This window comes from Streptomyces sp. NPDC050263, assembly GCF_040655955.1.
Lineage (GTDB): Bacteria > Actinomycetota > Actinomycetes > Streptomycetales > Streptomycetaceae > Streptomyces.
In genome coordinates this window covers 1-101,293 of record NZ_JBFAKW010000021.1, presented here as the reverse complement: position 1 = coordinate 101,293, position 101,293 = coordinate 1, and the positions used below count along the sequence as shown (strand labels likewise).

General features: G+C 71.7%; 94 protein-coding genes and 1 pseudogene. 50 read left to right on the top strand and 45 right to left on the bottom strand.

Translation table 11 applies throughout. The annotated features are described in order from the left end of the window. Positions 1 to 561: 561 nt before the first annotated feature. The 6 genes and pseudogenes from AB0J04_RS13125 to AB0J04_RS13100 form a co-directional block, all read right to left on the bottom strand. Positions 562 to 669, bottom strand: a pseudogene (locus AB0J04_RS13125) (3-oxoadipate enol-lactone hydrolase); the annotation flags it as partial. A gap of 295 nt (positions 670 to 964) precedes the next feature. Beyond that, positions 965 to 3,055, bottom strand: a complete 2,091-nt coding sequence (locus tag AB0J04_RS13120; protein WP_363168457.1) for an SWIM zinc finger family protein — start codon at positions 3,053 to 3,055, stop codon at positions 965 to 967. Continuing rightward, complete coding sequence (locus tag AB0J04_RS13115; RefSeq protein ID WP_363168456.1) at positions 3,055 to 5,886, bottom strand: DEAD/DEAH box helicase; 2,832 nt, start codon at positions 5,884 to 5,886, stop codon at positions 3,055 to 3,057. Before AB0J04_RS13115 ends, AB0J04_RS13120 begins: the two co-directional genes overlap by 1 nt. A 135-nt stretch (positions 5,887 to 6,021) precedes the next feature. Next, on the bottom strand, positions 6,022 to 6,615 hold the full coding sequence (locus AB0J04_RS13110; protein ID WP_363168455.1) for a sugar kinase: 594 nt from the start codon (positions 6,613 to 6,615) through the stop codon (positions 6,022 to 6,024). Between the two features lie 72 nt (positions 6,616 to 6,687). Continuing rightward, positions 6,688 to 7,836, bottom strand: a complete 1,149-nt coding sequence (locus AB0J04_RS13105) for an ROK family glucokinase (protein ID WP_363168454.1) — start codon at positions 7,834 to 7,836, stop codon at positions 6,688 to 6,690. A gap of 284 nt (positions 7,837 to 8,120) precedes the next feature. Further along, positions 8,121 to 8,858, bottom strand: coding sequence for a GntR family transcriptional regulator (locus AB0J04_RS13100; RefSeq protein ID WP_363168459.1), 738 nt, complete (start codon positions 8,856 to 8,858; stop codon positions 8,121 to 8,123). A 129-nt stretch (positions 8,859 to 8,987) separates the two neighbouring features. Here AB0J04_RS13100 and AB0J04_RS13095 point away from each other — a divergent pair, with 129 nt between their 5' ends. After that, positions 8,988 to 10,004: a Gfo/Idh/MocA family oxidoreductase gene (locus AB0J04_RS13095; RefSeq protein WP_363168453.1), complete on the top strand. Its 1,017-nt coding sequence runs from the start codon at positions 8,988 to 8,990 to the stop codon at positions 10,002 to 10,004. A gap of 19 nt (positions 10,005 to 10,023) precedes the next feature. On the opposite strand, the gene AB0J04_RS13090 is transcribed toward AB0J04_RS13095, so the two are convergent. The 3 genes from AB0J04_RS13090 to AB0J04_RS13080 form a co-directional block, all read right to left on the bottom strand. After that, positions 10,024 to 11,226 carry a cytochrome P450 gene (locus AB0J04_RS13090; RefSeq protein WP_363168452.1) on the bottom strand — a complete coding sequence of 401 codons (1,203 nt, stop codon included), beginning with the start codon at positions 11,224 to 11,226 and terminating at the stop codon, positions 10,024 to 10,026. A 60-nt stretch (positions 11,227 to 11,286) separates the two neighbouring features. Further along, a complete protein-coding gene (locus tag AB0J04_RS13085; protein ID WP_363168451.1) occupies positions 11,287 to 11,967 on the bottom strand; it encodes a response regulator transcription factor in 681 nt (226 codons plus the stop codon). 75 nt (positions 11,968 to 12,042) lie between these two features. Further along, positions 12,043 to 13,299 carry a histidine kinase gene (locus AB0J04_RS13080; RefSeq protein WP_363168449.1) on the bottom strand — a complete coding sequence of 419 codons (1,257 nt, stop codon included), beginning with the start codon at positions 13,297 to 13,299 and terminating at the stop codon, positions 12,043 to 12,045. 199 nt (positions 13,300 to 13,498) lie between these two features. Between AB0J04_RS13080 and AB0J04_RS13075 the strand changes: the two genes are divergently transcribed. Both AB0J04_RS13075 and AB0J04_RS13070 read left to right on the top strand, forming a co-directional pair. Next, the gene (locus tag AB0J04_RS13075) at positions 13,499 to 13,699 is read left to right on the top strand and encodes a hypothetical protein (RefSeq protein ID WP_363168447.1); all 201 of its coding nucleotides are present in this window, start codon (positions 13,499 to 13,501) and stop codon (positions 13,697 to 13,699) included. 204 nt (positions 13,700 to 13,903) lie between these two features. Next, positions 13,904 to 14,299: a ribonuclease domain-containing protein gene (locus AB0J04_RS13070; RefSeq protein WP_363168446.1), complete on the top strand. Its 396-nt coding sequence runs from the start codon at positions 13,904 to 13,906 to the stop codon at positions 14,297 to 14,299. 589 nt (positions 14,300 to 14,888) lie between these two features. Here AB0J04_RS13070 and AB0J04_RS13065 read toward each other — a convergent pair. Then, positions 14,889 to 16,556: a carboxylesterase family protein gene (locus AB0J04_RS13065; RefSeq protein ID WP_363168445.1), complete on the bottom strand. Its 1,668-nt coding sequence runs from the start codon at positions 16,554 to 16,556 to the stop codon at positions 14,889 to 14,891. 200 nt (positions 16,557 to 16,756) lie between these two features. Here AB0J04_RS13065 and AB0J04_RS13060 point away from each other — a divergent pair, with 200 nt between their 5' ends. Continuing rightward, the gene (locus AB0J04_RS13060; RefSeq protein ID WP_363168444.1) at positions 16,757 to 18,193 is read left to right on the top strand and encodes a hypothetical protein; all 1,437 of its coding nucleotides are present in this window, start codon (positions 16,757 to 16,759) and stop codon (positions 18,191 to 18,193) included. 72 nt (positions 18,194 to 18,265) lie between these two features. Here AB0J04_RS13060 and AB0J04_RS13055 read toward each other — a convergent pair whose 3' ends face one another. Then, a complete protein-coding gene (locus tag AB0J04_RS13055; protein WP_363168443.1) occupies positions 18,266 to 21,451 on the bottom strand; it encodes an AAA family ATPase in 3,186 nt (1,061 codons plus the stop codon). A gap of 598 nt (positions 21,452 to 22,049) precedes the next feature. Here AB0J04_RS13055 and AB0J04_RS13050 point away from each other — a divergent pair. The 5 genes from AB0J04_RS13050 to AB0J04_RS13030 all read left to right on the top strand — a co-directional run bounded on the left by AB0J04_RS13050 (position 22,050) and on the right by AB0J04_RS13030 (position 26,879). Further along, the gene (locus tag AB0J04_RS13050; RefSeq protein ID WP_363168442.1) at positions 22,050 to 22,715 is read left to right on the top strand and encodes a TetR/AcrR family transcriptional regulator; all 666 of its coding nucleotides are present in this window, start codon (positions 22,050 to 22,052) and stop codon (positions 22,713 to 22,715) included. 94 nt (positions 22,716 to 22,809) lie between these two features. Further along, the gene (locus AB0J04_RS13045) at positions 22,810 to 23,607 is read left to right on the top strand and encodes an SDR family oxidoreductase (protein WP_363168441.1); all 798 of its coding nucleotides are present in this window, start codon (positions 22,810 to 22,812) and stop codon (positions 23,605 to 23,607) included. Between the two features lie 25 nt (positions 23,608 to 23,632). Beyond that, a complete protein-coding gene (locus tag AB0J04_RS13040; protein WP_363168440.1) occupies positions 23,633 to 24,409 on the top strand; it encodes an SDR family oxidoreductase in 777 nt (258 codons plus the stop codon). Between the two features lie 207 nt (positions 24,410 to 24,616). Next, entirely contained in the window at positions 24,617 to 26,107 is a 1,491-nt protein-coding gene (locus AB0J04_RS13035) for an aldehyde dehydrogenase family protein (RefSeq protein ID WP_363168439.1), read from the top strand. Positions 26,108 to 26,123: 16 nt separating this feature from the next. Then, complete coding sequence (locus AB0J04_RS13030; RefSeq protein ID WP_363168438.1) at positions 26,124 to 26,879, top strand: carboxymuconolactone decarboxylase family protein; 756 nt, start codon at positions 26,124 to 26,126, stop codon at positions 26,877 to 26,879. An 85-nt stretch (positions 26,880 to 26,964) separates the two neighbouring features. Here AB0J04_RS13030 and AB0J04_RS13025 read toward each other — a convergent pair whose 3' ends face one another. Next, entirely contained in the window at positions 26,965 to 27,801 is an 837-nt protein-coding gene (locus AB0J04_RS13025) for a mycofactocin-coupled SDR family oxidoreductase (protein ID WP_363168437.1), read from the bottom strand. A gap of 189 nt (positions 27,802 to 27,990) precedes the next feature. Between AB0J04_RS13025 and AB0J04_RS13020 the strand changes: the two genes are divergently transcribed. After that, a complete protein-coding gene (locus AB0J04_RS13020; RefSeq protein ID WP_363168436.1) occupies positions 27,991 to 28,593 on the top strand; it encodes a helix-turn-helix domain-containing protein in 603 nt (200 codons plus the stop codon). A gap of 234 nt (positions 28,594 to 28,827) precedes the next feature. On the opposite strand, the gene AB0J04_RS13015 is transcribed toward AB0J04_RS13020, so the two are convergent. The 4 genes from AB0J04_RS13015 to AB0J04_RS13000 form a co-directional block, all read right to left on the bottom strand. After that, positions 28,828 to 29,784 carry an LLM class F420-dependent oxidoreductase gene (locus AB0J04_RS13015; RefSeq protein WP_363168435.1) on the bottom strand — a complete coding sequence of 319 codons (957 nt, stop codon included), beginning with the start codon at positions 29,782 to 29,784 and terminating at the stop codon, positions 28,828 to 28,830. Positions 29,785 to 29,859: 75 nt separating this feature from the next. Beyond that, the gene (locus tag AB0J04_RS13010) at positions 29,860 to 31,305 is read right to left on the bottom strand and encodes a FadD3 family acyl-CoA ligase (RefSeq protein WP_363168434.1); all 1,446 of its coding nucleotides are present in this window, start codon (positions 31,303 to 31,305) and stop codon (positions 29,860 to 29,862) included. 38 nt (positions 31,306 to 31,343) lie between these two features. After that, positions 31,344 to 32,525 (bottom strand): amidohydrolase family protein, encoded by a 1,182-nt coding sequence (locus AB0J04_RS13005; protein ID WP_363168433.1) that lies wholly within the window; start codon positions 32,523 to 32,525, stop codon positions 31,344 to 31,346. Positions 32,526 to 32,560: 35 nt separating this feature from the next. Next, positions 32,561 to 34,123 carry an AMP-binding protein gene (locus AB0J04_RS13000; protein WP_363168432.1) on the bottom strand — a complete coding sequence of 521 codons (1,563 nt, stop codon included), beginning with the start codon at positions 34,121 to 34,123 and terminating at the stop codon, positions 32,561 to 32,563. Positions 34,124 to 34,311: 188 nt separating this feature from the next. On the opposite strand from AB0J04_RS13000, the gene AB0J04_RS12995 reads away from it, so the two are divergent. Then, on the top strand, positions 34,312 to 35,355 hold the full coding sequence (locus AB0J04_RS12995) for a dihydrodipicolinate reductase (RefSeq protein WP_363168431.1): 1,044 nt from the start codon (positions 34,312 to 34,314) through the stop codon (positions 35,353 to 35,355). Positions 35,356 to 35,496: 141 nt separating this feature from the next. Continuing rightward, positions 35,497 to 36,402, top strand: a complete 906-nt coding sequence (locus tag AB0J04_RS12990) for an LLM class F420-dependent oxidoreductase (RefSeq protein ID WP_363168430.1) — start codon at positions 35,497 to 35,499, stop codon at positions 36,400 to 36,402. Between the two features lie 70 nt (positions 36,403 to 36,472). Here AB0J04_RS12990 and AB0J04_RS12985 read toward each other — a convergent pair whose 3' ends face one another. The 9 genes from AB0J04_RS12985 to mftA form a co-directional block, all read right to left on the bottom strand. Next, positions 36,473 to 37,264, bottom strand: coding sequence for an enoyl-CoA hydratase (locus AB0J04_RS12985; RefSeq protein WP_363168429.1), 792 nt, complete (start codon positions 37,262 to 37,264; stop codon positions 36,473 to 36,475). Between the two features lie 31 nt (positions 37,265 to 37,295). Beyond that, positions 37,296 to 38,477, bottom strand: a complete 1,182-nt coding sequence (locus tag AB0J04_RS12980; protein WP_363168428.1) for an acyl-CoA dehydrogenase family protein — start codon at positions 38,475 to 38,477, stop codon at positions 37,296 to 37,298. Next, the gene (locus AB0J04_RS12975; protein ID WP_363168427.1) at positions 38,461 to 39,468 is read right to left on the bottom strand and encodes an acyl-CoA dehydrogenase family protein; all 1,008 of its coding nucleotides are present in this window, start codon (positions 39,466 to 39,468) and stop codon (positions 38,461 to 38,463) included. The genes AB0J04_RS12980 and AB0J04_RS12975 overlap by 17 nt, the downstream gene beginning before the upstream one ends. A 130-nt stretch (positions 39,469 to 39,598) precedes the next feature. Next, complete coding sequence (gene mftF / locus AB0J04_RS12970; protein ID WP_363168426.1) at positions 39,599 to 41,050, bottom strand: mycofactocin biosynthesis glycosyltransferase MftF; 1,452 nt, start codon at positions 41,048 to 41,050, stop codon at positions 39,599 to 39,601. Then, a complete protein-coding gene (mftE, locus tag AB0J04_RS12965; RefSeq protein ID WP_363168425.1) occupies positions 41,047 to 41,769 on the bottom strand; it encodes a mycofactocin biosynthesis peptidyl-dipeptidase MftE in 723 nt (240 codons plus the stop codon). The genes mftF and mftE overlap by 4 nt, the downstream gene beginning before the upstream one ends. A gap of 19 nt (positions 41,770 to 41,788) precedes the next feature. Further along, positions 41,789 to 42,979 carry a pre-mycofactocin synthase MftD gene (mftD, locus tag AB0J04_RS12960; protein WP_363168424.1) on the bottom strand — a complete coding sequence of 397 codons (1,191 nt, stop codon included), beginning with the start codon at positions 42,977 to 42,979 and terminating at the stop codon, positions 41,789 to 41,791. A 35-nt stretch (positions 42,980 to 43,014) separates the two neighbouring features. After that, on the bottom strand, positions 43,015 to 44,286 hold the full coding sequence (gene mftC, locus AB0J04_RS12955) for a mycofactocin radical SAM maturase (protein WP_363168423.1): 1,272 nt from the start codon (positions 44,284 to 44,286) through the stop codon (positions 43,015 to 43,017). Then, positions 44,283 to 44,564, bottom strand: a complete 282-nt coding sequence (gene mftB, locus AB0J04_RS12950) for a mycofactocin biosynthesis chaperone MftB (RefSeq protein ID WP_363168422.1) — start codon at positions 44,562 to 44,564, stop codon at positions 44,283 to 44,285. The genes mftC and mftB overlap by 4 nt, the downstream gene beginning before the upstream one ends. Before the next feature lie 8 nt (positions 44,565 to 44,572). After that, positions 44,573 to 44,704, bottom strand: coding sequence for a mycofactocin precursor MftA (gene mftA, locus AB0J04_RS12945; protein WP_363168421.1), 132 nt, complete (start codon positions 44,702 to 44,704; stop codon positions 44,573 to 44,575). A gap of 168 nt (positions 44,705 to 44,872) precedes the next feature. Between mftA and mftG the strand changes: the two genes are divergently transcribed. Further along, positions 44,873 to 46,432, top strand: a complete 1,560-nt coding sequence (mftG, locus tag AB0J04_RS12940) for a mycofactocin system GMC family oxidoreductase MftG (RefSeq protein ID WP_363168420.1) — start codon at positions 44,873 to 44,875, stop codon at positions 46,430 to 46,432. A 12-nt stretch (positions 46,433 to 46,444) separates the two neighbouring features. Here the strand turns inward: mftG and mftR are convergent, their stop codons facing one another. Continuing rightward, positions 46,445 to 47,074: a mycofactocin system transcriptional regulator gene (gene mftR, locus AB0J04_RS12935; RefSeq protein ID WP_363168419.1), complete on the bottom strand. Its 630-nt coding sequence runs from the start codon at positions 47,072 to 47,074 to the stop codon at positions 46,445 to 46,447. A gap of 156 nt (positions 47,075 to 47,230) precedes the next feature. Here mftR and AB0J04_RS12930 point away from each other — a divergent pair, with 156 nt between their 5' ends. The 4 genes from AB0J04_RS12930 to AB0J04_RS12915 all read left to right on the top strand — a co-directional run bounded on the left by AB0J04_RS12930 (position 47,231) and on the right by AB0J04_RS12915 (position 50,148). After that, entirely contained in the window at positions 47,231 to 47,548 is a 318-nt protein-coding gene (locus AB0J04_RS12930; RefSeq protein WP_363168418.1) for a hypothetical protein, read from the top strand. A gap of 50 nt (positions 47,549 to 47,598) precedes the next feature. Beyond that, positions 47,599 to 49,035 (top strand): aldehyde dehydrogenase family protein, encoded by a 1,437-nt coding sequence (locus tag AB0J04_RS12925; RefSeq protein ID WP_363168417.1) that lies wholly within the window; start codon positions 47,599 to 47,601, stop codon positions 49,033 to 49,035. 64 nt (positions 49,036 to 49,099) lie between these two features. Next, positions 49,100 to 49,390 (top strand): hypothetical protein, encoded by a 291-nt coding sequence (locus AB0J04_RS12920; RefSeq protein ID WP_363168416.1) that lies wholly within the window; start codon positions 49,100 to 49,102, stop codon positions 49,388 to 49,390. After that, entirely contained in the window at positions 49,387 to 50,148 is a 762-nt protein-coding gene (locus tag AB0J04_RS12915) for an SDR family NAD(P)-dependent oxidoreductase (RefSeq protein WP_363168415.1), read from the top strand. Before AB0J04_RS12920 ends, AB0J04_RS12915 begins: the two co-directional genes overlap by 4 nt. Before the next feature lie 27 nt (positions 50,149 to 50,175). Here the strand turns inward: AB0J04_RS12915 and AB0J04_RS12910 are convergent, their stop codons facing one another. Next, on the bottom strand, positions 50,176 to 51,042 hold the full coding sequence (locus AB0J04_RS12910) for an SDR family oxidoreductase (protein WP_363168414.1): 867 nt from the start codon (positions 51,040 to 51,042) through the stop codon (positions 50,176 to 50,178). A gap of 65 nt (positions 51,043 to 51,107) precedes the next feature. Between AB0J04_RS12910 and AB0J04_RS12905 the strand changes: the two genes are divergently transcribed. Further along, a complete protein-coding gene (locus AB0J04_RS12905) occupies positions 51,108 to 51,242 on the top strand; it encodes an SDR family oxidoreductase (protein WP_363168413.1) in 135 nt (44 codons plus the stop codon). Between the two features lie 336 nt (positions 51,243 to 51,578). Here AB0J04_RS12905 and AB0J04_RS12900 read toward each other — a convergent pair whose 3' ends face one another. The 4 genes from AB0J04_RS12900 to AB0J04_RS12885 all read right to left on the bottom strand — a co-directional run bounded on the left by AB0J04_RS12900 (position 51,579) and on the right by AB0J04_RS12885 (position 56,001). Continuing rightward, positions 51,579 to 52,871 carry an amidohydrolase family protein gene (locus tag AB0J04_RS12900; protein ID WP_363168412.1) on the bottom strand — a complete coding sequence of 431 codons (1,293 nt, stop codon included), beginning with the start codon at positions 52,869 to 52,871 and terminating at the stop codon, positions 51,579 to 51,581. A 39-nt stretch (positions 52,872 to 52,910) separates the two neighbouring features. Continuing rightward, on the bottom strand, positions 52,911 to 53,231 hold the full coding sequence (locus tag AB0J04_RS12895) for a hypothetical protein (RefSeq protein ID WP_363168411.1): 321 nt from the start codon (positions 53,229 to 53,231) through the stop codon (positions 52,911 to 52,913). A gap of 105 nt (positions 53,232 to 53,336) precedes the next feature. Next, positions 53,337 to 54,494 carry a thiolase family protein gene (locus tag AB0J04_RS12890; RefSeq protein ID WP_363168410.1) on the bottom strand — a complete coding sequence of 386 codons (1,158 nt, stop codon included), beginning with the start codon at positions 54,492 to 54,494 and terminating at the stop codon, positions 53,337 to 53,339. Continuing rightward, positions 54,487 to 56,001, bottom strand: a complete 1,515-nt coding sequence (locus AB0J04_RS12885; RefSeq protein WP_363168409.1) for an AMP-binding protein — start codon at positions 55,999 to 56,001, stop codon at positions 54,487 to 54,489. The genes AB0J04_RS12890 and AB0J04_RS12885 overlap by 8 nt, the downstream gene beginning before the upstream one ends. Positions 56,002 to 56,110: 109 nt before the next feature. Between AB0J04_RS12885 and AB0J04_RS12880 the strand changes: the two genes are divergently transcribed. Beyond that, positions 56,111 to 56,875 carry an SDR family NAD(P)-dependent oxidoreductase gene (locus tag AB0J04_RS12880; RefSeq protein WP_363168408.1) on the top strand — a complete coding sequence of 255 codons (765 nt, stop codon included), beginning with the start codon at positions 56,111 to 56,113 and terminating at the stop codon, positions 56,873 to 56,875. Positions 56,876 to 56,937: 62 nt separating this feature from the next. Then, entirely contained in the window at positions 56,938 to 57,957 is a 1,020-nt protein-coding gene (locus AB0J04_RS12875; RefSeq protein WP_363168407.1) for a ferredoxin--NADP reductase, read from the top strand. Between the two features lie 67 nt (positions 57,958 to 58,024). On the opposite strand, the gene AB0J04_RS12870 is transcribed toward AB0J04_RS12875, so the two are convergent. From AB0J04_RS12870 to AB0J04_RS12860, 3 genes are all read right to left on the bottom strand, one after another. Further along, positions 58,025 to 58,303, bottom strand: coding sequence for a hypothetical protein (locus AB0J04_RS12870; protein ID WP_363168405.1), 279 nt, complete (start codon positions 58,301 to 58,303; stop codon positions 58,025 to 58,027). Between the two features lie 115 nt (positions 58,304 to 58,418). After that, complete coding sequence (locus AB0J04_RS12865; RefSeq protein ID WP_363168404.1) at positions 58,419 to 59,138, bottom strand: TetR/AcrR family transcriptional regulator; 720 nt, start codon at positions 59,136 to 59,138, stop codon at positions 58,419 to 58,421. A gap of 15 nt (positions 59,139 to 59,153) precedes the next feature. Continuing rightward, positions 59,154 to 59,765 (bottom strand): carboxymuconolactone decarboxylase family protein, encoded by a 612-nt coding sequence (locus tag AB0J04_RS12860; RefSeq protein WP_363168403.1) that lies wholly within the window; start codon positions 59,763 to 59,765, stop codon positions 59,154 to 59,156. Between the two features lie 189 nt (positions 59,766 to 59,954). Between AB0J04_RS12860 and AB0J04_RS12855 the strand changes: the two genes are divergently transcribed. The 11 genes from AB0J04_RS12855 to AB0J04_RS12805 all read left to right on the top strand — a co-directional run bounded on the left by AB0J04_RS12855 (position 59,955) and on the right by AB0J04_RS12805 (position 70,928). Continuing rightward, positions 59,955 to 60,788 carry an NAD(P)-dependent oxidoreductase gene (locus tag AB0J04_RS12855; RefSeq protein ID WP_363168402.1) on the top strand — a complete coding sequence of 278 codons (834 nt, stop codon included), beginning with the start codon at positions 59,955 to 59,957 and terminating at the stop codon, positions 60,786 to 60,788. 94 nt (positions 60,789 to 60,882) lie between these two features. Continuing rightward, entirely contained in the window at positions 60,883 to 61,743 is an 861-nt protein-coding gene (locus AB0J04_RS12850; RefSeq protein WP_363168401.1) for a mycofactocin-coupled SDR family oxidoreductase, read from the top strand. 35 nt (positions 61,744 to 61,778) lie between these two features. Next, positions 61,779 to 62,024: a ferredoxin gene (locus AB0J04_RS12845; RefSeq protein WP_363168400.1), complete on the top strand. Its 246-nt coding sequence runs from the start codon at positions 61,779 to 61,781 to the stop codon at positions 62,022 to 62,024. After that, complete coding sequence (locus tag AB0J04_RS12840) at positions 62,021 to 63,391, top strand: cytochrome P450 (RefSeq protein WP_363168399.1); 1,371 nt, start codon at positions 62,021 to 62,023, stop codon at positions 63,389 to 63,391. The genes AB0J04_RS12845 and AB0J04_RS12840 overlap by 4 nt, the downstream gene beginning before the upstream one ends. 66 nt (positions 63,392 to 63,457) lie before the next feature. Beyond that, a complete protein-coding gene (locus AB0J04_RS12835) occupies positions 63,458 to 65,122 on the top strand; it encodes an OB-fold domain-containing protein (protein ID WP_363168398.1) in 1,665 nt (554 codons plus the stop codon). Further along, a complete protein-coding gene (locus AB0J04_RS12830) occupies positions 65,119 to 66,087 on the top strand; it encodes an alpha/beta fold hydrolase (RefSeq protein ID WP_363168396.1) in 969 nt (322 codons plus the stop codon). Before AB0J04_RS12835 ends, AB0J04_RS12830 begins: the two co-directional genes overlap by 4 nt. After that, positions 66,084 to 66,419 carry a DoxX family protein gene (locus AB0J04_RS12825; protein ID WP_363168395.1) on the top strand — a complete coding sequence of 112 codons (336 nt, stop codon included), beginning with the start codon at positions 66,084 to 66,086 and terminating at the stop codon, positions 66,417 to 66,419. The genes AB0J04_RS12830 and AB0J04_RS12825 overlap by 4 nt, the downstream gene beginning before the upstream one ends. Positions 66,420 to 66,468: 49 nt before the next feature. After that, positions 66,469 to 67,317: an NAD(P)-binding domain-containing protein gene (locus tag AB0J04_RS12820; protein WP_363168394.1), complete on the top strand. Its 849-nt coding sequence runs from the start codon at positions 66,469 to 66,471 to the stop codon at positions 67,315 to 67,317. Between the two features lie 117 nt (positions 67,318 to 67,434). Then, positions 67,435 to 68,907 (top strand): aldehyde dehydrogenase family protein, encoded by a 1,473-nt coding sequence (locus AB0J04_RS12815; protein WP_363168393.1) that lies wholly within the window; start codon positions 67,435 to 67,437, stop codon positions 68,905 to 68,907. Further along, entirely contained in the window at positions 68,904 to 70,112 is a 1,209-nt protein-coding gene (locus AB0J04_RS12810) for a CoA transferase (protein ID WP_363168392.1), read from the top strand. Before AB0J04_RS12815 ends, AB0J04_RS12810 begins: the two co-directional genes overlap by 4 nt. Positions 70,113 to 70,139: 27 nt before the next feature. Beyond that, positions 70,140 to 70,928: an enoyl-CoA hydratase/isomerase family protein gene (locus AB0J04_RS12805; protein ID WP_363168391.1), complete on the top strand. Its 789-nt coding sequence runs from the start codon at positions 70,140 to 70,142 to the stop codon at positions 70,926 to 70,928. On the opposite strand, the gene AB0J04_RS12800 is transcribed toward AB0J04_RS12805, so the two are convergent. The 5 genes from AB0J04_RS12800 to AB0J04_RS12780 all read right to left on the bottom strand — a co-directional run bounded on the left by AB0J04_RS12800 (position 70,916) and on the right by AB0J04_RS12780 (position 75,233). Further along, complete coding sequence (locus AB0J04_RS12800) at positions 70,916 to 71,674, bottom strand: glucose 1-dehydrogenase (protein WP_363168390.1); 759 nt, start codon at positions 71,672 to 71,674, stop codon at positions 70,916 to 70,918. The genes AB0J04_RS12805 and AB0J04_RS12800 overlap by 13 nt on opposite strands. Before the next feature lie 14 nt (positions 71,675 to 71,688). Then, positions 71,689 to 72,621 carry a PaaX family transcriptional regulator C-terminal domain-containing protein gene (locus tag AB0J04_RS12795; protein ID WP_363168389.1) on the bottom strand — a complete coding sequence of 311 codons (933 nt, stop codon included), beginning with the start codon at positions 72,619 to 72,621 and terminating at the stop codon, positions 71,689 to 71,691. A gap of 35 nt (positions 72,622 to 72,656) precedes the next feature. Further along, positions 72,657 to 72,998 carry a hypothetical protein gene (locus AB0J04_RS12790; RefSeq protein ID WP_363168388.1) on the bottom strand — a complete coding sequence of 114 codons (342 nt, stop codon included), beginning with the start codon at positions 72,996 to 72,998 and terminating at the stop codon, positions 72,657 to 72,659. Beyond that, positions 72,998 to 74,284 carry an aromatic ring-hydroxylating dioxygenase subunit alpha gene (locus AB0J04_RS12785; RefSeq protein WP_363168387.1) on the bottom strand — a complete coding sequence of 429 codons (1,287 nt, stop codon included), beginning with the start codon at positions 74,282 to 74,284 and terminating at the stop codon, positions 72,998 to 73,000. Before AB0J04_RS12785 ends, AB0J04_RS12790 begins: the two co-directional genes overlap by 1 nt. A 94-nt stretch (positions 74,285 to 74,378) precedes the next feature. Continuing rightward, on the bottom strand, positions 74,379 to 75,233 hold the full coding sequence (locus AB0J04_RS12780) for an enoyl-CoA hydratase/isomerase family protein (protein ID WP_363168386.1): 855 nt from the start codon (positions 75,231 to 75,233) through the stop codon (positions 74,379 to 74,381). 66 nt (positions 75,234 to 75,299) lie between these two features. Between AB0J04_RS12780 and AB0J04_RS12775 the strand changes: the two genes are divergently transcribed. From AB0J04_RS12775 to AB0J04_RS12765, 3 genes are read left to right on the top strand one after another with little or no spacing between them, the layout of a single operon-like run. After that, the gene (locus AB0J04_RS12775) at positions 75,300 to 76,268 is read left to right on the top strand and encodes a TIGR03621 family F420-dependent LLM class oxidoreductase (RefSeq protein ID WP_363168385.1); all 969 of its coding nucleotides are present in this window, start codon (positions 75,300 to 75,302) and stop codon (positions 76,266 to 76,268) included. A gap of 10 nt (positions 76,269 to 76,278) precedes the next feature. Continuing rightward, positions 76,279 to 77,475: a CoA transferase gene (locus AB0J04_RS12770; RefSeq protein ID WP_363168383.1), complete on the top strand. Its 1,197-nt coding sequence runs from the start codon at positions 76,279 to 76,281 to the stop codon at positions 77,473 to 77,475. Next, positions 77,475 to 78,377: a CoA ester lyase gene (locus AB0J04_RS12765; protein ID WP_363168382.1), complete on the top strand. Its 903-nt coding sequence runs from the start codon at positions 77,475 to 77,477 to the stop codon at positions 78,375 to 78,377. The genes AB0J04_RS12770 and AB0J04_RS12765 overlap by 1 nt, the downstream gene beginning before the upstream one ends. 202 nt (positions 78,378 to 78,579) lie before the next feature. Here the strand turns inward: AB0J04_RS12765 and AB0J04_RS12760 are convergent, their stop codons facing one another. From AB0J04_RS12760 to AB0J04_RS12735, 6 genes are all read right to left on the bottom strand, one after another. Beyond that, entirely contained in the window at positions 78,580 to 79,068 is a 489-nt protein-coding gene (locus AB0J04_RS12760; RefSeq protein WP_363168381.1) for a hypothetical protein, read from the bottom strand. After that, positions 79,065 to 79,769 carry an ABC transporter ATP-binding protein gene (locus tag AB0J04_RS12755; protein WP_363168379.1) on the bottom strand — a complete coding sequence of 235 codons (705 nt, stop codon included), beginning with the start codon at positions 79,767 to 79,769 and terminating at the stop codon, positions 79,065 to 79,067. Before AB0J04_RS12755 ends, AB0J04_RS12760 begins: the two co-directional genes overlap by 4 nt. 5 nt (positions 79,770 to 79,774) lie before the next feature. Next, a complete protein-coding gene (locus AB0J04_RS12750) occupies positions 79,775 to 80,485 on the bottom strand; it encodes an ABC transporter ATP-binding protein (RefSeq protein ID WP_363168378.1) in 711 nt (236 codons plus the stop codon). Further along, on the bottom strand, positions 80,466 to 82,580 hold the full coding sequence (locus AB0J04_RS12745; RefSeq protein WP_363168377.1) for an ABC transporter permease: 2,115 nt from the start codon (positions 82,578 to 82,580) through the stop codon (positions 80,466 to 80,468). Before AB0J04_RS12745 ends, AB0J04_RS12750 begins: the two co-directional genes overlap by 20 nt. A 525-nt stretch (positions 82,581 to 83,105) precedes the next feature. Continuing rightward, entirely contained in the window at positions 83,106 to 83,708 is a 603-nt protein-coding gene (locus AB0J04_RS12740; protein WP_363168376.1) for a TetR/AcrR family transcriptional regulator, read from the bottom strand. A 130-nt stretch (positions 83,709 to 83,838) separates the two neighbouring features. Then, on the bottom strand, positions 83,839 to 85,221 hold the full coding sequence (locus tag AB0J04_RS12735) for an ABC transporter substrate-binding protein (protein ID WP_363168375.1): 1,383 nt from the start codon (positions 85,219 to 85,221) through the stop codon (positions 83,839 to 83,841). A 246-nt stretch (positions 85,222 to 85,467) separates the two neighbouring features. Here AB0J04_RS12735 and AB0J04_RS12730 point away from each other — a divergent pair, with 246 nt between their 5' ends. From AB0J04_RS12730 to AB0J04_RS12655, 16 genes are all read left to right on the top strand, one after another. Then, positions 85,468 to 86,136, top strand: a complete 669-nt coding sequence (locus AB0J04_RS12730; protein ID WP_363168374.1) for a TetR/AcrR family transcriptional regulator — start codon at positions 85,468 to 85,470, stop codon at positions 86,134 to 86,136. A 262-nt stretch (positions 86,137 to 86,398) separates the two neighbouring features. Further along, on the top strand, positions 86,399 to 87,610 hold the full coding sequence (locus AB0J04_RS12725) for a CoA transferase (RefSeq protein WP_363168373.1): 1,212 nt from the start codon (positions 86,399 to 86,401) through the stop codon (positions 87,608 to 87,610). Then, the gene (locus tag AB0J04_RS12720) at positions 87,607 to 88,029 is read left to right on the top strand and encodes an OB-fold domain-containing protein (RefSeq protein ID WP_363168372.1); all 423 of its coding nucleotides are present in this window, start codon (positions 87,607 to 87,609) and stop codon (positions 88,027 to 88,029) included. Before AB0J04_RS12725 ends, AB0J04_RS12720 begins: the two co-directional genes overlap by 4 nt. Further along, on the top strand, positions 88,026 to 89,228 hold the full coding sequence (locus AB0J04_RS12715; protein ID WP_363168371.1) for a thiolase family protein: 1,203 nt from the start codon (positions 88,026 to 88,028) through the stop codon (positions 89,226 to 89,228). The genes AB0J04_RS12720 and AB0J04_RS12715 overlap by 4 nt, the downstream gene beginning before the upstream one ends. Before the next feature lie 67 nt (positions 89,229 to 89,295). Next, positions 89,296 to 90,765: an aldehyde dehydrogenase family protein gene (locus tag AB0J04_RS12710; RefSeq protein ID WP_363168370.1), complete on the top strand. Its 1,470-nt coding sequence runs from the start codon at positions 89,296 to 89,298 to the stop codon at positions 90,763 to 90,765. A 63-nt stretch (positions 90,766 to 90,828) separates the two neighbouring features. Further along, on the top strand, positions 90,829 to 92,073 hold the full coding sequence (locus AB0J04_RS12705) for an amidohydrolase family protein (protein ID WP_363168369.1): 1,245 nt from the start codon (positions 90,829 to 90,831) through the stop codon (positions 92,071 to 92,073). A gap of 1 nt (position 92,074) precedes the next feature. Continuing rightward, on the top strand, positions 92,075 to 92,305 hold the full coding sequence (locus tag AB0J04_RS12700; RefSeq protein WP_363168368.1) for a ferredoxin: 231 nt from the start codon (positions 92,075 to 92,077) through the stop codon (positions 92,303 to 92,305). A 5-nt stretch (positions 92,306 to 92,310) separates the two neighbouring features. Beyond that, positions 92,311 to 93,090, top strand: coding sequence for a glucose 1-dehydrogenase (locus AB0J04_RS12695; protein WP_363168458.1), 780 nt, complete (start codon positions 92,311 to 92,313; stop codon positions 93,088 to 93,090). Positions 93,091 to 93,094: 4 nt separating this feature from the next. Beyond that, positions 93,095 to 94,342 carry a cytochrome P450 gene (locus tag AB0J04_RS12690; protein ID WP_363168367.1) on the top strand — a complete coding sequence of 416 codons (1,248 nt, stop codon included), beginning with the start codon at positions 93,095 to 93,097 and terminating at the stop codon, positions 94,340 to 94,342. A 30-nt stretch (positions 94,343 to 94,372) separates the two neighbouring features. Next, positions 94,373 to 94,816: a nitroreductase family deazaflavin-dependent oxidoreductase gene (locus AB0J04_RS12685; RefSeq protein ID WP_363168366.1), complete on the top strand. Its 444-nt coding sequence runs from the start codon at positions 94,373 to 94,375 to the stop codon at positions 94,814 to 94,816. A 10-nt stretch (positions 94,817 to 94,826) separates the two neighbouring features. Further along, entirely contained in the window at positions 94,827 to 95,504 is a 678-nt protein-coding gene (locus AB0J04_RS12680; RefSeq protein WP_363168365.1) for a TetR/AcrR family transcriptional regulator, read from the top strand. Beyond that, positions 95,501 to 96,565 carry a phosphotransferase family protein gene (locus AB0J04_RS12675; RefSeq protein ID WP_363168364.1) on the top strand — a complete coding sequence of 355 codons (1,065 nt, stop codon included), beginning with the start codon at positions 95,501 to 95,503 and terminating at the stop codon, positions 96,563 to 96,565. Before AB0J04_RS12680 ends, AB0J04_RS12675 begins: the two co-directional genes overlap by 4 nt. Then, entirely contained in the window at positions 96,562 to 97,629 is a 1,068-nt protein-coding gene (locus tag AB0J04_RS12670; RefSeq protein ID WP_363168363.1) for a phosphotransferase, read from the top strand. The genes AB0J04_RS12675 and AB0J04_RS12670 overlap by 4 nt, the downstream gene beginning before the upstream one ends. 62 nt (positions 97,630 to 97,691) lie before the next feature. Beyond that, positions 97,692 to 99,149: an AMP-binding protein gene (locus AB0J04_RS12665; RefSeq protein WP_363168362.1), complete on the top strand. Its 1,458-nt coding sequence runs from the start codon at positions 97,692 to 97,694 to the stop codon at positions 99,147 to 99,149. 80 nt (positions 99,150 to 99,229) lie between these two features. After that, positions 99,230 to 100,633 (top strand): ABC transporter substrate-binding protein, encoded by a 1,404-nt coding sequence (locus AB0J04_RS12660; protein ID WP_363168361.1) that lies wholly within the window; start codon positions 99,230 to 99,232, stop codon positions 100,631 to 100,633. Positions 100,634 to 100,972: 339 nt separating this feature from the next. Continuing rightward, positions 100,973 to 101,293 (top strand): LLM class flavin-dependent oxidoreductase (locus tag AB0J04_RS12655; RefSeq protein WP_363168360.1); only part of this gene is annotated, 321 nt, incomplete at its 3' end.

The following is a 101,293-nucleotide window of genomic DNA, read 5'->3' as shown; positions in this document are numbered from 1 at the left end:
CGCGACGGCGTCGGCCTTGAACTCGGGCGAGTATACCCTCATCACCATAAATGACTCCTTCTGGCCGGTCCCCTGCGGGGCCGGATCGAAGGTGTCCACCTACAAGGGGGAAGCCCCACTGTCCGCTGTCTGGTATCCCTGGCTGGGCTCGTACTCGGTGCCAGCACCCACGTCCAACACGTCCTCACCGCGATGGCCTGCAACGTTGCCCGCGTCGCTGAGGGAGGCTCTTCGGCAGTGTGCGTGAGACTGCGGGAGCGGTTGCGTTACTGGTTCGACGGGACGATGGACCAGGGACGCAAGCCTTGATCGGCTGGCTGGGCGTTGCCTGGATGAGCCTGCTGCGTGCGCTCGATCCCGGCACGATGGGCGGGGATACGGGAGGTCCGCCGTTCATCGGCCTCATGCTGGCCGCGACCGTCGGCGGCCCGCCAGAACGAGCTGGCAGGGGTCAACAGCAGTCACAGGCGTGTCACCAACCACGTAGACCTCTCGCGTCACAAGGCCCTCACCTGGACTCACGCGCTCGCCCTGGATCAACTGGACGCCCGTGGACGGTTTCCAGGACATGTGCCATGTCGTACCGAGCGAGGGGCCCAGGATCAGGACTGGCGCCTCTTCCGGCCCGTCAAAGCGGTATTGCAGGGTGTTGGACGTACTCTCGCTCACCCGACTCACGCTCCCACATCTCCGAATTTCTCAAGTGCTTGGGTCGGAACCCCGTGCAGGCCGTCCCACCTTGTGGCAGCCTCGCGAAGATCCGGCGCGTCGGGCTTCACGCATGTGAGAGACGACGCGCGTGCATCGTACCGACGGACCCCGAGAAGCTCCGAGCCGTGTCGCACGGCCGCATCCGGGCGGGTCGGGCGGCGCACGGCGAGAAGGGCGAGGTGTTCGTCGCCCGCGTTCCCGTCCGCGTTCGAACGACGCCTGAAACGCACCGGGTTGCGGGCAACGTACAAGATCACATCTCGTCGGCGCCGCCGAGGCCGGTGAGCGCGCCCACCGGGTCCGGGTCGGGGGTGCCGCGCGGCCACCAGTCGTCGTGGCCCGGTTCCGACTCGTAGGCATACCACAGTCCGTCGCGGCCGAAGCGGAGTTGGACGTGGCCGCGCGGGTGGGTGAGGTGGTTGCGGCGCGGGCGGAAGGCGGGCAGGTCCGCGGCGAGCAGGAGAGGGCGGGCCCGGTCGAAGCGTCCGGCCGGCGGATCCCAGTGCTCCTCCAGGACGATGAGCCCGTCCGGCCCGCCCTGCCGCCAGGCGGCCACCGCGCGCGCCAGCTCGGACGGGGTGCGGCCGGCGGCGGCGGCGAGCGAGGCGTAGAGGGAACGGGTGGCGGCGGTCAGCCCGGAGCCGGGTCGGGACGCGGCGAGCCGTACCGCGTCCTGCCAGAGGGTCAGTTCACCGATCTCGTCGTGCCCGCAGAGCAGCAGGGCGTGGGCTCGGGCAGCCGCGTCGGTCGCGAGATGGTCCAGCGCGAAGGAGTCGGGGCCGTTCGGCGCGGACGGGTACGCGGGGGGCTGTTCGGGGTGGGCGGGCACGGGCAACGGGGCCGGCAGGGGCGGGAGCCGACGCTCGGCGAGGGCCTCCCCGGCCCGTACGCCCGGCAGGGGTTCCGGTTCCTGTTCCTGAGCGACGCGGGCCGCGCGGGTGGCGTTGCGGCGCGACAGCGCGTCGAGCAGTTCGCGTTCGCCCCGGCCGCGCAGCAGGAACAGGACGAACGGGTCGGCGTCGAGCAGGCGCGCGGTCTGGTAGCAGAGGGCGGCCGCGTGCTTGCAGGGGTGACCGCGGTCGGGGCAGCTGCAGTGCGGCTCGAGGTCGCCCGGGCCGGGCAGCAGGGGCACCCCGCACTCGGCGAGGGACTCGGGCATCTCCTTGTCGAGCAGGGCGGCGATGCGCCCGGGGCGCTCGACGGCGGCGTCCAGGAAACGCTCCCAGTCCTCCTCGCCCAGGGTGCGCAGCCGCACCTGTACGCGGTACGGGCGGGGGCGGCTGCCCTGTACGTACGCCAGGACCAGCCCGGGGGTGACCGTGATCGCGTCCACGTTTCCCTGCTCGGCGTAACCGCGCCCGCGGGCCAGACGACCCGTTTCGAGAGCGCCCTCTTCGAGCGCGGCGACCCAGGCGTTGCCCCACCAGGTCTCGGCGAAGGAGCCGCCGGTGCGCGGAGGGAACGCGGGGAAGGTACGGCGGTGGTCGCCGTCCCGGGAGGGGGCGGCCATCGAGCGGGCGGCGCGGGGCAGTTCGGCAGCCGGGGAGGACGAAGTCCCGCCGGCGGTCGCCGTGTCGTGCCCGTCGGCCTCGAAGTCGACATCGGGCTCGAAGTCGACATCGGGCTCGAAGTCGACATCGGGCTCGAAGCCGGGTTCGCCTTCGGCTTCGGCTTCACGATGGGCTTCGGACTCGGATTCGGCCGTCTCGTGCTCGTCGGACGGCATCCGGAAGGCGCCCGCGAGCGACTCCCTGACGACACGCGCGCGTTCCTCGGCGACAGGGTCGCGCGGGCGGCTCGCCGGGCGGGCTTCAGCGAGGCGGGCTTCGGTGCGGGGGCGCGGCCGGGACGGGGAGCGGGGGCCGTTGCGCGCGTGATCGTGAGCGGCCGGCTCCCCCGCTCCCGCATCTGCCCCCGCTTCGGCCGACCCCTGTCGCGCCTGCGCCCGCGCCGCGCGCAGCGCCTCCCGGGCGATGTCCCCGGGGCGCGGGCCCGCGGTGCCGTCCGGGGCGGAGACCTGCGGGGTGGGGGCCCGTTCGGGGACGGGGTCGGGTGCCGGGGTGTCCTCCATGGGAGTGGCCTCGGAAGCGGGAGCGGGTGTCGGCGTCCGCCGCAGGGCCGCGCGAGCCGCGTCGCCCGGCCTGGGGGCGTGGCTTTCGGGCCGTGCCTGCTTCCGGGACTGCTCCTGCCGCCGTTCCCGGGCCTCGCGCAGCGCGCGGCGGGCCTCGTCGGCGGGCCTCGATCCCGGCTCCTCGTGCACCTCGGAGACCGCCGCATCCTCCTGCCCCGGCTCCTCCTGCTCCGGCTCCGGCTGGTCCGTCCGCTCCTTCTCCGGCTCGCTCATCACGCCTCCCTCCGCAGCCTGACCAGGTCGGACAGTTCACGGTCCGTCAGTTCGGTGAGGGCCGACTCGCCGGTGCCGAGGATCGCGTCGGCCAGGGCGCGCTTGGCCTGGAGCATCTCCGCGATGCGGTCCTCGACCGTGCCCTCGGTGATGAGGCGGTGCACCTGGACCGGCTGGGTCTGGCCGATGCGGTAGGCGCGGTCGGTGGCCTGTTCCTCCACCGCCGGGTTCCACCAGCGGTCGAAGTGGACGACATGGCCCGCGCGGGTGAGGTTGAGGCCGGTGCCGGCGGCCTTCAGGGAGAGGACGAGGATCGGGGTCGCGCCGCTCTGGAAGCGGTCCACCATCCGCTCCCGCTCGGGTACCGGGGTGCCGCCGTGCAGCAGCTCGACCGGGACCGCGCGGGCGGCGAGGTGGGCGGTGATCAGGCGGGCCATGCCGACGTACTGCGTGAAGACGAGTGCCGAGCCGTCCTCCGCGAGCAGGGTGTCCAACAGCTCGTCCAGCAGGGCGAGTTTGCCGGAGCGGGCGGCCAGGGCGTCGCCGACGGACGCGGCCTCCTCCTTGAGGTACAGGGCCGGGTGGTCGCAGATCTGCTTCAGCGCGCCCAGCAGCTTCAGCACGAGGCCGCGGCGGGCGATGCCGTCCGCCGTCTCGATGGCCAGCAGGGACTCCCGCACCACCGCCTCGTACAGCGCGGCCTGTTCCCGGGTGAGCGGGACCGGGTGGTCGGTCTCGGTCTTGGGCGGCAGCTCGGGCACGATGCCCGGGTCGGACTTCTTGCGGCGCAGCAGGAACGGACGGACCAGGCGGGCGAGGCGCTCCACCGCGGCCGCGTCCTCGCCGTTCTCCACCGCGCGCGCGTGCCGGGCGCGGAACGACTTCAGGGGGCCGAGCAGTCCCGGCGTCGTCCAGTCGAGCAGGGCCCACAGCTCGGAGAGGTTGTTCTCGACCGGGGTGCCGGTGAGCGCCACGCGCGCGGGCGTCGGGATGGTGCGCAGCGCCTTCGCCGTCGCCGAGTAGGGGTTCTTGACGTGCTGGGCTTCGTCCGCGACGACCATGCCCCAGGGCTGCTCGGCCAGTGCGGCGGCCGCCGAGCGCATCGTGCCGTAGGTCGTGAGGACGAAGCCGCCGGCCAGGTCCGTCAGGCTGCGCTCGGGGCCGTGGAAGCGGCGGACGGGGACGCCGGGCGCGAAGCGGTTGATCTCGCGCTGCCAGTTGCCGAGCAGGGAGGCCGGGCAGACCACCAGGGTCGGCTCGGTGCGGGCCCGCTTCAGGTGCAGGGCGATCAGGGTGATGGTCTTGCCGAGGCCCATGTCGTCGGCGAGGCAGCCGCCGAGGCCGAGGGAGGTCATCAGGTCCAGCCAGGCCAGGCCGCGCAGCTGGTAGTCGCGGAGGGTGGCGTGCAGGTCGGCCGGCGGTTCGGCGGGCTGCACCCCGGTGACGAGACGGTCGCGCAGGGCGGCCAGGGCGCCGACGGGGACCGCCTCCACGCTCTCGCCGTCGACCTCCGCGGTGCCGGTGAGGGCGACGGACAGGGCGTCGACCGGGTCGAGCAGGCCCAGCTCGCGCTTGCGGGCCTTGCGCACCAGCGCCGGGTCGACCAGGACCCACTGGTCGCGCAGCCGGACCACCGGGCGATGGGCCTCCGCCAGCAGGTCCATCTCGGCCTCGCTGAGCGGGTCGCCGCCGAGCGCCAGCTGCCAGCGGAACTGGAGCAGTTCCTCGCTCTCGAAGAAGCCGGTGCCGTCGGTCGCCGAGCCCGGCGCGGGCCGTACCACGGCGGCCGCGGCGAGGTCCTGCGCCAGGTCCCTCGGCCAGTGCACGGCGACCCCGGCGGCCGCGAGCCGGGTGGCCGCCACGCCGAGCAGATCGCTCAGTTCGTCCTCGGACAGGGCCAGGACGTCCGGCGCGTCCTGTTCGGCGAGGCGGGCGAGCGGCGGCCAGACGCGGGCCGCGCGCCGCACGGCGAGGGCCGCGTCCACGCGTGCGCGTGCTCCGAAGGCGGCGTCGGCCTCGCCCGCCCACAGGGCCGCCGCGTCGGCCACCAGGGTGGGGTCGGCGAGGCTGTGCACCTGGACGACGGCCGCGCCCGCGCTGCGCCCCCGCCCGCCGCCGTCGTCGAACAGGTCGTACGCCTCGAGGTCGAGGCGGAGCGAGATCCGCACACCCGCGTCCATGCCCGCGGCGACCTCGGCGGCCCAGTCGTGCGCGCCGGGCAGCCGCTGGGGCCGGCGGTCCGCGAAGGGCTTCCCGCAGGCGTGGGGCGCGGCCGGGGTGCGGGGCATGGTGTCCGCCACGGCGTCCAGGAAGGACCGCATCAGGGCTTCCGGGCGGGGCAGCAGGAGCGGGCCGGGGCCGGGCAGCGGCACCGCGTGGCCCTCGTGCGGAAGCGCGGCGGCGACCGCGCGCAGGTGGGCGATGTCCTCCGGGTCCAGCGGGCCCGCCCGCCAGGCGTCGTGCCCGGTGGGCGTCAGGCCGGGCAGCAGGCGGCCGCGGGCGGTGAGCCGCAGCGCGTGCAGCGCGGCCGCGCCCCAGCAGGCCGTCGCCGGGTGGGCGGCGGGGTCGCGGCGGGCGCGCACGAGCAGCGGGAGCGCCTTGTCGAGCGGCAGGGACAGGGCCGGGGCCTGCCCGCGGCGGATCGAGGAACCGTGGCGGCGCACGACGGTGAGCTCCGTGCGCTGCGCGTGCGTCGTCTCGGGCAGTGTGCCGTCGGCCGGGTCCCAGAAGGCGACGCGGCCCTCGCGCGGGAGGGGCGCGGGCAGGAACACGGCGGCGAGCCGCACGGAGACGGAGGCCGTCTCCGCCGCTGCCGTGCCGTCGTCGGCCATGGCATGCATACCTTGTGTCCACCTCCCGCCCGCGTGTCGGATCAGTCGTCTTCGACTCTACGGGCGGGGTCTGACATTCGGTCCCGACGGCCTGCGGAGCACTCCGTCGGGGCCGACCGGCCGGGTGCGGTCGGGTCAGGGGACCGCGCGCGAGACGACGTAGACGAACGGGTACATCGCGTTGCCGGTGTTCACCACGACGTCCAGCGTCGGCTGGGGGTCCTTCTGCTCGTGGACGACGCCGAAGTCGTCGCCGGGGCGGGAGCCGGGGCCGGTGAACTTCCAGCCGGTGATCTCCTGGTCGCGGGGGCTGATGGCGATGTCGCCGTTCTTCAGGTCGGCCCGGCTCAGGCCGAGGTCCGCGAGGAACTGGTTGAGACCCGCGTGCGTGGTCTGGAACTGCACGTAGAGACGGCTGGTCTTCCAGTTGTTCGTCTCGTAGTAGGCGACCTGGTTCGACGGGTGCGGGATCGGCACCTGGTACAGCCGGCGCTGGACCTTCGACGGCCAGCCCTCGGTCAGACCGGTGGCCGAGTACTTCGCCTCCTTGTTCCGGCCGCTGTCCCGGCTCTGGTTGGCGGAGATCACCAGGTAGCCGGCCGGGACGCCGATGAGCAGCACGATGATCAGCAGGGTGAGCGCCCTGCGACGGATCACGTGCCGGCGGTCCTCCGGCGGGCGGGACGGCTCTTCGGCGGCAGCGGCCTGGCGGGGCAGCGATGCTGTCATGCGATGTCCCAGGTGGTGCGGGGCGGTGCGGTGGTCATGCGGTGTCCTGAGCGGGGCGGGGCGGCCCGGCGGTCACGCCGGGTCCTGGGCACGGCGGGCCGCCTCCGTGAACCGTTCGAAGCGCTCGTAGCGCTCCACGCGACGGCGCTTGGCGCGGCGGAAGCGGCGGGCGACCAGGCGGGCCAGGTCGGCGGCTCCGACCATGCCGGCCTCGGGGCCCAGCTGGGCGCGGACGATGCGGGCCTCCGGGCGGTAGCCGCGGCCGGTGAGCTGGCGCTTGAAGGCGTCCCGCGCGGGGGCGATCAGCAGGTCGTCCGCGGCCGAGACACCGCCGCCGATCACGAAGCAGGACGGGTCGAGGGCGGCGGCCAGGTTGGCGATGCCGACGCCGAGCCACTGGCCGATGTCCTGGAGCAGCTCGATGCACATGGCGTCGCCCTCGCGGGCCAGCTCGGTGATCATCGGGCCGGTGATGTCGCCGATGTTGCCCTTGACGTGCTCGATGATCCCGTAGGCCACCGGGGAGTCGGCGGCGGCCAGTTCACGGGCCTCCCGGACCAGGGCGTTGCCCGAGCTGTACTGCTCCCAGCAGCCGCGGTTGCCGCACGGGCAGCGGTGGCCGCCGGGCACGACCTGCATATGGCCGAACTCGCCGGCGACGCCGTACTTGCCGCGCTTGACCTGGCCGTCCTCCAGGATCGCGCCGCCGATGCCGGTGCCGAGGGTGATCATGACGAGGTGGTCCTCACCGCGGCCCGCGCCGAAGCGCCACTCCGCCCAGGCGGCGGTGTTGGCGTCGTTGTCGACGAGGACGGGAACCGCCAGCCGGCCGGAGAGCCGGTCCCTGAGGGGCTCGTTGCGCCAGGACAGGTGGGGTGCGAACAGGACGCGGTTGCGGTCGGCGTCGACCCAGCCCGCCGCGCCGACGCCGACCGCGTGCACGTCGTGGCGGTCGGAGAGGTCCAGGACCAGCTCGACGATGGTGTCCTCGACGACCTTCGGGCTCTTGGACTTGTCCGGGGTCTCCGTGCGGACCTTCTCCAGGATGTTGCCGTCGGCGTCGACCACGCCCGCCATCACCTTGGTGCCGCCGATGTCGATGCCCACCGTGGGCACCCGGGGCGCCGTCAGGTGCGAGCGGCGCTCCCGGGTGCCTACCGTGCGCAGCGCCGGTGCGCGGCGGGAGCCGATGGGGGCGGTGAAGTTGCCGTAGGTGCTCATCGTCGCCGATTCTGCCTCACCCGCCTGCCGGGTGCCGAGCCGGGCGGCGGCGGGAGGTGCGCGTCGTCGGCCGTTCCCGGGTGTGTCGTGGCTGGTCGAGGCCCACGCGGCGGCGCTGATCGGCCATGGCCTCGCGCCCTGCCCCGGGCTGCCGTGGAGGGGCCGCGTGCCGGACGACTTTCGGACGCTTTGTCCTGACATCCGACTGCCTGGGCGCATTGTCCGAACAATGCGACCAGCGTGATCCGAGGCGACCGCTCGCCCCGGATCACGGCCCGGAATCCTCAGGGGCGCACGAGCAACTGGAACTCGAAGGAGTAGCGGGTCGGCCGGTAGATGTGGTCGCCGAACTCGACCGCGCGGCCGGTGTCGTCGAAGGTCGTGCGCTGCATGGTCAGCAGCGGGGCGCCCTCGTCCTCGGCGAGCCGGTCGGCCTCGGCGGCGGTGGCGGCCCGGGCGCCGATGGACTGCCGGGCGCTGTGCAGGGTGATCCCGGCGGCCCGCATCAGCCGGTACAGGCCGGTGGCCTGGAGCTGCTCGGTGTCCAGACCGAGCAGACCGGAGGGGATGTGGTTGCACAGGTAGGCCATCGGCTCGCCGTGCGCCAGCCGCAGCCGCTCCACCCGGTGGACGTCGCTGCCCTCGGCCACCGCGAGCGCGGCCGCGACCTCGGCGGACGCCGGGACCATGGTGTTGACCAGGACCGTGGTCGCCGGACGCTGCCCGGCGGCCTCCAGGTCGTCGTAGAGGCTGCTGAGCTCCAGCGGGCGCTTGACCTGGCTGTGCACGACCTGCGTGCCGACGCCCCGCCGACGCACCAGGAGGCCCTTGTCGACGAGCGACTGGATCGCCTGGCGGACGGTCGGCCGGGACAGGCCGAGCCGTGCCGCCAGCTCGATCTCGTTGCCCAGCAGGCTGCCGGGGGTGAGCGAGCCGTGCTCGATCGCGGCCTCCAGTTGCTGGGCCAGCTGGAAGTACAACGGCACCGGAGAGCTTCGGTCCACACGTAGTTCGAGCTGCACAGTCGGGTCCACTCCTGGTTTCGGCACGGGCCGAGCGTAGCTCCGTGGCCGGTTGACGGGAAGTTCTGTGGTTCGGTTGTCCGGACATACGCATTGACAGGACGCTGCCTGCGACGTCACTTTGATTCCATGCGCATCGGGGTCATCGGGACGGGCCGCATAGGCACCATTCATGCGAACACACTCAGCCGTCACCGCGAGGTCGGATCCCTGATCCTGACGGACGCGGACCACACGCGGGCCCAGGAGCTCGCGTACCGGCTGGGCGAGACGGCCGCCCCAGGGGTGGACGAGATCTTCCGCTGGGGCGTGGACGCCGTGGTGATCACGACGGCGACCTCGGCCCACGCCGAACTGATCGGCCGGGCGGCGCGCTCCGGGCTGCCGGTCTTCTGCGAGAAGCCGATCGCCCTGGATCTGGCGGGCACCTTACAGGCGATCGCCGAGGTGGAGTCCGCCGGAACGATCCTTCAGATGGGCTTCCAGCGCCGCTTCGACGCGGGGTACGCGGGGGCCCGGGAGGCGGTGCGTTCGGGGCGGCTCGGACGGCTGCACACGGTGCGGGCGCTGACGTCCGACGAGTCACCGCCACCGGCCTCGTGGCTGCCGGTGTCCGGCGGGATCTACCGGGACGCCCTCATCCACGACTTCGACTGTCTGCGCTGGGTGACCGGGCGCGAGGTGGCGGACGTGTACGCCACCGGGTCGGCCGCCGGGCCGGCCATGTTCCGCGAGGCGGGCGACGTGGACACGGCGGCCGCCGTCCTCACCCTCGACGACGGCGCCCTCGCCACGGCGACGGCGACGCGGCTGAACGGCGCGGGCTACGACGTCCGCATGGAGCTGGCCGGGGAGCTCGACCAGATCGTCGTCGGCCTGGACGACCGCACGCCGATCGCGTCCACCGAACCCACCGGGCCGCCTGCCGCGGACAAGCCGTGGACCGGGTTCCTGGAACGCTTCGAGCCCGCCTACCAGGCCGAGCTGAACGCCTTCGTGGACGTCGTCCGAGGCATGCGGGACAACCCCTGTGACGGCCGCGAGGCCCTCCAGGCCCTGCGGATCGCGGAAGCCTGCGAGGTCTCCCGGCGGGAGCGAAGAGCGGTGTGGCTCGCCGAGATCCCGGAGACTTCGCAGGCGGGCTGAGCACGCGCGCGTGGGCGTCTCAGGCCCGCGGACCGCTGCTCTGCGTCCAGCGGAGCGGCAGGCTGCGCATCCCGCGTATCAGCAGGCCGGGTACCCAATCCCCGGGCGGGCCGTCGAGCGCCAGGGACGGGGTGCGGTCGAGGAGGGAACGGATCGCCGTGCGGGCCTCCAGGCGGGCCAGCGGGGCGCCCAGGCAGTAGTGGACGCCGTGGCCGAAGGCGAGGTGGCCGCGGCTGTCGCGGCGGATGTCGAAGCCGTCGGGGGCGGGAAAGCGCTCCGCGTCCCGGCCGGCGGCGGTCAGGCCGATCATCACCGCCTCGCCGGGCGCGACGGGCACCCCGGCGATCTCCAGCGGCTCGGCGGCGAACCGGTACGTGGCGTTCTCCACCGGCCCCTCGTAGCGCAGGGTCTCCTCGACCGCGCCGTCCAGGAGCGTCATGTCGGCGCGCAGGGCGGCGAGTTGGTCCGGGTGGGTGAGCAGGGCGTGGACCGCGTTGGTGATCAGGTTGACGGTGGTCTCGTGGCCGGCGATGAGGAGGATGAACGCCATGCCGCGCAGCTCGCCGGGCGAGAGCCGGTCGCCGTCCTCGGCGGTGGTGCGGATCAGGTCGCTCAGCAGGTCACCGCCCGGCCCGGCGCACCGCTTGTCCTCGATCAGCTCGGTCAGGTACTCGCCGAGCCGGACGATCGCGTCGTGCTCGGCCTCCGCGCTCGTGGGCGCTACGGCCTCGCCCGAAAGCTTGCGGAACTCCGTGCGGTCCAGTTCGGGGACGCCCAGCAGCTCGCAGATGACGGTGAGGGGCAGGGGATAGGCGAGCGACTCCACGAGGTCGGCGCGGCCGTGCGGAAGCATCGCGTCGAGTAGTTCGTCGGTGATCTCCTGGATCCTCGGCCGCAGTTCCTCCACGCGGCGCATGGTGAAGGCGCGGGAGACCAGCGAGCGCAGGCGCGTGTGCTGCGGCGGGTCGGCGACCAGCAGGTGCCTGCCGATCAGCCGGTCGTCGAGGAATCTGCCGCCCAACCGCGAGACGTCCTTGGCCAGCCGGGGGTCGGCGAGGGCCGCGCGCGCCTCCGCGTGGCCCACGACGAGCCAGGTCACGTGGTCCTCGTCGGGCAGCCGCACCCGGTGCACCGGGCCGTGCTCGCGCAGTCGCGCGTAGACCGGGTGCGGGTTCCTCCGGAAGTCGTCGCCGAACTCGCCCAGGTCGACCGTCTCGAGCATGCCGCTTCCCCTCCCGTGGTCCGCAGTACGTCCCGTCCCGGGAACGAGCGGGACTCCCGCCTAGTGCCCGCCGTGCTCCCCTTCCTCCAGGAGGCCCGCGTCGTAGGCGAGGAGGGCGATCTGGACCCGGTTGTTCAGGTCGAGTTTGGCCAGGATCCGGGAGACATGGGCCTTCACGGTGGCGACGCTCATGAACAGCTCGGCGGCGATGTCCGCGTTGGACAGCCCCCGGCCGACCGCGACGGCCACCTCGCGTTCGCGCTCGCCGAGCGCCGTGAGCCGCACGCGCGCGTGGGCGCGCCGGGTGTCGGCGGCCGTGCCGGCCGCGTGGTCCATCAACTGCCGGGTGACCGTGGGCGACAGGACGGGGTCGCCGGCCGCCACCCGGCGCACGGCGTCGAGGATCTCGGCGGGCGGGGTGTCCTTGAGGACGAACCCGGCGGCGCCCGCGCGCAGGGCCCGCAGCACCTGTTCGTCGGCGTGGAAGGTGGTGAGCACCACGACCTGCGGTGCGTCCTCGCGCTCGCGCAGCCGTCGGGTGGCGGTGAGTCCGTCCACGAACGGCATCCGGATGTCCATCAGGACGACATCGGGGCGGGTGCGCTCCACGAGCCCCTCCACCTCGCCGCCGTCGGCGGCCTCACCGACGATCTCGATGTCGTCGGCGCCGCCCATCATGAACGTCAAACCGGCCCGCACCAGGGGATCGTCGTCGACGAGGAGGACTCTGATCGCAGTCATGGGTCTTACGTAATCACGGTGGCGGCGTGGGAGTTGCCCGGTGCGGGGCTGCGGCCGGTCGTCACCGGGGCGGGGTCAGGCCGTCCACGGCAGCCAGGCGCGTACCTCGAATCCGCCGTCCTCGCACGCCCCGTGCGTAAGACGGCCGCCGGCGAGCGTCGCCCGTTCGGTCAGGCCGATGAGGCCCTGGCCGGAGCCGGGGACGGCCGGGACGTCGCCCTCGGGTGCCGGGTTGCGCACGGTCACGGCGAGGCCCTCGCCCCGCCCTCCGGACACGGCGACCGCGGCCTCCGTGCCCGGGGCGTGCTTGCGGGCGTTGGTCAGACACTCCTGGACGATGCGGAACGCGGTGCGGCCGACGGAGGCGGGGACCGTGTCGGCGTCGGCGACGCGCTGGTCGAGGGTGACCTTCAGGCCTGCCTCCCGGGACTCGGCGACCAGCGTGTCCAGGGCGGCCAGCGTCGGCTGCGGGCGGCCGGCGTCGTCGGGCTCGCCGGCCCGCAGGACGCCGATGATCTCCCGCAGGTCCTGGAGGGCCTCGTGGGCGCTCTCCCGGATGACGCCGGCCGCCCGCGCGATCTCCTCGCGGGGCGCGTCGGGACGGAACTCCAGGGCGCCCGCGTGCACGCTGAGCAGGGTGAGCCGGTGGGCGAGCACGTCGTGCATCTCCCGGGCGATCGACTCGCGGGCCAGCCGCTGCGCCTGCTCGGCGCGCAGTCGCGCCTCCGTCTCGGCGCGCCGGGCACGGTCGCGCAGGCTCAGCACCAGCTGCCGCTTGGAGCGCACGAACATGCCCCAGCCGATGGCCGTGACGATGAACAGCACGCTCCACGCCAGCGACGGCCCGTACGCCAGGGTGGGGTCCGGGCGGACCCAGGCCAGCAGCGGGAGCAGGGCGAACTGGGCGCCGCCCACCCAGGCCACGTAGCGCAGCGGGCGGTGCACGGCGAGGGTGAAGAGGGCGACCGTGCAGGCGCCGGCCGAGGTGGTCGACAGGAAGCCGAGCGGGACCAGGGCGATCGCCAGGGCGAGGGGCCAGCGGCGGCGCAGCCAGAGCGCCGCGCAGGCGAGGACGCCCAGCAGCTGGTCGGTCACGGCGAAGGAGTGCGGGAGGTCCGCGTCGCCGGGGAACGCGTCGGCGACCGCCAGGCCGACGGCGACGGCGACGAGGAAGCAGGCGAAGTCGACGACCCAGTCGCGGGCGGTGCGCGGGTGCGGGCGGCCGGGGTGCTCGGGGTCCGGGGCGAGCTCCGCGACCACCGCGGACGGCAGCAGCCATCGGCGTCCGGTGAATCCGGCCGCCGCCGGTGCCGTGTCGTCGTCTGACCTCATGGTCGACAAATCTACGCAGTGCGAGCCCGCGCCACCTCTTCATGGCCGGGATGCCTACCTCGGCTGCGCGACGGTCGACCGAAGTCGCGCCGCCGCCTGCTTTCGGCGCGACCGGGCCGCCCGGAGGGAACCTTCCGTCGGAGATGTCTCGCCCCGCGGCCGATGGCGCGAGGGGGTCCGCGGGGCGAGGGTCTCGGACATGAAGGAACTGCTGGGAGTACTCGGATTTCTGGCCCTGGCGCAGGGCGTCCTGGGCCTGCTGCACGAGTTCACCGACTGGCACGTGGGCCTCGTGCGGCGGCTCGGCTTCCTCGACGGCTACGAGGTGTACGCGAGCGCCGCGCTCATCGTGCTGGCGTTCGCCCTGTTCGCCGCCGCGGAGAGCCGGAGGTCCGGCTGAGGGGGCTGAGCCGGACCTCAGGTGCCGTCGCACCGTTCTTCGACGTTCGACGTCCAACCGTCGATGCAGTCGCCGGAACGCGAGTGCTGGAGTCGCGTCGGCGCCGGGTCGCAGGTTAACTCTGCGAAAACTCATCGAACGGGACGGGAAATTCTCCGGGTTTGACATTGACATGACACTGTCTACGCGCGTCATCATGAGGGCATGAGATTCCCCCCACGGATTACTCGCACAGGCGCCGCAGCCGCCGTCCTGTCCGCCCTCCTGGTCGGCGGTACCGTCACCGCCGGCACGGCCGGTGCCGCCACCACGGCGGTCGGCAGCATCTGCTACGACGACCTGCCGTCGCAGGCCTACACCACGCTCGACCTGATCGCGAAGGGCGGCCCCTACCCGTACTCGCAGGACGGCAGCGTCTTCCAGAACCGCGAGGGCGTCCTCCCCAGCCAGAGCACTGGCTACTATCACGAGTACACCGTCAAGACCCCTGGCTCCTCCACCCGCGGCGCCCGCCGCGTCGCCACCGGCGAGGAGTACCAGGAGGACTACTACACGGCCGACCACTACGAGTCCTTCGACCTGATCGACCACGGCTGCTGAGTCCCCCACGGCTCAGTCCGAGGAACGGTGCAACCCGCTGGAGGCCCGGCCCCGTATGCAGCCGGACCTCCAGCTGTCACCGGTAATGGGCATGCATCACCGAACAGGCGCATGTGGCCCCGGCCGATGAAGCAGGCCTGCCGCTCGACGACGGACTCCCGGCCGCACGACAACGGCGAGTCTGTACGGCGACAGCGCGGTGGGCATCGGCCGAGTCCCTGACCGCAGAGCTCCTTGCCCCGCGTACCCCCCACACCTCCATCGGCCGCGGGGCAAGGCGGTTCAGCAGCAGCCTCGGCGCCGCCCCGGCGCTCCGCACCCCGGTCTCAACTCGCCCTGCGCCCCTACCGTCCGGCCTTGTTCGGATGCGGGTAGGTACGCCCGTGCCCGAAGCGGCGCGGCATCTCATGTCCACGCATCGGCCACGGCCGGTTCCCCGCCGGGCCATACGGACGCTTCTGGCCGTTCTCCGGAGGCCGTCTGGCGTCGTCAGATGGCCGGGGTCACCCTCGAGCCATCGGCAGGACAGGCAGGGACAGGGAACCGGGCCTTCGTCTCCTGCCGTGTGGCGAGCAGGTCGGCCCGGTTGTCAGGGCAGACGGCTCCAGAAACCGAGGTTGTGTTCGCGGTGGTAGTCGACGGGCCCGATCCGCTCCGGTGACAGCGACTGTGTGTACGGACGGCCACTAGCCGCCGGTCGATGGGGGAGCCAGGGCGGCAGGCCGGCACCGCGGGGCTCGCCGGTTCGCGCGAACGCCGCCCAGTATCCGGCCATCGTGGCCGACAGGCGGCGCTGCGCCGGGGTGAACAGCGGCTCGGCCGCCTCGTCCTCGAACAGGTACGGGGTGTCGCCCGCGTGGAAGGCGCCGAAGTCGAATTCGCCCGGCAGCGGCAGGTACATCGGTGCGTCGCGGTCGGCGAACTCGTAGGCGTACAGGGGCACATGCCGTGCCAGCGCGGTGTGCTGGGCCTGTGTGCCGCGTGCCCACATCCGGTCGGTGATCACGGTTGCCCACGCCAGGCCGGGAGAGGGGAACGCGGTCGACGGATACTCGGCCCGCACGCGCGTCGCCCGGTTCGCCCCGAACGCGGTGCGCAGCGCGTCGTCGTAGTCCGCCTCGGTGAACGGATTGCCCACTGCGTCGTACGTCATCCCGACGAACACGCGGTGCTCGTCACGTGTCGCTCCGGACAGGACGGGAACGTGGTGGAAGCGCCCCGCACGCAGTGCCGTGGGAGGCAGTTCGGGCAGGGTGGCGTTGCCGTATCCGAACGCCTGGAAGGCGTTCATGATGTACGGCACCTCGAGGATCGTCTTCACGGGCAGGGCGCGCAGGCAGGCGAGAGTGCGTTCGGGACGGTCGCTCCGGCAGCCGAGGGACGAGGTCATCTCGGTGGTGATGTCCTCCATCTCGCGGCCGGTCCGCCAGACGTACCAGGGGTATCCCGGTACGCCGGGGCCCATGGCGCCGGCCGGCATGTCCATCATGGCCTCGCCACTCGCCATGACGGCGTGGTGGAACAGGCCTCTGGAACCGGGCGAGGTCAGATGCGCGGCGACCGCTGACGCGCCGAACGACACCCCGGCCACCGTGACGTTGCCGGGATCACCGCCGAAGGCCCGCGCGTTGTGCCGGACCCAGGCCAGCGCCGCCTGCTGGTCCTGGAGGCCGAAGGCGCCGGCCCCCTCCAGGCCCGGCAGCGCGAGGCCGCCGAAGACGCCGAGACGGTAGTTGACGGTGACGACCACAAGACCCCGCCCGGCCAGTCGACGCCCGTCGAAGAAGGCACCGCCGCCCACGGATCCGTCCCCGTGGATCCACACGAGCACGGGCGCGGGCGCGGCCTGCCGCGCGGCCGAAGGGGGCGGTGTCGTGACGTTCAGGACCAGGCAGTCCTCCTCCGTGCTGGACACCTGCGCGTACGGCGAAGGCACCTGCGGGCACAGCGGCCCCGGCTCGGTGGCGTCCCTGACCCCCTTCCACGGCCGTACCGGCTGGGGTGGCGCCCACCGGTGCCGTCCCTCCGGGGCGCCCGCGTAGGGGATGCCGTGGAAGATCCGGTACGCGCCCGACCGCGTGCCGCGGACCGGCCCCGCGTCCGTGCGTACCGTGTCGCCGGCGACTACGGCGGCGCGCCGGGTCCCGGCGACTGCCTGACCGGCATCGGTGTTCGCGGTGGTGCTCAGCCCGGTGAGCGCCAGGGCGGTGACCGTCATCGACACGGCCGCCCGGCGAGGAGTTCTGAGGTGCGTCACAGCGCGAGCCTTCCTCGTGGTCGTCGGCACCGGTGCGTGGACACACCGGAGGCGGCCTGATCGGACGCGCCTTCGGGCACAGAGGGCCCTGCCACGAGGAAGGCGCGTGATCGCATCCGGCGGTGGCGAGTTCCGATCACGCGCACTTACGGGTACGGCCCCCTCGCATCGGGCGGGGGGACAGGCTGAAGGAGCCCGGTATGGCGCCCACCGCACCCGATTTCGGTCCGGACATCGACCCTTACGCGCTCTACGATCCGCAGCAAGGCTGCGATCCCGCCGCCAAACCCGGCCTGCTCGGCTTCCGTGACCTGGTGCTCGCGGCGTATCCCGAGACGACCAGCCTGGGGATCAGCCGGGAATGCGGCCGCGGAGGCCAGAGCGAGCACAAGGAGGGCCGCGCCTGGGACTGGGGCGTGAACGTCCAGGGCCAAGGCCATCTGGCGGACGACCTGATCGACTGGCTCCACGCCACCGACCGGCACGGCAACACCCATGCCCTGGCCCGCCGGTTCGGCATCATGTACATGATCTGGAATCGACGTATCTGGACGGCCAACCGGCACAGCGCCGGCTGGCAGCCCTACCGGGGCGACAACCCCCACACCAACCACATCCACTTCAGCTTCTCCTGGGCGGGAGCCCGCCAGGAGACAAGCTGGTGGAACGCCCCCGTGGTGCCGGACCGGCGGCAACGGCTGGCGGTGGGGATGTCCGGGGACGGTCGGCTGGAGATCTTCCACGGGGCGGTCGACCAGATCTACCACACCTACCAGCACGAGGCCGGTGGGGCCTGGTCCGGGTGGCGGGCGTTCGGCGGACCCGCGAACGCCACGGTCACGTTGTCGGCGTCGCCGGACGGGCGGCTGGAGCTGTTCGCGATGAACGGCGAGACCTTCATGCACCGGTATCAGGTGAAGGTGTCGGCGGAATGGGCCGACTGGTACGGCTTCGGCGACGGCGGCGACCATCTGGCCGTTGCCAGGAACCACGACGGACGTCTGGAGGTCTTCGCCAGCAATCCGGACGGAGTACATCACCGCTGGCATGACACCCCCGGCGGCACGTGGCACGACTGGCGGCCGTTGGGCGGTCCGCCGCGTGCTCGGCTGGCGGCCGCCCCCGCGTCGGACGGACGGATCGAGCTGTTCGCCCTGACCGACGACGTCTTCCGCCACACCTGCCAGACCGACCTGAGCGGCACCTGGCGCCAGTGGGTCGACTTCGGCGTCGGGGGCGGACACCTCGCCGTCGCGCACAATCGCGACGGCCGGCTGGAGGCGTTCGCCACGAACTCCACCGGCGTTCACCACCGCTGGCAGAACACCCCCGGCGGTGACTGGCACGACTGGCAGCCGCTCGGAGGCCCGGCGGACGCGCGTCTCGCCACGGCGGAGTCGCATGACGAGCGGATCGAGGTCTTCGCCCTGACCGACCAGGTCCTCCAGCACAACTACCAGGTCGACACGACCGGCGCCTGGCGTGCGTGGCAGGACCTCGGCGGCGGAGGCTACTTCGTCCAGGCCCTGCGCAACCGTGACGGACGGCTGGAGATCTTCGCCAACAACTCCGGTGGCGTCCACCACCGCTGGCAGCACCGGCCCGGCAGCGACTGGCACGACTGGCAACCCCTGTGACCCGTCCGCACGACTCGGGCTTCGCGGTCACCGTCATGCGGTGGCCGCGTGGGCCGGGGTTCACCGACCAGGTCACACATGCCAGCGGATGTCCTGGTCGGGTGTGTAGCGGCACATCGTCCCGGTGGAGACGGTGCGCCGCAGATGGGCCGCCAGTTCGGGGTGCTGCTCGTCCAGCCGGCGCAGGGTGTCGCGGATGCGGGCCGTGACGTTCTTGCGGGCGCGTTCGCGCGGATCGCCCAGCCTGCGGGCCCGGCCGCCCAGGCCCGCGTACCGGCGCAGTTCCTCCAGCAGAGCGGCGCGCTCCTGGTCGTGGGCCGCCGCGCGCCGGTCGTCCCCCTGCTCGACGGCACGGTCGATCTCTGTCTCCAGCCGCTCCAGATGTCGGCGATACCGCCGGCGTGCTTCGTCGTCCAGCACCTCGTCGGCCCCCATGGTGTGCGCGGTCGCCACGGCGTCGTCCTGCGGGTTCAGCAGCCGGACGGACGGGACGTCGCGGCCGGGTTCGCTCAGCAGGCGGTGCAGGTCCCGCAGCCCCTTCGCGTCGGGCATGTGCGTGGTGCGGCCCCCGTACGTCAGCCGCCACACCCCGCCGTTGCGGTGGAACTCGTACAGGCGGGCCGGCTCGTCCCGCACGGGCCGCGGGCCCAGGTGCGCGATGCGGGCCAGCAGGTGCGTCATCCCCAGTTGGTGGGCCTGCGTCGCTGTCTCGTCGAGCAGCGCGTCGAGGGCCTGCTCGCCGCCCGTTCCCTGCGCCGCCAGCGCGAGGGCCAGCTCGACGCGGGCGCGCAGTGACCACGGCAGCGCGTGCAACCGGTCGGCCGATCGGCGGGCTTCGGTGAGGTGGCGCGCCGCCGACTCCCAGCGCCGCTGCCCGGCATCGAGGATGCCCAGCCAAAGGGACGCCGGACCGCTGATGTCCCATCCGAAGAGGGAGACCAGCCACTGGCCCGCGTACGGGGCCAGCGCGGCGCGGGCGTTGCCGCACCACGCAGGGTCGCCCGAAGCGGCGGCCGCCTGCGCCTGGTAGCGCAGCCACAGAGGGGTGACACTGCGGTGCAGCACCGTGTCGCCGCCGCCGGCGCCCGGCCGGGGGACGGGCACGCGCGGGCTCTCGCCGGCTTCCAGTTCGGTGAGTGCCTCCACGAGATCGACGTACGGGTGCTGCTGACGCCGCAGTTCGCCCCGCAGCTCCTTCGCCTCGGTGAACCTGCCCTGCATGAGGAGCAGCGTCCAGCGGTGATGGGAGATGAAGTACCGGTAGTAGTTGGGGCCCGGCGCACTCATGGACACGGAGGCGTCGAGCAGGTTCGCCGCCTCGGCGAACCCGCCCGTCATGGCGTGGACGACGCTGCGGTCGATGATCGCGGTCAGCCGCAAGCGGGGTGAGCCGTCGGCCGCGGCCACCGACAGCATGGCGTGGAAGTCTTCCAGGAACCGAGGATCGTCGGATTCGAGTGCCGCGACCCACCGCATGGACATCGCGACGTGCTCCGTCCATCGGTCGCCCCGGTTGCGGGACAGCGCGATGAGTTCCGACGCCAGGGCGTGCCGGCCTGCGGCCGTCCGCGGCCCCCACTCGGCCTGCAGCTTCGCCCACAGACCGATGTGCAGGGTGTCGTCATCACCTGCCGCACGGGCGCCGACGACCACCGCCGTCGCGACGCGCCGGGCCAGGTGGGACTGCGAGAGCGGCAGATCACCGTCGCCCGTGTCCGCCGTCGCGCCGGATCCGGTGCCTTGCCCGAGCGCCCATCGCAGGGCGCGCTGTTTCAGCAGGGAGGTGTCCCCGTGCCCGTCGGCCCCGTACAGGGTCAGTGCCGTCCGCCCCATCAGCAGAGGATCGCCCAGGTCCCTCGCCAGAGCGGCGGCGTCGCCGAAGACGCTCCAGGAACGCTCGTGCTCACCGGACAGCTGGAGCGCCAGCCCCAGATCGAGCCCGAGCAGCACCCGCCGCCGAGGGGTCGCCCGGCCGAGACGGTCCAGGGCGCGGCCGTAGTGTCCCGCGGCTTCCTCGTGAGCCATGCGGGTCTCCGCGTGGCGTGCCGCGGACAGCATCAGGTCCACCGCCACGTCGCGGTCCAGTTCCTCGAAGGAGAAGTAGGCGTGGCGCGCCAGCTCGACCGGGAGGGTCATGTCCAGTGCCGCCACCGTGTTCCGCAGCGCACCCGCGGCGGCGGCGTGCAGTCGGCGCGCGCGGGGTGCGTCCAGGTCGCCGTACAGCGTCTCGCGTACGAGGTCATGCTTGAAGACGACCTCTCCTGACCGGTCGTGTTCCACCAGTTGGGCGTCCACGGCCTGGGCCAGCCACCGCCTCACCTGGGCCGGCGACTCTCCGATGACGCCCGCCAGCGTGTCGGCGTGGAAACGCCGTCCCAGCACGGACGCGGCACCGAGACACTCCGCCACCGGATCGTCCAGCAGCCCCAACCGTTGCTGGAGGCAGGCGTGCAGGCCTGGCGAGATCGCGGTCACATCATGACCGCCCGCCCACAGGCGGGCGGTCTCCTGGACGAAGAAGGGGTTGCCGCCCGTCCGCTGCAGGACCTCGCCGACGACTCCCTCGTCCGGTGTCCTCCCCGCCGTACGGCGCATCAGCTCCGTGACGTCCGCAGTCCCGAGCCCTGTCAGCGCCAGCGTCGTGGCCCGGGTCATCAGCGACCGCAACGGGTCGCGCAAGGGGTGGTCCGGCCGCTCGATCTCCACATCCCTGAACGTCGCCACGATCAACACCCGTTCCAGTGATATGTGCTGGGCCGCGAACTCCAGCAGGGCGACCGACGCCGCGTCCGCCCAGTGCACGTCCTCCAGCACCACCAGCACCGGCTGCTGCTGCGAGGCGACGACCAGTACGGTCGTGACCGCGTCGAACAACTGGAACCGGTCCCCCTCCGCCGCCTTGGAGCCGCTGCCCAGCAGAACCTGGCACGCCGCGTCGGCAGCGTCCGACGCGGCCTCCCACGCCTCTGCCCGAACGGCGCTCCGCAGGCCCCGGACGACCTGTGACCAGGGCCAGTACCCGGGAGTGCCGTCGGCGTCCCAGCACGACCCGCGCAGCACGGCCATGTCCTGGTGCTTCGCCTCTTGGACCGCGCAACCGGCAAGGGACGTCTTGCCGATGCCCGCCTCGCCGGTGACCAGTAACAGGCCGCCGTGACCGGCGCGCGCGCGTTCGGTGTGGGCGCGTACGGCGCGCAGGAGGTCGTTCCGCCCCAGCAGTGAGGGTTGGTTCCCGGCACCGGACGGTGGCTCGGTCACGGTCGGCACCAGCCGTGCCGGATGTACCCGGTCCACATCACGCCTTCCCCGAGGTGTCCGTGCCGGCCACAGCCGTCGTCGCGTTCGGTAGCGTAAAGGCTGTTCGAAAAGTGGATCAAATCGAGCAATTGCCACTGGAATGCATGGCACCGTCCCGGACTCGGCACGGCCCCGGACTCGGCACGGCCCCGGACTCGGCACGGCCGCCCACGATCGGCTCCGTCTGACGCGCAGGAGATCGTCATGACGCGGACACCCCTTCCTCCTGCCGGAGCGGAGTGAGTCGGGCAGCCTCAGCGACCAGGGACGCCTTGCGCGAGCCCCTGACGGTCGCCGACGCCGACCCCTCGGTGACCCGGTCGACCTGCGGGGCGACGGTCCCGCCTTCTGCAGCGGCGGAGACCTCAGGCAACCCGTCTCGCCCTGTCGGGCACGGTGTCGACGGCGCGTGAGGACCGGGCGTGGGGGTTGGTGGACGAGGTCACCGCGCGCGTTTAAGGCAGTTGACTTCCCGTCTCGGCCATGCTTCGATTCCCGCTGAACGGAAATGCGATTCTCTTTTGCGCGCAACTTACCTCTTTGAGGGGTGTGGTGTGTCGTGCCGTCCTCGTCCGTCAAGGAACAGATCGCCCTGGCCGCGGAGCGGCTGTTCGCCGAGCGCGGGCTCGACGGGGTGTCCCTGCGACAGATCAGCGCAGCCGCCGGGAACGGCAACAACACTGCGGTGCAATATCACTTCGGCTCGAAGGAGCGTCTGGTCCAGGCGATCTTCGAGTACCGGCTTCGGGATCTCAACGCACGGCGTGACGCACTGGTCGCCGAGCGGTGCCCGAGCGACCTCAGGTCCTGGGTGGAGTGTCATGTCGTGCCGGTGCTCGAACAGGGCGAGCGGGAGGGCAGCCGCTACCTGAGTTTCGTGGCGAAGCTGCAGCAGCACGGGCGCCGGGACGTTCTCGCTCGCCTCTCCCCCGAGCTGCTGGCGCCCACCCACCGCTTCCGTGCCCAGGTCGGCGCGCTGCTCCCGGGTGTTCCCGAGCCGCTGCGGGCGCACCGCATCGCCCAGGCGACGGCCCTCAGCGTGCACGTGGGGGCGGAGCGGGAGCAGAGCCGCGCCCGCGACGAGCGGGTGCTGCCGTACGCCGTCCACGTGGGCGGTCTCCTGGACGGTGTCGTCGGGTTCCTCGCGGCCCCGGTGTCCGCGGCGACGCTGGCCGCACTCGACACGCCAGTGCCGTACGAACCGGCCCTGCCACTCCATCCGTAGTCACGGGAGTTCTCCCGTCCCGGCGAGTCCCGCCAAGGTCACGTACCTCCCGAGTCCCGGCAAGGACACGTCCCTTCCAAGGATTGGTCGTTCGATGAGCGTGGATCTGCACGATGCCGTCGCCGTGGTCACCGGCGCGGGCAGCGGGATCGGGCGGGCCGCCGCGCACGCCTTCGCGCGGCGCGGCACGCGGGTGGTGGTCACCGATCTCGACGCCGAGCGGGCGCGCGCCGTGGCCGGCGAACTCGGCGGCCCGGCTGTCGCGGCCCCTTGCGACGTCACCCGCGTCGAGGATCTTCTGGCTGTCCGGGATCTGGCCCTCGACCGGTTCGGACGCGTCGACCTGGTGATGAACAACGTAGGGATCCTGGCCGTCGGTCCCGTCGAGGACATCCCGCTCGACGCATGGCAGCGCGTGATCGACGTGAATCTGCTGGGCGTGGTGCGCAGCAACCTGGTGTTCCTGCCGCTGCTCCTGGAACAGGGCTCGGGGCACGTGGTCAACACCGCCTCCACGGCGGGCCTGTTGCCCTACGGCTTCGACCGGCTGCCGTACACGGCGACGAAGCACGCGGTCGTCGGCCTGTCCGAGGCGCTCGCCCTCTATCTGCGACCGCGCGGTGTCGGCGTCACGTGTCTGTGCCCGGCCGGGGTCGCCACGAACATCGTCGAGCAGATCTCCTTCTACGGAGAACCGGCGCCGCCGCAAGGGCCGGCGTTCCCCGTCGTGGACGCCGAGTCGGTGGGCGAGCTGGTCGCCGACGGCGTCAGCGAGGACCGGTTCCTGCTGCTCACCGCGCCCGAGGCCGCCGACGAACTGCGCGCCCTGGGCACGGACGTCGACCTGTATCTGACCCGGTTTCCGTCCCGGCATCCGTCCCGACCGACGTAGGACGCACTCAAGAAGGCAGGACCCCATGAGCAACCCCCTCGACCGTATGCGTCTCGACGGCAAGGTGGCCGTCGTCACCGGTGGCGCCGGAGCCATCGGCCAGGTCTACGCCCGGTCCCTCGCCGAGGCGGGGGCGCAGGTCGTGCTCGGCGATCTCGACGCCGAGGGCGCCGACCGGGCCGCCGAGTCCCTCGTCTCCGACGGGCTGCACGCACTGGGTGTGCCGGTCGACATCACGGATCGCGCCTCGGCCGCCGCCATGACCGCGCGGGCCTGCGAGGCGTTCGGCGGGATCGACATCCTGGTCAACAACGCGGCGCTGATGGCAGACATCCCACAGGTGGATCTCCTCGAACTGCCGGTCGAGTGGTTCGAGCGGGTCATGCGGGTCAATGTGTTCGGCGCGATCGTCTGCGCGAGCGCGGTGAAGGCGTCGATGGTGGAGCGCGGCGGCGGGCGGATCATCAACCAGGTGTCGGCCGGGGCGTTCATGGGCGGCGGCGTCTACGGGGCTAGCAAACTGGCACTGGTCAACGTGACGGTGGGGCTTGCCCGTTCGCTGGGCCCGCTGGGCATCAACGTCAACGCGATCGCGCCGGGCCTCGTCGAGAACGAACCCGGGTTCAAGAGCCTGCCCGCCGACCATCCCGCACGCGCCGCGCTCGGCTCCGCGATCCCCGGCAAGAAGCAGGCACCCGCCGAGGACCTGCTCGGCACGCTGCTCCTGCTGGCCTCGCCCGCCGGCGAATGGATCAACGGCCAGACGATCAACGTCGACGGCGGCTGGGTCACCCGGCTCTGAGAGCACTCCCGCGACCTGCCCGAACCCTCGCGGCGCCGCGCCCGAACCCTCGCGGCGCCACCGCGTCCGAAACCGGCCCGGCACAGCGAGCGACTCCCCGGCCCGAGCACGCAAGGTGTTCGTCGTCCCGAGGCACGCCCCCGCCGGGTGCCCGACGCCCCCGCGCACCCGCCCCCAGAACCCGTACGAGACGAAGGCGGCTCCGACATGACCACGACCTCGACTCCCTCGCCCACGACCGCCGAACTCGGCGTCACCGGCCCCCTCATCGACGGCACCTGGCGCAACAAGACCTCCGTCGGCGCGGTGGACCACATCAACCCCGCGACGGGCCACGTCAACGGCTCCGTTCTGCTGAGCGGCCCGCAGGAGGTCGACGATGCCGTGGCCGCCGCACGGGCCGCCCACCCCGAGTGGCGGGCGATGTCCCCGGCGCTGCGCCGCCGCATCCTCCAGCGGATCGAGGAGCTGATGCTCGAGCACGTCCCGGACCTCGGCCGGCTCACCACCCTGGAGATCGGCGCGCCGCTGACGCTGTCGTCGGCGCTCGCCCATCTGTGCGCCGGCTGGTTCGGCTACTACGCGGGCTGGGCCGACAAGATCGAGGGCCTGACGAGCCCGTCGAACCCGGTCATGGTGCCGGGCCTCGGCTACACCGTCCCCGAGCCGTACGGCGTGGTCGGCATCATCCTCACCTGGAACGGCCCCGTCATGTCGACCGGCATGAAGATCGCCCCGGCGCTCGCGGCGGGCAACTGTGTCGTGGTCAAGTCGCCCGACCTGGCACCGTTCGCCGTGGCGCGGTTCGGCGAGATCGCCCTGGAGGCGGGGCTGCCGCCCGGCGTCATGCACATCCTGCCGGGTGGTCCGGAGGCCGGTGATCACCTGGTGCGACACCCGGACGTCGACATGATCTCGTTCACCGGCGGCATTCCGACCGCGCAGAAGATCCTCGACGCGGCACGCCACACCCTCAAGCCGGTCCTGCTGGAACTCGGTGGCAAGACCGCGAGCGTGGTGTTCCCCGACGCCGACCTCGACGCGGCCGTCGCCGAGACGGTCCGCTCGTGCATGACCCTCGCCGGACAGGGCTGCAACCTCAGTACGCGCCTGTTGGTCCACCGCGACGTCCACGACGAGGTCGTGCGGGCCGCCGCGGCCGCCGCCGCCGCTGTGACCGTCGGCGACCCCTTCGCACAGACGACGACGCTCGGCCCGGTGATCGGCCCGGCGGCCAGGGACCGGATCCTCGGGGTGATCGACCGGGCAGCGGACAGCGGCAGGCTCGTCGCCGGCGGCCACGCCGTCGTCCCGAGCAGCCTTCCGGCTCAGGTCCAGGGCGGCTACTTCGTCGAACCGACCGTCCTGGCCGACGTGGATCCGGGCAGCGAGGTGGCCCGGCACGAGGTGTTCGGACCAGTGCTCTGCGTCATCCCCTTCGACTCCGAGGACGAGGCGGTGGAGCTCGCGAACTCCACGCCGTACGGACTCGGAGCGGTGCTCTACACGCGGGACGTGACTCGGGTGCAGCGCCTGGTTCCCCGGTTCCAGGCGGGCACGGTGCACGTCAACGGGGCGTCCGGGCAGCCGGCGAGCGCGCCGTTCGGCGGCTACAAGCACAGCGGGCACGGCCGCGAGGGCGGCAAGGAGGGCCTGCAGGAGTTCCTGCAGACCAAGAACGTCTTCATCCGCGCGTGACCGTCAGGAGCCGACGATGAGCAGTTTCCCCGAAGTCATGGCCACCACCCAGCGCGAACTCCCGTCACCGGACACGCCGTTCGGCCGCGCCGCACGCGACTTCCTCTACGGCGGCGTGTGGGCGCGCCCGGGACTGAGCCGGCGCGACCGCCGCTGGGTCACCCTGACCTGTGTGGCCGCCGCCGACTCCCCCGAGCCGATCGAGCAGCACGTGTACGCGGCTCTCGCGAGCGGCGACATCGGGCTGGAGGAGATGTTGGAGTTCGTGCTGCACTTCGCGGTCTACTGCGGCTGGCCCAAGGCGTCGCACGTCGAAGGCGCCATCGCCCGCCAGTGGGACCGCATACACCGGGAGCGCGGCGAAGAGGCCCCGCCCTGGCCGGAGTCGACGAACGACTCGCTCGGCCCGCAGGACCACGAGAAGCGCCTGGAGCACGGCGCGCGCGAGTTCATCGACGTCAATCTCACCCCGGCCCCGCCGCGGAACTCGCCGTACCGGCAGGCGGGCATCCTGAGCTTCGTCTTCGGCCACGTCTGGCAGCGCCCCGGCCTCGGCCGCCGCGAACGGCGGATCATCACGGTGGCGAGCGTCGCCCTCGACGACTCCCCCGTCCCGCTGCGTACGCACGTCACGTCCGCGCTGCACTCCGGCGACCTCACCAAGGACGAGATGGACGAGATCGTGCTCCAGTTCGCGGTCTACTACGGCTTCGCGAAGGGCGACGCGCTCGCGGGCGCGGTGGAAGCGGCCTGGGCCGCCAGGCCCGAATGACCGTACGCCGTCCGGATGTTGCGGGCGGCTCGACCGATACGGGTGCGGGGCCGACGGTCGTGTCGGCCCCGCACCCGTGCGGTGGTTACTTGAGCATGGCCCCCGCGTCGATGGTCTGTGTGCTGCCCGTGACGTAGCGGCCTTCGTCCGAGGCGAGATAGAGGATGGCGTTGCTGATGTCGCGCGGCTCGACCCAGGGCGTGGGCAGGAGGTGCATTCCCTGCGACACGGCGGCGAAGTCGTCGACGGTGGGGTGCTCCAGGTCCGGGCGGAACATCCGATACGTCTTGTCGTGCATGACCATGGGCGTGTTGACCTGGGTCGGGTGGACCGAGTTGACGCGGATGTTGTGCTCGCCGAGCTCCCAGGCCAGCGTGCGCATGAGGCCGACGACGCCGTGCTTGGCGGCGATGTAGTGCCCGATGTTGGCGTGGCCCCGCAGGCCGCCGACGGAGCTGGTCAGGATGATCGAGCCGCCCCTGCCGCCCGCGATGATGTGCGGGATGGAGACCTTGGCGGTCAGCCACACGCCGGTGAGGTTGACGTCGATCATGTCGCGCCAGGTCTTCTCGTCCATCTCGTGCATCCGCTTGCCTTCGCTGCCGAGCCCCGCGTTGGCACAGACGATGTCCAGGCGTCCGAACCGTTCCACGCCCTCGGCCACGGCGGCATCGAGCGCCTGGAGGTCGCGTACGTCGGCCTGCACGGCGTGGATGCGCCGGCCCAGCTTCTGCACCTGCTCGACCGTCTCGTTCAGGTCATCCGGTGTCGACATCGCGAACGTGACGCCGTCGAGCTGCTTGCACACGTCGACGGCGATGATGTCGGCGCCCTCTTCGGCGAGCCGCACGGCGTGGCTGCGCCCCTGGCCACGCGCCGCTCCCGTGATGAACGCCACTTTGCCTTCTACTCGTCCGGGCATGGATACCTCGTTCCTGGTGAAGGTGGTGCACGGTGTTGAGTACGCGGAATCAAGTTCGGGGACGGGTCCGGCCCTCCGTCCGGATGAGGAAGGCGCGTCGAGCACGCCACGTGCTGAACGAGTGTTTAATCAAGGTGCTGAACGACTGTTTAACACCCGCGCTTCGCGACCGTCAAGCACAATGACCGCATGACTGCCGCACCTCGCCGAATGGGCGCCGAGAACTCCAAGACGCGCCTGCTGCTGCTCGACATCACGGAGCGGCTGATGCTGGAGGAGGGGTACGCGGCCGTCGGCGTACGGCGGGTGGCGCGTGAGGCCGAGGTGGCCCCGGCGCTGGTCCTGTACTACTTCCGCGCGCTCGACGACCTGTTTCTCGCCGTACTGCGGCGGCGCGCGGAGCGGGAGTCGGAGCGCGTGGTCCGCGCCCTCGACGGCCCCCAGCCGCTGCGCGCGCTGTGGAAGCTCAACAGTCATCCCGGCAACGCGCTCACCACGGAGTTCACCGCGTTGGCCAACCACCGCAAGTCGATCCGCGCCGAACTCGCCGCCCACGCGGAGCGCTACCGGGAGGCCCAGGTCGAGGCCCTCACCCGCAGGCTCGCGCAGACGGGCGTGGAACTGCCGCCCGGGACGTCCCCGGCGGTGCTCCAGATGCTCACCAACGCGCTCGGCAGGACCCTCACGATGGAGACCACCATGGGCGTGTCGACCCGGCACGCGGAGACCCACGCCTTCGTGGAGAGCCTTCTCAGCCGGTACGAGGGTGCGCCCACGGAATCCGGCGAGTAGTGGGGGCGGCGCTCGGCTTCATCGCCATATTCGCGAGAACACGCTTCTCGACCCGGCGGTCCCCACCCGGCCCGTCGGGCGGCACCCGCGGCTGATGCCGGTGCACCCGCCATGGGGTCGCCGGCGTGGGACGACGCGAAGGCGGGCTCGTCGATACCGGTCTCCGCTGCGAGGGCCCGCCGGAAGCCGTCGTGCGTGACGAACAGCGCCGAGCGCCATTCGGCGGGCCGATGGTCACCGCAGGTCCGCGGCGATGGCGGCCACCGCGTCACGGGTTCTGCGCTTCGACGCGACCAGTTCGTCGCGCCCCTCGCCGATGGGCAGCAGCCGTACGGACAGGTCGGTCACGCCCGCGTCGGCGAACCGCTGGAAGCGGGCCCTGATCGCCGTCTCGTCGCCTGCCGCGCACAGATCGCCGACGTCGCGCGCGTCCCCGTACTCCAGCAGGCGCTGGTAGTTGGGCGAGATCTCGGCCTCGCCGAGGATGCGGTTGGCGCGCTCACGCGCGGCGTCGACCTCGGAGGGAAGGCACAGGCAGACGGGGATGCCGGCGACGATCCGCGGCGCCGGGCGCCCGGCGTCCTGTGCGGCCTTGGTGATGCGCGGCACCACGTGGTCGGCGACGGAGCGTTCGTCGGCCATCCACAGCACGGTCCCGTCGGCCCGCTCCCCCGCGATGCGCAGCATGACGGGGCCGAGCGCGGCGACCAGGACGGGCAGCGGCGCGACCGGTGCGAGGCCGAGCGGATTGTGGACCGTGAAGGTGGCGTTCTCGACGTCCACCGAACTCGTCCCGCCGACGGCCGAGTCGAGCACGTCGAGATAGTCACGGGTGTACGCGGCCGGCTTCTCGTAGGGCAGGCCGAGCATGTCCTTCACGATCCAGTGGTGCGAGGCGCCGACGCCGAGTGCGAGGCGCCCCTGGGCGGCGGCATGGGTGGACAGGGCCTGGCGGGCCAGGGCGACGGGGTGCTGGGCGTGGACCGGCACGACGGCCGTGCCCAGCTCGATGCGCGAGGTCACCGATCCCATGAGAGCGATGGCGGTCAGCGCGTCGAAGTCGGTGGGCACCTGTGGCACCCACACCGTGTCGAAGCCGGCCTCCTCCGCCCACCGCGCGTCGTCGAGCATGCGGGCGGCCTTGCGCGCGGTGTCGCCCCGCTCGGGGCCGGACATCACTCCGATACGCATGATGGGTCTCAGTCCTCACGGTCGGCGGTCACGGTTTCGCGGGGCAGGCCGGACGGGTGCGAACGGCGTCGTCCGTCACGGGAGTCGAGGCTCCTGCTCGTGCGTCGGCGCGTCCTGGGCCAGCTGGTCCTTGAGGACCTTGCCGGTGGCTCCCAGGGGCAGCGCGTCGCGGAACTCGATGTGCCGGGGCACCTTGAACCCGGCCATCCGCTCCCGGCTCCAGTCGATGAGTTCGGCGGCGGTGATCGGTTCGCGTGTCACCACGAAGGCCTTGCCGACCTGGCCCATCCGGTCGTCGGGCACGCCGATGACCGCGGCCTGGGCCACCGCGGGATGTTCGAGCAGAAAACCCTCGACCTCGGCGGGGTAGGCGTTGAAGCCTCCGACGATGAACATGTCCTTCTTGCGTCCGACGATCCGCAGCCGACCCTCCTCGTCGAGCGTGCCCAGATCGCCGGTGTGCAGCCAGCCGTCGGGGTCGATCGCCTCGGCGGTGGCGGCGGGGTCGTCGAGGTAGCCGCGCATCACCGCGTAGCCGCGCACCAGTACCTCGCCGTCGTCGGCGATGCGCACCTCGAAGCCTTCGCACGGTCGTCCCACCGTCGTGGCGACGGCCTCGTACGGGTCGCCCGGCCGGGATGCGGACACCGTGCCCGCTTCGGTGAGGCCGTAGCCCGTCATCAGGTGACGGAAAGGGAGTTCGGTGGTGACACGGTGCACGAGCTCGACGGGGATGTCGGCCGAGCCGGTGACCCCGACGCGCAGGGAGGACAGGTCGCGCCCCGCCGGGGCCTGAAGCAGCGAGTGGTAGAGGGTGGGCGGCCCGGGCAGAACCGTCACGCGCTCGCGCTCGACCAGGTCGAGCACCACGTCCGTGTCGAACACGGGGACCGGCAGCATCGTGGCGCCGCGCAGGAACGAGGCCACGAGGCCCGCCTTGTAGCCGAAGATGTGGAAGTACGGGTTGACCATGAGATAGCGGTCGCCCTGCCGCAGGCCGGCCAGCTCGCACCACTCGTCGTACAGGCGCAGTGTCTGCCCGTGGGTGGTCATGACGCCCTTGGGGCGGCCCGTGGTGCCCGAGGTGAAGACGATGTCGGCGATGTCGTCCTCGTCCACCTCTCGTTCGAACGCGCTGCCCGAGGCGAGGAATCCGGACGTCACGTCGATCACCGGGACGCCCTCGGGTCCGGTGAACTCCCGGTCCAGGAAGCCGTTCTGAACCAGTACCGCCTTGGCTCCGCTGCGGCGCACGATGTCGTGCGCCTCGGCGTCCTTGAACCGGGTGTTCACCGGTACGAGGACGCCCCCGGCGGCCGTGAGACCGAAGGCCGCGACGATCCAGGCGGCCGAGTTGGGGGCCCACAGCGCCACCCGGTCGCCCTTGCGGATGCCGAGTTCGTAGGCATAGGCGCCCGCGGCGACCCGGATCCGCTCGGCGAGTTCGCGGAACGTGAGGCGCAGCTCACCGTCGACGACGGCCTCCGCGTCGCCGAACCGGTCGCCGGCGCTGAGTGCCATCGCGGGGATGCTGCGCCACTTCAGGGGGCCGGCGGCACTCATGGGGCCATCAGGCGGGCCAGGTTGCCGCCCATCACCTTCGCCTTGTCGGTGTCGTCGAGCTTGCCGAGGAAGTCCACGTACGTGACAGGGTCCGCGAGACCCTCCGGGTGCGGGTAGTCGGAGCCGAACAGGACCCGTTCGATGCCGATGAGGTCACCGAGGGCGGCCATGTCCTCCTCCCAGAACGGGCTGATGTGGATGTGCCGCTTGAAGACCTCGACCGGGTTCTCCTGGAACTCGTGCGGCATCTTCTTGTACACATCGCGAAGACGGCCCAGCACCGGCTCCACCCAGGAGGCGCCCTGCTCGATCACCGCGACCTTCAGCTCGGGGAAGCGCGAGAGCATGCCGTGGCAGATCATCGAGGCCACGGCGTCCTCGATGGGGCGCCATTCGGCGATCTGCCGGAACGCGTTGGGCTTGAAGGGCAGGAACTCGCGGGTGCCGCCCTCCCAGTCGTTGGCGTAGTCGGAGTAGCCGCTGTCGGAGGAGTGGAAGGTGACGAGCACGCCGAGCTCCTGCACGCGCTTCCAGAACGGGTCGAACTCGGGCAGCGCGAAGGAGCGGGTGACACCGCCCGGGCCCGGCACGGGCGCGGGGCGGACGAGGATCGCGCGGGCGCCGCGCTCCACCACCCAGTTCAGCTCCTCGATCGCCTTGTCCACGTACGGCAGGGTGATCACGGGCACTGTGAAGATGCGGTCCTTGTAGACGAAGCCCCAGGTTTCGTGAAGCCACTCGTTGAGCGCGTGGATGACCGCGTGGATCAGTTCCGGGTCGTCCTTCATCCGCTCCTCGATGAGGCTCGCGAGCGTGGGGAACATCAGGGAGCGCTGGATGCCGAGGTCGTCGAGGAGCTGCAGCCGCGGCCCCGGTTCACGGAAGGCCGGGATGGAACGCATCGGTTCACCGAAGATCTCGCGGCGGGTCTTGCCGTCGGGGTTGCCGAGCTTGAAGTACTCCTCCATCGCTCCCGGCCGGGCGACGACGTCGAAGGTCGGGTTCGGGATGTACTCGCTGATCTGGCCGCGGATCGCGATTTTCGTACGGCCGCGGACGTCGACGTACTCGATCGCCCCGTCGTACTGCTTGGGGAGGTACCTGGTCAGCGCCTCCCTGGTCTCGTAGAGGTGATTGTCCGCGTCGAAGAGCGGATAGGGCAGAGTGCGGGAAGACATGGAATCCTCCTTGGCTGATTTGGAGAATCATATTCTCACCGCAAGTTCGAGGCAATGTCCCTACGGAGCACGAACTTCTTGACCTTGCCGCTGGCGGTGCGCGGGAAATCGTCGACGGCGTGCACCTCCTCGGGCCACTTCTGGCGGGCGATCCCGGAGCTCTCGAAGTGCGCGCGCAACTCCGCCAGATCCGGGGCCTGTCGGCCGGGCAGCATGCGCAGCACCGCCGCCGCGTGCTCGCCCAGCCGGGCGTCGGGGGCGGCGACCACGGCGGCCTCGGCGACTCCGGGCATGCCGAGCAGTATTTCCTCGACCTCCAGGGCGCCGATGTTCTCGCCGCCGCGGATGATGACGTCGGCCTTCCGGTCGGTGATCGACAGGAAGCCGTCCGCGTCCAGGACGCCGATGTCACCGGTCCGGTACCAACCCTCCGCGTCGAAACACGACTTGGTCAGTTCGGGATCGGTGTAGCCGAGGCACAGGTCGGGTCCGCGGGTGAGGATCTCGCCGTCCTCGTCGAGCCGCAGCTCCACCCCGTCGAGCGGTGCGCCGTCCGTGTGCAGCCGCACGCGGGCGGGGCCGTCGTGCGGGGCCCAGGTGACGGAGGGGTGTTCGGTCGAGCCGTAGGAGCGGAACGCCCTGATCCCGAGGCCCTCCAGACGGGTCGTCACGGCCGACGGGACGGTGGAGCCGCCGAGCCCCGCGTACTTGAGTCTGGCCACATGCTCCGGGGAGCAGTCCGGATGGTCGAGCAGGCTCGTCATGTAATAGGTCGCTCCGCCACCCACGACCAGGTTCTCGCGTGCGATGAGGTCGAGCGCCTGCGCCGGGTCCCAAACGTCGCCGAGATTGACGGGCGAGCCGTCGAGCACCGGGATCAGGAACGCGTTGATCATCCCGATGAAGTGGCCGACCGGGGCCACGGTGAACTGCTCCCCCCGGTCCGGCGGGTAGGCCGCCGACAGCTGGCGCGTCTCGCACACCAGGGTCTGGTGGCTGTGCACCACGCCCTTCGGGTCGCGGGTGGTCCCGGAGGTGAAGGCGATCAGGGCGGGAGCCGCCGGGTCGACGGGCAGGGTGCCGGCCATCGGTTCGTCGGCGAGCAGGTCGTCGAAGTCGCGCCCCACGACCCCCACGGTCGGTACGGCGGCGCTGAGTTCGGGACGGAACTCCTGGCGGCCGAAGCGTTCGGCGGCGAAGAAGGCGCTCGGCCGGGTCGAGCGCAGTATGTAGCCGACCTCCTTCGGCCCGTAGAAGTGCACGATGGGCACGACCACTGCGCCGAGGAGCGCCGAGGCCCAGAACACGGCCGCCGCCTCCATCCAGTTGGGCAGCTGGAACGCGATGGTGTCGCCCGGCCCGACGCCGCGCTCACGCAGCCCGGCCGCGAGCCGGCGCGCCGCCCGCTCCACGTCGCCGAAGGTGCCGGACCAGGGGCGTACCCGCGAGTGCACGCGGAACTCGGTGTCGGGGACCGCCCGCAGACGCTCCGTCAGCAGGTCTCCGAGGGTCTCGCGGGTCCACAGACCCGCTGCCTCATAGCGCTGGGCCAGCTCCGGCGGGATCGTCCTGAGTGAGGTGACCGGGATCGTCGGCATAGGAAGAACCAACCTCCTCGTGAGATGCTCACCTGCATGAGAATTGAACTCTCTCAGAGAGAGAAGGTGAGATCCATACATCGCGCACGACCACGGTTCCCACCGGCCGGGACGGCGGTCCTGGTCCACTCGGCACGACGGAACCTGCGATATTAACATTCTCGATTATCGAGAGTAATGTTTCCGACATGACGGAGCCGATCCGCACGTACCGCGTCGTCCAGTGGGCGACCGGCAACATCGGGAGTCGCACGCTGCGCGGGGCCGCCGAGCATCCCTGGCTCGATCTGGTCGGCGTCCATGTGCACAGCGCGGCGAAGGCGGGCCTGGACGCTGGTGAGTTGGGCGGCTGTGCGCCGCTCGGCGTCCGCGCCACGACCGAACTCGACGACGTGCTCGCCCTGAAGCCGGACTGCGTGCTGTACGCGCCGCGCGAACTCGACGCGGACGCCGTGTGCGCGCTCCTGGCCTCCGGGATCAACATCGTCTCCACACGCACCGACTTCCACCACCCGGCCGCCATGGACCAGGCTCTGCGCGGCCGTGTCGAGGCGGCCTGCGACGAGGGCGGCAGCAGCATTCACAGCACCGGCAGCAGCCCCGGGTTCGTGACAGAGGCCCTGCCGCTCGTGCTCGCGTCCCTGCAGCGGCGCCTCGAAGGGATGCTGGTCGAGGAGTTCGCCGATCTGTCGCGGCGTCCGTCGCCGGAGCTTCTCTTCGACGTGATGGGCTTCGGCAGCCGACAGGAGGAGTTCGACCAGCGGCGGCTGGCCTCTTTGCGGGCGAGCTTCGCGCCGTCGCTGCGCGTGGTCGCCGACGCGCTGGGGCTGCCCGTCGAACGTTGCCAGGCACACGGCGAGTTCGCGTACGCGCGCTCTCGGACCACGATCGCCGCCGGGGTGCTCGACGCGGGGACGGTCGCCGCTCAACGCGTCACGGTCGCCTGGACCCGCGCGGGTCGGTCGGTCCTGCGGTTCCGGGCGACCTGGTACTGCACCGAGGACCTGGACCACGACTGGGAACTGCGCGACAACGGATGGCGGCTGACCGTCGACGGCGACGCCCCGCTCGACGTGTCCATCCGCTTCCCGGTGGCTCCCGAGAACGCGGCCGCCACCTACCCCGCGTACACCGCCAACCGCGCGGTCAACGCGGTGCCTTGGGTCTGCGCGGCTCCGGCCGGGATCCTGACGACCACGGACCTGCCGCACCTGGTGTCGCCCTTCGCCTGAGGGCGCGGGCCGCGGGCCGCCCGTACGGGGCGAAGAGACCCCGCCCATGCGTCAAGCCCCTCGCATGGGTACACCCCCGACGGACGCGCCAGCGGGCCGGCACAGCCCGCAGATCCGTACATAACCGGAGGATGTGTGACGATGCGATTCCTGTTTCACTACCCGGAGGCGCACGGGCCGGACGCCGACCTGCTGGACGCCGGCCGACTGACCGAAGTCGCCCGTGCCGCCGAGGAGTTCGGCTTCTCCGGCCTCTCCTTCAGTGAGCATCCGGCGCCCGGGGCTCGCTGGCTGACGCACGGCGGCCACCAGACCCTCGACCCGTTCGTCGCGCTCGGCCACGCCGCCGCCGTGACCACCCGACTGCGGCTTCTCACCTATCTGGCCGTCGCCCCGTACCGCAACCCGCTGCTGCTCGCCAAGCAGGCGGCCACACTCGACCGCCTCTCCGGCGGGCGGCTGATCCTGGGCCTCGGGGCCGGGTACCTCAAGGGCGAATACCACGCTCTGGGCGTCGACTTCGAGGAGCGCAACGCCCTGTTCGACGAGGTCCTGGACGTGCTGCCGCTGCACTGGAGCGGTGAGCCGTTCAGTTACGAGGGCCGGCACTTCAGCGCCCGTGACGTGGTCGCCCTGCCACGCCCCGCACAGCGGCCGATACCGATCTGGATCGGCGGCAACTCACGTCTGAGCAGGCACCGGGCCGCGCAGCGGGCGCAGGGGTGGATGCCGATGTCGGGCGGCGCGGAACTCAGCGCCACCGCACGGACCCCCGCGCTCGGCCCGCTGCCGGAACTCGCCCGGTCCATCGGCGAGGTGAGAGCGGCGGCGACGACGACGGGACGCGACGACGCCGTCGTCGACGTACTGTACTCCTACCACGACGACGGCCTGACGGATCCGGCTGTCGACGCGGACCGCCACCGGGAGGCGTTCGCCGCACTGGAGAAGGCCGGTGTGACGTGGACGGCCGTGTCGTGTCCGCACCGGTCGGCGACCGCGACCCTGGAATTCCTGGAGTCGTTCGGCACGACGTACGCACCCTGAGCGGAGCTCAGGCGCCAGGCGGAGGGGATCACCGCGCCCTGCGCCTTCCCGGTGCGCGAGGGCGCGCCGATCAGGCCTGTTTGATGTGCTCCTTCATCTCGGCGAGCCGGGTCAGGACCGGATAGCCGTCCACGCTCAACGCGTTGCCGTGCCCGGTCTGATGGATGTCGAACGCCGACTGCAACGCCGCATGGAAGCCCTGCACGTCGAGCGTCTGGTTCACCGCCCGCTTGGCCTGCCGCAAACCGAACGCCGGCATCCGCGCGATCCGCTCCGCCAACTCCCGCGTCGCCACGTCCAACTCCCCCAGCGGCACCACCCTGTTCACCATCCCGACCTGCTCCGCCTCTGCCGCCGTCAGCGCCCGCCCGGTGAACAGGATCTCCTTCGCCTTTCGCGCACCCAACTCCCACGTGTGACCGTGGTACTCCACCCCACCGATCCCCATCCGCACCACCGGATCCGAGAACTCCGCGTTCTCCGCCGCCACGATCAGATCGCACGGCCAGCACAGCATCAGCCCCGCCGCGATGCACTTCCCCTGCACCGCCGCGATCGACGGCTTGGGCACATTCCGCCACCGCAACGAATAGCCCAAGTAGCGCCGCGCCTCGGTGTCGTTGATCCACTCCAGGGTCAGGTCCTTCGGTTCCGGCCAGCGGTCCTTGAGGTCGTGGCCGGCCGAGAAGTGCTTTCCGTTGGCGCGCAGCACGATCACCCGCACCTCGTCGTCCTCGGCCGCACGCGTCCAGGCGGCGTCGAGTTCGTCGAGCAGCGCCATCGTCTGAGCGTTGGCCGCCTCGGGACGGTTGAGCGTGATGGCAGCGATGCCGTCACTCACCTCGTACAGGATCTGATCCATGGGCGTCCTCACTTCGATGGCAGGTGTTCGCTCAGCCGCGCGGCAGGCCGAGCACGCGCTGGGCGATGATGCCGCGCTGGATCTCGGACGTGCCGCCCGCGATGGTGCCGCCGAAACTGCGCGCATAGCGGTGGAACCAGCCGGCGAAGGCGTCGTCGTAACTCATGTGGTAGTACGGCGCGGTATGCGTGGGGTGGATGAGCCCCTCGGGCCCGGCTGCCTCCAGGGCCCGCTCCAGCGCCTCTTGCGTGGCCTCCGAGCCGAGCACCTTCAGCACGGACAGCGAGGGTACGTCCGTCTCACCGCGGGCAGCGCGCGCCAGGGCGGCCACACCGAGCAGGGTCAGTGCCTGCCGGTCCATGACCAAGGTGGCGTACCAGTCCTTCTCCAGTGGCGTGGAGGGGCGGAAGTCCCGCAGCAGATCGCTCATCCGCTCGGCGTCGCCCAGCCACATCAGGGTGCGCTCGTGGCCGAGCGAGCCGTTGGCCACGCGCCAGCCCTCGTCGAGCGGTCCGACGAGGTTCTCGGCGGGAACCCTCACGTCGTCGAAGAAGACCTCGTTGAAGTCCTTGTGCTCCGGGCCGGTGAAGGAGGCGAAGGGGCGGCGGGTCACGCCTGGGGTGTCGGTGGGGATCAGCAGCACGCTGATCCCCTTGTGCTTGGGGGCGTCGGGGTCGGTGCGTACGAAGGTGAGCAGGACGTCGGCGTCGTGGGCGCCGGAGGTCCACACCTTCTGGCCGTTGACCGTGAAGTGGGTTCCGTCGTCGGAGAGTCGGGCGCGGGTGCGCAGCGAGGCGAGGTCGCTTCCCGCGCCGGGCTCGCTCATGCCGAGGGCCGCGGTGATCTCCGCGCGCAGGATCGGCACGGCCCAGCGGCGCTGCTGCTCGTGGGTGCCGAAGGAGAGCAGGGAGGCAGCGATGATGCCGACGCCCTGCGGGTTGAAGCTGTGGAAGATGCGGCGCCGGGCGAGCTCTTCCAGGTGCACGTACTGCTGCACCACGGTGGCATTGCGCCCGCCGAACTCGGGCGGGTTACCGGGCAGCAGCCAGCCCGCCTCGAACTGGGTTCGCTGCCAGCGGCGGGCCCACTCGGGCAGGTGGGCCGAGGAGCGGGAGCGTTCGACGGCCTCGGCCTCGGTCGGCAGATGCGCGTCCAGGAACGCCGCGAACTCGGCCCGGAACGAATCGACTTCGTCGTCAAAGGTCAGTCGCATGGCCGTCCCCCACGATGTCGGCGATGCGAGCCCGGTGCTCGGCCGCTCCCCCGAGCAGCAGCTCGCCGGCCTTGGCCCGCTTGAGCGCGAACTGCAGATCGTTCTCCCAGGTGTTCCCCATCGCCCCGAACAGCTGGACGCCGTGCCGGAACAGCAGGGCCTGGCACTCCCCCGCCGACGCCTTGGCCATGGCGGCGGCCAGGACCCGGCGCGGGTCGTCGGCCGCGATCACCATCATCGCGAAGTAGGCCAGCGCACGGGCCCGTTCGATCGCCACGTGCATGTCGGCCGCCTTGTGCTGGACGGCCTGGAAGGAGCCGATCGGAGCGTCGAACTGGCGGCGGCCGCGGACGTGTTCAAGGGTCAGGTCGAGGATCCGGCGGCACGCGCCGACCATCGTCATCGCCAGTCCTGCGAGCGCGAGGTGGTGGGCGCGCTCCGGATCGGCCGCGCTGCGCGCCTCCTCACCGACCCGCACTCCCTCGAACGTCACGTCGGCGACGTGCAGCAGTGGATCGAACACCGGCAAGGGGGTGACGGTGACCCGATCGGCGGGCACCACGAAGACGCCCTCGCCGGTGACGACGGCGAACCGCTCCGCCCGGTCTCCGTCCAACACGTACCTGCCGGTGCCGGTGAGGGTCACGGCGCCCGCGGACCGGGAGGCGTCCACCCCGGCGAAGACGGCGGTGCCGGACCGCCCGTCTCCCGTCGCCGCCGGGGCGAGCGGCGCGAACTGGGTCATGGTCGCCAGGTACGGCGTTGGATCGACGGCGTGCCCCAACTCCTCGAGCACGATGCCGAGTTCGACGGCGTCCGACGGATCGGTGAACTCGGTCCAGCCCAGCTTCCGATAGGTGCGCCACAGCGGCGCGGGATCGGCTCCGTCGTCCGACACCGACCGGACGAGGGCGGGTGTGCACTCCTTGGAGACGGCTTCCCGGACGGTCCGTTGCCACAGTCGCTGATCCGGGTCGAACTCGAAGAGCATCTCGGCCTCCCTGCCTGCGCTCCCTCACACACCGAAGGAGAATATCATTCTCGCCTAACGGAAGTAATGGTCTCGTGCGATCGAACGCCCGGCCGTCCCTCGCCCCGCGGGTGGAAGCGGTCGTCGGCCTTCATGCCCGCTTCTCGTTGCGCCGGGTGCGGGCGACACGGGGACGCAGAGCGGCCGTCGAGCGGCCCTCGAGCGCGGAGAGCCAGACGCCGCTGCCATAGGCGAGGTCGTCGAGACGGCGGGCGGCGGCGTAGCGGACGGGATCGAGCCGTGTCGGGGCCGAGCGCCGTTCGAGCGATTCCAGGGCGATGTCGGCGACCGCCGCGACGGCCGTGGCCCGGCGCAACCGCCGCGATGCCACACAGCCCACGGCGGTCAGCGGCCACCAGTGGCGGGTCAGCAGGGCCGCGCCCTGGGCGACGGCCGAAACGGCGCCCAGGCCGGTGAGGCGGGCGGCGTGCCACAACGGGCGCTCGATGCCCTTCAGCCTGACGGCGTTGCGGGCGGTGGCGACGGCTGCGACGCCCCCGGCGACCGGCAGGGACCAGCGGCGCTGAGCGAGCAGGGCGACGAGGAACGCCGCGCTCCACGGCGCGAGCACGGCGGGGGCGATGTTGCCCGGGTGGCGACGGGCGAGGGGGTGGGCGCCGGTGCCGTAGACGGCCTTGCGCCGGAACCAGTCGGCGAGATCGACCCGATGTTCGTGGGCGGCCTGCACGGAGGGTTCGTACCGGATGCGTCCTCCGGCCGCGGTCAGCCGCCAGCACAGGTCGACGTCCTCCCCCACGCGCATCGTGGCGTCGAACCCGCCCGCGTCGGCGAGCGCTTCGGTACGCAGCACCATGCAGGCGCCGGGCACCCAGGAGACGGGGGTGCCGGGACGGACCGCAGCCGGGTGACTGCCCAGGTCGAGCGAGGAGCGGGCGCTCTCGTAGCGGCCGAGCCAGCGGTCGGAGCCGGCGCCGGGCAGGCCGGTGATCCGGGGCACGGACATGACGACGCCGGGGTCGGCGAAGTGCCGCAGCAGCGTGGGCACCGTGTCGGGCGCGAGCACGACGTCGGAGTCGACACATGCCACGTACGGCGTGGCGACCTCGCGCAACCCGGCGTTGCGGGCGCCCGCCGGGCCGAGGTTGTCGGCGAGTGGGATCACGCGGGCGCTGTGGCGCGCGGCGACGGCAAGGACGCGGTCGGGGTGGTGCGAGGCGTCGTCGACGACGATCACCGGGTCGTCCGTCGAGGCCCGGATGCTCGACAGGAGCCGGTCGAGCTGCTCGGGACGGTCGCGGACCGGGATGACGTAACTGCACACCGGGGCGCTGCCGTCGGCCGTGTCGGGCACGGGCGGCAGAGCGGTGACGACGGGGTGGGCGATGCCGGTGTCGAGCAGCCGGCCGGCGAGGACGGCGCCCGCCCGGTCGCGCACCCGCAGTGTGCGGGCGGCCAGCAGCCGGCGGGCCCGTGGCGCCAGCCGCATCAGTCGGGTCGGATACCCGCCGAGGAGCGCGCGCCCGCCGTCGAGGACGCGGGTGTGCCGGTCAAGGGTGACGACGTAGCCGTACGGGAGCGTCATGCCTCCCCCGCTCCCTGCCGAGCGGCCGTACGGGACGGGTCGACGAGGCGGCCTCTGCAGTCCGCGAGGTCCGCGGTGACGAGGCGTACGGCTCTCGACACCATCGCCTCGACCAGGGCCCGCCCCTCCTCGGCGGTGGCGCCGGTCGGGTCGCCGAGCACGCCGTTCGGGGAGACGGCTCGCACGCCGTGGGCCATGAGGAGGGGCAGCAGTTCGGGCAGGGGGCGCGTGTCGCCGGGGGCCGCCTCGGACATCCGTACCTCGTCCGGGGCGAGGTGCAGCATGACGGAGGTCTCGGTGCGGCCTGCGTGGGCGTCGCCGCCGGGTGGGCCGCAGCTGAGCCAGGACACGTCGTGCCCCTCGTCGCGGAGTCGGGCGCAGGCCGCGTCGAGGGAGGTGACGTTGCCGCCGTGACCGTTGACGAGGACGACGCGGCCCGCCCACCGGGACAGTGACCGTACCGTCTCCACCAGGACGGCGCGCAGTGCCTCGTGGCCGATGGAGAGGGTGCCGGGGAAGCCGGCGTGCTCGCCGCTGGCGCCATAGGCGATGGCGGGCGCCAACACACCGTCGTACGTGGGGAGTTGTCGCAGCGTCGCGCGGGCCACGGATTCGGCGACAGTGCTGTCCGTGTGGAGGGGCAGATGCGGCCCGTGCTGTTCGGTTGAGCCGACGGGTACGAGGACCAGGGCGCTCGCGGGCACCGCCGGCCATGCCATGCACGCCAGCTCCACCGGTTCACCGCGGGGCACGCGGCACGCCGAGGGTGCGGGTGAAGCCGTCCGGGATCACCAGGTCGTCCGGGCCCAGGTCGTCGACGGACGCGTGCCCGAGGCCGAGCACGGCGGAGTCGAGCCCGCCGCGCAGGATGTCCAGGACGTTCTCCACGCCTGCCTGCCCGTTCGCGGCCAGACCCCACAGGTAGGCGCGGCCGATGAGGACGGCGCGGGCGCCGAGGGCGAGGGCCTTGGCGACGTCGCCGCCGCGCCGGACGCCGCCGTCCAGAAGTACCTCGATCTCGTCACCGACCGCCTCGGCGATGGACGGCAGCAGCCGGATCGTCGCGGGGGTCGTGTCCAGGTTGTTGCCGCCGTGGTTGGAGACCGAGATGCCGGCGACTCCCGCGTCGACGGCCCGCTTGGCGTCGTCGACCCGTGACACTCCCTTGAGCAGGAGCGGGCCGCCCCACTCCGCGCGCAGCCACTTCACATCGTCCCAGGTGGGCGGCGGCGTCTGCATCCACTCGCCGTAGGCGCCGAAGAAGGTGGGCGCGGCGCCGCCCGGCGCCTTGAGGTTGGGGGTGGTCAGGTCGGGGATGCGCCGCGACCGGGCGAACGTCAGGAGCCAGCGCGGGTGCGGCAGCACGTCCGGCGCGAACCGCAGAGCCGTCCTGACGTCGACGCGCTCCGGGACGGGCGGGCTGCCCCAGTCGCGGCCGTTGGAGAACGACCAGTCCAGGGTGACGATGAGCGCCTTGGCTCCGGCGGCCCTGGCCCGCTCCATGCGCTGCACCATCAGGTCCCGGGTGCCCATCCAGTACATCTGGTAGAAGGTGTTGGCGCCGGTCTCGACGACCTCCTCGACGGGCTTGCTCGCGAACGAGCTGAGACCGATGACCACACCCCGGTTCGCGGCGGCGCGGGCGACGGCCACCTCGCCGTCGGGGTGGACCGCCTGCACGCCGGTGGGCGAGATGAGGACCGGCATCGAGGACTCCACCCCGAGCACGGTCGTGGACAGGCTCCGTTCGGCATGGTGGCCCACCACCCTTGGGGCGAAGCCGAGTTCGGCGAACGCGCCGATGTTGTCGGCGATGGTGCGGCCACGCTCGGAGCCGGCCACAAGGGAACCGTAGACCGTGCTCGGCAGATACTTCTTCGCGCGGCGCTGCGCCTCCGCGACGGTTTCGAACCAGGGGTTTCTTCCCATGAGGCGGCTCTTTCTCGATCAGGGGCGGCCGAGACCTACGTCCGGCCAGGGCCGTACGTCGAGTGCGAGCCCTGCGTCGGGTACAGGCCTGCCAGGGGGTCCTCGTGGCAGTCGGCGACCGGCGGCCGGTCGAGGTCGGGGCGCCGGGTGAGGACGAGGTCGACGGGACCGGTGCGGGCGGCGCGGGGCGATGTGTGGTGGGAGTGATCGCCGGACGGTTTGGGCACGGTGGCGCCGCGCTCGGCGAGCAGCCGCTCGCCGTGGCCCTGCACACACTCCGGGTCGGGGCCGTCCAGCGGCAGTCCGGTGAAGAACTTGGCGGCCATGCAGCCGCCCTTGCAGGTGTCGTAGAACGTGCAGGAGGTGCAGGCCCCGCCCTGCTGCGGTTCGCGCAGCCGCCGCAGCAGCGGCGCCTCGCGCCACACGCCCTCGAAGCCGCCGAAGTCGCGGACGCTGCCCGCGAGGAACTCGTCGTGGATGGCGAACGGGCAGGCGTAGACGTCACCTACCGGGTCGATCAGGCACACCACGCGGCCCGCCCCGCACAGGTTGAGCCCGGGCAGGGCCTGCCCGTAGGCGGACAGGTGGAAGAAGGAGTCGCCGGTGAGGACCTGCTCCCCGTGCGCCAACAGCCAGTCGTAGAGCTGTCGTTGCTGCTCGGGCCGCGGGTGCAGGTCGTCCCACACGTCGGCGCCGCGGCCGGAGGGGCGAAGACGTGTCAGCCGCAGCTGGGCGCCGTACCGGTCGGCGAGGGCCTTGAAGTCGTCCAGCTGCCCGATGTTGTGCCGGGTGCAGACGACGGAGAGCTTGAAGTTCTTCATGCCCGCGTCGGCGAGGTGTCCCATGGCGCGCAGTGCGGTGTCGTACGAACCGTCCCCGCGCACGGCGTCGTTGACCTCGGCGGTCGCGCCGTCGAGGGAGATCTGTACGTCGACGTAGTCGTTCGCGGCGAGTCGCCGGGCCACGTCCGGGGTGATGCGCACGCCGTTGGTGGAGAACTTGACGCCGACGCGGTGGGCGGTGGCGTAGTCGAGCAGCTCGAAGAAGTCGGGGCGGACGGTGGGTTCGCCGCCGCCGATGTTGACGTAGAAGACCTGCATGGCCTCCAGTTCGTCGATGACGGCCTTGGCCTCGGCGGTGGTCAGCTCGCGCGGGTCGCGTCGCCCCGAGCTGGACAGACAGTGGGTGCAGGACAGGTTGCAGGCGTAGGTGAGTTCCCAGGTGAGGCAGATCGGAGCGTCCAGACCGTGCTCGAAGAGGTCCACGAGACGCTCACCGGGCTCGGCCCGCACGGGAGTCGAGGTCATGGGGTCGGGGTCCTTTCTACGAGCATCGACGACCGGGCCAGGGTCGCCAGGGACCGCGCGTACCGCACGGCGTCCTCGTCGTCGGCTCCGGCGGCCGTGCAGGCGGCACGGGCGGTGGGCGCCGTCGCGAGTGCCTGGACGACCGCGAGCAGACCGCGGTCCTTGAGAAAGGACAGCTTGCGGGTGCCGAAGTGATAGAGCAGCGCGCCGAAGGGTTCCGGGCGGACCGAGACCTGCGGGTGCAGGTCCCAGGCGCGGTCCAGGTCGAGGGTCGTCACCGGGGCGGTCAGTAGACGCCGCACATGCCGTCGATCGAGACCTCCTCGACCAGTTCGTCGGCCTCAATGACGGGTTCGTCGGTCGGCGCCGCCTCGACAGCGGGACGCGCTTCGGTGGTGGTGGGGTCGAACTCGTTCATTGCGGATCTCCCTTGTGGACGCGGGCAGTCGGGGCCCACGGACGGAGACGCGGTCGTGAACGATGGTATTGGCATGGGATGCCAATAGGAAGATATCGGAAACGAGATTCTCAAACTGGGAGACGAGGGCTTGCGCCCAGGCCGCAGAGCGGGCTTGGATCGCGGCCCATGAAACGTCTCCAGCGCCCCGATGTCGTCGTGGTCGGCGCGGGCGGCTCCGGTGCCGTGCTCGCGGCACGGCTGAGCGAGGACGCGGACCGCACCGTGCTGCTCCTTGAGGCGGGTGCGGTGCCCTGCGGAGCTGCCGGGTTCGGTCCGGCGCTGCTCGACGCACGCCGCGTGCCGGGCGCCCAGCCTGATCACCCCGCGACCCGCACCCACGCCGTCCGGCTCACCCCACGGCGTCCGTGGCGGGTCCCGCGCGGAGCTGTCCTCGGCGGCTCCACCACGGTCAACGGCGGCTACTTCGTCCGCGCCCGCCGGGCGGACTTCGACCGGTGGGCCGCGGCGGGCAACCCCGCCTGGTCCTACGACCGCGTACTCCCGCTGCTGCGCGCCCTGGAGACCGACCTGGACCTCGGTCCGAGCGCCGTGCACGGAGACCGCGGCCCGATGCAGGTCACGCGCGGACGCCTCGGCCATCCGGCCGCCGCGGCCTTCCGCGATGCCGCTCGCGCCCTCGGCTTTCCCGCGGAGCCCGACAAGAACGGTGACGCGGCGCCCGGTTTCGGCCCCGTCCCCGGCAACGCCGTCGACGGCATCCGCCGCAACACCGGGCTCGGCTATCTGCCGCCCGAGGTGCGGGAGCGCGCCAACCTGACGGTTCTGGGCGGCTGTTCGGCCCGCCGGGTGGTCGTCGAGCACGGGCACGCCACGGGGGTCGAGGTCGAGCACGACGGTGCGCGGGCCACCGTCGAGGCGGGCTCCGTGGTGCTCAGCGCGGGGGCGCTCACCACGCCCCATCTGCTGCTGCTCTCCGGCATCGGGCCCCGCGCGGACCTCGAACGCTGCGGCATCCCCGTCGTCCGGGACGCCCCGGCCGTCGGTGCCCGCCTCGGCGACCATCCCCAACTCGCCCTGGACTGGCCACTTCACGAGGACCTCGCCGCTCCCGCCGACAGCTGGCTCGGCGGCTGTCTGCACCTGTCGTCCGATGCCGCGGGCGGGCCCGGTGACGTGGAGATCCTCCAGACGCTGATCCCCATGGCCGCGCTTGCCGTCGGCGCCGTGAGCGCCCCCGGCGCTCCGCTGTCCTTCCTCGCCTCGGTGCAGACGCCCCGGCCCACCGGCCGGCTGCGGCTGCGGTCGAGCGACCCGGCGATGCCGTTGACCGTCGACTACGACTACCTGAGCGACCCCGAGGTGCTTCGCCGGCTGCGCAGGGCCGTCCGCGTCACCGCCGACCTCGTCGGCACACCGCCCTTCACCGAACTCTCCCCCGGCCTGGCGGCCCCGCTCCGTGCCGTCCTCGACGACGACCGCGCGCTCGACGACTGGATCGGCGATCACCTCGGTACGGCCCAGCACACCTGCGGCACCGTCCCGATGGGGCCCGCCGACGCCCCGGGGCCCACCGCGGTCGACCAGTTCGGGCGGGTGCACGGGGTCCGCGGACTGCGCGTCGCGGACACGTCCATGCTCCCCGACACACCGCACCGCGGTCCCGCGGCGACCGCCGTCCTCATAGGAGAACTCGTCGCCGACGCCATCCGGCACGACCGGACCTGATCCGGCCGGACGCTACCCGGCCGGTGGGGCGACCGCTCCGAGCCCGTCGTCGAGACGCCTGATCGCCTGGTCGAGGAGGGCGCTCAACTCGGCGTCCTCGCATGCCAGCCAGTGCTCGTACGCGGTGACGGCCGCGGCGAGGACCGCGTGCCCGAAGAGCCGGGGCAGCACGTCGGACACCGGGAGACCGAGGCGCCGCGCCACGAACTCGGTGACGATCGCGCGCCAGGAGGCGTAGCGCAGGGTGGCGTCGGCCTGGAGAGTGGGCACGGTCAGGATGAGGTCCATGCGCTGGCGGTGCCAGGGCACCACGGCGGCGTCGAACCGGTTGAACTCCACGACCGCCGTACGCAGGGCCGCCATGACCGGGACGGCCGGGTCCGCGCCGTTCAACAACGCGCGGAATCCGGTCAGTCGCTGCTCGAAGTCGCCCCACACCAGATCGGTCTTGGAGGCGAAGTAGCGGAAGAAGGTGCGTCGGCCGATGCCGGCCGCCGCGGCGATGTCGTCGACCGTGGTGGCGTCGAAGCCCTGCCGCGCGAACAGTTCGAAGCCGAACCGCTCCAGGTCGGCCCGCGACGTGGCACGCGGCCGACCGCCCCTGGCCGGCCGGGTGGCGACGCCGCTCATCGGTGACTCCACATCCGCTCCTTCCCCGGCGCTCCAACATACCGCCGCCCGCCGCCGACGACGCCCCGGACAGGATCCCGCGAGAACAGGGTTCTCCTCATAGAGAAATGCGGATACCATCCAGACGTTCGTGCGCCCTCCCGTCCATCGAAGGAGAGGCCCCAGGCCATGACCGGATACATCCTCCACGTCGAGTCCCGGCCCGTCGGCGACGAGGTCCTGGACGAGTTCAACCGCTGGTACGAGGAGGTCCACCTGCCCGAGGTGGTGGCGCTCGACGGCTTCGTGTCGGCCGTCCGCTACTCCCCGGTGAAGAGGGGCGGGCCCTACATCACCCACTACGCCATCGAGGGCGACCCCGAGCTGGCGGTCAAGAACGTCACCGCTGCCGCGGCCGACGGCAGGCTGCGGATGTCCGACACCGTGAGCATGGATCCGGTGCCGCGTGTGCAGATCATGAAAGTCGCCGTCGAGTACCACCCCTGACGCGCACTCGACTCGCCAGAAACCGACTCCGCCGCAGGCAAGGGGGCAGGATGCCACGCCAACTCATCGACGGACGGCTCGTGGAGGCCGACGCGAGGTACGCCTCGCTCAACCCGGCCACCGGGGAGGTGCTCGGGCACGCGCCCGACGCCACCGACGAGCAGGCACGGGCGGCGGTCGCCGCCGCCCGCAAGGCCTTCGACACCACCGCATGGGCCACCGACACGGACCTGCGCCGCCGGTGCCTGGACCAGCTGCACGACGCCCTGGTCGAACACCGCGAGGAATTCCGCGAGTTGACGATCGCGGACGCCGGATCACCACGCATGCTGACCTACGCCGCGCAGCTGGACGAACCGATCGAACTGGTGCGGTACTACGCGGACCTGCTCAAGAACCACTCCTTCGTCGATGACATGGGCGTGGTCGAGTACCAGGGGCAGCGGCACCACCGCTGGGTGGAGTGGGAGGCCGGCGGGGTCGCCGCGGCGATCATCCCGTACAACTACCCCAACCAGCTGGCGTTCGCGAAGCTCGCGCCCGCCCTCGCCGCAGGGTGCACGCTGGTGCTCAAGGCCGCGCCGGACACCCCGCTGGTGACCTTGGCGCTCGGCGAGCTCATCGCGGAGCACACCGAGATCCCGGCGGGTGTGGTGAACGTGCTCTCGTCGTCGCGGACCTCGGTCGGCGAGGTCCTCACCACCCACCCCGACGTCGACCTGGTGACCTTCACCGGGGCCAGCCAGACCGGGCGGCGGATCATGGCGGCGGCGAGCGACACGGTCAAGCGGGTCTCCCTCGAACTCGGCGGCAAGTCCGCCCTGGTGGTGCTCGACGACGCCGACTTCAAGGGCACGGCGACCTACGCGGCGTACATGATCTGCCTGCACTCCGGACAGGCCTGCGCGATCACCTCGCGGATGCTGGTGCCCCGCCGCCACCACGACGCCATCGTGGAGCAGGTCGCCAAGCGGATGGAGCGTGTACGCGTCGGCGACCCGAACGACCCCAAGACGTACATGGGCCCGCTCATCAGCGAGCGGCAGCGCGACAAGGTCGACGGCCTGGTGCAACGGGCCGTGGCGGCCGGTGCCACGCTCGTCACCGGCGGCCGGAAGATCGACCCCGGCTTCTTCTACGCGCCGACGCTGCTCACGGGTGTCGACCCGGACAGCGAGATCGCCCAGGAGGAGGTGTTCGGTCCGGTCCTCGCGGTGATCCCGTACGACGACGACGACGACGCGGTGCGCATCGCGAACAACTCCGTCTACGGGCTTTCCGGGGCGGTGCAGAGCGCCGACCGGGAGCGGGCCCTCGCGGTGGCGCGCCGGATCCGCACCGGCACCTTCAGCATCAACGGCGGCAACTACTTCTTCTCCGACACCCCGTTCGGCGGCTACAAGCAGTCCGGCATCGGCCGGGAGAAGGGCGTCGCCGGGCTCGAAGAGTTCCTTGAGCGCAAGACCTTCGGCGAAGTCGTGGACTGACAAGACGAGTCGACCGAGGTCGCCGGTGTCGCGCCGGCGGTTCGAGAGGGGATCGAAGCGACCGATGAATATCGACGCCGAGCGCGCCGGGCCGGAGGGGCCGCGGGTGGTGCACGGCTTCACCGCCCCGCAGTCGCAGTCGCAGTCGCACGTCACGCCGAACCCGTCACCGAAGCAGCGGGCGGCCTGGGACCGCGGTGCGCCCCGTGAGCTCACGGGGCGGCACGAGCGGCGCCGGGGCGATCCGGTGATTCGGGGCGACACCGGGATGCCGCACCGGGCGCTGCGCCACGAGCAGTCCTCGTCGCGGCTGATGCACCGCACATCCCTCGCGGGCGAGGAGGCCATCGCGTGAGCGGAACCGCACGACGTACAGCACTGGTCACCGGCGGAGGCTCGGGCATAGGGCGGGCCATCGCCCTGCGGCTCGCCGCGGACGGATTCGCCACCGCCGTCCTCGACCTGAACAAGGAGGGCGCCGCAGCGGTGGCCGAGGAGGCCCGCGCGAGCGGGCACGAGGCAATCGCCGTCGGCGGGGTCGACGTCTGCGACCGGGCCCAGGTCAATGCCGCGGTCGACGAGGTCCGTAGCGCGCTCGGACCCGTCCTGGTGCTGGTCAACAACGCCGGGAAGACGGGCTTCAAGGATTTCCTGAACATCACGGACGACTCGTGGGACCACATGATGGCGGTGAACCTGAGAGGCCCGTTCTACTGCTGCCAGGCCGTCATCCCCGACATGATCGACGCCGGCTGGGGCCGCATCGTCAACATCTCGTCGTCCAGCGCGCAATCGGGCCAGCAGTACATGACGCACTACGTCGCGTCGAAGTCGGGCCTGGTCGGCCTCACCAAGTCCCTGGCCCTGGAGTTCGGCCCGGCGGGCATCACGGTCAACACCGTCCCGCCCGGATTCGTGGACACCCCGATGCTGCGCGGCTCGGAGAAGCGGGGACTGCTCGGCAACAAGGTCGAGGACATCGCGGCGGTCACTCCGGTACGGCGGGCCGGACGCCCGGAGGACATCGCGGCGGCCTGCTCGTTCCTGGTGTCCGACGAGGCCGGGTACGTCACGGGGCAGAGCATCGGGGTCAACGGGGGCCGCAACACCTGATGGGCCTCCCGCGAAGGGGCGTCGGCCTCAGGGCCGGCGCCCCTTCAGCACGTCCGACGGCACGTGGTTGGCCCAGCCGGTGCCGGGCCAGTTGAACCAGCCCGCGGAGGCGTGCGTGCCGCCGTCCGGGTGGAGTGTGGTGCCGGTGACGTACGAGGACAGTGCCGAGGCGAGGAAGACGACGCAGCCGGACACGTCCTGCGGGCGGCCCGCGCGCGCCATGGGGATGGCGGCGGCGAGTGCTTCGGGGGTGGCGAGCGGTGCGTCCTCGTGGCTCGCGAGCTGTCGCAGGCTCGGGGTGGGCACGTAGTCGGGGGCGACGTTGTTGACGCGGATGCCGTCGGGGGCGAGTTCGACGGCGAGGGTGCGGGCGAACTGTTCGACGGCGGCCTTCGCGGCGGCGTACACGGCGAACCCGGGGGCGGCTCGGTGGGCCTCGATGGTGGTGAGGTTGACGATGCTGCCGCCCCTTCCGCCGGCCTGGATGCGCGGCACGGCGAGGGAGCAGGCGTGCAGGACGTGGCTGAGGTTGGCGCGGATCAGCGCGTCCCACCCCTTGGGACGGGTGGCGGTGAAGGGGGCGCGGAAGGTGCCGCCGACGACGTTGACGAGGGTGTCGAGGCGGCCCCACCGCTCCTCGGCGGCCATGAACAGGCCTTCCAGGTCGGCCGGTTCACGGGCGTCGCCGGTGTGCACGAGGGTGTCGTGACCCATGTCCTCCAGGGCGCCTCGCAGTGTGTGCGCCGCGTCCGTGTCGCGGTCCAGGACGGCGGTGCGCACGCCGACGGCGGCCAGGTCGCGCACGATCGCCCCGCCGAGCACACCCGCGCCGCCGGTGATCACGGCAACGGTGTCGGCGAGGCCCGCCCGCCGGGTGAACCAGTCGTCCGTCATCAGACCTCCCTTGTGTGCGGCGGGGGCTCGCGGGGTGAGCGGCTCCATGGCCCTTCCTCTCGGCCATGCTCGCCCGCATCCCGCTGGGCCGTTGGGCGGAACCGGACGAGGTGGCACCGGCCTTCGTGTTCCTCGCCGCCGACGCCGCGTCCATCGTCACCGGGCAGGTCCTGCCGGTCGACGGTGGCCTGGTCATCTGACACCCGGGCCGCATTCGGCCGTCCGCGAGTGCGGCCGCGCGGGCCACGGCCTCGTCCGCCGCCGCCGCACGGTCGCGTACGTCGAGCGCCGCGCTGTCGGCCTTGCCGCCGTCCGTGCGGATCGCGGCGGCCGTGTCCGCCGCGGCGTCGCCGTCGACGTCGGCGACGAGGACGGCTGCGCCGGCCGAGGCCGGCGCCCTGGCCACGGCGGGCTTCCACCGGGTTGCCGCGCCGTGTGCCGGAAAGTCCGCGGGTGATCCGTGGCGGGGCATGCCCCGCGGCGGGGCCGCTGATCGACACGGCCCCGCGCCCCTTCGGGCGCGGGGCGCGGCGCGGTCACTCGGAGGCCGCGGTCGCCGCCCTCGCCCGCTGCCGGAACGACTCCAGCTTCGCCGCCGGGGCGACGACCTGCTTGCTGCGCGGCTGGACGGAGACGTCGTGGCCCGCCGCACGCCAGCGCAGCGCACCGACCGTCGCGTCCTCCTTCTTGATGTGCACGAAGGGGTCGAAGGAGTACCAGCGCATGGCGTTCCGGTACGTCATCTTGTTCGTGTCCTCGTCGGGCACGCCGTGCGCGGTGAGGACGCCGTGCAGTTCCTCGGGGGCGTGCGGCCACATCGAGTCGCTGTGCGGGTAGTCCGCCTCCCAGCAGATGTTGTCGATGCCGATCTCGTGGCGCAGCTTCACGCCGATGGGGTCGCTGATGAAGCACGTGAGGAAGTGCTCCCGGAACACCTCGCTGGGCAGCTTGCCGCCGAAGTCCTGCAGCGTCCAGGTGGCGTGCATCTCGAAGGTGCGGTCGATGCGCTCCAGGAAGTACGGGATCCAGCCGGTGCCGCCCTCGGACAGCGCGATCTTCAGCGGGTACTCCTTGACCGGACGCGACCAGATCAGGTCCGCCGCGGCCTGCACCAGGTTGAGCGGCTGCAGCGTGATCATCGTGTCCGGCGGGGAGTCCGCGGACGGGATGGCGAGCCTCCCGGACGAACCGATGTGCAGGTTCATCACCGTGTCGGTGTCGCACAGGGCGGCCCACAGCGGGTTCCAGTACTCGTCGTGGAAGCTGGGGAAGCCCATGGCGGCCGGGTTCTCGGTGAAGGTCAGCGAGTGGCAGCCCTTCTCGGCGACCCGGCGGACCTCCTTGACGCAGGCGTCGACGTCCCAGATGGCGGGCAGTGCCATGGGGATGAACCGGCCGGGATAGGCGGCACACCACTCGTCGATGTGCCAGTCGTTGTAGGCGCGCACCAGCGCGTACGAGAGGTCGCTGTCCTCGGTCTCGAAGAGGCGGGCGGCGAAGCCGGGGAACGAGGGGAAGTTCATCTGGGCGAGGACTCCGCCGGCGTCCATGTCCTTGACGCGTTCGTGGACGTCGTAGCAGCCGGGCCGGATCTCGTCGAGGCCCTGGGGCTCCAGGCCGTACTCCTCCTTGGGCCGCCCCGCCACGGCGTTGAGGGCGACGTTGGGCAGGACGGAGTCACGGAACCGCCACACGTCGGTGCCGTCCTCGCGGTGCTCGATCCGGGGAGCGTCGTCCCGGTACTTGGCCGGGAGGTGGTTCACGAACATGTCGGGCGGCTCGATGATGTGGTCGTCGACGCTGATGAGTATGAGGTCGTCCTGGTGCATGGCCCGGTGCCTTCCGTCCGAGAGATCAGTGCGTCGGTCTCAGTCCGACGCGGGCAGTGCCTTGGCCGCCTTGCGGGTCATCGGGGCGCCGTCGCAGCCGAGTTCGCCGACTCCGGAGGCGGTGCAGAGCAGTTCGACCGTGCCGTCCGCGTCCGTGTACCGCTTGCCGACGAGGGTGACGGACCGGGCGGACGGGCCGCCGGACGCCGGTGCCGCGGAGTCGGCCACGACCATGGGTTGGCCCCCGCAGGTGACCTGGGGAGTGCGGTCGGCCGGTGCTCGGACCACGATCACTCGAACTCCGCAGACGGTACTGGCCAGTTGAAGGCCAGGGCGCAGTTCCCGGACAGCTGACGTCATCGACGGCTCCTCACGGCTGGCTCCTGATGCTCCCCATCGGGATGGAAACTATCTTCTCCTATAACGGTAATCAAGATTTCACACGGAAGTAGGACCCCGGGGCCCCTACGGCGCCGGTACCTCGATCACCACGGCCGAGCCCATGCCCCCGCCCGCGCACATGGCGGCCACACCGATCCCGCCGCCCCTGCGGCGCAGTTCGTGGACGAGGGTGACGAGCATGCGGCCGCCGGTGGCGGCCACGGGGTGGCCCAGGGAGCAGCCGCTGCCGTTGACGTTGACCGTGTCGGGGTCGAGGCCGAGGCGGCGGACGACGGCGACGCACATCGACGCGAACGCCTCGTTGATCTCGTACAGGTCGACGTCGTCGACGCCGAGGCCGGCGCGCCCGAGGGCCTTGGGGATGGCCTGCACCGGGGCCAGTCCGGTGTCGGCGGGGTCGACCCCGACCGAGGCCCAGGCCTTCACCGTGGCCAGAGCGGGCAGGCCGAGCCGGTCGCTGACGACGGCGAGGGCCGCCGCGGCGTCGTTGCCTCCGGCCGCGTTGCCCGCGGTGATGCTGAAGCCCTCGATCTCCGGGTGCAGCGGCTTGAGCCCCGCGAGCTTCTCCAACGACGTGTCGCGGCGCGGGTGTTCGTCGACGGCGAAGAGGCCGTACGGGGTCTCGACGGGCACGATCTCGTCCTTGAAGCGGCCCTCGTCGATGGCGCGGATCGCGTTGCGGTGCGAGCGCAGCGCCCAGGCGTCCATCTCCTCGCGGCCGACCCCGCCGGCCACGGCGGCGTTCCAGCCCACCGTGATCGACATGTCGGTGTCGGGGGCGTCGGGGCGGTCGGGGTGGGTGGGCGGCATCCAGGCGTCGTCCCACTCCTCGCCCTGCCGGAAGCGGAAACGGGGCGATGTGGACGCGGAGTTGACGCCGCCCGCGATGACCACCTCGTCCATGCCGGAGCGGATGGTGGCGGCGGCGGACTGCACGGCGGCCAGCGAGGCGGCGCAGTGCCGGTTGTGGGCGAGGCCCGGCACGGTGGTCAGGCCCGCGGTGAGTGCGGCGTACCGGGCGACGACCCCGCCGCCGTACAGGCCCTCGGCGAGCATGACGTCGTCCACGCGGTCGGCCCCGACGCCGAGTTCGGCCAGCCGGTCCGCGGTGGCGCGGACGATGCGGTCGGCGAGCGCGTAGGCGTCGGTGTCGCGCAGGGCGCCCTTGCGGGCGGTGCCCACGGGGGTGCGCAGGGCGGAGACGATCACGGCTTCAGGCATGGGAATTCTCCACGTTCTCCGGGATCTCCGGGCTCTCCGGGATCTCCGGGCTCTCCGGGATCTCCGGGCTCTCCGGGCTCTCCGGGTTCGCCGGGCTCTCCAACTCGGCGACGAGGGTCCGGCGCAGCGGCTTTCCGGTACTCGTGCGGGGCAGGTCTGCGCGGAAGACGATGGTGTCGGGGGTCTTGGAGGTACGCAGGCGGCTCTTCGCCCAGAGCCGGATCTCCTCCGGCTCGCCGGTCCCCACGAGCACGGCGACGATCCGCTGGCCCCACTCCTCGTCCGGGACGCCGACGACGACTGCCTCGCGTACGCCCGGGTGGGCGAGGAGGACGTCCTCGATCTCGGCGGGGGCGATGTTCTCGCCGCCGCGGATGATGGTGTCGTCGGCCCGGCCCTCGACGAACAGATAGCCGTCGGCGTCGAGCCGGCCGAGGTCTCCGGTCGGGAACCAGCCGTCCGCGTCCAGGGCGCTGCGTCCCTTGTACTCGCCGGAGATCTGTTCGCCCCTGACGTGCACCAGGCCGGTGCCGCCCGGCGGGCACGGCTCGCCCGAGGCGGTGCGCAGCCGGATCTCGATGCCGGGCAGCGGCCGCCCGACGGAGGTGAGCCGGTCGCGGACGGCCGGGTCGGTGGAGGCGAGTGCGGCGCGGTGGTCGTCGGGTCCGAGCAGCGCGATCGACGAGGCGGTCTCGGTAAGACCGTAGGCGTTGACGAAGTCGGTCTCGGGGAAGGCCCGCAGCGCCCTCTCGACGACGGTGCGCGGGGCGCGGGCGCCGCCGTAGGCAAGGCTGCGCAGGGTGGGCGCCTGCGCCCCGGATCCGTCGGCGACGTGGTCGACGACACGGGCGAGCATCGTCGGCACCAGCATCGCGTGGGTGACCTGCTCCCGGCGCACCGTGGCGAGCCACTGCGCGGCGTCGAACGCCTGGAGGTACACCACGCGGCGCCCGGTGTAGAGGTTGGACATCAGATTGGTGAGGCCCGCGATGTGGTAGGGCGGGACGGCGACGAGCGCGGCGTCGCCCTCGTCCGCCGAGCCGAACTCCAGGGTGTTCAACACGTAGGCGAGCAGGTGCCGGTGACGTAGCAGGGCCGCCTTCGGGGCGGCGGTGGTGCCGCTGGTGTAGAGGATGACGGCCACCGCGTCCTCGTCCCACGGCGGCTGCGCGTCCTCGCCCGCAGCCGGTCCCGTCTCGTCGAGGAGACCGGCCAGGTCCTCGGGGCCGAGCCGCACGGCACCGGGGTGCCGCTCCTCGATCTGCGCCGACTGTTGGGCGCCGAGGCGGTAGTTGAGGGGGACGAAGGGCACGCCCGCGAGGGCGCAGCCGAAGAGCGCCACCGGGTAGGCGAGGTGGTTGGGCGCACGGTAGAGCACCGCCGGCGCCCCGCGGAAGCGCTCGGCGGCGCGGCGCGCGAGGCCGAGGATCCGGGCGGCGGACAGGGAGCGGCCGTCGAGGGTGACCGAGGGCCGCTCCCCGGCCGATGCGGCCATTTCGAGAGTCATCACAATATTCATGAGAGTGTTATTCTCACCTCAGTAGAGTGATACTTTCAAGAGTGTCGCCCCCTCAAGACCCCTTGGAGCACCAGCCGTTCAAGAGCGGGGAGTACAGATGCAGATCACCGGGAGCTCAGCGATCGTGGTGGGCGGCACCGGCGGCCTCGGTGAGGCCACGGTGCGCCGACTGCACGCCGCGGGCGCCAAGGTCCTGGCCGCCGATGTCGACGACGACAAGGGCAAGGCGCTGGAGGCCGAGCTCGGGGTGCGTTACGCGCGCACCGACGCGACCGACGAGGACAGCGTCAACGCGGCGATCGCCGAGGCCGAGCGCGCGGGCCCGCTGCGGATCGTGGTCGACGTGCACGGCGGCCCCGCGGGCGGCGGCCGCCTGGTCGCCAAGGACGGCAGCCCGCTGCCGCTGGACGCGTTCCGCACCACGATCGACTACTACCTGACCTCCGTCTTCAACGTGCTGCGCCTCGGCGCCGCCGCCCTGGCCCGGCAGGAGCCGCTGGAGGAAGGCGGCCGGGGCGTCATCGTCACGACCGCGTCCATCGCCGCGTTCGAGGGGCAGATCGGACAACTGCCCTACGCCGCCGCGAAGGGCGGCGTCGCGAGCATGACGCTGGTCGCCGCGCGCGACCTGTCCCCGCTGGGCATCCGGGTCACCACCATCGCCCCCGGCACCATCAACACCCCCGCGTACGGAGAGGCCGGCGACCAGCTGGAGGCGTACTGGGGGCCGCAGGTCCCGTTCCCCAAGCGCATGGGGCGCAGCGAGGAGTACGCGGCGCTGGTCCAGGCCCTGTGCGAGAACGACTACTTGAACGGCGAGGTCGTGCGCCTCGACGGCGCGCTGCGCTTCCCGCCCAAGTAGCGGCGCCGTACCGACACCCTCGTCGACACGACCCCAGGGACACCGCACCAGGAGGATGCCCCATGCCGAGCTCCCCGCTGTTCCGGCGCGCGAGCGTGACTCGGATCGTTCAGGAGACCGCCGACACCCGCACGTTCACGCTTGCCCCGCTGGAGGGACCGCTCACGTACGAGGCCGGGCAGTACTGCATCTTCAGGATTGCGGTCGACGGGCGGCCGGCGCCGCGCGCGTACTCGTTCTCCAGCGCCCCCGGATTCGACGACGAGATCACCACGACCGTCAAGCGGGTCCCGGGCGGCGCCGCGTCCAACTGGCTGCACGATCACGTCCGTGAGGGCGACGAGCTCGAACTCACCGCGCCGCGCGGCAGGTTCACCCTGCGCCCCGCCGACACCCCGCTCCTGGGGTTCTGCGGCGGCAGCGGCATCACGCCGGTGCTGTCCCTGGCCAAGAGCGCGCTCGCGGGAACCGGTCGCCGCGTCCGGCTGCTGTGCGCCGACCGGAACCGCGGCCAGGCGATCTTCCACGACACGCTCGACGAACTGGCGGCGCGTTTCCCCGGCCGCCTGGAGGTGGTGCGTCACCTCGACGACGTCCGCGGCTATCTCACCGCGGCGGACGTCAAGGAGTTCGCCGGGGCCGACGCGGGCGCCGACGCGTATGTGTGCGGGCCCGAACCCTTCATGGAACTGGTCGGGTCGGCCATGGTCGGCACGGGGCGGGTGTTCAGCGAGCGGTTCGGGGGCGGCGAGGTTCTGGCGCCCCGGGCCGAGCCCGCCCCGGTTCCTTCCCCGGCCCGGGAGCCGGGCACCGTCACGATCGTCATGAACCACCGACGCGAGACGATCAGCCGCCGCCCCGGGGAGACTCTGCTGCAGAGCGCGCGCCGGGCCGGGTTCGCCCCGCCGTTCTCCTGCGAGGCGGGCAACTGCGCGACCTGTATGGCGATCCTGCGCGAGGGCAGGGCGACCATGCGGGCCAATGACGCGCTCATGGACGACGAGGTCGCCGAGGGGTACGTCCTGACGTGCCAGGCGGTGCCGGACGAGGATCCGCCGTCCCTGGTGGTGGAGTACGAGTGAGCCGCGCGTGACGCACGGCTGAGGCGCCGCCCTCCAAAGGGGCGGCGCCTCAGCCGTGTTCCGGTCTTCAGGACTGCTCGGGGCCGGGGTCGCACAGCACGAGGATCGCGCGGGCGACGAGTTCGCTGCCGCTGCCGAGCTGCTCGCTGTACCGGGTGATGGTGTCCCGGACCGCTCCGGTGAACGAGGGGTCGATGCCGCGGGGGCCGGTCGGCGGCGGGAGTTCGCGCACCATGGCGCGACGACGGCGCAGCAGCTCGATGATCTCGTCGTCCAGCTGCCGCAGATCGCCGCAGGACGGCGCCTCGGCGGGGTCCGCGAGCGGGGAGGCGAAGTCGATGTCCACGGCGGATCTCCGTTCGTCGCTGTATCGCTGACTGTGCAAAGCCTCCAAGCCCGTCACGTGCTGCCCCTCTCGTACTCGAAGCGCCGGACCACAGCACGATATCAATAATCTCCGGCTACGAGAATGGCGTTTCCGTAGGTGACGCCTCCGGCCCGCCCGCCGACGTCCGGCGTACGTCCACCACCCCATGGGCGAGCAGATCCCACAACGCCTCGGCCTGCTCGCTCCCTTCCGCGTCGGGTCGCACGAAGGCACCGCTGATGCCGAGGGCGAACGAGTTGAACATGATGGCCTGCAGCATCGCCCCGGCCACCGCGCGCCGGTCGAGTCCGGCACGCACCGAGCCCTCGGCGGCCGCCTCGTCGAGGATCTCCTCAAGGAGCGCGAACATCGGGGCGAAGGCCCGGGACGCCTCCTGGGGATCGTCGGTCAGCAACTGCTGCGCGAAGTCGGCCATGCCGAGGATCTCGACGGACCTCGGGGAGCGCGCCTCGGTCGGCGGCCGGCACAGCCGGTGGTACTCGACGGTGAAGCGCCGCAGCCGACTCAGCGCGTCCGGCTCCTGCGCGACGACCCCGCGCAGCCGACGCGCGGTGCTGTGGACCGACTCCTCGAGGAGCGCGAGCAGCAGCTCGTGCTTGCCGCCGAAGTTCTGGTAGAAGCTGCGCAGCGACTGCCCCGACTTCTTCACCACCTCCTGGACCGTGAAGTCCTTGCCCGATTCGCCGACGATCAGTTCGAGCGCGGCATCGAGAAACCTCTGCACCCGCTTCTCGGCGCGCGCCCGCACGGGGTCGACCGAGCGGGCGACGGCCTGTTCTCGCCAACTCGCCATGCGCGAATCCCCCTGTCAGCCGACCCCGCCGAGGTCGTCGTCGAGTACCACCCCGAAGGTCTTGAAGGCCGTGGCGATCGTGTCGCACGCGCCGACGCCGAACACCACGTCCATCAACTGCCGCTCGTCCAGCACCTTGGCCGGCTCCCGCCAGGCACTGTCGGCGATCCGCGCATCCGCGATCAGCTCGTCCACGGCCCGCAGCAGCGCGCGCTCCTCGTCGCTCCGGCCGGGGGCGTCGAGCCCCTCGCCGACCCGCACGATCTCCTCGTCCGCCATTGCGGCCTCGTGCCGTGCGATCCACACGTGCCGCTTCCACTCGTACGCGGCCTCGCGCAGCGCGCTGATCCGCAGGACGAGGAGCTCGCGCCGGCGGATCTTCAGGCCGGCGGCGAAGAGCAGACGGCCGTTGAAGACGTTGAAGGCGCGGGTCAGTTCCGGGCAGCGGGCCAGGACGCCGAGCGCGTTGAGGGCCTTGGGGCGGTCGGCTCCCTTGTCGGGCACCGGATGCCGGGACGCCGGAGGGACGAGGGCGGCCAGGGCCTCGCGCATCTGCGGCGGCCGCTGCCGGACCGGCAGGGGCGCGATGCGGGGCTCGGTCGGCCCGGCCTCGGGCGTGGTGGTCATGACCATGCATCTCGTGTTTTCATGATTGGAGAATACGATTCTCCCAACCTTCGGGCAACAGGCCGAGCGGAGCGCACGGGACGACGGACACGCCGGAGAAAGTCGCCGCCGACGCCTTCCGTGAACCCGCAGGCGAGATTACAGTTCTCGCGAAATGAAAGGGGAATTCTTGTGGCGCGCGGATCACCCGTGAAGCGGCTGGGGTTCGTCGGTGCCGGACGCATGGGGCTGCCCATGGTGCGCCGTCTGCTGGCGGCCGGCCACGAGGTGTGCGCCGTGGGCCGCACGCCGGAGCGGCGCACCGCGCTGGCCGGTGAGGGCGTCCGCACCGCCGACCGTGCCGAGGACGCGGTGCGCGAGGCCGACGCGGCCCTGGTGTGCGTGTTCGACGACCGGCAGGTGCGCACGGTCTGTCTCGACGGCGGACTGCTCGACGCGCTACCGGAGGGCACCGCGCTGATCGTCCACACCACCGTCGGCCCACGCACCGTCCAGGAGATCGCCGAGCGGGCCGAGGCGCGCGGCATCGCGGTGCTCGACGCGCCGGTGAGCGGCGGGCCGCGCGACATCGTGGCGGGCCGGCTGACCGTCTTCGCAGGCGGCGACGAAGCCACCGTCCGCCGACTGCGGCCGGTGCTCGCGGCCTACGCGGACCCGGTGCTAGCGGTGGGTCCGGTGGGCGCGGGCCAGAGCGTGAAGCTCGTGAACAACGCGCTGTTCGCTGCCCAGTTGGGGCTGGTCTCGGAGGCGACGCGGCTGGGCCGCGACCTCGGCGTCGAGGAGAGCGCCCTCCTGTCGGCGCTCGGTCACGGCAGCGCGGCGAGCCGGGCCCTGGCGGGGGCGGCGTCGCGCGGTTCGACAGGGCGATTCATCACCGACGTACGGGAGTTCCTGGACAAGGACGTGGCGGTCGTCCGGCAGGTCGCGGACCGGCTCGGCGTAGGGCTCGGCGCTCTTGAGCCGGCGCTCGCCGCGCTGGATCGCGCCGCACTGGATCGTGCCGGGTCCACCACCGGCACATGACCGGGTCACGCCCGGTCCGGCGGCGGCACGCAGCAGGAAGATCCGCATTCGGCACACCGCCGACGGCGCGGGAAGACGAACAAGGGGAAGCGGCATGGGGCGAGTCGAAGGCAAGGTCGCGTTCATCACCGGCGCGGCACGCGGCCAGGGGCGCAGTCACGCGGTGCGCCTCGCGGAGGAGGGCGCCGACATCGTCGCGATCGACCTGTGTCGCGACTACGAGACGGTCGACTATCCGATGGCGACGCCGGAGGACCTGAAGGAGACGGCGCGGCTCGTGGAGAAGCTGGGCCGCAGGGTCCTTTCGATCCAGGCCGACGTGCGCAGCATCGACGCGATGCGGGACGCCGTGGACCGCACGGTGGCCGAGTTCGGCGGGATCGACATCGTCGTCGCGCAGGCCGGGATCGCGCCCCTGCACGGCACTCCGCCGCTGCAGGCGTGGGCCGACGCCGTCGACGTCGACCTGATCGGCAGCATCAACGCCATCCAGGCCGCCCTGCCGCATCTGCGCGAGGGCGGATCCGTGATCGCCACCGCCTCGACGGCCGCCCTCATGGAGCACGGCATCGTGGACAGCCCCGGCTCCAACCCGGGCGGCGCCGGCTACGCGTACGCCAAGCGGGCCCTCGCGGAGTACGTGCACGAACTGGCCCGCAACCTCGCTCCGTCGAGGCAGCGCGCCAATGTCGTGCACCCCACGAACTGCAACACCCCGATGCTCCAGAGCGAGCCGATGTACAAGTCGTTCCGCCCCGACCTGGAGCACCCGACCCGGCAGGACGCCGAGCCCGCGTTCGCCACGCAGCAGGCGATGCCCATCCCGTTCGTGGAGCCGGTCGACATCAGCAACGCGGTGCTGTTCCTCGCCTCCGACGAGGCCCGCTACATCACCGGCGTCCAGCTGCGCGTGGACGCGGGCGGCTATCTGAAGTGGTACGACTGGCGCCGCTGACGAAACGTCAGAGAGGCGGAGTGAAAGGGCTGTTCATGAAGGTCAGCGTCGACGAGGACCGCTGTCAGGGGCACACCCTCTGCGCGATGATCGCGCCGAAGGTGTTCCGGCTCAGTGAGATCGACGGGCATTCGTCGCCGATCGGCGAGGACGTCCCGGCGGGCGAGGAGGCGGCCGCCGCCGAGGCGGTGCGCTCCTGCCCGGAGCGGGCCATATCCCTCACCGACACCAGCACGGCCGACGGGCCCACCCGCACAGGGAGGAACGGAGCACCATCGTGAACGCACATGACGCGCCCGACGCCGAACAGGCACGCAAGAAGCGTCGGTACGAGTTCGACCGGCACGCCCCCGACTACCGCGAGCGGTTCGTCGAGATCACCGAGGAGATGCAGGGCCGCTGCCCACTGGCCTGGTCCGACACCCACGGCGGGCACTTCGTGGCCGCGGGACACCAGACGGTCTTCGACATCGCCCGGTCCGCCGACAAGCTCTCCAACGACCACGACGTGACCGGCGAACGCAACGGCTACGACGGCATCAGCATCCCCGCTCCGACCCGCGGCCAGGGCTTTCGCGGCGGGTTCCTGGAGATGGACCCGCCGGAGCAGCGCTACTACCGCCAGGCCCTCAACCCGTATCTCTCACCGGCGGCGGTACAGCGCTGGATCCCGTTCCTGGACGACCTGATCCGCGCCTGTCTCGACGAGCGGATCGAGTCGGGCCACATCGACTTCGTGGAGGATCTCGCCAACCCGGTGCCCGCGGTGTTCACCCTGGCCATGATGGGGATCCCGCTCAAGAACTGGCAGATCTACAACGAGCCCTCGCACGCCGGCGTCTACACGCCGCCCGGCTCCCCCGACATGGCGCGGGTGCGTGACCTGCACCTCGCGATGATGCAGGACCTCGGGCGGCAGATGCAGGCGATCCGCACCGAGCCCCGGGCAGGGCTCGTGGACGCCGTGGTCAACGCGAGGATCGGCGACACCGAGCCGTCCGACATGGACCTCATCGGGGTCCTCGCCCTGCTGATCGGGGGCGGCTTCGACACGACCACGGCGCTGACCGGCCGTTCGATCGAGTGGCTGTCGCAGCACCCCGAGGAGCGCGAGCGGCTCAGCCGGGAGCGCAAGACACTCCTCGACCCCGCCACGGAGGAGTTCCTCCGCTACTTCACCCCGGCCGTGGGCGACGGCCGTACCGTCGCCGTGGACTGCGAGATGGCCGGACAGGAGTTCAAGGAGGGCGACCGGCTCTGGCTGTCGTGGGCGATGGCAAACCGCGACCCGGCCGTCTTTCCCGACCCGAACAACGTCGACCTGGAACGCAAGGGCAATCGCCACCAGGCGTTCGGCCTCGGCATCCACCGCTGCATCGGCTCCAACGTGGCGCGGGTGGTGTTCAAGCGGATGATCTCCCACGTCCTGGACCGGATGCCGGACTACGTGTGCGACGCGGAGCGGACCGTGTACTACGACTCCGTCGGCGTCATCAACGGCATGCGCCATCTGCCCGCCGCCTTCACGCCGGGCCCGCGGCTCGGCCCGGGCCTCGACGAGACCCTGGACAAGCTGCAGAAAGCCTGCGACGAGCAGGGCCTCGCGGCCCCGGTGACCACGCGCGGCGAGCGGGCCGACATCCGCTGACCCTCGCGCCCTCCCCCGCCCGCACCGGACGGGGGAGGCACCCGTAGCGCTTCCTTAGGAGATCCTGTGGCCCGGCGCCCCCTGCCCCTGCTGACGGACGAGACCGAGTTCTTCTGGACGTCCAGCGCGGACGGCCGCCTCCGCTTCCAGCAGTGCGAGGACTGCTCGGCGCTGATCCATCCGCCGCAGCCGGTGTGCCGGTACTGCCGCGGCCACGCACTGACCGTCACCGAGGTCGCGGGCACGGCCACCCTGGTCTCCTTCACCGTCAACGAACGCTTCTCCTCCCCCGGCCTCGAACCGCCGTACGTGGTGGCCCGGGTGACGATCGACGAGGACCCGCGGGTGCGGCTCACCACCGGCGTCGTCGGCTGCGCACCGTCCGAGCTGCGGCTCGGCATGCGCCTGGAGGTCGTCTTCGAGCAGGTCGAGGACGTCTGGCTGCCGCTGTTCCGGCCCGGCGCCGAGCAGCCGGACGATCCCGTCGTGCTGCCACCGGACGACCTGACCCCCGAGAGGATCCGAGCTCTCGTACGTCCCCCGCTCGGCGCCGAACGCTTCGAGCACAAGGCCGCACTCACCGGCACCGGAGCCTCCCGCATCGGCCGCCGCCTGGGCGTGCCGCCGCTCGCGCTCACCGTCGAGGCGTGCGAGAAGGCCGTCGCGGACGCCGGTCTGACCCTCGACGACATCGACGGACTGGCCGCCTACCCGGGCGCCGGCATCACCGCCGGGTTCGGCGAGGGCGGGGTCAACGCCTTGGAGAACGCCCTCGGCATCCGCCCGACCTGGCACAACGGCGGGATGGAGACCTTCGGCCCCGCCGGCTCGGTGATCGCCGCGATGCTCGCCGTCGCTGGCGGTCTGGCCCGGCACGTGCTGTGCTTCCGCACGGTGTGGGAGACCACCCACACCCAGCAGCTGCGCGAGGGCAGGCGGCCCGCCACCCGACCCGACCGGGTGACGGACGGCGCCCAGTGGACCGCCCCGTTCGGCGCGGTCTCCGCCGCCCACGCCCTCGCGCAGAACGCACAGCGCCACTTCCACGCGTACGGCACCACCCGCGAGACGCTGGGCTGGATAGCCCTCAACCAGCGCGCGGGCGCCGCCCTCAACCCCGAGGCGATCTACCGCGAGCCGCTCACCATGGACGACTATCTGTCGGCCCGCCCCATCACCAGCCCCTTCGGCCTCTACGACTGCGACGTGCCCTGCGACGCGTCGATCGCGGTGGTGGTCTCGGCCGTGGACGCCGCGCGCGAGCTGCCGAAGCCGCCCGTGCTCGTGGAGGCGGTGGGCACCCAGCTGGTCGAGCGCCTCGAATGGGACCAGTCGACCTCCACGCACGAGCCACAGGTGCTCGGGCAGGCCGCCCACCTGTGGACCCGCACCGAGCTGCGCCCCGCCGACGTCGACGTGGCGCTGCTGTACGACGGCTTCACCATGAACTGCCTTTCCTGGATAGAGGCGTTGGGCTTCTGCGGCATCGGCGAGGCCAAGGACTTCCTGGACGGCGGCAAGAACATCGCCCGCGACGGGTCACTGCCTGTCAATCCGCACGGCGGGCAGCTCTCGCACGGACGCACCCACGGCATGGGCCTGGTCCGCGAGGCGATCACCCAGTTGCGCGGCGAGGGCGGCGCCCGGCAGATCGGCGGCGCCCGCACCGCGGTGGTCGCCACGGGCGGCCTCACACCGAGCGGTGTCATGCTGCTGCGAGCGGACGCATGACGGCGCCCGGCCGCCTGGAGGCGGCCCTCGGCGGCGGCGCCGCGCCGAGCGTGCGCACCGCGACCGTCCGGGTCGACGGCTTCCCGCTGTCCGCACGCATCTGCTCGGCGGCATCGCCCCGCGCGGTGATCCTCGCCCTGCACGGCGGCGGCACCACCTCGCTGTACTTCGACTGCCCCGGCCGGCCCGAACTGTCCCTGCTGCGGGCCGGAGCCGCACTCGGCTACGCCGTCGTCGCCATGGACCGGCCCGGCTACGGCATCTCCGCACCCCATGCCGAGCACTACCGCGATCCACAGCGGCGCCTCGATACCGCATACGCGGCGCTCGAGTGCTTCCTGGACCAGCTTCCCGGCCGCCCAGCCGTGTTTCTGGCCGCGCACTCGGCGGGCTGCGAGCTCGCGATGCGCATGGCGGCCGACCCCCGAGGGCGCCGGCTGCTCGGCCTGGAGATCGCAGGCACCGGCCTGCGGCACCAGCCCGACACCATCCGCGCTCTGGAAGAGGCCGGCGTGGCCCACCGACGCCACGGCCGACGCCCGGCCGGCACCCGCGCGACGCTGTGGGGGCCGGCCGAACTGTACGCGCGGGACGTGTGGAACACCCCGTACGTCGCCTCGGGCTCCCCCGCCTACGAGGGGCCCGCGCGCACCTGGGTGGAGCGCGACTTCGCCCGGCTCGCCGCCGAGGTACGGATTCCGGTGCAGTTCAGCCTCGGCGACCACGAGGGCGTCTGGGAGTCGGGGCCCGCGGCGCTGGCCGAGGTCACCGCGCTCTTCACCGCGTCGCCCCGCGTCCGGCCCAACGAACAGGCCTGCTGCGGCCACAACCTGAGCCTGGGGTTCGCCGCCCGCAGCTATCACCTGCGGGTCCTCGCGTTCGCCGAGGAGTGCGCGGTCCTGCGCGAACGCGACGAGGGTGACGGGGCTGACAGGGCTGACACGGCGGAAGGAGAGGTCGCATGAGTGGGGCCGAGGCGTTCGCCGTGCTCCTGCTGCGCCTGGTGATCGGCGCGACGATGGCCGTGCACGGCCTGAACCACTGGCGCGGTGGCGGGCGCATCGCGGGCACCGCGGGCTGGTTCGAGAGCCTGGGGCTGCGCAACGGGCGGCTGCAGGCGTGGATGAGCGTACTCACGGAGATCGGCGCCGGGGTGTTGCTCGCCGCTGGACCGGCGGCGCCGTCGCGCTCGGGGTCGGCGTCGCGGCGACGGGTGGGCTGCTCGCCACCTTCTGGCGGCCCAAGAAGCCCGAGAGGCCCGAGAGGCCCGAAAGGCCGGGAGGCCCGGGAAACCTGAGCCTCAGACGTCCGAACTGGCCTGAGGAAACCCTTCCGTTGGAGGTCTTGTGACACACGCCGGATTCATCGGCCTGGGCAGTCAGGGCGCCCCCATGGCCCAGCGCATCCTGGACGCCGGGCTCCCCCTGACACTGTGGGCGCGCAGCCCGGCGTCCCTGAAGGCGTTCGCCGGCACGAGGGCCGAACTCGCCCCCACACCGGCCGAGTTGGCGGCCGTCTGCGATGTGGTGGGCGTGTGCGTGGTGGCGGACGCCGATGTCGAGGCGGTGGTCCTCGGTCCGTCCGGCGTCATGGCGGGTCTGCGCCCCGGCTCCGTGCTCGCCGTGCACAGCACCGTCCACCCCGACACCTGCCGCCGCCTGGGCGCGCTCGCCGCCGAGCGGGGCGCGCAGGTCGTGGATGCCCCGGTCAGCGGCGGCGGTCCGGCGGCGGCCGCGGGAAAGCTGCTCGTCATGGCGGGCGGCGACAGCGAGGCGGTGGAGCGCTGCCGCCCGGTCTTCGAGACGTACGGCGACCCTGTCGTGCACCTGGGGCCGCTCGGCGCGGGACAGGTCACCAAGCTCCTCAACAACACACTGTTCACCGCCAACTTCGGGATCGCCGCCAGCGCCCTGGCACTGGGGCGACAACTCGGCGTCGAGCCGGAGCGCTTCGCCGAGGTCGCGGGCCACGGCAGCGCCGCCAGCTTCGCGCTCGGCCGGCTCGCCGCGTCGGGCTGTGATCCGGCGCTCCTGGGCTCCAAGGCGGGCGGGCTGCTCGGCAAGGACGTCCGGCTGATGGGGGCCCTCGTCGACGGCGCCCCCGCCGAGGCGGTGCTCACACAGGCCCGTGTCGCCCTGGAGCGGATGGGCGCTCCGCTCGACGCACTCGACGCACTCGACGCCGGAAAGGAGTGACCCGTACCCATGTCACGGGATTTCGAGACGGATCCCCGAGCAGCAGAACCTGCCTGAACTCCCCTTTGCTTCATGACCGTTCACTTTCGCGGCAGCTTCGCAGGAGGCGCACAGCAGATGACCGACACAGCCCCCGACCGGCGGCTTCTGATAGACGGCCGACTCACCACCGCCACGACCACGTTCGCCTCCCTCAACCCGGCAACGGGCGCCGTCATCGGCCATGCCCCCGACGCGGGCCCCGCCGAGGCCGAGGCCGCCGTCGCCGCCGCCCGCCGGGCCTTCGACACCACCGCCTGGGCCACCGACCGCGACTTCCGCGCGCACTGTCTCGACCAGTTGCACCGCACACTCGTCGCGCACAAGGAGGAACTGCGGGCCCTGACCGTCGCGGAGGTCGGCGCCCCGTACCAACTCACCGCGGGCCCCCAACTGGAGGAGCCGATCGGCGTCGTCCGCTGGTACGCCGACCTGCTCCCGGCCTACGAGTTCAGCCGCGATCTCGGGGTCGTCGAGGCCCGCGGCGCGCGGCACCGCCGCTGGGTCGAGAAGGAGGCGGCCGGGGTGGTGTCGGCGATCATCCCGTACAACTACCCGAACCAGATCGCCCTGGGGAAGATCACCCCCGCCCTCGCCGCGGGCTGCACCGTCGTCCTCAAGGGCGCTCCGGACACCCCGCTGGTCACCCTGGCGCTCGGAGAACTGATCGCCGAGCACACCGACATCCCGGCCGGCGTCGTCAACATCCTGTCCTCCTCGGGCGCGGCGGCCGGCGAGGTGCTGACCACCCACCCGGACGTCGACGTGGTCACGTTCACCGGCTCGACCGCCACGGGACGGCGCATCATGGCCGCCGCGTCCGGAACGGTCAAACGCGTCTTCCTCGAACTCGGCGGCAAGTCCGCCATGGTGCTCCTCGACGACGCCGACTTCCAGACCGCGTCGATGACGGCGGCGTACATGTCCTGCAGCCACGCCGGGCAGGGCTGCGCGATCTGCACCCGCCTCCTGGTGCCACGTGAGCGGCATGACGAGGTCGTCGAGACGGTCGCGCAGGCCCTGTCCCGCATCCCGGTCGGCGACCCCACCGACCCGACCACGTACATGGGACCGCTCATCAGCGAGCGCCAGCGCGACAAGGTGGACGCCATGGTGCGGCGCGCCGTGGCCGACGGGGCGAAGCTGGTCTGCGGCGGCGAGCGGACGAACCCCGGCTTCTTCTACCGGCCCACGCTCCTGGCCGGGGTCGACCCGGACAGCGAGATCGCGCAGGAGGAGGTCTTCGGGCCGGTCCTGTCCGTCATCGCGTACGACGCCGAAGACAACCATGACGACGCCGCCGACGCCGTACGCATCGCCAACAACTCCGTCTACGGCCTGTCCGGTGCCGTGTTCTCCGCGTCCGAGGAGCGGGCGGTGAACGTGGCGCGGCGCATCCGCAGCGGCACGTTCAGCATCAACGGCGGCAACTACTTCGCACCGGACAGCCCCTTCGGCGGCTACAAGCAGTCGGGGGTCGGCCGCGAGTACGGGCTCGAAGGGCTCGCGGAGTTCCTGGAGACCAAGACGTTCGGGGCGGTGGCGAAGTGAAGCCTCTTGAGGGAATCAGGGTCATCGAGGTCGCGATGTACGGTTTCGTGCCCTCGGCCGGTGCCGTGCTCGCCGACTGGGGCGCGGACGTCGTCAAGATCGAGCACGCCGTGCACGGGGACCCGCAGCGCGGCCTGCGGCGCACGGGCGCCTTCGTCGTCGAGGAGGGCGACCCGAACCCCAACATCGAGCACGCCAACCGCGGAAAGCGCAGCCTGGGCCTGGACATCTCCAAACCGGAGGGCATGGCGGTGCTGCGCGAACTGGTCGCCGGCGCCGATGTGTTCCTGACCAGTTTCCTGCCCGCGGCGCGCCGCCGCTTCGGCATCGAGCCCGAGGACATCCGCACGATCAGGGCGGACATCGTGTACGCCCGCGGCAGCGCGTTCGGCCCCAGCGGTCCGGAGTCCGGCAAGGGCGGCTACGACATGACCGCCTTCTGGGCGCGTTCGTCGACGGCGGCCAGCATCACCCCGGAAGGCATGGAGGGCATACTCTCGCCGCCGGTGCCCGCGTACGGGGACACCATCTCCGGGACGAACCTCGCGGGCGGCGTCGCGGCCGCGCTGCTGCGCCGGGAGCGTACGGGCGAGGGCTCTGTCGTGGATGTGTCCCTGCTCGGCAGCGGCGTGTGGGCGATGGGGCACGGCATCGCCCTGGCCCGCGCGCAGAAGAAGCCGTGGGTGATGGCACGGCCGGGCGGCCCCAACGCGATGGCGAACCCGCTCAGCGGCATCTACCGCACGGCCGACGACCGGCATGTGTCCCTGGTGATGCTGCAGCCGCAGAAGTACTGGGCGGACGTGTGCCGGCACGTCGACCGGCCGGACCTCGCCGACGACCCGCGCTTCGCGACCGCCGAACTCATCGCCGAGCACGTGGAGGAGGGGGTGGAGCTGCTGCGCGAGGCCATCGCCGCCCGGCCGCTGGCGGAGTGGGCCGAACGCTTCGTCACCCTGTCCGGGCCCTGGGCTCCGGTGCAGGACTCCGTCCAGGTCGGCGACGACGTACAGGTGCGCGCCAACAAGTACGTCACACGGGCCGGGGACCTCGAACTGGCCGCGAGTCCCGTGCAGTTCGACACCGAACCACTCGACCTCGAACCCGCGCCGGAGTTCGCCGCCCACACCGAACAGATCCTGCTCGAACTCGGCATGGACTGGGAGCGCATCCTCGCCCTGAAGGAGGCGGGCGCGGTCACCTGAACACCACGCGAGATCGAAGGGGCGGGCGTGGAAGACGATCTGGGCACGGCCGGACTGCGCTTCGAACGGGACGGCGTCATCGCCTGGTGCCGCATCGACCGGCCGAAGGCGCGCAACGCGCTGACTCCGGCGATGTACTTCGGCATCAAGCGGGCGGTGCGCCTCGTCAACGCCGATCCGGAGCTGGCCGCGCTGATCATCACGGGCACGGGGGACGTGTTCGCTCCGGGCGGGGACCTGGGCGGCCGCTCCCAGGAGGGCGACGGCGCACCCCCGGACATCGGTCACGAGTTCCTTCCGTTCACCGCCATCCGGGAGAGCCGGGCCCCGGTGATCGCCGCCGTGAACGGCATCTGCCAGGCCGGCGGGCTGCTGATCGCGATGATGGCCGACATCGCGGTCGCCAGTGACCGGGCGACGTTCCGGGTGCCGGAGCTGCTGCGGGGCATCCCGGACGCCACGTTCGCGGCCGTCCTGCCCGCCCATGTGGGCGTGGCGGTCGCCCGTGACCTGCTCCTGTCGGCGCGCCGCTTCGACGCGGCCGAGGCTCGGCGCCTCGGCCTGATCGCACGCGTGGTGCCGCACGACACGCTGCGCGCGGCGGCCCTGGAGGCGGCCCGCGAGATCCTGCGGACCGCGCCGACGGCCCGGATGCACGTCAAGCGCATGCTCAACGAGCGGTACGGGGTCATCGACCACCAGACGATGTTCTGGGCGCTGGAGGAGTCGTCCGAACCACGCGAGGGCATGCGGGCGTTCATGGAGAAGCGGGACCCGAACTGGGTGCCGCGGGGAGGCCCGGGTCAGATGACGTAGCCGCCGTCGACCGGCAGCGCCACCCCCGTCACGAACGACGAGGCGTCGCCGGCGAGGAAGAGCACGGCGGCGGCCAGTTCGGACGGCAGGCCCCAGCGGTGCATGGGCTGGACCTTGAGCACCGTGTCGGGCGGTGGGAGGGGGTTGTCCGCGTCGGCCCCGGCGAGCCCGGTCCATGTCATGCCGGGGCAGACGGCGTTGACCCGGATGCCCTGGGTCGCGTAGTCGAGCGCGGCGCACTTGGTCAGCTGGACGACGCCGCCCTTGGCCGCCGCGTAGACGGAGTGCTTCTTCCAGCCGGTGAGGGCCGCGGAGGAGGCGGTGTTCACGATCGAGCCGCCTCCGGTGCGGAGCATGGAGGTGATTCCGTACTTCATGCCCAGGAAGACGCCTTTGAGGTTGACCGCGATCACGTCGTCGAAGGTGGCCTCGTCCTGTTCCGCGAGGGGTTTGCGGGGGCCGCCGAATCCGGCGTTGTTGAACAGCACGTCCAGACGGCCGAAGCGTTCCTCGGCCGCGCCGATCATGCGCCGGACGTCGGCGGCGACCGCCACGTCGACATCCACGGCCACGGCGGCGCCGTCCCCGATCTCCTTGGCGACAGCGTGCTGTTCGCCGCTGCGGTCGGCGCAGACGACCTTGGCGCCCTCCTCGGCGAACAGCAGGGCGGTGGCCCTGCCGATGCCCGATCCGGCGCCGGTGACGACGGCGACCTTCCCGGCGAGACTGCCCGCTGCACTGGTCATGGGACTCCTTGAGGTCAGTCGGTGGTACCCGCTCCCTGCGGAGACGTGGCGTGGGCCGTGGTGCGGTGGTTGGCCTGGCCGGCGAGGTCCGGGTCCTGCTCGGCGATGATCTGGCGGACCCGGACCTCGGCGAGCGGCCCCAACGTGTCGTAGATCTGGACGAACACGGCGCGCGCCCGATGGCCCGGCCAGTCGCCGGGCAGCAGGTTGGCGGGCAGTTCCGGGTCGGTGCTGACCATCCGCAGCCACTCCTCCTTGACCTCGATCCGCGCGGTCAGGGCTTCGGCGGAGCCCACCTGCCCGGCGGCCGTCCGGCTCGCGAGGTCGCCGTACCGCGAGATGAACCCGGTGTACGCGGCGCCGATGGCGTCCAGGTCCCAGGCGGTCAGCGGGTCGCCGTCGCCCTGGGTGTGGGTGAGGGTGGAGCGCAGCACGGTGGCGCTGCGCACACCGACGCTTTCCAGGAGTTCGGCGGTCTGTTCGTGGTCGGCGCGCGGCGACATCCATACGCCGTCGAACACGGCGGCGTAGCCGAGGAAACGCAGCCGCTGGCGGATGACGTGGCGCAGGTCGCGCTGTTCGTCGGGGACGGAGAAGACCACAGTGGTCCACAGGCCGTCCCAGGGCCGGTCCGGAGCACCGAACTCCATCATGCGCCGCTGCGTCTGTTCCAGGACGCGAGCGGTGCCCGGGGTCATCCGGTAGTACGTGCGTCGTCCGCGCTTGTCCGCCTCCAGAACCCCCCGGCGCGCAAGCCGGCCGATGGCCGCACGTGCGCTGACCGGGGTGATGCCGAAGTCGCCCAGGAGCACCACCAGGGCGGCGGACGGCAGGGGTTCGCCGGTCGCGGACCAGTGGTCGGTGAACAGGCCGAGAATCAGATGCTGGGGGTTGGCGCCGACCTGGGCCCGCGGCAGGTCGACATCGGCGAGTGTCTGCGCGTTCATCCGCGTGAGCGTAGCCGCGCCGCTGCGGGCCCTGCTCACACGGCTGGTTCGACGAGGGTGTCGAAGAACGCCGCGCCCGCGTCGGGGATGCTCGGCTGCTCGAACACGTTGACCGCGTACGAGACGAGGATCAACGAGAACAACAGGCGCAGCAGCCGCAGTTCGGGCTCGGGCAGGGCGTCCAGGTCCAGGCCGTCGAGGTGCGCGATGGCCTCCTCGGCACGCGGCGCGATCGCGTCGTAGAACGCGCCGAGTTCCGTCATGTTCTTCGCCAGGCGCATGTCGTAGCGCTCCTGGCGGGTGGGCTTCGCCCAGTCGGCGACGTACGGTTCGAGCTCGGTGAATCCCGCGGGCAGGAGCCGTTCGGTGGTGGTCATCACGCCTCCTTGTGAGCGGCGACGGTGTCGCGGACGGTCTTGTGGAAGTGCCGGATGAGGAGCTCCTGGTCGCTGAGGTGGAACTCCGTGTTGGCGCGGCTCTTGAGGCCGGAGTGGGTGGCCTCGATGGTGTTCACGTCCTGCATGGCGAACTCGATGGTGCTGTCGACGACGAGTTCCTGCGCCAGGCGGTCCTGGGCGTTCTTCGGCGGCACGAAGTACAGGTCGATGTCGTAGATGTGCGAGTCGACGCTCTCGGGCCAGTACGTGTACGTGATGTAGAAGCCGCGGGCCCAGATCTGCACGGAGAGGTTGGGGAAGAGCCAGAACTGGTCGTTGCCCCAGGACTTGATCCGCCCCTTGTTCAGGAACTCGGGCAGCGGGCCGAGGTCGGGCACGTCGTCGGGGCCGAACAGGCCGGCGCGGAAGAGGCGGTAGACCCACTTCTGGTCGTTGGACGCGGGGCCGAGCGCGCCGGGCTCGCGGGGCGGCAGCGGCGGCGGTCCCGGCACGGAGGTGAGCATGTGCGGGGTGAACAGGTCGTAGTGGTAGGAGTCGACGGGCGGCACCATCTTCTCGGCCTTGGCGACGTCCTTGTCGATGAACCGGGCGTGCACGTACGGCGGGTGGTACCACTCGCACACCGAGTCCACGGCGAGCTTCCAGTTCCCCTTGATGTGGGCGCGGAAGCCGTAGCGCTGCGTCATCTTCTCGAACGGGTACTGCTCCAGTTCGAGGAGGCGCTCGCCGAGGTAGCTGCGCAGCGGCACCGGGTCTTCGGCGAGGTTCACGAACACGAACCCGGCGAACTCCTCGCAGTGCACCGCCGGCATCCGCAGCCGCTTCTTGTCGAGGTCGAAGAACTCCTGCTCGTTCGTGACGTGCGTGACCTGCCCGTCGAGTCCGTAGCGCCAGCCGTGGTACTTGCAGTGGAACTGCCGGCACAGGCCCGCGCTCTCCTCCTGCGGATGCTCCTGCCAGACGACCTTGTTGCCGCGGTGCGCGCAGACGTTGTGGAACGCGTGCACCTGGCCGTCGGCGCCGCGGGTCACCACGAGCGAGGCGAGGCCGCCGGGGAGTTCCCGGGTGAAGTACGCGCCGCGCCGCTCCACCTGCTCGGAGCGGCCGACGTAGAGCCAGGACCGCTCGAAGACCGCCGCGCGCTCCGCCTCGAAGAACTCGGGCGATATGCAGTCCTCGTACGAGACCGGCCCGGTGCCGAGCTCCGGGTAGTCCGGCGTGAACTTGCCTTTGCCGGTGGCCAGTCGTTCCTGAAGTTCCGTCATGGACCATGCCCTCTCGGTTCGATCGTCACCGTGCATCAACATTATTCAGTTTCATGCCGATGCGCCATAAAGCTGTCGTCTATTTGTGAACCGCTCAGGTCCACGGCTCGTCGTCGTAGGCCCGGTCGAGGGGGGCCATGCCACCACCGAACGGGAAGAACTCCTGCTGGGCGTACGTCTCACGGCCGAGTCCGTGGCCGAGTTCGTCGAGGAAGGCACGCTTGAGGTTCTGCGTGAAGAGCTGCCGGGTGTAGCGCAGGACCAGGTACGGGCGCTTGGCGAGCTCGCGCGCCAGCTCCCAGGCCCGGTCCAGAACCGCGTCCTTGGCGTGCACCTCGGCGACCGCGCCCCACTCCCTGGCCTCCTGTGCGCCGAGCTTCTTGCCGGTCAGGAGCAGATAGCTGGCGCGCTGGCGGCCGACCAGGAAGGGCCAGATGACGTGCTGCCCGTCGCCCGGGACCTGACCGCGCGGAAAGTGCGACACGTCCTGGAAGTACGCGTCCTCGGAGGCCAGCACGATGTCACCCATCAGCGGGACCTCGGAGTGGATGTTGCACGGGCCGTTGACCACACTGATCATCGGGACGTCGACGTCGAGGACGTTCCACATCAGGTTGCGGTTGTACCAGGCCTTCTCGTCGAGTTTGCGCAGTCCGCGGACGCCCGGCATGGCGTCGTACATCGGCGTCTCGGGCAGTTCGCCGTTCGGCAACCGGCCCCAGTCCGCGTTGTAGTTGGCTCCCGTGCCGGTGTGGATGAGCACCTTGATCTCGCGGTCTCCCGCCACGTCGGCGAAGGCGTCGGCCATGTCGTCGTGCGCCTTCCAGTCCCACACCAGGCTCTCGCCCTCGGTGTGGCACTGCATCAACAGAATCCCCTCCTCGCTCAGTTCGAAGCGGTAGTTGCGGTACCGGTCCTGGTACTCGGCGAAGCGTGCGCGCTTGACCACGGCGTCCTCCCGTTCGTCGCCGCCAGGGCATGGCGCCCCAACTGCAGGACAGTTATCTTGAGTTGCGTGACAAGTCTGCAGCCATTTAGGTTCGCCGTCCAGGCGACGAAGGCAACATCCGCGAAGGAATGGCGCGACACCGCGCGCTCCGTGCAGGATCTCGGCTACAGCACGCTCTTTCTGGCCGACCACTACCTCGGCCCGGGTCCCGCACAGCGCGAGGCCCGTTGGCCGGCGCAGCATCTGGCGCCCGTGGCCGCGCTGGCCACGGCCGCGGCGGTGACGGACACGCTCCGGGTCGGCTGCCGGGTGTTCTGCGTCGACTACCACGTGCCGGGCGTCCTCGCGAAGGAGGCCGCGACGATCGACCTGCTCTCCGACGGACGCCTCGAATTCGGCATCGGCGCCGGCTGGAGCGAGCCCGAATACCACGCCATGGGCCTGGAGTTCGCGTCCGCGGGGCGGCGCGTGGACAAGCTCAGCGAGGTCGTCGCGCTGGTCAAGGCCCAGTGGGGCGGTGAGCCGCTGGAGCTGAGGGGCGAGCATGTGACCGCGGTCGGCCACTCGGGGCTGCCGCTGCCGGTGCAGCGCCCGCGTCCGCCGATCATGATCGGCGGCTCCCGGCGCCGCGTCCTGTCGTTGGCGGCGCGCGAGGCCGACATCGTCAGCCTCGCGAACGTGCCGTTCGACGCCCGCAACGACGCGGGCCGCGCGCCCACCGAGGAGGCCGAGCACCGTTACGGCCTGGTGCGGGACGCGGCGGGGAGGCGCATCTCGGTCCTGGAGGTGGAGAGTTCGCCGTTCTTCGCCAGGATCACCGACGACGCCGCGTCCACCGCCGAACGCGTCGCGCGCACCCTGGGCGTTTCGCCCGACGGCCTGCTCGACCACCCGAACGTGCTGATCGGCACGCAGGACGAGGTGGTCGACCGCCTCCGGGAACGACGCGAACGGTTCGGGGCCAACTACATCACCGTGCAGCAGAACGAGGCGGAGCGCTTCGCGCCCGTCGTCGCGCGGCTCACCGGGAACTGAGGAGGCGACCATGACCCAAGGTCCTCTGCACGGTCTGCGCGTGGTGGAGATCGCCACCCTCGCCGCGGGCCCCACCGTGGCGACGACGCTCGGCGAGTTCGGCGCGGAGGTCGTCAAGGTGGAACAGCCGGGTTCCGGCGACCCGATGCGCACCTGGGGCGACCGCCGAGACGGCATCGGCCTGCTGTGGAAGAGCATCGGCCGCAACAAGCGGTGCACGACGCTCGACCTGCGCACCCCCGCGGGCCAGGACCTCCTGCATCGGCTCCTGGAGGTGAGCGACGTCCTGGTGGCGGGCAACAGGCCCAGCGCGCTGGCCCGTTGGGGTCTGGACTACGAGTCCGTCCACGCGGCACACCCGCACATCGTGATGGCCCACATCACCGGTTACGGGGCCGGCGGCCCGAAGAGCGACCGCCCCGGCTACGGCACGCTCGCCGAGGCGATGAGCGGCTTCGCGCACCAGACGGGCCAGGCGGACGGACCGCCCACGCTGCCGCCGTTCATGCTCGCCGACGGGGTGGCCGGCATCGCGGCGACGTACGCCGTGATGATGGCGCTCTACCACCGTGACGTGCACGGGGCGCAAGGGCAGCTGGTCGACGTCAGCCTCGTCGAACCGCTCACCCGGCTCCTGGAGTCCGCAACGCTGGCGTACGACCAGCTCGGCGTGGTCAAGGGCAGGTCGGGCAACATGCTGCCGGCCAGCGCCCCGCGCAACACCTACCGCACCGCCGACGGCCGGTGGCTGGCCGTGTCCAGCGCCTCACCCAGCATCGCCGCGCGCGTCTTCCGTGCCGTCGGCCGCGCGGACATGGCGGAGAACCCCGCATACATGGACCCCGTACGGCGTCAGGAGCGGGCGGCCGAGGTCGACGAGGCAGTGGCGGAGTGGGTCGGCCGCCACACGCTGGACGAGGCGCTGACCACGTTCGAGGCGGCCGAGGCGACCGCGGCCGCGGTGTACGACGCCCCGGCGCTGCTCGCGGACGAACACCTGCGGGCCCGCGGGACGTTTCTCCAGGTCCCGGACCCCGACTTCGAACAGGTCACCGTCCAGGCGCCGGTGGCCCGCCTGAGCGAGACCCCGGGCCGCGTCGGCCACCTCGGAAGAGGGCTGGGCGCCGACAACGACGCCGTCTACGGAGGACTGCTCGGCCTCTCCCCGGACAAGCTCGACGAACTGCGCGCCGAAGGGACGATCTGATGGGTACGCACACACACCGGCCCCGCCGCTCCGAACTGGCCACGCCCGCGAGCAGCGAACGCATGTGCGCCAGGGCCCCGTCCTCCGGCGCCGATCTGGTCTTCCTCGACCTGGAGGACGCGTGTGCGCCCGCGGTCAAGGAATCCGCCCGGGCCATCGCCGTCACGGCCCTCACCGAACAGGACTGGGGCACCACGCTGCGCGCGGTCCGCGTGAACGGCCTGGACACCCCCTGGTGCCACGACGACCTCATCGAGGTCGTCACGGGGGCACGGGACGCGCTGGACGTGGTGATCGTGCCGAAGGTGCGGACCGCGCGTGACGTCTGGTGGGTCGACGTCCTGCTCTCCCAGCTGGAGCAGAAGCTGCGCCTGCGCCGGCGGATCGCCCTGGAGGTGCTCATCGAGGAGGCGGAAGGGCTCGCGAACGCCCTGGAGATCGCCCGCGCCAGCCCCCGCGTGGAGGCGCTGATCTTCGGTGCGGGTGACCTCTCGGTCTCCCTCCGGGCCCGCGTCGACGGCAACTTCGACCCGCTCGGCCCTTATCCGGGCGACTTCTGGCACTTCGCCCGCGCCCAGGTGCTCACCGCGGCCCGGGCCGCCGGCATCGCCGCCGTCGACGCGCCGTTCCCGGCGTACGGCGAACCGGACGCCTACCGCGCGTCCGCCGGACAGGCCGCCCTGCTCGGCTTCGACGGCAAGTGGGCCATCCATCCCAGTCAAGTCCCCTTGGCCAACGAGGTGTTCACGCCGACCAAGGCGGAGGTCGCCGCCGCCGAGGACATCATCGCGCGCTACCGCAGCGCCGAGGCCGAGGGCACGGGCGCGATCGGACACGACGGCCGCCTCGTGGACGCGGCACACATCAAGCTGGCGACGAATGTGCTCGACCGGGCGAGGTAGCGCCGACCGGGCGAGGTAGCGCCGACCGGCCGGGTGACCGGCCACGACGCCGGTTCAAGAACAACGCATCCGGATTCATGTTCACCTCCGGGACCACCGGAGTCCGGCGGTCGACGGCGGGTACACGGTCCGAGCGTACGTACCGGGGGCGCTGACGCGCCGCGCCCCCGTTCAGCGCCCCGGGACTGCTGCCGTGGAGGTCTCAGGGACGCGGAGCCACCTTGACCCCGTCCACCTTCGTGCCGTCCGCCTTCGTGCCGTCCGCCTTGACCCCGTCCACGTCCGTGCCGTCCGCGAGCCGGTCCCCCAGGGCCGACAGGTCGTAGGACTGGCGGGCCAGCCAGAACCGCAGGAACCCGGTGAGCGAGTAGCGCAGGTACACCACGCCGCCCACGACCGCGCACACCACTCCCGTCAGGCCGATGGCGAGCGCGTCACGCTGGGCGAGGGGATCGTCGGTGGCGTGCGCGAGGGGGTAGGCGAGCACGCCCAGGACGAGGCCCGCGAGGAGCAGGACGCCGCCCGCCCGCAGCCACAGGCCGTGGCGGGCGGCGGCCGGGTCGGGAATCTTCAGTGCGGCCAGGTCTCGGACGAACCGGTCGGCGCGGTGAGGCGTCTCGTCGGTGGAGGCGGAGGCGGAGGCGGACGTAGAGGTTGACGTGGCGGTGGAGGTGGCGGATTGCGGTGTCATGCGGCACTCCCCAGGTAGTAGGAGGACAGTTCGGCGTGCAGGGAGTTGTCGGGGTGGCCCTGCCACTGGACGCTGCCACGCACCAGGACGGCCGCATGGTCGGCGATCTTGAGGACAGCGGTGGCGAACTGCTCGACGACCAGGATCGCGACGCCCTGCCGGGCCAGTTCCGCGACGTGTTCGTACAGCTGCCCGACGACCAGTGGGGCGAGCCCCATGGACAGTTCGTCCAGGAGCAGCACGGCGGGGTCGGTGGCCAGACCGCGGGCGAGTGCGAGCATCTGTTGCTCTCCGCCGGAGAGGGTGCCGGCCGCCTGGCGCGTGCGCTCGCCGAGAACCGGGAAGCGCGCGTAGGCGATCTCCTCGATCTCGGCCCGGTCGCGGCCGGTGAAGGTCATCATGCGGAGGTTGTCGCGCACGGAGAGGTTGGGGAAGATGCCCCGCCCCTCCGGGATCAGGCAGACCCCGCTCCGGGCGAGATCCCGCGGGTGGGCGCCTGTGACGTCGCGGCCCCCGAGCAGCAGGCTCCCGGCGCTGGGCAGATGGGCTCCGGCCGCCACGTTCAGGGTTGTCGTCTTGCCGGCGCCGTTGGGTCCGAGCAACGCGACGACCTGTCCCGCGGCGACGCTCAGGTCGACGCCGTGCAGCACGGTGATGCGGTCGTAGGCGGCTTGGACCCCGCGTAGTTCGAGCAAGGGCATACTGCTCAGGCCTCCCCCAGATAGGCGGCCAGGACCGTCTGGTCCTGCTGGATGTCCGCGGGCGGCCCGCAGGCCACGATCTTGCCGAGGTCGAGGACGTACACCTGGTCGCAGACGCTCATCACCAGGCCCATGTCGTGTTCGACGAGGACGACCGCGCAGCCGTCGGCGGCGACGTCGCGCAGCAGGGCGGCGAACCCGCGGGTCTCGTCGGCGTCCTGTCCCGCGGCGGGTTCGTCGAGGAGGAGGACGCGGGGCCGTCCGGCCAGGGCCCGGCCGACTTCCAGGAGGCGGGCGGCGCCGGTGGGCAGCGCGTCGGCGGCGGTGTCGGCAACGGCGGCCAGGCCGATGGATTCCAGGACGCGGTCGGCGGTACGGGCCGACTCGCGTCCGTGGGAACCGAGTTCGGCGGCGACGAGGAGGTTGTCGCGGACGGTGAGCCGCCCGAACAGTTCCAGGCGCTGGAAGGTACGGGCCATGCCGCGCCGGGCGCGCTGGGCGGGGGTGGCGCGGGTGATGTCCTCGCCGTCGAGGGTGACGACGCCCGACTGGGGCCTGCGCAGTCCGGAGACGACGTCGAACAGGGTGGATTTTCCTGCCCCGTTGGGGCCGATGAGGCCGGTGATGCGGCCTGCCTCGGCTTCGAATCCGGCGTCGTCCAGGGCCCGGTTCCCGCCGAACACGACGGTCACGCCGTCAGCTCGCAGCGATACCACGGGCGATCACCTCCCGGTCCTGGGTCCGCCACGGCCGGCGGATGCCCCACCATTCGACGGGGTCGGGTTCGAGGCGCGGTCCGGCCTGCCGTGCGGCGGCCCGGACGCGCAGTGCGGTCGCGGCGACGGTCGCGGTGACGAGGAACAGCGCGCCGCCGATCAGGTGGGCCGCGTACAGGGCCCACAGCAGGGCGAGCACGGCTCCGGCGACGGGGAACAGCAGCCGGTCGCGCGCCAGCACGGTCCATTCGCCGCGCATCTGCGGCACGATGCCGCCGGGGCTCTGCGCGAGGCCCATTCCGGCGAGTGCGATCAGCAGGGTCGACGCGTCGTGGGCCCAGTCGCCGAAGTGGCCGAGCAGTTGGGGCGGCACCAGGTACGACACGCCGGTGAACAGGCCGGTGCCGACCGCGCCGAGGCCGCCGATGACGGCGATCAGGAACACCGGCAGGTTCGCGACCAGGTTGAACTGCTCTGCGGTGATCGTGCGTTGGACCATGCCGTACAGGGCCCCGCCGAGTCCGGCGATCGCGGCGGACAGCGCGAACACGGCGACCTTGGCAGCCAGCGGTCTGCCTCCGAGCGTGGCGTAGGCGGCCTCGCTGTCTCGCAGTGCGATCAGCGCGCGGCCGAATCTGCCGCGCCTCAGCCAGGCCACGGCGAGCGACATCAGGGCGAGCATGACGGCGGAGAACAGCAGGAGTTCGCGATCCGATGCGAGCTGCCAGCCGAAGAGAACGGGCCCGTGCACCTCGACGGAGCCCTGGTCGAACAGGGCGACGCGGACACCGAGGATCTCGAAGGACGGCAGGGTGAACACCCATCGGTCGAGGACGACGGCGAACGCGGCGGTGCCCAGAGCGAGATAGATGCCGGACAGCCGCAGCGCGGGCACCGCGATGAGAGCGCCGACCGCGGCGGCGACCAGCACCGCGACCGGCAGCGCCCACAACTGCCCCTGCCCGCCGAGGTGCCCCCACACGATCGCGCCGATGCCGGCGATGCTCAGCTGGCACAGCGAGATCTGCCCCGCGTATCCGGCCAGCGGCACGTAGGAGAGGGCGACGACACCGAGCGCGAACAGCGGCCCGTACGAGATGAGTCCCTCGCTGTCCAGGACGGTCACCAGGAACACGGCGAACAGCAGCACGCTTCCGGCGAACACAAGCGTTCCTCGCGCGGTGGGCAGCGGCACCTGGACGAGGCGCCGCTCACGGCCCCGGAGCCGCCGGTGCGGGAAGACGATCAGCGCGAGGAGGAGCAGCAGGGCGGGGGCGGCCAGGCGCAGCCCCGGCAGATAGTCGTTCTGCGGAAGATAGCCGGTGAGGAAGCTCTCCAGGCAGCCGACCACGAGCGCGCCGAGGAAGGTGAGCGGCAGGCTGCGCAGGCGACCGAAGACGGCGGCGGTGTACGCGGAGACGATGAGGAGGGAGAGCTGCTGGGCGTCGAGGGCGACAGTCGGCGCGATCAGAATGCCGCCGATGGCGGCGAGTTGGGTACCGAGCACCCAGGCGAGCCGGGCGGCGCGCTGCGGCGACGCCCCGGTGAGCCCGGCGAGCGCACGGTCGTCGACGCAGGCCCGCATCTCGGTGCCGGCGCGGGTGTGGGCAAGAAGGAACCAGAGCCCCGCCGCGACGAGCACGGCGACGACCAGAGTGATGATCTGGTGCCCGGTGACCGCGGCGGGGCCGAGGTGGACGGCCGGCTCGTCGACGAAGAAGGGGCGCAGCGGCCGGGCGACGCTGGGGTTCCAGATCCAGCGGGCCACGGAGATGCAGCCGGTGAGCAGGGCCACGGCCATCACGAGCCGCTCCGCCTCCCCGAGCGACTGCACGGGACGCATCAGGACCCGCTCGACGAGCAGCCCGAAGCCGGGCGCGAGCACGAGGAGCACGAAGGCGAGGGCGAGCGGCACCGGCCACCCCCAGCCGAACGCCAACTGCCAGTAGGCGAAGGCGGAGAGCATGCCGGCCGCGCCGTGCGCGAAGTTGAACACGCCGGCGGTCGTGTACGTCAGGACGAGGCCGCTGCCGACGATCGCGTAGATCGCGGCGCTGGTCAGGCCGACCACGCCGAAGGTGAGGAACTGTTCCATCAGGCGACCGTCCCTGCTCGGACGGGCCACGCGGCGAGCCCGGCTGCGGATGACACCTGTATCGCGGGATTCACGGGATTCACGGGATTTCCTCCTCGGTGCTCTCCCCCGTCCCCGCGTGAGCGGGGTGTGGTGGGCGCCTCCCAGGGGTGGAAACTAACTTCTCATTGACGGAGAATCAACCATCCGGACACGGGATGTCACATATCCGTTCCGAACTCGCGGCACTCCGTGATATCTCGTGGCACCTCGTGACACCCGAATCAGGATGGGCGGCACCGCCGTTGACCCCACGACACTCGGAGCCGGGCAGCAGAACGTACGACGACCTGGCCGAGATCCGGCAGACGCTCGCCCGCTACGCCGTCGCCATGACACAGGGCGACACGGACCGCACCCTCGCCGTCTTCACCCCGGACGGCTCCTCACGGAGCGCGGCGAGCCGGTCGCCTCGTACGCGCGGGACGCGCTGTTGCGGTTCGGGCGGCCGTGACATGTACCCCCTGGCGCTCGTACCCCCTGGCGCTACCCCTTCGCCGCGGGCATCGGCGAGGGGGGCGGGGCCGGCTGGGTGCCGAGCAGCAGCACCGCCAGCGCGTCGCGCACGGTGTCCTGGTAGCGCTCGTCGTCGCGATCGACCACCCACTGCTGCTGTATGCCTTCGAAGAGAGCCATCAGGGCGGTGGCCGCGGTGCTGGGCGTCAGACCGCTCGGCAGCCGCTCGCCGAAGCGTCCCGCAAGGTCCTCGGTGATCGTCTCGATCAGCTCGCGGTACCGTTCGCGCGCGAACCCACGGGCCGGCTCCTGCCCGGTGGCGGCCTCCGCCATCACCACGCTGTGCACCTGGGCGAGCGAGGGCATGCCCTGGTCGAAGGCGAGCGCCTCCGCCAACCTGGCCGGCATGTCGGGGTCGTCCCAGTCGGAGTGCATGTGCTGGCGGTTGAGGTCATCGCGCAGGTGCAGCAGGGCGAACAGCAGACGCTTCCTGCTCGGGTAGTAGTGCAGCACACCCTGCCGGGTCAGCCCCGCGCGCTCCGCCACCGCGTCGATCGACGCTCCGCGGTAGCCGCGCTCGGCGAACACCTCCAACGCCGCCCGGAGTATCTCCTCACGCCGCGCCGAGACCATCGCCCCACCCACCTTCTGCCGTAAGGAACGTTCCCGCGCTGTCACCCTACGTACGTGCCGTGCGGTGCGGGAGGGGTGCGGCCCGGCACGGAGGGGTTCGCCTCCGTGCCGGGCCGCCGGCGAGGGCGCCTCACTTGAGATCCGACATCGACTTCCCGACGTCGGCGAGCGTGACGGGCTTGGTGTACTTGCCCTTGTACTTCAGCGTCGGTGCGTCACAGCGGTAGGCGCCGTCGTCCGGCTCGAAGTCGGCCGGCTTCCAGCCCTCGGGGGTCGCCTCGACGATGGAGTAGCACTTGCCCGGCCGGTGCGCATGGGACAGGTCGAACGGCGCCTGGATCCCGCCCGCCGTCCAGTCGGTGATTTTGGTGGCGTTGTCGTAGACGCACTTGCGGGTCAGTTCGGCGCAGTCGCGGGCCGAGGTGGCGAACAGCAGCCAGGCGGAGAAGGCGCGCAGCGACAGGTAGCTGACCGATGCGTCCGGCGCGTACTCGGCGTACAGCTGCTTGATCCTGTCCACGGCGGGCGACGACGTCTCCAGGGGGTGCGTGCCGAAGAGTTCGGCGTAGTTGTGCTGGGTGCCCAGGGCCGCTCCGGCGAGCTTCAGGAAGGGGGCGCCGTAGGAGTTGCTGTTGGAGTCGATCCAGTCGAGGGCGTAGTCGAGGCTGGTGAGGGACTGCTCCAGCTTGGCCAGGGAGCTGAAGTCGCCGAGGAAGACGAGGCCCTTGACCTTCTTGTTCTTGATGGACTGTGCGTACGCCGTCCAGTCCGAGACTCCGGTGGCGGGGTAGAGCTCGGTGTAGGAGACCTTGCCGCCGAGTTGGGCGATGGACTCCTTGAACTGCTCGGACATCGTCTTGGTGACCGGGCTGTCACCGGAGATGATGCCGACGTCCTTGGCCGACGCCGGGTACTTCTCGGTCAACAGCCACTTGTAGAGACCGGCGTACTGGAAGTAGTCCGCGTACGGTCCCGAGGCGATCACCTGGAGGTCGGAGCCGACGGCGGGCGCCATGCTCGACTGGGCGGCGAAGGCGGGGAGCAGGCAGTTCACCCGGTCTTCGGCACCGAGACCGTCGAGCCCGGTCGCCCCGCCGACCAGCGCGAAGTCCTCCTTGCAGGCCTGCTGCATCCGCTGGCGCACCTCGGTGCCCTTCGCGTCGTGGATGACGGGGGTGAGTTTGCGCCCGTTGATGCCGCCGTTGTCGTTGCACCAGGAGGTGAACACCTTGGCGGCGTCCACGAAGTCGGGGATCCTGCTGAAGCTGACGTCGGTGAAGACGCCGGTCTTGATGTCGTCGGCGGTGACGCCCTGTGCGCCCCCGGCCCCGGCCTCACCCCTGCCGCACACGTCCTTCAGCGTCCCGAAGTCCGCACCACCGGCCATCGGCGACGCGCCCGCCGTGGCGGGCGCCGTCTCCTCGGCGCCGGCGTTCTTCGAGTCCGAGCGGGTGGAACATCCTGCGAGCAGCACCGCGAGCACGGTGACCACGCCGATGAGTAGCCTTCGCAACGGTCCTCCTCAGGGGGTGTACCTCGACTGGTGTACCTCGGCTTCCGGCGGAAACTACATTCTCCATTGCAGCGAAGCAACTATTCAGACAAGAGAATCTAGATTGATCTATTCGCATTGGATTCTCACCAAACAGGGAGAACAGTCCCTTCCGACGTAAGCGATCATGGCTCTCTTCCCCTGCGGTGGGTGATTCGGTAGGGGGATGACCCGCGCTTTTCACATGCGTGGAGTATCGTTCTCCAGATGGACGCCGTCCCCGACGAACCCACCCCGCCCGCCTGGCGTCAACGCGCCGTCGATCGGTCCACCCGTGCCGCCAAGCTCCGCGCCGAGCAGCGGATCCAGCGCTTTCTGGACGGGGCCCAAGAGCTGATCGCCGAGAAGGGGACCACCGACTTCACCGTGCAGGAGGTGGTCGAGCGCTCGAAGCAGTCGTTGCGCAGCTTCTACCAGCACTTCGACGGCAAACACGAGCTCCTGCTCGCCCTGTTCGAAGACTCGCTGTCGCGGTGTGCCGAGGAGATCCGCAAGGCCACCGCCGCCAAGAAGAAGCCGCTGGAGCGGCTCCGGGTCGCGGTGGAGCTGCTCTACAAGGAGTCGCAGCCGCGCCCGAACGAGCAGAGCGCACTGTTCACCGACTTCGCCATGCAACTGCTCGCGTCCCACCCCGCCCAAGTGACCGCGGCCCACGTCCCGCTGCTCGACGTGTTCACCCAACTGGTCGAACAGGCCGTCGAGTCGGGGGACGCGCACACGGCCAAGCCGCGCCGGCTCGCCGCCCTCCTGATGCAGACCGCGATGTTCACCGCCCAGACTCCGGGTGTCCCGGCCGACGGCAACTCCACCCCCGTCACCGCCAAGGAGGTCTGGGAGTTCTGCCTGGGCGGACTGGTCGGCGCCGGCGTCAAGTAGTCCCGAGAGTCGGAACGCAACGGTGTGGGCCGGGCGATGCCCGGCCCACACTGCTGTGCGGCCGACCCGCCGATCACGGTCCGGCGCGCGCTCCAGCCACGCCTCCAGCTCCCGAGGGGCCCCCACGCCATGGACACGAGGCCGGGGCCCGAGCAAGAGCGCGACTCTATATTTACGAGAATGACACTTCCCAAAATAAATATCGCGCCTCTACTGTGGCTACGCCGGGTCGTCTCGGACCGCGGCGGACGGGAGACGCTCGATGGGGAGCGAAGCGTTCGACGGAATACGCGTGATCGAACTGGCGCAGTGGGTGTTCGTGCCGGTCGCGGGCGCCCTGCTGGCCGACTGGGGCGCGGACGTCATCCGGGTCGAGCGGCCCGAGGGCGACCCCTACCGGGCACTCGCGACCCAGCGCATCGGAACCGACGGCGGCGGCGTGAACCTGTCGGTGGCGCTCGCCAACCGCGGCAAGCGCTCCGTCGCGCTCGACCTGCGCCACGAGGAGGGACGCCGGCTGCTCGACCAACTCCTGGAGACGGCGGACGTGTTCCTCACCAACCTGCGGCCCGGCGCCCTGGACCGCCTCGGGCTCGGCGCCGAAGAACTCGGCCGGCGCTTCCCCCGGCTCGTCTACGCACGGGGCCATGGCTACGGCGTCCGCGGCCCCGACGCCGACCGGGCCGGGTACGACTCGTCCGCGTTCTGGGCACAGGGCGGGATGGCCCACGTACTGACGCCGCCGGAACGCGAGTACCCGATCAGCCAGCGCGGCGCGATGGGCGACCGCAACGGCGCCATGGCGCTCGCGTTCGGGGTGGCCGGGGCGCTGCTGCGGCGCGAGCGCACCGGTGAGGGGTCCGTCGTGGACGTGTCCCTGCTCGCCACCGCGATGTGGACGCTGTCGTCCGACGTGCTCTCGGCGCTCGCCGGCGGGCAGCCGCGCGGCGTCTCCGGACGCGGCGGTTCGGTCAACCCGCTGGTAGGCGCGTACCGGACCAGGGACGGGCGCCACATCCAGCTGGTCTTCCTCCAGGGGGACCGCTACTGGCGGGAGTTCTGCGAACTCATCGACCGCGGTGACCTCGCCACGGATCCGCGCTTCGTCGATCTGCGGGCCCGCGGTGAGAACCGGGAGGCGTGCGTCGCCGAACTGGAGGCGGAGTTCGCCCGTCGCACCTTCGAGGAGTGGAAGGACCTCCTGGCCCGGATCGACGCGCCCTGGGCGCCCGTCCAGGCCGTGGAGGAACTGCTGACGGACCCTCAGGTGCTGGCCAACGACTACCTCGGCGAGGTGGAGCTGGAGGACGGCGAATCGTATGCGATGCCCACCGTCCCCGTGCAGTTCGACGAACGCCCGCCGACCCTGCGGCGGGCGCCCGAACACGGTGAGCACACCGAATCCGTGCTGCTCGAACTCGGCTACGGATGGGCGGACATCGTCGGCCTCAAGGACGCGGGGGTGATCACATGAGCGAGCGTCCCGTACCCGTGCCCGACGAAACCTCGGCACCCTACTGGGAGGCGGCCGCCCGGCATGTGCTGGCCCTGGCGCGCTGCGGTCGCTGCGGAGCCTTCGCCGTGCCGCCCGACCAGACCTGCCCGCACTGCCGCACGACGGACCCTGACTTCACGTACCAGCCGGTGAGCGGCCGGGGCACGGTGCGGTCCTGGACCGTGGTCCGGCAGTCGCCGCTGCCCGGCCTGTCGCAGGCGGTCCCCTTCGTCCTCGTCGACGTCGAACTCGACGAGCAGGCCGGGCTGCGGATGATCGGACGGCTGCTCGACGGCCCCGACGCCGCGTGGCGCGCCGGCGATCGCGTGCGGGTGGCCTTCGAGGACGTCGGCGCGGGTGTCGCCGTGCCCGCGTTCGTGCTGGGTGACGTGTCATGAGCGGGCGGTTCGCGAGCGGTGGCCAGGTGGCGATCGCCGGGTACGCGCACAGCGCCGTCCGCAGACATGCCGACCGGCCCTTGGGCGCACTCGCCGTGGCCGTCGCCCGCGAGGCGATCGCCGACGCGGGTCTCGCGCCGCAGGACGTGGACGGCTTCGTCGGCTCGGCGCTGTTCCCCGCCTCCGGGGACCACGCCGCCGAGGACGGTGTCAGCACGGTGACGCCGTCATGGCTGGCCGGGCATCTGGGCGCCGAGCCCGGCTACGTCGCCGGGTTCCAGGGCATCGGACAGATCCCCGGCTCGGTGGCGATGGCGGTCAACGCGATCGCGAGCGGCGCCGCCGACCATGTCCTCGTCCACCGCGCCCTGCACAATCCGCGCGCCCGCTATCACGGCACCTCGGTGCGGGAGTTCGGCGGAGCGCAGCAGTGGACGGCGCCGCAGGGCTTCTTCGGGCCGCTGCCGATGATCGGGCTGGCCTACAACGAATACCTGCAGCGTTACGGGGCGGGCCGGGAGGCGATGGCGGCGGTCCTGGTCGAGGCGCGCAAGAACGGTGCGCGGATCCCGTGGTCGTACTGGCACGAACGGCCGCTGACCGCCGAGGAGTACCTCGCGGCGCCCATGGTCAACGATCCGATCTGCCGCTACGACTGCGACATCCCGGTCGACGGCGTCGCGGCCTTCGTGCTCACGTCGGCCGCCCGGGCGCGCGACCTGCCGCACCGGCCGGTGTACGTCGCCGGGTATGCCGGCAGCGCGCCGGGCCCGCGCCGCCTTCCGCTGCACTGGCCGCTCGACGACATCATGGCCGGCGGTGCCGGTACCGCCCGGCGGCTGTGGGAGCACGCGGGCGTCAAGCCCGCCGACATCGACGTACCGCAGCTGTACGACGGGTTCTCGCCGTTCGTGTACTTCTGGCTGGAGGCCCTGGGCTACTGCCCGGTCGGCGAGGCGCACCGCTTCGTCCTGGACGGAGGCATCGACAGCGACGTCCCCGGGGCCCTGCCCGTGCTCAGCGGCGGGGGCTCCCTCGGCAACGGGCGCATGCACGGGATCCCCCAGATGCTGGAGTGCTACCTCCAGTTGTCGGGCCGGGCCGGTGAACGGCAGCGCGCACAGGCTGAGTTCGGCCTCGCATGCCACTCCTCGCCCCACTACGGGGGCGCCGTCGTGTACAGCGCACTGCCCTGGTGATCCGGGGCCCGCACACCCGAACGGCACGCAAAACAGCGCTGCTTCGAAGCGCGAAAGGGGCGAGAGCGTGAGTGACATCATCCCGGAGCGGCGCTCGTACGTGGCCGGAGATTGGGTCGAGGGCGAGCAGTGGCTCGCAGTCGAGAACCCCGCCGACGAGTCGCACGTGGCCGACGTGTCGGTGACACCGCTTCCCGAGATCGAGCGCGCCGTCGTCGAGGCGCGCGACAGCTTCGAACGTGGCGTGTGGTCGGACGTCCCGGCCGCCGAGCGTGCCCGGATCCTGTACACCTTCCTCGACCACGTCGAAGCCTGCCGCAACGCCCTGGTCGCCACGATGGTCGCCGAGGCGGGGCAGCCGACCGCGTTCGCCGAACGCGCCCAGCTGCAGGGCGGGTTGGCGGTGGCACGCGGGGCGATCGACCTGTATCTGTCGATGCCGCACGAGGCGGCGACCCCGGTGCCCGTCGACGAGCTGGTGCGCGGCCGGGTCGCGCTCAGCGTCCAGCGGCACGAGCCGGTCGGCGTGGTCACGGCCATCACGCCGTACAACGGGGCGATCGTGATGGCGCTCCAGAAGATCGTCCCGGCCCTGATCGCGGGCAACTCCGTGATCCTGCGGCCCAGCCCGCTGACGCCGCTCTCGTCCCTTGTGTTCGGCGCCGCGGCGGACACGGCCGGACTGCCGCCCGGCGTCCTGAGCGTCGTGGTGGAGGGCGGCGCGGCCGGCGCCGAACTCCTGACCAGCCACCCGGCCGTCGACATGGTCTCGTTCACCGGGTCCACCGCGGTCGGCCGCCGCATCCTCGCGCAGGCCGCCCCGACGGTGAAGCGGGTGGCCCTCGAACTCGGTGGCAAGTCGGCGCAGATCTACCTCGACGACGCCGTGGGCAGGGCCGCCGCCGGTGCGGTCGCCGTGGTCGCGGCCACCGCGGGCCAGGCCTGCGTCGCAGCCACCCGCATGCTCGTACCCGAGCGCCGCAAGGCCGAAGTCCTCGACGCCGTCGGCGACGCGTACGCCGGCCTCGTCGTCGGCGACCCGACCGATCCGCGCACCACCCTGGGGCCCGTGATCAGCGCGGCGCAGCTGGAGCGCTGCGAGCGGTTCGTCGCCCTCGCCACCGAGTCCGGCGGCACGGTGGTGCGCGGCGGCGTCCGCCCGCAGGGGCTCAAGGCCGGCCACTACTTCGAGCCGACCGTCCTCGATCTGCCCGGCAACGACAACCCCGCCGCCCAGGAAGAGATCTTCGGCCCCGTCATCGCGGTGCTCGGCTACCGGGACGTCGACGACGCCGTACGCATGGCCAACGACACCCCCTACGGCCTCTCCGGCCAGGTGTACGGGGCCGACACCGCGGCAGCGACCGCGGTGGCCCGACGCCTGCGCACCGGTGCGGTCAACGTCAACACCGCGGTGTTCAGCGCCTACGCCCCCGGCGGCGGCTACAAGCAGAGCGGCCTCGGCCGCGAGCGCGGGTCCGACGGCATCCGCGCGTTCCAGGAGGTCAAGCACCTGGTGATCGGCGAACTCCGTTGACCGCTGCCCGACGTTGACCGCTGCCCGACTTGGACGAGTACCACCCGACGTGAAGGAGCACTCGTGTCCACAGACATCGCACCCGTCGTCGCGCCCGACAGCGCGCCCGACCGCGCGCTCGACTGGCTGATCTCCGTCGACGACCACATCCTCGAACCGCCCCGTCTGTGGGTGGACCGCGTCCCGAAGGCCGACCGCGACCGGGCTCCGCACATGGTGACGGACGACACGGGCATGGACTGCTGGGTCTACGACGGCAAGCGGTTCCCCAGCTCCGGTCTGAGCGCCGTGGTCGGCAAGTCGAAGGAGGAGTTCAGCCCCGAGCCGCTGCCCTACAGCGAGATGCGGCCCGGGTGCTACGACCCGAAGGCCCGCATCGAGGACATGAACCGGGCCGGGATCCTCGCCTCGCTGTGCTTCCCCACGGTCACCCGTTTCTGCGGGCAGCTGTTCATGGAGGCGAGCGACCGCGAGTTCGGCCTCACCTGCCTCAAGGCCTACAACGACTGGATCATCGAGGAGTGGTGCGCGGCCGCTCCCGGCCGCTACATCCCCCTGGTGCTCATCCCCCTCTGGGACCCGGCCCTCGCGGCGAAGGAGCTGGAGCGCTGCGCCGCCAAGGGCGCGACCACGTTCGCGTTCTCGGAGAACCCCGCCCCGCTGGGCCTGCCCACCATCCACGACAAGAACCGCTACTGGGACCCCGTGATGGCCGCGGCGAACGACCTCGGGATGGTCGTGTCGATGCACGTCGGCTCGTCCTCGACGGTGCCGCAGATCGCGCCCGACGCCCCGTTCCTCGCCAACCTCGCCTGGGGTGCGACCCGTACCTCGGGGGCCATGCTGTCCTGGCTGTTCAGCGGCATGTTCCAGCGCTACCCCAACCTCAAGATCGCGCTGTCGGAGGGCGAGATCGGCTGGATGCCGTACTTCCTCGAGCGCGCCGAGCAGGTCCTCGACACGCAGCGGCACTGGGTCAAGCGGGGCGTCCGGTTCAACGACCACGCGGGCAGCGACGTCGTCGACCTCGACACCCTCGACATCCGCGCCACCTTCCGCGACCACATCCACGGCTGCTTCATCGACGACGTGCACGGCCTCGCCAGCATCGACGAGATCGGTGAGGACAACATCATGTGCGAGACCGACTATCCGCACTCCGACTCGACCTGGCCGGACTGCATCGGCCTCGTCAAGAGCCGTATCGCGCACCTGTCGTCCGAGCGGCAGTACAAGATCCTGCGCGGCAACGCCGAGCGCCTCTACCGGTTCACCCCGGCGGAGCCACCCGCCTTGGCGAAGGCCTGAGATGGCCGCCTGGAAGGTCGCCGTCGACCGGGACAGCTGCCTCGGCTCCGGCGTCTGCGTCGTGTACGCGCCGGACACCTTCGCCCACGACGAGGAGGCGAAGGCCGTGGTCGTCGGCCCGCCCGAACCGCTCGACACGGTACGGACGGCCGTCGAGGGGTGTCCGACGCGGGCCCTGCGCTGGACGGACGACGCGACCGAACCACCCGTAGCCGACAACGAAAGGCGGTGACCCCCATGCTGCTCGCCGAGAAGACCGCGATCGTCACGGGCGCTGGATCCGGAGTGGGCGCAGCGTCCGCGCTGCGCTTCGCGGAGGAAGGCGCCCACGTCCTCTGCGCCGACATCCGCGCCGACACCGCCGAGGAGACGGCGCGCCGGATCGAGAAGGCCGGCGGGTCCGCCACGCCCTTCGTCTGCGACGTCTCCCGCGAGGAGGAGGTCGCGGCAGCCGTCGCGGCGGCCGTCGACCGCTTCGGCCGGCTCGACATCGTCTTCAACAACGCGGGCATCCCGACCCCACGGCTCGGCGCGCGACTTGAGGACCACACCGCCGAGGACTTCCGGCGCCTCGTCGGCGTCAACCTCGCCGGCGTGTTCCACGGCTGCAAGCACGCCGTCCTCCAGTTCAAGCGGCAGGGGCACGGCGGAGTCGTCCTCAACACCGGCTCCGTCGCGGGCCTCGTCGCCTGGGGCGGCTCCGTGTACGGCGCCACCAAGGGCGCCGTACACCAGCTCACACGGGCCGTCGCGATCGAGGGCGCCCCCTTCGGCATCCGCGCCAACGCCATCGGTCCCGCGGGCATGCCGCTCACCGACTTCATGGCGGCGGGCGGCCTGGACGCCGACGCCGAGACCATGGAGAAGACGGTCCGGCAGGTCGCCTCCAGCCACCCGTTGGGCCGGGCCATCACCGCCGAGGACTGCGCTGAGGCCGCCGTGTTCCTGGTCTCCGACCGGGCCGCCAACCTCACCGGCGTCGTCCTGCCCGTCGACGGCGGATACGTGGCGAGGTGACCCCATGACGACACCCACGTCCCTCGACCGCGACCGCGTCCGCGAGCTGTTCGACCTGCGCGGCGCCTATCTGGCCCACGTCGGCGGCGGTTACCGCGGCGATCCCTACCCTGCCTGGCACCGCCTGCGCGCCGAGGCCCCCGTCCACCCGGGAACGGTGCACGAACTGACCGGCTACGACGGGCCCGCGCACTTCCAGGGGCTGCCGTATCCCGACCGCCCGCACTTCTCCGCGTTCAGCTACGCCGCGTGCGACGAGGCCTACCGCGATCCCGAGGTGTTCGCCGCCTCACCCACCCCCATCGACCCGCGCACCGGTCGACTCGCCGCGCAGAACAGCATGCTGTCCATGGGGGGCACCCAGCACCGCCGCTACCGCTCGCTCGTCCAACCGTCGTTCGTACCCGGCAAGGCCCAGTGGTGGATCCGCAACTGGATCGAGCAGACCGTCGACCTGCTCATCGACGGCTTCGCCGGGGACGGCCGCGCCGAACTCAACGTGGACTTCTGCGCCGCCATCCCGGTGCTCACCATCACCGGCAGCTTCGGCGTCCCGGTGGAGCGGGCCCTCGACATCCGCGCCGCGCTGCGCGATCCGCAGGCCATCGCCGAGATCCTCGCGCCGATCGTGGCGGCCCGCCGCGAGGCTCCGCGCGACGATCTCATCAGCGTTCTCGTGGCGGCCGGGACGACCGGCGAAGACGGCGTCACGCACCGGCTCTCCGACGCCGAGATCTACTCCTTCGCGGTGCTGCTGCTCACCGCGGGATCCGGCACGACCTGGAAACAGATGGGCATCACGCTCACCGCGCTCCTGCAGCGGCCCCACGTGCTTCAGGCCGTGCGCGAGGACCGCGCGCTGCTGCGCCCGGCGATCGAGGAGGCGCTGCGCTGGACGCCGACCGACCCGATGTTCTCCCGCTATGTGACCCGGGACGTCGACTTCCACGGCGTCCGCCTGCCGGAAGGCTCCGTGCTGCACCTGTGCGTCGGCGCCGCCAACCGGGACCCGGCCCGCTGGGACCGCCCGGACGAGTTCGACATCACCCGCAAGCTGCGCCCGTCGTTCGCGTTCGGCGGCGGCGCGCACGTCTGCCTCGGCATGCATGTCGCCCGCGCCGAAATGCAGGTCGGCATCGGGGCGCTCCTGGACCGGCTGCCGGGCCTGCGTCTCGATCCGGACGCCGCACCGCCACGCTTCATCGGCCTGTACGAGCGGGGCCCGACGGAGATCCCGGTGGTCTTCGGATGACGCGCCCCACCCCGGACGAAAGGCTCGGACATGAGTGAACCCGGCTACCAGAAGCCCGACTTGGCGCTGGTCGGCGCCGAGCACGTGGCCCGCTACCGGGAGAGCGACGGCGAGATCGGCTACGAGTGGAACGGCGTCCCCGTTCTGCTGCTGACCACCAAGGGGCGCAGGACGGGCGCGTCCCGCACCAAGGCCCTGATCTTCGGGCGGAACGGCGACGACTACCTGGTCGTCGCCTCGGCCGGCGGGGCGGCGAAGCATCCCTCGTGGTACCTGAACCTGCTGGCGCACCCCGAGGCCGAGATCCAGGTCAAGGGCGCGCACATCCCGGTCGTCGCGCGCACCGCGGGCGCCGCCGAACGGCCGCTCCTGTGGCAGACCGTTGTCGGCTACTGGCCCAACTACGACGCCTACCGGACGCGTACCGAACGCATCATCCCCGTCGTGGTGCTGACCCCCACCACGGAAACGTAGGAACATCCACATGTCGAATCCGAACACGACCTGGGCGGACCACGCGGCCGACCGCTCCCCCTCGGTGCGACGGTCGCGGGCGCGCAGCGTCCAGCAGGCGCAGGTGATCCTGCGAGCCGCGCACCGGCTCGTCCAGGAGAAGGGAAGCGCCTTCACGACCCAGGAGTTGGCGAGGGAGTCCGGCGTCGCGCTGCAGACCATCTACCGGCACTTCCCCAGCAAGGACCACATTCTGCTGACGCTCGTCGAGGAGATCATCGCCGAGCAGGCCACGCGCATGCGGACCGAGGCGCGGCGGCTCCCGGACCCGGTGACCCGCCTGCGCCACTACATCACCAGGACCCTCGACGCGCTCCGCGACGGCGGCGACCGCACCGGGCCCCGGTTCATCACCGCCGAGCACTGGCGGCTGCACCAGCTCTTCCCCGACGAGATGGCGCGGATCGCCCAGCCGTTCGACGACCTCGTCGCACAGGAGCTTGCGGAGGCCGTCGCCCAGGGGCTGCTGCGGCCCAGGGACCCGGCCCACGGCGCGTGGTTCGCCATGAAGCTGGTCACGTCCGTCTACCACCACTACGCGTTCGCGACCGCGCACGAACCGGTCGAGGACGTCGCCGGGCGCCTGTGGGCGTTCTGTCTGGCCGCGTTCGGCGGCCCCTCCGAGTCCGAGGAGGTGGAGCAAGGATGAGCGAAGCCCCTGTCTTCGCCAAGGGCCGCGACCTCGACGCCGCGGCGCGAGCGCTCGGTCCGTGGCTGGCGGCCCGGCTCGGCGTCGACGACATACGGATCGAGAACCTGGCGTACCCGCTGGGCGCCGGCGTCTCGAACGAGACGATTCTCTTCGACGCCCGGTCCGCGGGCCGCGACGACGAACTCGTCCTGCGGGTGGCGCCCGCGCCCGAGCACCAGATGTTCTTCGAACCGCAGTTCTGGCGCCAGTACGAGATGCTGGTCGCGCTCCGCCGCCTCGGCACGGTGCGGGTCCCCGAGGCACTGTGGTTCGAGGACGATCCCGCCCTGCTGGGCCGGCCGTTCTACATCATGCGCCGGATGCGCGGCCGGGTGCCGGTGAGCATGCCCGTGTACAACGCGACGGGGTGGCTGACCGAGGCGACGCCCGGTGAGCGTCGGATCCTGTGGGAGGAGGCGGTACGCCAGCTCGCAGCCGTCCACGGCGCACCCATGGAGGAGTTCTCCTTCCTCCACGACCCCGGCCAGGGCGCACCCGGTGACGAGCAACAGCTCACGTACTGGCGGCAGTTCGCGTCCTGGGCCCTGAAGGACGAGATCCCGGACACGGTGCACGAACTCTTCGACTGGGTGAGCGAGCACCGGCCGCCCGTCTCGACACCCGGCCTGTCGTGGGGTGACGCCCGGATCGGGAACATGATGTTCGGCGGCGACTACCGGATCGTCGGGGTCATGGACTGGGAGCAGGCCTCGCTCGCCGGGCCGATGGCCGATCTCGGGTGGTGGCTGCTCTTCGACGACATCCACAGCGTCGAGCACGGCGTACCGCGACTCGACGGGCTCGGCACCCGGCAGGAAACCCTCGGTCTCTGGCAGGAGTTGACGGGCAGTCCGGTGGAACACCTGCACTGGCAGGAGGTGTTCGCCGGCCTGAAGGCGGGCCTCCTGGCGCTGCACGCCCGCCGTTCGATGCGGCTGCCCGCCGCCGGACGCCCGAACCCGTTCATCGAGCGCTCGTGCCGACTGCTCGGCCGGACCGGATCCATGGGGTCGTCATGAGCCTTCCCGGCGGCCCCGCGCCGCACGACGAGGCGGTGGCCCTCTCGCCCTCCTGGCTCACCGCCGTACTGCGGCGGCGGCACCCCGGCGCCGTCGTCACCGCCACCGACGTGACCGAGCGGATCGAGACGGTCGCCACCAAGGTGCGCTTCGACGTCTCCTACGCGTCCGGGGCGGCCTCGGACGCGCCGCCCGCCCTGTGCGCCAAGGCGTACTTCAACCCGGCGGCGCGCCGACGCGGCTCATCGCGCGCCGAGGTCGACTTCTACCGGCTGCTCGCCGCGTCGCTTCCGGTGCGCACGCCGCCGTACGTACACGCCGAGGTGGACGAGGAGACCGGACATCCACTGCTTCTGATGCACGACCTGGTGGTGGCCGGCGCCCGGTTCGGCGACCCCCTGATGGGCTTCGGCCGTGACCAGGCGGCGGGCACGCTCGACCAGTTGGCCGCCCTGCACGCCGCGACCTGGGACGGCGCGAGGGGGCGCGAGGCCCCGGGCGCCGACCTGGCGACCACCTTCGCGCCCCGACTCGCCTCGCTCGCCCGCCACATGGGCCCCGAGCAGTTGCAGACCCAGCTCGACGACGGCCGGGCACCGGACATCCCGACGAAGGTGCGCTGCGCCGACCGGTTGCTCGCCGCGATGGGCGCGCTCGCGGACCTCTCCCCCCGGCATCCGCGCTGTCTCGTGCACGGCGACGTGCACACCGGCAACGTCTATGCCACGGCCGACGGAGCCCCCGGCCTGATCGACTGGCAGGTGGTCCAGTACGGCGTGTGGGCACTCGACGTCGGCTACCACCTGGCAGCGGTCCTCCATCCGGACGAACTCGCCGGCAGTGAGCGGGAGTTGCTCGACCACTACCTCGACCGCCTGGCCGCGCACGGCGGTGCACCGCCCGGCCGGGACGAGGCGTGGTGGGTGTATCGGGCGCATCTGCCCTACGGCTTCTTCCTGTGGGGCATCACCCGGGCCGTGGACCGGCCGATCACCGAGCGCCATGCGGGACGGATCGCCCTCGCCGTGGCGCGGCACGACAGCTTCGGCCTGCTCGGCGTCTGACGTCGAGCCCGCCACGAGAGCCCCTCGAAGCCCACTGGGCGACACCGCGGAGGAGAACGGCAATGGAGAGCGGAACGGGCATCGCCCAACTCATCAGGAAGCTCGCGGCGTCGTGTTCGGGCGCCGAGGTACTGCGCCACGTCCACCCGGACGGCACCGAATCCGCGTTCAGTTGGCGGGAGTTGGACCGCCGTTCGGACCAGTTGGCCGGGGCGCTGGCAGCGCGGGGTCTCGGCATGGGCGACCGCCTCTCCCTGGCGTTGCAAAACTCTCCACAGCTGGTCCTCGGGGTGTTCGCCGCGTGGAAGCTCGGGGCGGCGCCGGTGCCGGTGCGCTGGGATCTGCCCGAGTGGGAGCTGGCCCGGCTGCGCGAGGTGGTACGGGCGCCCGTGCACCTGGGCACCGACGATCTGACGTGGATCGACGCGACGGCGGGCGCACCGGTCCCCGAACTGCCGGACGTCGTCTCCCCGCACGCGCACGGCATTTGCAGCAGCGGCTCCACCGGCACGCCGAAGGTCATCCTCACCGGCCGGCCGGCCGTGCACGACCCGGCGTTCAGCACACCTCTGATGCAGGCCTGGACACCGGTACCCCGGCCGCAGACGATCCTCGTGCTCGCGCCGATGTACCACGCCAACGGATTCACCACGCTCTTCGGCCTGTTCGAGGGCGACCGGCTCGTGGTCATGGAGAAGTTCGACGCCGCCCGCGTCGTCGACACCGTCGAACGCCACCGGGTCACCACGTTCACCGCCACACCCACGATGCTGCAACGCATCGCGGACCTGCCCGGCATCGACGACCGCGACCTGTCCGGCCTGGAGTGGATCCTGCAGGGCGCGGCGCCCATGCCGCCGACGCTCGTGCACCGGTGGGCGGGCCTGATCGGGGCCGAGCGCATCGTCATGGCGTACGGCATGACCGAGGGGCTCGGCATCACCGCCCTGCGCGCCGACGAGTGGATGACCCACCAGGGCAGTGTCGGACGGCCGCTGCGCTCCACCGAGTTGCGCATCCTGGATGCCGACGGCAAGGACCTGCCCGTCGGCGAGGCCGGCGACATCTACCTGCGCTCCCCGAGCTACCACGGATACGAGTACCTGGGCGGCGCCCCGAGCCTGAGGGCGACGCCCGACGGATTCCAGACCGCCGGGGACGTGGGACACCTCGACGAGGACGGCTATCTCCACCTCCTCGACCGCCGCGTCGACATGATCATCAGTGGCGGCGCGAACATCTTCCCGGCCGAGGTCGAGGCCGCCCTCGTCGACCACCCCGGCATCGCCGACGTCGTCGTCATCGGACTGCGCGACCCCGAGTGGGGGCGCCGGGTGCACGCGCTGATCGAGCCCGCCGACCCCGCCGCGCCGCCCTCCCACGACGAGGTCGTCGCGTACGCGCGGGGCCGTCTCGCCGCGTACAAGCTGCCCAAGACGACCGAGTTCGTCGACGCCATCCCGCGCAGCGCGGCGACCAAGGTGAATCGCGGCGCGCTGGTGGCGGCACGCGGCGGCTGACCTCCACACGGTTCCGCGCTCACGCGCATGCCCAAGGACGCATGCCCCGTCAGCCCCCGATCCGAAAGGCAGGACAGTCCATGAGACCTCAGAGGACCATCACCGCCCTGACGATGGTGGCCGCGCTGTGCGCGGCCGGATGCTCCACCCGCGGCGACAGCCCCGGCCGCGGCGACTCCGAGCCCGGTGAGAAGGCCGCGGCGACCGCGGGCACGGTCGTCGCGTCGGGTGACTTCGGCGATCTCAAGAACGTGTGCGGCCCCGGTGACCCGAGCGGCTCGCCGGCCCAGGGGGTCACCGGGAAGGAGATCCACGTCGGTGTCATGTCGGACGTCGGCTTGAGCAAGAACACCGAATTCGGCGACGCGGCCAAGGCGTTCACGTCCTGGTGCAACGAGGCCGGCGGCATCAACGGGCGCAAGATCGTGCCGACCGTCCGCGACACCAGGATGCTGGAGGTCCGCCAGCGGGTCGACGAGGCCTGTCGCGCCGACTTCGCGCTGGTCGGCGGAGGCGCCGGCCTCGACGGCCTGGGAGTGAAGGACCGCCTCTCCTGCCTGCTGCCGGACTTCCCCGCGCAGACCGTCCAGCACGTGAACGAGGGGTCGGAGCTGCAGCTGTCGATACAGGCCGGCGGCCCCTCGTACTTCCGGTACGCGGGCTTCTACGACTGGCTGATCAAGGAGGCCTATCCGCACTCGGCGGACGCCGTCGGCATCATCTCCGGCGACTCCCCCGTCACCCGGACCTCCCTCGACCAGCGCACGGAGTATTTCAAGGCGCGGCATGTGAAGCTCGCCTACTCCGACCTGTATCCGACCTCCGGTGTCACCAACTGGACACCGTACGCCCAGGCGATCAAGGACAAGAAGGTCAAGGGCCTGGTGTTCATGGGCGACTTCACCTCGCTGGCGAAGCTGGAGCAGGAGCTCACCGCCATGAACTACAAGCTCGACTGGATCGACGCGAACAGCAATGCCTACGGCCCGGCGTTCCTCGAACTCGCCGGCCCGCGGGTACTGGCCGCCCAGAACAACCTCGCCGACGTCAGCGGGATCCACCCGATGGAGAAGGCATCGTCGAGCCCCGCGACGCAACAGGTGCTCGACCTGTTCGACAGGTACGCGCACGGGGCCAAGGTGACCCTGCCGGCGGTGAAGGCGTTCTCCGCCTGGCTGCTGTTCGCCAAGTCGGCCACGGCCTGCGGCGAGAAGCTCACCCGCCGCTGCGTCCACGACGCGGCCCGCAAGGAGACCGCATGGACCGGCGGCGGCATCCAGGCGCCGGTGAACGTGTCCGTCCAGGACTCCCCCGTGAAGTGCATGAACATCGAGAAGGCGACCCCCGACGGCTGGCAGCCCGCCGACTTCGCCCCCAACCGCGGCGCCTACCGCTGCGGCATCGCCTCGTACAGGTTCACGGGCGACTACGGCGAGCCGGGGACTCTGGCGAGCGTCGGGAAGAGCCTGGCGGAACTCAAGTAGGCCGCCTCGGATGTCCCGGGCCGCGCAGGGGCGGTGGCCCGTCGGCGACGGCAGCGGCGGCGCTCACGGGCCGCCGCTCGCCCCGCCGCCGAGTGGGGACGACAGCACGGCATCGGCTTGCGGAATTGCGTGTACAGATCGCGCGAGCGGCAGGGGACGCACAGAAACCGGCAAGGAAGACGACTCGGGGAGGTCATCTGCGTCAGCGGGGTTTCGTTGCGTCAGGCACGGCCACCCCGCCCTGCGACGCTGCGAGATCACGCGACTCCGCAACGGCCCTGGGCCGGGACCTGCCATGCTGAGCAGGTTCGATTCGATCCTCGCACCTTGGAGGTTCTGATGCGTGCAGGCGTCGTCGTCGCCGCGCAGCCCGGTGTGGAGGACCTCGCCGTGCGGGCCGAGGAGTTGGGCTTGCACAGCTTCTGGGTCAACGACACCCCGATGGTCCACGGCGACCCCTTCGTCGCCTTGAGCCTGTGTGCGAAGGCCACCAGCCGCATCAGGCTCGGCATCGGCGTGACCTCACCGGCGCTGCGCTCGGCCCCGGCCGCCGCGAGCGGGCTCGCTAGTGCCGCGGCAGGCAACGTTCGCCCGTCAAGGAGCGGCGTCCGGTGCGTGCTCTCGGCGTGCCGGCCGGAAGTCCTCGTACTGGACGTACTT

Bases quoted from the DNA above. Each gene is read 5' to 3' on its own strand.
- AB0J04_RS12720 (WP_363168372.1), top strand. From the start codon at position 87,607: ATGAGCGAGCGTCCCGTACCCGTGCCCGACGAAACCTCGGCACCCTAC.
- AB0J04_RS12865 (WP_363168404.1), bottom strand. From the start codon at position 59,138: ATGGCGAGTTGGCGAGAACAGGCCGTCGCCCGCTCGGTCGACCCCGTG.
- AB0J04_RS12700 (WP_363168368.1), top strand. From the start codon at position 92,075: ATGGCCGCCTGGAAGGTCGCCGTCGACCGGGACAGCTGCCTCGGCTCC.
- AB0J04_RS12765 (WP_363168382.1), top strand. From the start codon at position 77,475: ATGGGTACGCACACACACCGGCCCCGCCGCTCCGAACTGGCCACGCCC.
- AB0J04_RS12905 (WP_363168413.1), top strand. From the start codon at position 51,108: ATGCTCGCCCGCATCCCGCTGGGCCGTTGGGCGGAACCGGACGAGGTG.
- AB0J04_RS12995 (WP_363168431.1), top strand. From the start codon at position 34,312: ATGACGGAGCCGATCCGCACGTACCGCGTCGTCCAGTGGGCGACCGGC.
- AB0J04_RS13105 (WP_363168454.1), bottom strand. From the start codon at position 7,836: ATGAGCACCTACGGCAACTTCACCGCCCCCATCGGCTCCCGCCGCGCA.
- AB0J04_RS12920 (WP_363168416.1), top strand. From the start codon at position 49,100: ATGAATATCGACGCCGAGCGCGCCGGGCCGGAGGGGCCGCGGGTGGTG.
- AB0J04_RS12850 (WP_363168401.1), top strand. From the start codon at position 60,883: ATGGGGCGAGTCGAAGGCAAGGTCGCGTTCATCACCGGCGCGGCACGC.
- AB0J04_RS13090 (WP_363168452.1), bottom strand. From the start codon at position 11,226: ATGCTCGAGACGGTCGACCTGGGCGAGTTCGGCGACGACTTCCGGAGG.
- mftG (WP_363168420.1), top strand. From the start codon at position 44,873: ATGAAACGTCTCCAGCGCCCCGATGTCGTCGTGGTCGGCGCGGGCGGC.
- AB0J04_RS13060 (WP_363168444.1), top strand. From the start codon at position 16,757: ATGGCGCCCACCGCACCCGATTTCGGTCCGGACATCGACCCTTACGCG.
- AB0J04_RS12825 (WP_363168395.1), top strand. From the start codon at position 66,084: ATGAGTGGGGCCGAGGCGTTCGCCGTGCTCCTGCTGCGCCTGGTGATC.
- AB0J04_RS12665 (WP_363168362.1), top strand. From the start codon at position 97,692: ATGGAGAGCGGAACGGGCATCGCCCAACTCATCAGGAAGCTCGCGGCG.
- AB0J04_RS12980 (WP_363168428.1), bottom strand. From the start codon at position 38,477: ATGCGACTGACCTTTGACGACGAAGTCGATTCGTTCCGGGCCGAGTTC.
- mftE (WP_363168425.1), bottom strand. From the start codon at position 41,769: ATGGCATGGCCGGCGGTGCCCGCGAGCGCCCTGGTCCTCGTACCCGTC.
- mftC (WP_363168423.1), bottom strand. From the start codon at position 44,286: ATGACCTCGACTCCCGTGCGGGCCGAGCCCGGTGAGCGTCTCGTGGAC.
- AB0J04_RS13025 (WP_363168437.1), bottom strand. From the start codon at position 27,801: ATGCCCGGACGAGTAGAAGGCAAAGTGGCGTTCATCACGGGAGCGGCG.
- AB0J04_RS12685 (WP_363168366.1), top strand. From the start codon at position 94,373: ATGAGTGAACCCGGCTACCAGAAGCCCGACTTGGCGCTGGTCGGCGCC.
- AB0J04_RS13010 (WP_363168434.1), bottom strand. From the start codon at position 31,305: ATGGCACTCAGCGCCGGCGACCGGTTCGGCGACGCGGAGGCCGTCGTC.
- AB0J04_RS12690 (WP_363168367.1), top strand. From the start codon at position 93,095: ATGACGACACCCACGTCCCTCGACCGCGACCGCGTCCGCGAGCTGTTC.
- AB0J04_RS12830 (WP_363168396.1), top strand. From the start codon at position 65,119: ATGACGGCGCCCGGCCGCCTGGAGGCGGCCCTCGGCGGCGGCGCCGCG.
- AB0J04_RS13070 (WP_363168446.1), top strand. From the start codon at position 13,904: ATGAGATTCCCCCCACGGATTACTCGCACAGGCGCCGCAGCCGCCGTC.
- AB0J04_RS12910 (WP_363168414.1), bottom strand. From the start codon at position 51,042: ATGACGGACGACTGGTTCACCCGGCGGGCGGGCCTCGCCGACACCGTT.
- AB0J04_RS12845 (WP_363168400.1), top strand. From the start codon at position 61,779: ATGAAGGTCAGCGTCGACGAGGACCGCTGTCAGGGGCACACCCTCTGC.
- AB0J04_RS12925 (WP_363168417.1), top strand. From the start codon at position 47,599: ATGCCACGCCAACTCATCGACGGACGGCTCGTGGAGGCCGACGCGAGG.
- AB0J04_RS13035 (WP_363168439.1), top strand. From the start codon at position 24,617: ATGACCACGACCTCGACTCCCTCGCCCACGACCGCCGAACTCGGCGTC.
- mftF (WP_363168426.1), bottom strand. From the start codon at position 41,050: ATGACGCTCCCGTACGGCTACGTCGTCACCCTTGACCGGCACACCCGC.
- AB0J04_RS13085 (WP_363168451.1), bottom strand. From the start codon at position 11,967: ATGACTGCGATCAGAGTCCTCCTCGTCGACGACGATCCCCTGGTGCGG.
- AB0J04_RS12770 (WP_363168383.1), top strand. From the start codon at position 76,279: ATGACCCAAGGTCCTCTGCACGGTCTGCGCGTGGTGGAGATCGCCACC.
- AB0J04_RS12755 (WP_363168379.1), bottom strand. From the start codon at position 79,769: ATGCCCTTGCTCGAACTACGCGGGGTCCAAGCCGCCTACGACCGCATC.
- AB0J04_RS12725 (WP_363168373.1), top strand. From the start codon at position 86,399: ATGGGGAGCGAAGCGTTCGACGGAATACGCGTGATCGAACTGGCGCAG.
- AB0J04_RS12695 (WP_363168458.1), top strand. From the start codon at position 92,311: ATGCTGCTCGCCGAGAAGACCGCGATCGTCACGGGCGCTGGATCCGGA.
- AB0J04_RS12745 (WP_363168377.1), bottom strand. From the start codon at position 82,580: ATGGAACAGTTCCTCACCTTCGGCGTGGTCGGCCTGACCAGCGCCGCG.
- AB0J04_RS12715 (WP_363168371.1), top strand. From the start codon at position 88,026: ATGAGCGGGCGGTTCGCGAGCGGTGGCCAGGTGGCGATCGCCGGGTAC.
- AB0J04_RS12790 (WP_363168388.1), bottom strand. From the start codon at position 72,998: ATGACCACCACCGAACGGCTCCTGCCCGCGGGATTCACCGAGCTCGAA.
- AB0J04_RS13015 (WP_363168435.1), bottom strand. From the start codon at position 29,784: ATGCGTATCGGAGTGATGTCCGGCCCCGAGCGGGGCGACACCGCGCGC.
- AB0J04_RS12785 (WP_363168387.1), bottom strand. From the start codon at position 74,284: ATGACGGAACTTCAGGAACGACTGGCCACCGGCAAAGGCAAGTTCACG.
- AB0J04_RS13110 (WP_363168455.1), bottom strand. From the start codon at position 6,615: ATGACAGCATCGCTGCCCCGCCAGGCCGCTGCCGCCGAAGAGCCGTCC.
- AB0J04_RS12675 (WP_363168364.1), top strand. From the start codon at position 95,501: ATGAGCGAAGCCCCTGTCTTCGCCAAGGGCCGCGACCTCGACGCCGCG.
- AB0J04_RS12900 (WP_363168412.1), bottom strand. From the start codon at position 52,871: ATGCACCAGGACGACCTCATACTCATCAGCGTCGACGACCACATCATC.
- AB0J04_RS12895 (WP_363168411.1), bottom strand. From the start codon at position 53,231: ATGACGTCAGCTGTCCGGGAACTGCGCCCTGGCCTTCAACTGGCCAGT.
- AB0J04_RS12740 (WP_363168376.1), bottom strand. From the start codon at position 83,708: ATGGTCTCGGCGCGGCGTGAGGAGATACTCCGGGCGGCGTTGGAGGTG.
- AB0J04_RS12975 (WP_363168427.1), bottom strand. From the start codon at position 39,468: ATGCTCTTCGAGTTCGACCCGGATCAGCGACTGTGGCAACGGACCGTC.
- AB0J04_RS12890 (WP_363168410.1), bottom strand. From the start codon at position 54,494: ATGCCTGAAGCCGTGATCGTCTCCGCCCTGCGCACCCCCGTGGGCACC.
- AB0J04_RS12930 (WP_363168418.1), top strand. From the start codon at position 47,231: ATGACCGGATACATCCTCCACGTCGAGTCCCGGCCCGTCGGCGACGAG.
- mftA (WP_363168421.1), bottom strand. From the start codon at position 44,704: ATGAACGAGTTCGACCCCACCACCACCGAAGCGCGTCCCGCTGTCGAG.
- AB0J04_RS13045 (WP_363168441.1), top strand. From the start codon at position 22,810: ATGAGCGTGGATCTGCACGATGCCGTCGCCGTGGTCACCGGCGCGGGC.
- AB0J04_RS12670 (WP_363168363.1), top strand. From the start codon at position 96,562: ATGAGCCTTCCCGGCGGCCCCGCGCCGCACGACGAGGCGGTGGCCCTC.
- AB0J04_RS12680 (WP_363168365.1), top strand. From the start codon at position 94,827: ATGTCGAATCCGAACACGACCTGGGCGGACCACGCGGCCGACCGCTCC.
- AB0J04_RS12815 (WP_363168393.1), top strand. From the start codon at position 67,435: ATGACCGACACAGCCCCCGACCGGCGGCTTCTGATAGACGGCCGACTC.
- AB0J04_RS13080 (WP_363168449.1), bottom strand. From the start codon at position 13,299: ATGAGGTCAGACGACGACACGGCACCGGCGGCGGCCGGATTCACCGGA.
- AB0J04_RS13095 (WP_363168453.1), top strand. From the start codon at position 8,988: ATGCGCATCGGGGTCATCGGGACGGGCCGCATAGGCACCATTCATGCG.
- AB0J04_RS13030 (WP_363168438.1), top strand. From the start codon at position 26,124: ATGAGCAGTTTCCCCGAAGTCATGGCCACCACCCAGCGCGAACTCCCG.
- AB0J04_RS13040 (WP_363168440.1), top strand. From the start codon at position 23,633: ATGAGCAACCCCCTCGACCGTATGCGTCTCGACGGCAAGGTGGCCGTC.
- AB0J04_RS12800 (WP_363168390.1), bottom strand. From the start codon at position 71,674: ATGACCAGTGCAGCGGGCAGTCTCGCCGGGAAGGTCGCCGTCGTCACC.
- AB0J04_RS12660 (WP_363168361.1), top strand. From the start codon at position 99,230: ATGAGACCTCAGAGGACCATCACCGCCCTGACGATGGTGGCCGCGCTG.
- AB0J04_RS12990 (WP_363168430.1), top strand. From the start codon at position 35,497: ATGCGATTCCTGTTTCACTACCCGGAGGCGCACGGGCCGGACGCCGAC.
- AB0J04_RS13115 (WP_363168456.1), bottom strand. From the start codon at position 5,886: ATGGCCGACGACGGCACGGCAGCGGCGGAGACGGCCTCCGTCTCCGTG.
- AB0J04_RS13020 (WP_363168436.1), top strand. From the start codon at position 27,991: ATGACTGCCGCACCTCGCCGAATGGGCGCCGAGAACTCCAAGACGCGC.
- AB0J04_RS12760 (WP_363168381.1), bottom strand. From the start codon at position 79,068: ATGACACCGCAATCCGCCACCTCCACCGCCACGTCAACCTCTACGTCC.
- mftD (WP_363168424.1), bottom strand. From the start codon at position 42,979: ATGGGAAGAAACCCCTGGTTCGAAACCGTCGCGGAGGCGCAGCGCCGC.
- AB0J04_RS13000 (WP_363168432.1), bottom strand. From the start codon at position 34,123: ATGCCGACGATCCCGGTCACCTCACTCAGGACGATCCCGCCGGAGCTG.
- AB0J04_RS12885 (WP_363168409.1), bottom strand. From the start codon at position 56,001: ATGACTCTCGAAATGGCCGCATCGGCCGGGGAGCGGCCCTCGGTCACC.
- AB0J04_RS13005 (WP_363168433.1), bottom strand. From the start codon at position 32,525: ATGTCTTCCCGCACTCTGCCCTATCCGCTCTTCGACGCGGACAATCAC.
- AB0J04_RS12875 (WP_363168407.1), top strand. From the start codon at position 56,938: ATGCCGAGCTCCCCGCTGTTCCGGCGCGCGAGCGTGACTCGGATCGTT.
- AB0J04_RS12985 (WP_363168429.1), bottom strand. From the start codon at position 37,264: ATGGATCAGATCCTGTACGAGGTGAGTGACGGCATCGCTGCCATCACG.
- AB0J04_RS13075 (WP_363168447.1), top strand. From the start codon at position 13,499: ATGAAGGAACTGCTGGGAGTACTCGGATTTCTGGCCCTGGCGCAGGGC.
- AB0J04_RS12860 (WP_363168403.1), bottom strand. From the start codon at position 59,765: ATGACCACCACGCCCGAGGCCGGGCCGACCGAGCCCCGCATCGCGCCC.
- AB0J04_RS12880 (WP_363168408.1), top strand. From the start codon at position 56,111: ATGCAGATCACCGGGAGCTCAGCGATCGTGGTGGGCGGCACCGGCGGC.
- AB0J04_RS13120 (WP_363168457.1), bottom strand. From the start codon at position 3,055: ATGAGCGAGCCGGAGAAGGAGCGGACGGACCAGCCGGAGCCGGAGCAG.
- AB0J04_RS12795 (WP_363168389.1), bottom strand. From the start codon at position 72,621: ATGAACGCGCAGACACTCGCCGATGTCGACCTGCCGCGGGCCCAGGTC.
- AB0J04_RS12730 (WP_363168374.1), top strand. From the start codon at position 85,468: ATGGACGCCGTCCCCGACGAACCCACCCCGCCCGCCTGGCGTCAACGC.